The 115,343-nt window shown below is 51.7% G+C and carries 97 protein-coding genes and 1 riboswitch (2 of these 98 cut by a window edge); of the genes, 15 read left to right on the forward strand and 82 right to left on the reverse strand.

What is annotated here, in order from left to right; all coding sequences use genetic code 11:
* The 24 genes from flgK to IEY46_RS29010 form a co-directional block, all read right to left on the reverse strand.
* Positions 1–291, reverse strand: the 5' end (the start) of a protein-coding gene (gene flgK, locus IEY46_RS28895) for a flagellar hook-associated protein FlgK (protein ID WP_188997695.1). It extends 1,278 nt beyond the left edge of the window; 291 of the gene's 1,569 nt are visible here — the first part of the coding sequence; the start codon lies at positions 289–291; its stop codon lies off the left edge, out of view.
* A 15-nt stretch (positions 292–306) separates the two neighbouring features.
* Entirely contained in the window at positions 307–807 is a 501-nt protein-coding gene (locus tag IEY46_RS28900; protein ID WP_188997697.1) for a flagellar protein FlgN, read from the reverse strand.
* Between the two features lie 27 nt (positions 808–834).
* A complete protein-coding gene (gene flgM / locus IEY46_RS28905) occupies positions 835–1,116 on the reverse strand; it encodes a flagellar biosynthesis anti-sigma factor FlgM (protein WP_188997699.1) in 282 nt (93 codons plus the stop codon).
* 173 nt (positions 1,117–1,289) lie between these two features.
* Positions 1,290–1,709: a TIGR03826 family flagellar region protein gene (locus IEY46_RS28910; RefSeq protein ID WP_188997701.1), complete on the reverse strand. Its 420-nt coding sequence runs from the start codon at positions 1,707–1,709 to the stop codon at positions 1,290–1,292.
* Between the two features lie 331 nt (positions 1,710–2,040).
* Positions 2,041–2,877 carry a ComFC family protein gene (locus IEY46_RS28915; protein WP_188997703.1) on the reverse strand — a complete coding sequence of 279 codons (837 nt, stop codon included), beginning with the start codon at positions 2,875–2,877 and terminating at the stop codon, positions 2,041–2,043.
* An 8-nt stretch (positions 2,878–2,885) separates the two neighbouring features.
* Positions 2,886–4,970, reverse strand: a complete 2,085-nt coding sequence (locus IEY46_RS28920) for an ATP-dependent helicase ComFA (protein ID WP_229750613.1) — start codon at positions 4,968–4,970, stop codon at positions 2,886–2,888.
* Between the two features lie 300 nt (positions 4,971–5,270).
* On the reverse strand, positions 5,271–5,717 hold the full coding sequence (locus IEY46_RS28925) for a hypothetical protein (protein WP_188997705.1): 447 nt from the start codon (positions 5,715–5,717) through the stop codon (positions 5,271–5,273).
* 176 nt (positions 5,718–5,893) lie between these two features.
* Positions 5,894–6,622, reverse strand: coding sequence for a response regulator (locus IEY46_RS28930; protein WP_188997707.1), 729 nt, complete (start codon positions 6,620–6,622; stop codon positions 5,894–5,896).
* A 7-nt stretch (positions 6,623–6,629) separates the two neighbouring features.
* Complete coding sequence (locus IEY46_RS28935; protein ID WP_188997709.1) at positions 6,630–7,790, reverse strand: sensor histidine kinase; 1,161 nt, start codon at positions 7,788–7,790, stop codon at positions 6,630–6,632.
* Between the two features lie 73 nt (positions 7,791–7,863).
* The gene (locus IEY46_RS28940) at positions 7,864–10,575 is read right to left on the reverse strand and encodes a stalk domain-containing protein (protein ID WP_188997711.1); all 2,712 of its coding nucleotides are present in this window, start codon (positions 10,573–10,575) and stop codon (positions 7,864–7,866) included.
* A 179-nt stretch (positions 10,576–10,754) separates the two neighbouring features.
* A complete protein-coding gene (locus tag IEY46_RS28945; RefSeq protein WP_229750614.1) occupies positions 10,755–15,143 on the reverse strand; it encodes an Ig-like domain-containing protein in 4,389 nt (1,462 codons plus the stop codon).
* A 163-nt stretch (positions 15,144–15,306) separates the two neighbouring features.
* Positions 15,307–16,509: a methionine adenosyltransferase gene (gene metK / locus IEY46_RS28950; protein ID WP_188997714.1), complete on the reverse strand. Its 1,203-nt coding sequence runs from the start codon at positions 16,507–16,509 to the stop codon at positions 15,307–15,309.
* Between the two features lie 386 nt (positions 16,510–16,895).
* Positions 16,896–17,180 carry an alpha/beta-type small acid-soluble spore protein gene (locus IEY46_RS28955; protein WP_188997716.1) on the reverse strand — a complete coding sequence of 95 codons (285 nt, stop codon included), beginning with the start codon at positions 17,178–17,180 and terminating at the stop codon, positions 16,896–16,898.
* Between the two features lie 101 nt (positions 17,181–17,281).
* Positions 17,282–17,836, reverse strand: a complete 555-nt coding sequence (locus IEY46_RS28960) for a hypothetical protein (protein WP_188997717.1) — start codon at positions 17,834–17,836, stop codon at positions 17,282–17,284.
* A 207-nt stretch (positions 17,837–18,043) separates the two neighbouring features.
* The gene (locus IEY46_RS28965) at positions 18,044–20,587 is read right to left on the reverse strand and encodes a hypothetical protein (RefSeq protein WP_188997719.1); all 2,544 of its coding nucleotides are present in this window, start codon (positions 20,585–20,587) and stop codon (positions 18,044–18,046) included.
* 185 nt (positions 20,588–20,772) lie between these two features.
* Positions 20,773–23,655 carry an S-layer homology domain-containing protein gene (locus tag IEY46_RS28970; protein WP_188997720.1) on the reverse strand — a complete coding sequence of 961 codons (2,883 nt, stop codon included), beginning with the start codon at positions 23,653–23,655 and terminating at the stop codon, positions 20,773–20,775.
* A gap of 503 nt (positions 23,656–24,158) precedes the next feature.
* Entirely contained in the window at positions 24,159–28,262 is a 4,104-nt protein-coding gene (locus tag IEY46_RS28975) for an S-layer homology domain-containing protein (RefSeq protein ID WP_188997721.1), read from the reverse strand.
* A gap of 255 nt (positions 28,263–28,517) precedes the next feature.
* On the reverse strand, positions 28,518–29,651 hold the full coding sequence (locus tag IEY46_RS28980; RefSeq protein WP_188997723.1) for a glycosyltransferase family 4 protein: 1,134 nt from the start codon (positions 29,649–29,651) through the stop codon (positions 28,518–28,520).
* Positions 29,652–29,893: 242 nt separating this feature from the next.
* Positions 29,894–30,667 carry a WecB/TagA/CpsF family glycosyltransferase gene (locus IEY46_RS28985; protein WP_188997725.1) on the reverse strand — a complete coding sequence of 258 codons (774 nt, stop codon included), beginning with the start codon at positions 30,665–30,667 and terminating at the stop codon, positions 29,894–29,896.
* Positions 30,664–31,890 carry a polysaccharide pyruvyl transferase CsaB gene (gene csaB, locus IEY46_RS28990; RefSeq protein ID WP_188997727.1) on the reverse strand — a complete coding sequence of 409 codons (1,227 nt, stop codon included), beginning with the start codon at positions 31,888–31,890 and terminating at the stop codon, positions 30,664–30,666. The genes IEY46_RS28985 and csaB overlap by 4 nt, the downstream gene beginning before the upstream one ends.
* On the reverse strand, positions 31,839–33,953 hold the full coding sequence (locus tag IEY46_RS28995) for a DUF5693 family protein (RefSeq protein ID WP_188997728.1): 2,115 nt from the start codon (positions 33,951–33,953) through the stop codon (positions 31,839–31,841). Before IEY46_RS28995 ends, csaB begins: the two co-directional genes overlap by 52 nt.
* Positions 33,954–33,965: 12 nt before the next feature.
* Positions 33,966–35,669 (reverse strand): phospho-sugar mutase, encoded by a 1,704-nt coding sequence (locus IEY46_RS29000; RefSeq protein WP_188997730.1) that lies wholly within the window; start codon positions 35,667–35,669, stop codon positions 33,966–33,968.
* A gap of 79 nt (positions 35,670–35,748) precedes the next feature.
* A complete protein-coding gene (gene fabZ / locus IEY46_RS29005) occupies positions 35,749–36,186 on the reverse strand; it encodes a 3-hydroxyacyl-ACP dehydratase FabZ (protein ID WP_188997732.1) in 438 nt (145 codons plus the stop codon).
* Positions 36,187–36,364: 178 nt separating this feature from the next.
* The gene (locus IEY46_RS29010; protein WP_188997734.1) at positions 36,365–36,892 is read right to left on the reverse strand and encodes a CDP-alcohol phosphatidyltransferase family protein; all 528 of its coding nucleotides are present in this window, start codon (positions 36,890–36,892) and stop codon (positions 36,365–36,367) included.
* A 449-nt stretch (positions 36,893–37,341) separates the two neighbouring features.
* On the opposite strand from IEY46_RS29010, the gene IEY46_RS29015 reads away from it, so the two are divergent.
* The gene (locus tag IEY46_RS29015) at positions 37,342–39,540 is read left to right on the forward strand and encodes an Ig-like domain-containing protein (RefSeq protein ID WP_229750615.1); all 2,199 of its coding nucleotides are present in this window, start codon (positions 37,342–37,344) and stop codon (positions 39,538–39,540) included.
* Positions 39,541–39,692: 152 nt separating this feature from the next.
* On the opposite strand, the gene IEY46_RS36585 is transcribed toward IEY46_RS29015, so the two are convergent.
* The 21 genes from IEY46_RS36585 to IEY46_RS29120 form a co-directional block, all read right to left on the reverse strand.
* Entirely contained in the window at positions 39,693–40,037 is a 345-nt protein-coding gene (locus IEY46_RS36585; protein WP_229750616.1) for a DNA-directed RNA polymerase subunit beta, read from the reverse strand.
* A 17-nt stretch (positions 40,038–40,054) separates the two neighbouring features.
* Entirely contained in the window at positions 40,055–40,876 is an 822-nt protein-coding gene (locus IEY46_RS29025) for a flagellar hook-basal body protein (protein WP_188997738.1), read from the reverse strand.
* A gap of 36 nt (positions 40,877–40,912) precedes the next feature.
* Positions 40,913–41,770 carry a flagellar hook-basal body protein gene (locus IEY46_RS29030; RefSeq protein WP_188997740.1) on the reverse strand — a complete coding sequence of 286 codons (858 nt, stop codon included), beginning with the start codon at positions 41,768–41,770 and terminating at the stop codon, positions 40,913–40,915.
* A 258-nt stretch (positions 41,771–42,028) separates the two neighbouring features.
* Positions 42,029–43,018, reverse strand: a complete 990-nt coding sequence (locus tag IEY46_RS29035) for a rod shape-determining protein (RefSeq protein ID WP_188997741.1) — start codon at positions 43,016–43,018, stop codon at positions 42,029–42,031.
* Positions 43,019–43,121: 103 nt separating this feature from the next.
* Positions 43,122–43,409, reverse strand: a complete 288-nt coding sequence (gene spoIIID / locus IEY46_RS29040; RefSeq protein WP_188997743.1) for a sporulation transcriptional regulator SpoIIID — start codon at positions 43,407–43,409, stop codon at positions 43,122–43,124.
* Positions 43,410–43,619: 210 nt separating this feature from the next.
* Complete coding sequence (locus IEY46_RS29045) at positions 43,620–44,369, reverse strand: M23 family metallopeptidase (protein WP_188997745.1); 750 nt, start codon at positions 44,367–44,369, stop codon at positions 43,620–43,622.
* A 176-nt stretch (positions 44,370–44,545) separates the two neighbouring features.
* On the reverse strand, positions 44,546–45,721 hold the full coding sequence (spoIID, locus tag IEY46_RS29050) for a stage II sporulation protein D (RefSeq protein ID WP_229750617.1): 1,176 nt from the start codon (positions 45,719–45,721) through the stop codon (positions 44,546–44,548).
* Between the two features lie 241 nt (positions 45,722–45,962).
* A complete protein-coding gene (murA, locus tag IEY46_RS29055; RefSeq protein WP_188997747.1) occupies positions 45,963–47,441 on the reverse strand; it encodes a UDP-N-acetylglucosamine 1-carboxyvinyltransferase in 1,479 nt (492 codons plus the stop codon).
* A 217-nt stretch (positions 47,442–47,658) separates the two neighbouring features.
* Entirely contained in the window at positions 47,659–47,910 is a 252-nt protein-coding gene (locus IEY46_RS29060) for a DUF1146 domain-containing protein (RefSeq protein WP_229750618.1), read from the reverse strand.
* A 97-nt stretch (positions 47,911–48,007) separates the two neighbouring features.
* Positions 48,008–51,142: a S8 family serine peptidase gene (locus IEY46_RS29065; protein WP_229750619.1), complete on the reverse strand. Its 3,135-nt coding sequence runs from the start codon at positions 51,140–51,142 to the stop codon at positions 48,008–48,010.
* Between the two features lie 294 nt (positions 51,143–51,436).
* On the reverse strand, positions 51,437–53,008 hold the full coding sequence (locus IEY46_RS29070) for an NADH-quinone oxidoreductase subunit N (protein WP_188997751.1): 1,572 nt from the start codon (positions 53,006–53,008) through the stop codon (positions 51,437–51,439).
* Positions 53,009–53,011: 3 nt separating this feature from the next.
* The gene (locus IEY46_RS29075) at positions 53,012–54,643 is read right to left on the reverse strand and encodes a complex I subunit 4 family protein (RefSeq protein WP_188997753.1); all 1,632 of its coding nucleotides are present in this window, start codon (positions 54,641–54,643) and stop codon (positions 53,012–53,014) included.
* Positions 54,643–56,514, reverse strand: coding sequence for an NADH-quinone oxidoreductase subunit L (gene nuoL, locus IEY46_RS29080; protein WP_188997755.1), 1,872 nt, complete (start codon positions 56,512–56,514; stop codon positions 54,643–54,645). Before nuoL ends, IEY46_RS29075 begins: the two co-directional genes overlap by 1 nt.
* 6 nt (positions 56,515–56,520) lie before the next feature.
* A complete protein-coding gene (nuoK, locus tag IEY46_RS29085) occupies positions 56,521–56,823 on the reverse strand; it encodes an NADH-quinone oxidoreductase subunit NuoK (protein ID WP_188997757.1) in 303 nt (100 codons plus the stop codon).
* 1 nt (position 56,824) lies between these two features.
* A complete protein-coding gene (locus IEY46_RS29090; protein WP_188997758.1) occupies positions 56,825–57,340 on the reverse strand; it encodes an NADH-quinone oxidoreductase subunit J in 516 nt (171 codons plus the stop codon).
* A gap of 2 nt (positions 57,341–57,342) precedes the next feature.
* Complete coding sequence (nuoI, locus tag IEY46_RS29095) at positions 57,343–57,798, reverse strand: NADH-quinone oxidoreductase subunit NuoI (protein WP_188997760.1); 456 nt, start codon at positions 57,796–57,798, stop codon at positions 57,343–57,345.
* A gap of 12 nt (positions 57,799–57,810) precedes the next feature.
* A complete protein-coding gene (gene nuoH / locus IEY46_RS29100; protein ID WP_188997762.1) occupies positions 57,811–58,824 on the reverse strand; it encodes an NADH-quinone oxidoreductase subunit NuoH in 1,014 nt (337 codons plus the stop codon).
* Positions 58,824–59,924, reverse strand: a complete 1,101-nt coding sequence (locus tag IEY46_RS29105; RefSeq protein ID WP_188997763.1) for an NADH-quinone oxidoreductase subunit D — start codon at positions 59,922–59,924, stop codon at positions 58,824–58,826. Before IEY46_RS29105 ends, nuoH begins: the two co-directional genes overlap by 1 nt.
* Before the next feature lie 6 nt (positions 59,925–59,930).
* On the reverse strand, positions 59,931–61,037 hold the full coding sequence (locus tag IEY46_RS36960; protein WP_188997765.1) for an NADH-quinone oxidoreductase subunit C: 1,107 nt from the start codon (positions 61,035–61,037) through the stop codon (positions 59,931–59,933).
* Positions 61,034–61,552 (reverse strand): NuoB/complex I 20 kDa subunit family protein, encoded by a 519-nt coding sequence (locus IEY46_RS29115; RefSeq protein WP_188997767.1) that lies wholly within the window; start codon positions 61,550–61,552, stop codon positions 61,034–61,036. The genes IEY46_RS36960 and IEY46_RS29115 overlap by 4 nt, the downstream gene beginning before the upstream one ends.
* Entirely contained in the window at positions 61,537–61,908 is a 372-nt protein-coding gene (locus IEY46_RS29120) for an NADH-quinone oxidoreductase subunit A (protein ID WP_188997768.1), read from the reverse strand. Before IEY46_RS29120 ends, IEY46_RS29115 begins: the two co-directional genes overlap by 16 nt.
* Before the next feature lie 138 nt (positions 61,909–62,046).
* On the opposite strand from IEY46_RS29120, the gene IEY46_RS29125 reads away from it, so the two are divergent.
* On the forward strand, positions 62,047–62,484 hold the full coding sequence (locus IEY46_RS29125; RefSeq protein WP_188997769.1) for a hypothetical protein: 438 nt from the start codon (positions 62,047–62,049) through the stop codon (positions 62,482–62,484).
* Here IEY46_RS29125 and IEY46_RS29130 read toward each other — a convergent pair.
* The 19 genes from IEY46_RS29130 to IEY46_RS29225 all read right to left on the reverse strand — a co-directional run bounded on the left by IEY46_RS29130 (position 62,481) and on the right by IEY46_RS29225 (position 78,879).
* On the reverse strand, positions 62,481–62,888 hold the full coding sequence (locus IEY46_RS29130; RefSeq protein ID WP_188997771.1) for a F0F1 ATP synthase subunit epsilon: 408 nt from the start codon (positions 62,886–62,888) through the stop codon (positions 62,481–62,483). The genes IEY46_RS29125 and IEY46_RS29130 overlap by 4 nt on opposite strands.
* A 24-nt stretch (positions 62,889–62,912) precedes the next feature.
* Positions 62,913–64,331, reverse strand: a complete 1,419-nt coding sequence (atpD, locus tag IEY46_RS29135) for a F0F1 ATP synthase subunit beta (protein WP_188997772.1) — start codon at positions 64,329–64,331, stop codon at positions 62,913–62,915.
* Positions 64,332–64,475: 144 nt separating this feature from the next.
* Positions 64,476–65,336, reverse strand: a complete 861-nt coding sequence (atpG, locus tag IEY46_RS29140; protein ID WP_308422852.1) for an ATP synthase F1 subunit gamma — start codon at positions 65,334–65,336, stop codon at positions 64,476–64,478.
* A 95-nt stretch (positions 65,337–65,431) separates the two neighbouring features.
* On the reverse strand, positions 65,432–66,946 hold the full coding sequence (gene atpA / locus IEY46_RS29145; RefSeq protein ID WP_188997775.1) for a F0F1 ATP synthase subunit alpha: 1,515 nt from the start codon (positions 66,944–66,946) through the stop codon (positions 65,432–65,434).
* A 16-nt stretch (positions 66,947–66,962) separates the two neighbouring features.
* Positions 66,963–67,511 carry a F0F1 ATP synthase subunit delta gene (locus IEY46_RS29150; protein ID WP_188997777.1) on the reverse strand — a complete coding sequence of 183 codons (549 nt, stop codon included), beginning with the start codon at positions 67,509–67,511 and terminating at the stop codon, positions 66,963–66,965.
* Positions 67,508–67,990: a F0F1 ATP synthase subunit B gene (atpF, locus tag IEY46_RS29155; protein WP_188997778.1), complete on the reverse strand. Its 483-nt coding sequence runs from the start codon at positions 67,988–67,990 to the stop codon at positions 67,508–67,510. Before atpF ends, IEY46_RS29150 begins: the two co-directional genes overlap by 4 nt.
* A gap of 103 nt (positions 67,991–68,093) precedes the next feature.
* Positions 68,094–68,309: a F0F1 ATP synthase subunit C gene (gene atpE / locus IEY46_RS29160; RefSeq protein ID WP_188997780.1), complete on the reverse strand. Its 216-nt coding sequence runs from the start codon at positions 68,307–68,309 to the stop codon at positions 68,094–68,096.
* 102 nt (positions 68,310–68,411) lie between these two features.
* A complete protein-coding gene (atpB, locus tag IEY46_RS29165) occupies positions 68,412–69,179 on the reverse strand; it encodes a F0F1 ATP synthase subunit A (protein ID WP_188997782.1) in 768 nt (255 codons plus the stop codon).
* A 10-nt stretch (positions 69,180–69,189) separates the two neighbouring features.
* A complete protein-coding gene (locus tag IEY46_RS29170; protein ID WP_188997784.1) occupies positions 69,190–69,567 on the reverse strand; it encodes an ATP synthase subunit I in 378 nt (125 codons plus the stop codon).
* Entirely contained in the window at positions 69,560–69,781 is a 222-nt protein-coding gene (locus IEY46_RS29175) for an AtpZ/AtpI family protein (protein ID WP_188997786.1), read from the reverse strand. The genes IEY46_RS29170 and IEY46_RS29175 overlap by 8 nt, the downstream gene beginning before the upstream one ends.
* Before the next feature lie 189 nt (positions 69,782–69,970).
* A complete protein-coding gene (wecB, locus tag IEY46_RS29180) occupies positions 69,971–71,119 on the reverse strand; it encodes a non-hydrolyzing UDP-N-acetylglucosamine 2-epimerase (RefSeq protein ID WP_308422853.1) in 1,149 nt (382 codons plus the stop codon).
* Between the two features lie 93 nt (positions 71,120–71,212).
* Positions 71,213–71,842: a uracil phosphoribosyltransferase gene (upp, locus tag IEY46_RS29185; RefSeq protein ID WP_188997788.1), complete on the reverse strand. Its 630-nt coding sequence runs from the start codon at positions 71,840–71,842 to the stop codon at positions 71,213–71,215.
* A gap of 304 nt (positions 71,843–72,146) precedes the next feature.
* Complete coding sequence (locus tag IEY46_RS29190; protein ID WP_188997790.1) at positions 72,147–73,226, reverse strand: UCP032817 domain-containing protein; 1,080 nt, start codon at positions 73,224–73,226, stop codon at positions 72,147–72,149.
* Between the two features lie 304 nt (positions 73,227–73,530).
* Positions 73,531–74,778 (reverse strand): serine hydroxymethyltransferase, encoded by a 1,248-nt coding sequence (gene glyA / locus IEY46_RS29195; protein ID WP_188997791.1) that lies wholly within the window; start codon positions 74,776–74,778, stop codon positions 73,531–73,533.
* 119 nt (positions 74,779–74,897) lie between these two features.
* Positions 74,898–75,545, reverse strand: coding sequence for a TIGR01440 family protein (locus IEY46_RS29200; protein ID WP_188997793.1), 648 nt, complete (start codon positions 75,543–75,545; stop codon positions 74,898–74,900).
* A gap of 107 nt (positions 75,546–75,652) precedes the next feature.
* Positions 75,653–76,102 carry a ribose 5-phosphate isomerase B gene (rpiB, locus tag IEY46_RS29205; RefSeq protein WP_188997795.1) on the reverse strand — a complete coding sequence of 150 codons (450 nt, stop codon included), beginning with the start codon at positions 76,100–76,102 and terminating at the stop codon, positions 75,653–75,655.
* 209 nt (positions 76,103–76,311) lie between these two features.
* Positions 76,312–76,394: riboswitch (ZMP/ZTP riboswitch) on the reverse strand.
* 92 nt (positions 76,395–76,486) lie between these two features.
* Positions 76,487–77,068: a low molecular weight protein arginine phosphatase gene (locus IEY46_RS29215; RefSeq protein ID WP_188997799.1), complete on the reverse strand. Its 582-nt coding sequence runs from the start codon at positions 77,066–77,068 to the stop codon at positions 76,487–76,489.
* A 44-nt stretch (positions 77,069–77,112) separates the two neighbouring features.
* Positions 77,113–77,673, reverse strand: a complete 561-nt coding sequence (locus IEY46_RS29220; protein WP_188997801.1) for a manganese efflux pump MntP — start codon at positions 77,671–77,673, stop codon at positions 77,113–77,115.
* A 72-nt stretch (positions 77,674–77,745) separates the two neighbouring features.
* Positions 77,746–78,879, reverse strand: a complete 1,134-nt coding sequence (locus IEY46_RS29225) for an L-threonylcarbamoyladenylate synthase (RefSeq protein WP_188997802.1) — start codon at positions 78,877–78,879, stop codon at positions 77,746–77,748.
* A gap of 248 nt (positions 78,880–79,127) precedes the next feature.
* On the opposite strand from IEY46_RS29225, the gene IEY46_RS29230 reads away from it, so the two are divergent.
* Positions 79,128–80,579, forward strand: coding sequence for an MDR family MFS transporter (locus tag IEY46_RS29230; RefSeq protein ID WP_188997804.1), 1,452 nt, complete (start codon positions 79,128–79,130; stop codon positions 80,577–80,579).
* Between the two features lie 145 nt (positions 80,580–80,724).
* On the opposite strand, the gene spoIIR is transcribed toward IEY46_RS29230, so the two are convergent.
* The 11 genes from spoIIR to IEY46_RS29285 all read right to left on the reverse strand — a co-directional run bounded on the left by spoIIR (position 80,725) and on the right by IEY46_RS29285 (position 92,693).
* Entirely contained in the window at positions 80,725–81,444 is a 720-nt protein-coding gene (gene spoIIR / locus IEY46_RS29235; protein ID WP_188997806.1) for a stage II sporulation protein R, read from the reverse strand.
* A 399-nt stretch (positions 81,445–81,843) separates the two neighbouring features.
* Complete coding sequence (gene prmC / locus IEY46_RS29240; RefSeq protein ID WP_373288913.1) at positions 81,844–82,926, reverse strand: peptide chain release factor N(5)-glutamine methyltransferase; 1,083 nt, start codon at positions 82,924–82,926, stop codon at positions 81,844–81,846.
* A gap of 69 nt (positions 82,927–82,995) precedes the next feature.
* Complete coding sequence (gene prfA / locus IEY46_RS29245) at positions 82,996–84,063, reverse strand: peptide chain release factor 1 (RefSeq protein WP_188998054.1); 1,068 nt, start codon at positions 84,061–84,063, stop codon at positions 82,996–82,998.
* A gap of 126 nt (positions 84,064–84,189) precedes the next feature.
* The gene (locus IEY46_RS29250) at positions 84,190–85,536 is read right to left on the reverse strand and encodes an MFS transporter (protein WP_188997808.1); all 1,347 of its coding nucleotides are present in this window, start codon (positions 85,534–85,536) and stop codon (positions 84,190–84,192) included.
* 34 nt (positions 85,537–85,570) lie between these two features.
* Entirely contained in the window at positions 85,571–86,809 is a 1,239-nt protein-coding gene (locus IEY46_RS29255) for an MFS transporter (RefSeq protein WP_188997809.1), read from the reverse strand.
* Between the two features lie 104 nt (positions 86,810–86,913).
* A complete protein-coding gene (gene ychF, locus IEY46_RS29260) occupies positions 86,914–88,014 on the reverse strand; it encodes a redox-regulated ATPase YchF (protein ID WP_188997810.1) in 1,101 nt (366 codons plus the stop codon).
* Positions 88,015–88,149: 135 nt separating this feature from the next.
* Positions 88,150–88,878: a hypothetical protein gene (locus IEY46_RS29265; RefSeq protein ID WP_188997812.1), complete on the reverse strand. Its 729-nt coding sequence runs from the start codon at positions 88,876–88,878 to the stop codon at positions 88,150–88,152.
* 304 nt (positions 88,879–89,182) lie between these two features.
* Positions 89,183–90,415, reverse strand: a complete 1,233-nt coding sequence (locus IEY46_RS29270; RefSeq protein ID WP_188997813.1) for a molybdopterin-dependent oxidoreductase — start codon at positions 90,413–90,415, stop codon at positions 89,183–89,185.
* A gap of 275 nt (positions 90,416–90,690) precedes the next feature.
* A complete protein-coding gene (gene trxA / locus IEY46_RS29275; protein ID WP_188997816.1) occupies positions 90,691–91,002 on the reverse strand; it encodes a thioredoxin in 312 nt (103 codons plus the stop codon).
* An 85-nt stretch (positions 91,003–91,087) separates the two neighbouring features.
* The gene (locus IEY46_RS29280) at positions 91,088–91,513 is read right to left on the reverse strand and encodes an RrF2 family transcriptional regulator (RefSeq protein ID WP_188997818.1); all 426 of its coding nucleotides are present in this window, start codon (positions 91,511–91,513) and stop codon (positions 91,088–91,090) included.
* A 280-nt stretch (positions 91,514–91,793) separates the two neighbouring features.
* Positions 91,794–92,693, reverse strand: coding sequence for a DUF72 domain-containing protein (locus IEY46_RS29285; protein WP_188997819.1), 900 nt, complete (start codon positions 92,691–92,693; stop codon positions 91,794–91,796).
* Between the two features lie 171 nt (positions 92,694–92,864).
* On the opposite strand from IEY46_RS29285, the gene IEY46_RS29290 reads away from it, so the two are divergent.
* Complete coding sequence (locus tag IEY46_RS29290) at positions 92,865–93,497, forward strand: DsbA family oxidoreductase (protein ID WP_188997821.1); 633 nt, start codon at positions 92,865–92,867, stop codon at positions 93,495–93,497.
* A 219-nt stretch (positions 93,498–93,716) separates the two neighbouring features.
* On the opposite strand, the gene IEY46_RS29295 is transcribed toward IEY46_RS29290, so the two are convergent.
* The 5 genes from IEY46_RS29295 to IEY46_RS29315 all read right to left on the reverse strand — a co-directional run bounded on the left by IEY46_RS29295 (position 93,717) and on the right by IEY46_RS29315 (position 99,791).
* Entirely contained in the window at positions 93,717–95,366 is a 1,650-nt protein-coding gene (locus IEY46_RS29295) for a copper amine oxidase N-terminal domain-containing protein (protein ID WP_188997823.1), read from the reverse strand.
* A gap of 289 nt (positions 95,367–95,655) precedes the next feature.
* Complete coding sequence (gene nagZ / locus IEY46_RS29300; protein WP_229750620.1) at positions 95,656–96,972, reverse strand: beta-N-acetylhexosaminidase; 1,317 nt, start codon at positions 96,970–96,972, stop codon at positions 95,656–95,658.
* Positions 96,973–97,238: 266 nt separating this feature from the next.
* Positions 97,239–98,066: an alpha/beta hydrolase family protein gene (locus IEY46_RS29305; protein ID WP_188997825.1), complete on the reverse strand. Its 828-nt coding sequence runs from the start codon at positions 98,064–98,066 to the stop codon at positions 97,239–97,241.
* A 115-nt stretch (positions 98,067–98,181) separates the two neighbouring features.
* A complete protein-coding gene (locus IEY46_RS29310; RefSeq protein WP_188997826.1) occupies positions 98,182–98,892 on the reverse strand; it encodes a class I SAM-dependent methyltransferase in 711 nt (236 codons plus the stop codon).
* 140 nt (positions 98,893–99,032) lie between these two features.
* Positions 99,033–99,791 (reverse strand): molybdenum cofactor guanylyltransferase, encoded by a 759-nt coding sequence (locus tag IEY46_RS29315; protein ID WP_188997828.1) that lies wholly within the window; start codon positions 99,789–99,791, stop codon positions 99,033–99,035.
* A gap of 177 nt (positions 99,792–99,968) precedes the next feature.
* On the opposite strand from IEY46_RS29315, the gene rocD reads away from it, so the two are divergent.
* Positions 99,969–101,195 carry an ornithine--oxo-acid transaminase gene (gene rocD / locus IEY46_RS29320; RefSeq protein ID WP_188997829.1) on the forward strand — a complete coding sequence of 409 codons (1,227 nt, stop codon included), beginning with the start codon at positions 99,969–99,971 and terminating at the stop codon, positions 101,193–101,195.
* A gap of 250 nt (positions 101,196–101,445) precedes the next feature.
* Here the strand turns inward: rocD and IEY46_RS29325 are convergent, their stop codons facing one another.
* Entirely contained in the window at positions 101,446–103,422 is a 1,977-nt protein-coding gene (locus tag IEY46_RS29325; RefSeq protein ID WP_188997831.1) for a glycoside hydrolase family 127 protein, read from the reverse strand.
* A 168-nt stretch (positions 103,423–103,590) separates the two neighbouring features.
* Here IEY46_RS29325 and IEY46_RS29330 point away from each other — a divergent pair, with 168 nt between their 5' ends.
* From IEY46_RS29330 to IEY46_RS29375, 9 genes are all read left to right on the forward strand, one after another.
* Positions 103,591–104,451: a helix-turn-helix transcriptional regulator gene (locus IEY46_RS29330; RefSeq protein WP_188997833.1), complete on the forward strand. Its 861-nt coding sequence runs from the start codon at positions 103,591–103,593 to the stop codon at positions 104,449–104,451.
* A 172-nt stretch (positions 104,452–104,623) separates the two neighbouring features.
* On the forward strand, positions 104,624–105,124 hold the full coding sequence (locus IEY46_RS29335; protein ID WP_188997834.1) for a MarR family winged helix-turn-helix transcriptional regulator: 501 nt from the start codon (positions 104,624–104,626) through the stop codon (positions 105,122–105,124).
* Between the two features lie 3 nt (positions 105,125–105,127).
* Positions 105,128–106,852 carry an ABC transporter ATP-binding protein gene (locus IEY46_RS29340; RefSeq protein WP_188997836.1) on the forward strand — a complete coding sequence of 575 codons (1,725 nt, stop codon included), beginning with the start codon at positions 105,128–105,130 and terminating at the stop codon, positions 106,850–106,852.
* Entirely contained in the window at positions 106,849–108,906 is a 2,058-nt protein-coding gene (locus tag IEY46_RS29345; protein WP_188997837.1) for an ABC transporter ATP-binding protein, read from the forward strand. Before IEY46_RS29340 ends, IEY46_RS29345 begins: the two co-directional genes overlap by 4 nt.
* Positions 108,907–109,200: 294 nt before the next feature.
* Entirely contained in the window at positions 109,201–109,806 is a 606-nt protein-coding gene (locus IEY46_RS29350) for a TetR/AcrR family transcriptional regulator (RefSeq protein WP_188997839.1), read from the forward strand.
* Positions 109,807–109,810: 4 nt separating this feature from the next.
* Complete coding sequence (locus IEY46_RS29355) at positions 109,811–110,737, forward strand: ABC transporter ATP-binding protein (protein ID WP_188997840.1); 927 nt, start codon at positions 109,811–109,813, stop codon at positions 110,735–110,737.
* Positions 110,734–111,513, forward strand: coding sequence for an ABC transporter permease (locus IEY46_RS29360; RefSeq protein WP_188997842.1), 780 nt, complete (start codon positions 110,734–110,736; stop codon positions 111,511–111,513). The genes IEY46_RS29355 and IEY46_RS29360 overlap by 4 nt, the downstream gene beginning before the upstream one ends.
* A gap of 345 nt (positions 111,514–111,858) precedes the next feature.
* Positions 111,859–112,194, forward strand: coding sequence for a transposase (locus tag IEY46_RS29370; protein ID WP_229750621.1), 336 nt, complete (start codon positions 111,859–111,861; stop codon positions 112,192–112,194).
* A gap of 447 nt (positions 112,195–112,641) precedes the next feature.
* The gene (locus IEY46_RS29375; protein ID WP_188997847.1) at positions 112,642–113,292 is read left to right on the forward strand and encodes a DedA family protein; all 651 of its coding nucleotides are present in this window, start codon (positions 112,642–112,644) and stop codon (positions 113,290–113,292) included.
* A 608-nt stretch (positions 113,293–113,900) separates the two neighbouring features.
* Here IEY46_RS29375 and aroC read toward each other — a convergent pair.
* Complete coding sequence (gene aroC, locus IEY46_RS29380; protein ID WP_188997849.1) at positions 113,901–114,956, reverse strand: chorismate synthase; 1,056 nt, start codon at positions 114,954–114,956, stop codon at positions 113,901–113,903.
* Positions 114,957–115,054: 98 nt separating this feature from the next.
* On the opposite strand from aroC, the gene IEY46_RS29385 reads away from it, so the two are divergent.
* Positions 115,055–115,343, forward strand: partial view of a LysR family transcriptional regulator gene (locus IEY46_RS29385; protein WP_229750622.1) — the beginning only. 644 nt of this gene lie beyond the right edge of the window; the window shows 289 of its 933 coding nt (coding positions 1–289); it begins with the start codon at positions 115,055–115,057; the stop codon falls past the right edge of the window.

The following is a 115,343-nucleotide window of genomic DNA, read 5'->3' on the forward strand; positions in this document are numbered from 1 at the left end:
TATCGACCAGCTTCCGAGAAATTTGCTCTGATTGCGGAATTCATCGTCCAGATAAGCGGTACGGATGCGGTTTATCGCTGTGAATTCAACACCCGTGCCGAGCTGTCCCGGGGACGAAGAGCGATTAATGCCGAAAGCCTCCATCGGCCGGCTTGCGACCATGGTTACCCTTTGACGGGTATAACCTGCCGTGTTCGCATTTGATATATTATGTCCTACCGTATTAATGGCCGTTTGCTGAGTCAGTACGCTTCTTTTGGCTGTTTCTATGCCATGGAAAGTTGACGCCATTGCCGAATGCCTCCTTTATCCTCTTGTATCGAAATAGCCGTTGCGCTGATTCCCGTAGCCCGTGTTCATGGGATGCTGGTAAGTGACGGCCTCATTGGGATCTTCGATGACAAGATCGATTGAATAATCAATAAATTCGAGCGATTGCACCGTCAGCTCCTGGTTGAGTTTATTGATCTTCTGAAGCTCATCCAACAAATCTATCAGCTTGCCGCGAATCCTCGTCAACTCTTCCTTCTCCTGGGGTGAGGTGATGGTCCGAATAATGTCAATGATTTTGCCGCCTTTATAGCGGATTACGCCGATGCTTTGAAAATAGCTGTGCGAATACTGCATGCGCTGCTGCTCCAGCTTCTCGGCTTCAGCGAGCAGCTTGCGCTCCTTCTGAATGATCGCATTCAACTGCTCGACGTCGTTCTTCACGAGCACGGGCGTCTTGAGCTTGGCCGTCTCCAGCAGCAACGCATACAACTGCGCCTGCTTATCCAGCGTTTCGACGATGATTTCAACTGACACAGGGCTCACCTATTTTCATCAAGGTTGTTATTTGTCAAGCTTCTTGTCGGTCAGATAGGGAAGCAGCTTCTCGGCAATTTTACCTGCATCGACATGATAGTTTCCGGTACTGACTTCTTGCTTCAATTCATCGATCCGTTTGCTTTTGTCGGTCTGATTTGTACGGCTGTATGATAGCATCTCTTGGGCTTCAGCTGAAATTTGGACCTCATCGGTCTGCCGCTTGCGTTCCGTATTCCCGGCCCGCTGCTCGCTTTGCTTCTGATAAGGGTTAACGGCTCCAATTCGCTGGGTTTCATTAATTTTCATTGTAATCCCTCCAATATAAGGCACCCGTCATGACCGGGTCGGACCATGCCGCCCGAATCTATATAAAGTACAGAGAAGATGTATATGCTGCTGGAGTAAAAAAAGGCCGATAACTCTGTATAAGAGTATTATCGGCACTTTCGCACAAAAATTTATAGAAAAATGGATATCGGTTAATTTCGGTCGCGAAGACGGTCCATAATCCGGTAAGCTGCTGCTGCCGATTGTGGTTTCTTATCCGATTCTTTGGGAGCTTGCTGCGCTTTGGCTCGGTTCACATCCGCAAGCAGGCGGGTTTTGCAGTCCAGGCAAAGATTCCCTTCACGGATCAGCGTGCCGCAGGCTTCGCAAGGGTAGGACATATTGGGTGCGCCAACCAGAGAAATCCGGCCTTCCCGAATAAATTTCGTGATTTGTTTAATCGTGACTTCCGTTGCGTCAGAAAGTACGTTGATCGTCGCACCTTTGTTCTTGCGCAGATAATCCGCGCAGATCTGGTACTCCTGATCGATAATTTTCATACAAGCGGGACATACATCCCGAAAGTTCTTGGCAAACAATTTGCCGCAGCGTGGGCAGTTATCGAGTTCCATGCCTCCTTGCCTCCTTCCAGAACACCTACAGTACGTGTTCAAAAAGTCCGTTTTTCAGAATCGAGAAGGTTGGAAGAAGCGAGGGAATGAGGAGGCAGCGTAGGCTAAACCTACGTGAGCACCTGAGGGTTTTCATAAGAAAACCTGCTTCGGAAGCATGCCCTTAGTCCCGGCTGAATCCAAGATTCTTGTGTGAGTTACCTCTTGATTGACTTCGTCATCAAAAAGGGACTTTTTGAACAACCTCTTACAGGTTGTTTATATTCTAACTTATATTTTGCCATAATACATCCTTTTTTTCAGCAACCAATTGTGCCCCCCCGGTTCAACATCACGATCTAGCGAGAGTCAAAATATAAATTTCCGGCCCTGCAGCCAGCCTGTTCCGGCGGAATGCCTCTTCAACAGCCTGTGCGCATGCATTGACTGTGCTTCCCGTCGTATAAATATCGTCCACAATCAATACCCGCCGTCTGGAATGCCCCGCCGGATCCTTCGTATGTAGATCCGATAGCCCCCGAAGCATGGCCGCGAGCCGGGTATCGTCCACCGTAAAAAGATGCTCGGAATCACGCAGCCGCGCCCCCCTTGTTTTGAAGCTTTGTTTTTCGCTGTGCCGTGTCCTCTTTAACAGATTAAACAGGGGAAGCCCGCTGCGCTCCGCAATCATCGCGGCAAGCCGCTCCGCCTGGTTGAAACCCCGCTCCAGCAGACGCTGCTCGCTGACCGGCACCGGAATGACGACATCGATCGAAAAAGCTTCCGTCCTGCCCGACATTTCTTTCACCAATCGCTGATATGCGGTAAAGAGCATTTCGCCCAGCAGCGGAGCAATCGCTTCATGACCGCGGTATTTGTATAAAGCAAGCCATTCCCGGATCAGCGGATTATAGCGGACTGCGCTGCGGTTGCAAATAAAGGCCGTATCCTCGCGGCGCAGGCAATCCGGGCAGCGCTCGGCCCGCCCGCAAACAGGGCAATGGATAACCCGAATCCAGGGGATAGCGTGCTTGCAGTCTCTGCATAATGCGGATAAACCATCATCCGCCGCATGGCGTGACAGGCTGCCGCACATCAAACATGTTCTGGTGGATGGCGCCAGCAAAGCGGTCAGGCTATGAATGGCTTTGGGCAATGTTTGGTGCAGCAGCGTCCAGAAAGACGGCATGGCTTCGTTCACTCCTTTCCGGTTGCGAGCAGATAGCCCTTTCTCCTTGCGATTCTGTTCATGCTCCTGATCTGGCCAATTGCCGACAGCTGCGGCCTGGTTCGTGCCGACGCGCAGAAATAGACGCTGCCGGCCGGATCGTCCTTGGATCTGCCCGCACGGCCCGCCATCTGTACGAGCGAGGCAGCGTCGAATAATCTGCCATCGGCATCCAGAATAAACACATCACTCTTGGCCACCGTCACGCCCCGTTCCAATATCGTGGTCGTAACCAGCATGCGGATGCTGCGGTCGCGAAAATGAAGCACCTTCTCCGCACGCTCCCCGTCCTTGGAGGAGGTACCGTCTATCGCAATGCCCGGAAATAGAGGCCGAAGCCTCCCCACAAGCGGCAGGACATCGCGAATTTGCTGGACGAAGACGAATACCTGGGCTCCTCTTGCGATGGACGTTCGTAGCGCGGAAAGAAGCCGCTGCGGCAAATTCCGCTGCCGCAGCATCATCTTCACAGGCGGGATCTGAATAAGCTTGGGCACCGGGAGCGGATGCCGGTGAAACCGGACAGGTACGCGTACATGAGTCAAACGCCCAAACCGGGCGGCACGCTGCAATGCCGCCGGCGGCGTGGCCGAAAGCATAACGGTCGTCCCCCCTGGCTTGCAGACGCGCTCTGCCGCAAAATGAAGCATAGGATCGTTATGGTATGGGAAAGCGTCAAGCTCGTCGATCACCACCAGGTCAAACGCGTGTCGAAAACGAAACAGTTGATGGGTAGTCGCGATCGTCAATTCCCCGTACTCCCAGCGCTGCATGCTGCCCCCGTACAAGGTGACGATAGCTGCTTCCGGGAAAGCCCTGCGCAGACGGGGATCAAGCTCCAGCACGACATCGCGCCTTGGCGTTGCGATCAATGCGCGGCCGCCCGACTGCAGGCAGGCTTCGATGAGCGGGAAGATCATTTCCGTTTTGCCTGCTCCGGTGACAGCCCAGAGCAGAAACCTGCGCTGATGCTCCGAGGAATCGGTCCCGGTAAAATATCCCGCTAGCCGCTGAAGCCAAGTGATACTCCTGTCAGCGTCGCTGCCATCCATATAATTCAGTGCCGCAGCCGTTGCCGCACCCTGCGCCGGACTAAGATTCCAGCGTGCAAGCCTGCTATCACTAGTATGTCTTTGCGGCTGCGTTCCATTGGCTGGTGCCGGCATCATCTGCGGTACATCTGCTGCTCTAACGGCCTGTTCAGGCAAACCGCTGACAAGCAGACTGCACTCGCGGCTGCGTCCCATGGTCAGACATGCCTCGCAATAGGCACAGTCCTGTCCGCATGCTGCACAGGCTGTCCGCCTCAAACGGGCTGCCGTACTTCCGCAGCGCTGGCATTGCAAAAGTTCTCCCGCCTTCCAGGGAAACCTGACGCGCCTCCCTTTCCCTGCATGAACCTGCTGCCCGGATACCGCGTTTCCCAGGTTCAGCAGACCGAGTAGCGACGCCAACTGAAGAGCGGGAGCCGCCGTGCTCCACGTCACTTGCGCCTCCTCTTTATGAGGGGCGGCAAATCCCTCCTCATCGGCAAGCAGTGCACAAGCTTCGCCGGCAAGGAGCAGCCGCCCCCGCAGCAGACCGGCTGCCCGGCATGCTTGCCGGGCCAGTTCCCGGGCAGCCGGGAGCTGAGCCGCAAAATCCGGAACGTCATAAGCCGCGCCTTCCAAACCCGGCACCATAATCTGCTTGTCTATTGACGACTCACGGATCAGGGATGCAAGGTGATTCCGGATTTCATTTGCAGCTGTCGTATTTCCGATAGAACCGGGCCAATACTTTCTGATCCGTTCCACCTGACCGAGCGGTAGCAGGCTTGGCCAAATGATGAACTCCCCATGCCTTGGCTGATTGAGAACATGACGGTTGGCTAATTCCCACAAAACAGTCCCCATCCCCTCGTTTCCCGATGCTTCTTGTATCTCCGCCGCCGCACGGTGCGCCTCATCCCGGAATGCGGGTTGAAGCCAGTACGCTCTATCCACTTGAGGTGCTAAGGACCAGAAAACCTGCCATTCCCTTGCAAGTTTCACCGCGTAAAGCTCTACCTTCAAGCGATCACCGCCCCTTTGTACCCATCACCGATTCCGACCATTCTCCAACCCCCAAATGAACACAAAAAAGCACACCCGCCAGCTGCCTCAGGCAGCGGTACGTGTGTGCTTCACTCGTCCGATATTTGTATAGGCCTAATTATACTCCGACCTCCTCCTATTAGCAATCCTGATATAACCCAATGAACACCGAATTCCTCGCGGGCTCGCGTTGCGTTTCAAAGAAGAAACGGCTAACGCCTTCCTTTGCAGTGAAGCCAAGCTTCTTCCCTTAGAAATATAGCCTGGTATAGGTGAAACTTAACCTTTCTTATATTTTAAAGGAAGCTTCGCCAGCTCAGCAGGCATTCCGAGATCGACAACGATCTCCTCCTCCGCGAGAAGCGGGCTTTCCTGCTCCCCCCCGGCAAACACATTTCCACTGGATATGGCGCTGACTTCTGCGAGATCGCGCTTCTGGCAGGCAATATCCACCGACATCCCACATCGTGCAAAATTCCCCGCAATCCGCATGGTGTCGTCCTCGCAGCCCTTGTCGATCACAGAAACCTTGATTTCTCTGCCGGTCCGGAGGGATAAACGGCGAAGCGAATACATGTACCATTCCATCATGTTCTGCTCGTTGCCGGCAATCAGGACATAATGCTTGCTCAATGGTTTGCGTTTGCCTGTAAGCGCATAAGCCAGATGCACCGAAGCCGCAGCCAAGACGTAACAACCGAGAATTCCCAGCAAAATCGGAATCAAGGCAGCCACCTCCTTTTTGTGACATCATATGCCGTTCACCGCCTATGAGTGCGCAACTTCGCGGACAAGTCACATAAAAAGGCATTCGGGTCCATGTTGGCACATCTGCAAGCACAAAAAAGAGCCTCCGCCTGAACGGGTGCTCTTCTTCGCTCCATATGTAAGGCAGCGTCTGGCTACAGGGTAACCCAGCCAAACTTGATGGAATTAATGACTGCTTGCGTCCGGTCATCTACTTCCATTTTTTGCAAAATACTGCTAACATGGTTTTTAACCGTTTTTTCGCTGATAAACAGATATTCGCCAATCATTTTGTTGCTTTTGCCTTCAGCCATCAAACGCAGCACTTCCGCTTCGCGCCGAGTCAGCGGATTGTTCTCGCTTGGCACAAATTTCACGCCCGCTTCACGTCCTGCCGCTGCTCCTGAGGTGGAACCGATTTCGTCCAAATAGGTCATCCGGCGCAGCTGATTGATCAGCTTGCCCGTCACTTTAGGGTGAATGTAGGCGTAGCCGCTCACGACCGAGCGAATAGCGTTAGCCAAAGCCTCCGCTTCCATGTCTTTAAGCAAATAACCGGATGCGCCCTTGCGAAGAGTTTCAAACACATAGCTCTCATCGTCATGGATGGATAAAATAATCACCTTCACATCGGGAAAAATATCGCGCAGCCGCTCCGTTGCCACAACCCCGTTTTCGATTGGCATATTGATATCCATGAGCACCACTTCGGGTTTGTTTTCGTTGCAGAATTCCAGTACCTGTATGCCATCATTGCATTCGCCGATCACTTCCAAATCATCTTCCATATTAAGAATCCGCTTGAGTCCCTCGCGGAATAGTTGATGATCGTCGGCGATTAACACTTTAATTTTGCGTTTAACTGTCGTTGCACGTTGATCCATCGTTAGTTTACTCCTTTCTTTGCTCCGCGTTGATAGGGATATGAATCGTAATTTTGGTTCCCTCGTTGATTGTCGATTCGATCTCCATCCTCCCTTCCAACAACTCCACTCTCTCGCGCATTCCGATCAAGCCGAAATGAGCGTTGTCCTTCGTCCGGGATTCAATTAGATCAACATGGAAACCAACGCCATTATCCTTAACGACAATCTTAACCATCTGCGCCTGAAAGGTGAACTCCAGCGAGACAAAAGTAGGATTTGCATGCTTGAACGCATTGCTGTAGGCCTCCTGGACAAGCCGGTACATGCCTGCTTCCATAGCGGAGGGCAGCCGCATTTCCTTCCCGATTGTGTCGAATATCGTCCGAATCCGGGTCTTCTCCTCAAAATCCTGGACATACTTGCGAAGGGTAGGAATGAGACCTAAGTCATCCAGCGCCATAGGACGCAGATTAAAAATAATTTTGCGGATTTCCTCAATACCCGAACGAACCTGACCCTTCAAGTCTATTAATTCTTCCTGTACTAATTGAAATTCCTGCTTTCCGAGCATTCTTTCCGCAATTTCCGTCCTAAGAACTATATTAGCCAAGGATTGTGCGGGACCATCGTGAATTTCCCGGGCGATCCGCTTGCGTTCTTCTTCCTGAGCCAATATAATTTTCAATCCGATTTGCTGGCGGTTCTTGGCGGATTCCAGAATCCGGGTCACCTGATTCAAATCGCCCGACAGATACTCAAGCACGACATTGATCTGCGAGCCGATTGACTCGGCCCGTTCGACGGATTTCTCCACATTTCGTACCCGCTTTTGCAAATCATCCCGGCGCGCCTTCAAGTAGCTTTCTTTCTCCCGGAAAACCATGAGGTCCAGCTGCAATTGCGTAGCCTTCTCATAAGCAATCTTAATGTCCTGTTCTTTAAATCGGACAAAATCCCGGCTTACTTCTGTAAGCCGGATCCGAGCCCGACGGTAGTCGAGCTCCAGCTTGTCCACTTTATCAATAATTTCAGCGGCTTCTTTAATAACCTGGGTAAGCTCCTGACCGAGAGAAAAAAGCTCTTTGCGCGCGGATTCGCAAATTTCATAGATTTGATATTTACTCTCTTCCATCACAAGAACGGCGTTTTTGATGACGCGATCGATATCGTTAATGCGATAATCCACGTTAGGCTCTGCCCACTTTCTTCAAAAATATCTTCTGTCTATCATATCACATAATTACGCATGCGCGTTACTGTCATTCGACAGTGATCGTGCCCGCTTTGCCATCCCAGTTTACAGACAGGCCGAATTGCTCCGATACCAGACGAATGGGGACCAAAGTCCTTCCTGAGCGGGTGATTGGCGCCACCTCGGATTTTTTTCGCAATCCGTTAAGCAGGAATTCCTCCCGTCCGATCCACATTTCCATCAACTTGTCGCCACGCAGGACGGTTACCCGTTTGTTCGCAGGCTCCCATGCCACTTGTGCGCCCATCGCCTCGGTTACGAACCGCAGCGGTAAATAGGTGGTTCCCTTCAGCAGAAGAGGAGCCACATCCAGCTTCATGGCTTGTCCGCCAACGGTTGCCGATTTCGCACCAACCGTCAATTGAATTTTGGTGCGTGGAGGCTCGGCAACCAATGCCGCATATTGGAAGCTGATATTATCAAAAGCAACAGAACCTGTCAGCGACCGCTCATCCTGACCATCTTCGATAGAAGCCATATAGATCCGCTTCAGCTTGACCGGATAACCCATTTGGTCGGCTGGCAAATTGACTTTGAGCTGCTTCCATCCTGTCCAGTCCACTTGAGTCGCGAGCGTTACGAGATGCGCTTTGCCGCTGTTGTCGATAAACTCGGCACGCAACCAGTTCAAGCTATTGTCGCCCAGAACATCAAGGGTAATGGCGGACGGTTTCCCTTCCAGTGCCTTTCCGGTTGTGTTAAATACCGCGTAAGCCGCCTTCGTGCCGCTGCCTCCTGTGAAATCATAAGACAGCTGCAGTGCTTTTGCCGCCGCATTCTCCGACAACCCCGCGACAATCGCTGCTGTGCCCACTACACCATTCGTACTGGAGAAGGAGATTGGGTAGGTAGTCTGTTCGAAATCATCAAATTTCTTATCCGCACCCGCGGCCAGAACAGCTACTGAGGAGAAACCGTCATACCGTGCAATTACATAACCCGCTTTAGCCCCTTCGTCGATTGAATCAATGGTCAGTTTACCGTCGCTGATCGTACCTTTAAAACCTTTCATCTCCCATTTCATCGAGGAAGCCGGTACCGTCAGCTTGCGTCCATCCTTAAGAACAGCCACAACGGAAATTGTGCCTGTCTTTCCTTGCTCCAATACCGGCGAGCTGACATCAACGGTCATTTGAGCGATCTGATTCCCGCCGACGATTTCAACCGGAAGCTCATCGCTGCCGCTGCCGGACTTAACACTTAGCGTCGTGCTGCCCGCTTTTTGGGCCGTGTACGTATTGCCCGAGAAAGAGCCGATCGCATTGGACGATTTCCAGGTCGGTGTCAGCGTGCCGGGATCCACAGGATTATAGTAGGTATCATAGGCTTTCATTTCATAAGTAGCCTGCTGGCCGATAAAGAGAACGCCGCTTCCGCTGGCTTTGATTCCTTTTACCTGTCCCTGCGGAGCGGTACTAAAAACCCCCAACCCGCTTGGGAGCAATCGCTGGACGGTGCCATATTCCGTTGGAAACGTAAGTCCTGCGCTGAACTCGCCCAGAGGCCGGGTGATCATCGTGGTTGATCCTCCGCCATCCAGATTCACGCCCCGCCAGACGCCCAGCTTCACCATCAGCTGTTGAAGCTCGGTAAGCTTGACTCCCTGGCTGTTGTCGCTGTCCTCCACCGTGATGATATAAACCTTCGTTCCATCCTTGCTGTAGCCGACTGCGGTACGCGCACGGTTCCCGGTGCCGCTGATGCCGCTGATGCTTCGGGAGAAGGCTGAAGCTTTGCCGTCTTCGACGAGAATCGTGTGCCCGCCTACGAGCATTTGCAAGGAGCCGGGATCAAAGGCTTTACCCGTCGTTTGCGAGACAAGACCATAATTGGACGAAACGGTCTCACCTACTTGTAAATGATTGCGCACAAATTCAGCGGCTTTGCCATGCGTCCGCAAAATATACCCGTTTGCCGGAGGCGTCCCGGTAATCATGGAATTATCGGCGATTTGGGTCACCACATTATCGACAACCAGCACTTCTGTCGGCGTGGTTGAGCTGTCCTTCACATCGGGCCGTGCAGCCGTCCAGGCACTCGTATAAATATACATCGCATTGACGTGGCTGTATGTATTATCCGGCTCGATGGTGTAGGAGGCTTTATTGATTCCAGCCAGAGGCCACTGCGTTCCATCGGCTGCGGTTACGGTTCCGTTGAAATCAAACAAATCAATGATCGGCTTCCGGTCCGCTGTCACCGCAAACGCGTACATCCCTTTTAATTTGGATGGGCTGGCAATCAGGCTGCCGCCGAGAACTTCAGCCCCCATCGGCACGCCTTTACCCGAGGTATTGAAAAAATCCGCGTTCACTCCGGCTACAGCGCCGCTGTTCTTTACCATCGTTCCCGTGGAGGCGTAACCGGTAATCGCTCCTGTTTTGCCGTTCATGACATCCAGCTTCACATTAGGGTTGGTAAGGTCAACTTCGATAACATGGACATTGGATTGTCGGGCCCCGGTGCCTGTTTTGTTCGCCCATTTGTAATCCACCCGCTTGGCCCCGGAGGTGATCATCTCTTCGTAAACGCGTACAAGCTGCTCCTGAGCGCTCTTGGCCGCAGTGGTTGAGGTTGTACTGGATGCTGCATAGGCAGCTCCAGGGATGGCTATAGACAGTGGCTGAGCCAGCATCGTAATTCCCAACGTTAAAATAAGTACCTGTTTTTTCGTCAAATTCCGTCTGTTATTTTCTATGATTCTATTTATTTTGCGCATTTCCTCTGCAACTCTCCCATCTTAAAGTCTATTAGCTATAGACTAGCAGAAGAATGAAAAAGTTACGCTTGATAGAAGAGTCCTATCACCCGCCTATGATCGAAAAGAAAAAGCTATCCGGCAACTGCTGCACGGATAGCTCTATCAATTGTTTCTATTTTCCAGCCTCTCGGCATGATTTAAAGATCGAGAAACTCGACATAACCCAGCAGCCGTTTCACCATGACCGTTGCTTGCGCACGCGTCGCGTTTGATTTGCCTCCGAAGGATGTGGACGACATTCCGTTTATGATCCCGGCCTCAACGGCCTTGGCTACATCGCTTTTGGCCCAGGTGCCGATTTTGCCTGCATCGCCGAATCTTTTCAGCGCAGCTGAAGCATCCTGTGAAAGCACGACCTGGACACCCGCTGCATTGGATGCCCGGATCATCATCGAAGCCATCTGCTCTCTCGTCACCGGACTGCCGGGCTGGAAGGTTCCATCCGGCATCCCCATGATAATCCCGGCATTCGCTGCCGCCCCGATATAAGCGGCCATAACCGTCGATGTATTGACATCTTTGAACTTTGCGGCGCCCAGCTTGTCGCCGGACAGCCCGAGCCCTTTTACAATAAGAACTGCAAATTCACCGCGGGTAATGGATTTATCCGGTGTAAAGGTCGTGAGCGTCGTCCCTTCCACCACATATTTGTTAGCCATCAGCAGAATATCGTTTCGCGCCCAATGCTTGGTAATGTCCGAAAATCCGACTGAGCCCTTCACAACCGCATATACACCGTTGCTTTTGCTCATAAATTTGACAAGAGACTGCCCGTTCTGGCTGGTCACTCTTGTCGGAATATAGGAAAGCTTGCCGGTAGCAGGATCTACCCAGACAACCGCCACTTCATGCCCATTCAGCTGCATCGCCGCTTTCATCGTCCGGGTGACATAGCTGTTCAAGCTGTCAATCTTTTTGGTCAACGCCCCGTTGGTTACAGAAAGATCGAAGCTGACCGGGCTTACCATCATCTGCGCTTTGCTGGCATTTAGCGCCGCTGTAAGCGGGGACGCCATATTAGTGGCGCTGGTATCAATGGAGATCACAAGCTGTCCTACAGCGCTGGCCGCATTCATGAGCTTGCCCAGTTCCGGGTAATTGAGCGCGCTAAGCGGGAGTTCGTAGGTGTTTCCTTTGTACACAACCGCGATTGACGCATTGGAGGCCGCTTTCCTGGCTTCCTCCAGTGCAGCAAGCGGCAGCGAAACAATACCGGCGTTTTCATTTTCCGGAACGACCACGACGACTCTCGGCTCCATCCCGCTGACTGTCCGTATCGTCGAGAAGGCCGCTGCCACCTTTTCAGCCGTGAAGGCATACTGGCGGGTCGATTGTCCTGCTGGCGAAACAGCGGTTGTTACGACAGCAGCCGAGTTTTTAATTGCGATTCCGCCGCCCTCGGCAGCTTCGAAGTCTCCCGATACATTATCGGTCCAAGCCGTTTGATTGGCTGCGCTGATGTCTGAAAATGACGATGCCTCTACTCCGGTGATTGAACGCAAGGTAGTTCCTGCCGCCGTATAACTCACGGTGACTTTGTCCCCTATCGCGACCGGCGTAAATAAAGTAAGGGTAACGGCGGCTCCATTGATTGCAATCGCCGATACAGGACGGGTCGTATTATTCACCTTCACCGTAAATTGCGTAGAAGAAGGTACATAAGAAGCGTTCAGTGTTGTCGAGAAGGTTAACGTGATCTGATTTGTTTTGGCCAGAACCCCGTTAAGCGCAATGGATGCGGAAGCCGCCCCATTTCCCAGATTCGCTGTCTGCCCTGTGAAGGATGCAGCGGCGTTGCCGCTAATATCCGACAAAGCCGGCGTTCCGGCCGTATAGGACACTACAACATAATCCGTCGCTAATGTAGCCGTCCCCAAGGTTAGTACCACCTGCGGTCCCGATATTGTAATAAAAGAGACGGCACGCTCAACGCCATTGACCATTACCTTAAAGGCGCCGGTTGAAGGCTTCATTGCCGCATTCATCGTTTTGTTGAACGTTAGGGTAACCACATTCCCTGCCGCAATCGTGCTCTGCAGAAGGGGAATTATCGTATCATGCCCATTCTGGACATAGAAGCTGTTGAAGGAAGGTACGGCGTTGCCTGACAAATCCTTCAAGGCGGAAGTTGAAGCATAATAGGACACGGTCAAGGAATCCGTAGTCGCTGCCGGAGCTCCGCTAAACGTAATGAAGACAATATTGCCGCTGCCCGAAACCTGCGTCACCGTACGCGATGAGCCCGCAACCGTCACCGAAAACTGGCTGGTTGCATTCGTCCCGATATCGGCCAGGTTCTTGCTGAAGGTCAGAATGATGGTGTTTCCATTCACGGTGCCGCTCAGCTGCCTTGGCGGCGTTGTGTCGGGATTATTAGTTACCTCGCGTTCCGAGAAATTCGAAGCGGCTGTTCCGGCCGATGATTTAATCGGCTTCTCGCCTCCTGAATAAGACACTTTGATCACTTGGCCTAAAGCAAGCGTCCCCTGCATCGTCAGAATAACGGTCTGGCCGCTGATCTGTATGCTCGTAACCGATCTGGAAACGGCATTCACCGTGACATAAAAGTTGCCCGGCACCGGAACCGAGCCCGGGTCAAGCGTATTATTGAAAGTCAATACAATCTGATTCGTACCCTGTACCTCGGCCTTGGATACAGCCGGCGGGCCGCTTGAAGAGCTGGCGGTTGTAAACGTCCATTGATATTGATTCAGGATGCCGTCAAATTTATTCCCGGCCAGATCTTCAACGGTATTATTTGTGATTTCCACATAATAATTCGTGCTGGCCGTCATCGCCGCTTCCGGCGTGATAATCAGCTTCCGGTTATTTTGCGGATCCACGGTTGCTTTCGCAGTTATCGTGTTTTCCGCCGTACCGCCTGTGATCCGTTTTATCTTCACGGATGGCGAAGCGCCAAGTTGAATCGGCTCGCTGAACAACACTTCCAGATTGACGCCCGACAGCGCCACTGCAGAGTCATTTTTAGCCGGAAGCAGCGAAATAATGACCGGTTTCTCCGTATCCTGGGTGACCATGAATTTCCAGTCAGAGGTTCCGTTAATTCCGGCAAAATAATTGCCCTTCAAATCACGAAACGCCTGTCCCCCAATTTGAACATTATAAGAGGTGTTATTGACGTAAACCAGGCCTGGATCCTTGACCGTAATTTTCGTTGTCCCTCCACCGCTAACCTTATTCGAGGTTACGGGGATGGATGCAAATATGGCGTTATTGGCGGCATTTTTAATGATAATATTACCCGATCCCTGATAGACCGGCTTATTAAAATTCATTTCCAGGTCTACTGCGGGCGTTGTTTGCACCAGATACGGCTTCCTGTCGCCGACCAGGGCAGGCGGCGTTGTATCGTTGCCGGGATCCGTTGTAAAATTCCATACGGATGCATCCGCAATGCCTTCATAGAGATTACCGGGATTGCCGGCATCCTTAAATGCCCCGGCATCGACCAGTATATAATAGCCTGTGCTGCCCAACAAATCATCAGGCGGATTGATGGTAACGACTCCTCCGTTTACACCCACTGCGGAAGAGTTCACATTGATCGTCTGTGCTGTGCTGTTGTCAGAAATTTTATTGATCCTGATGTTACCCGTATTAACCGCGACATTGGCGGGGAAGGTCATCATCAAGTTGCTCGCTACACTCACGGAATAGGCGTTATTAGCCGGCTGCAGCGAGGGAGTTCCAAGCGGTGGCGCCTTCGTTGTGAACCGCCACTGCCCTGATCCAATACCGGCAAAATGATTGCCGGATCCATCCTGAAAAGCACCGCTTGGTACCGTTACCTCGTATGTACTGCTTGGTTTCAAGCTGCTGCCGAGCTGAACCGTTATAGTCGGGGTTGCGCTTCCTGTCACACTGCCCGATACAACAGCAATAGACTGGCTGTCCCCTGCTTGATTTACATTGCTGATCTCGATGCTGCCGCCAGCCGCATAGACCGCTTTATTAAAGGATAACGAAAGCGTTGTGCCGATATTGGCGGTGGTTCCATTCTCTGGCGAAACGCCTGTTAAAGCAGGCGGGGTCGTATCGGCTGTTGGAATCGTGGTGAAATTCCAGGCTGCCGTGCTGGTTATCCCCGCAAAGTTGGCATTATTACTTTCATTACGGAATGCCCCGGCGTCGATATACACATAATAGCTTGTATTCGCTTCAAAAGTTTTGCCTGGCGTAATGGTCACAACATTCCGGGATGATCCGATCTGGATCCGGCTGTCTGACGACACGATATACGACTCAAAAATCGAGTTATCGTTAAGTTTACGTATGGAGATGGCAGCAGAACCTGTTCCCTTTGCCACATTTTCATCAAAGGTAATCACCAGTTTTCCGTTCAATTGTACATTGGTTGCTCCCGCTGACGGTGAAACGCTCACCACCACCGGACCACCGGACGCGGCTGAGGCTGTGGACGGATTGCCCATGAGAGCTCCCCATCCGATTTGCATCATGAATACGATCATTGCTAAACCTAATAACCAACTACGATTTCGAACCAACTATACCCACTCCCCAATAGAGACACTCGTATTATCTTTTTCGGCTAGAAACACTCTGAAATGAAGAGTTTTCCTTGATTTCATGGATTCGGGTTCACCTCCTTGGTAATATCCGCATAAAAAAAACCACTCCTTTGCAGGAGTGGCTGCATATCCTTACGTCTTAAGCAAAGCCATCTGTTCTCAGCTGCTCTGCTTTATCTACGTTTTCCCAAGGAAGCTCGATATCTGTACGGCCAAAATGACCGTAAGCTGCCGTTTTTCCATAGATCGGACGACGAAGATCAAGCATTTTGATAATGCCAGCAGGGCGCAGGTCGAAGTTCTTCTTGATTACTTCAACCAGCTTCTCTTCACTGACTTTACCCGTGCCATACGTATCTACATTGATGGATACCGGATTTGCTACACCGATCGCATAAGCCAGCTGAATCTCGCATTTGTCAGCGAGTCCTGCAGCAACGAGATTCTTGGCTACATAACGGGCTGCATAAGCCGCGGAGCGGTCAACCTTTGTCGGATCCTTACCGGAGAACGCGCCCCCTCCATGACGGGCATAACCGCCATACGTATCGACGATTATTTTGCGGCCAGTCAGACCCGCGTCCCCTTGAGGGCCGCCGATTACAAAACGTCCTGTCGGGTTAATAAAATATTTGGTTTCCTCATCCAGCCACTCGACCGGAACAACCGGCTTGATGACATACTCGCGGATATCGGATTGAATTTGCTCCAGCGAAATCTCTTCGGCATGCTGCGTCGAGACCACGATCGTATCCACACGCTTTGGTTTGCCGTCTACGTATTCAATTGTTACTTGCGTTTTGCCATCAGGACGAAGATAGTCCAGTTTGCCATTCTTGCGCATTTCAGACAATTGGCGGGCAATACGATGCGATAACGCAATCGGAAGCGGCATCAGTTCAGGCGTTTCGTTCGTAGCAAAACCGAACATCAAGCCTTGGTCGCCTGCGCCGATATCTTCATTTTCCAGCAGCATGTCTTTGCCATCACGCGATTCCAACGCGGCGTTTACGCCTTGCGCGATGTCAGCGGATTGCTCATTAAGCGAGGTTAAGACCGCACATGTGCTGGCATCAAAACCGTATTTGGCACGGGTATATCCAATATCCTTAATCGTACGGCGTACAATTGCAGGAATATCGACATAATCTGCACGGGTGCTGATTTCCCCAATAACAAGCACCAGACCGGTTGCCACCGCAACTTCGCAAGCTACGCGGGCATAGGGATCAACCTCCAGGAATGCATCAAGAACCGCATCCGAGATCTGATCGCAAATTTTATCCGGATGTCCTTCCGTAACGGACTCCGATGTAAACAAATGACTGCCTTTAAGTGACATTCAATCTCAACCTCCTGCAACATATTAAGCTAATCTAAGTAACCTCTCCCAAGAAGAAACGGCTGACGCCGTCAATCCCCTTCTATTCAGCTCAAAATATGGAAAGGTAATTCGTATCTTTTGATATTTTGAATAAAAGAGCAATGAAACCGGGACTATAAGATAACCGAAATGATATTAAATCTAACGCTAACACGTCTCGATTCAAGGGGATCGATTATACGAAAAACAGGTAAACCAACCAATTCTATCTAAATTAAAAATTGGCACCATCCAATATTTCAAAAAATGAACCTTTTCCACAAATGGAAAAGGTCTTAAGTGGCAAGTCTCTAGAACAGTATGATACCGAAACTGTCGCTTTGTGTCAATGGCTGTAAGTTTTTTTACAAACCTTTCAATACCTGCTCGGCTTTCTGAATCAGCTGCCGGGTCATGCTGCCTCCGACCGATCCGGCATCCCTTGTAGCCAGCTGCGGCCAAGGTACGCTCTCTGGAGAAGCCGCTTGGCTTATTCCCCCTAATTCAGATGCGAACTCGGTATGGCCCAGCCGATCGGCTGTCAGGGAGCCTGTCGTAAGGCCAAGCTCCATTGCAATTTCATATTTCATTTGTTCAAGGGCCTTACTGCTTTCTTTCACCACGAGCTTGTTTGAAGAACGTTTTGCCATTGTCCAAGCACCTCCGCTAAGTTTATAAAAAGGATGTGGCTTTATTGTGCCTCCCGCTCTTAGCTTTGAAGCGCTAAACAATTTGTCAGGACATGCAAATGTTACTTGGTCTGCTGCTCCAGCACTTTGATCTCATATTCCCCTATAACCATAACTGTGAGGCTGTACTTTTGACCGGCTTCCGGTAAAATCCCTCTGCCCCCGCGCGGGAAAAGAATGAGATGATTATTGAGGACTCGGCTGCCGCTTTTGATGTCCGTTCCGTCCGTCACATCCGCAATACCGTTGGAATCCGGACTGTAAGCAACCGCCTTGCCGGCTCGTACCACCATCTGTGCACCATCTTTGGCGATGATGGTTTTACCAACCGGTACTGTGACGATATTGATGGCATTATTACCAGCCGCTTGCTCGGCGGGTTTGTCTTCCGGCTTCGTTTCCCCGCTGCCCGTATTCGTTCCGCTTCCGGGGCTTGCGCCGGTAATCGCAGCGATTTTCTGATCCACATAGCTCTTCGTTACCACTGGATCATCGACGCCTCCAGGTGTAACGGCGTTTCCATCTCCCTCAACCATGGAAGGCCATTGAAACCCTGCCCATACGCCCGCGCCGATGACGGCAACTGCTGCTGTAAGTTTCCATCCCTTGTACCGCAATTTATTTAATCTCCTTTCTATTCTTGAGCGTTCAGAAAGAATACGATCCTATCCTAGCCTTTCTGATCGTTCAACACATTCTGGTAAAATCTTCGTATAACGTTATCACTTTTTGCTAGCATACTAGATTTGAAGCCTGACATCCACCTCTATAAGAAGTGAAACCCCGCACTAGTCCATTTGACCCGTACGGGGTTCCCATCGGTGCTATTCAGAAATCGTAAACCATTTCAAATCTTTCGTAGCGATTAGCAGCTTGGTATTTTGGAACACATCATAGATATTCACGGTGTAATCCTCATACTTTTGAACTTTTGACTGAATCTCGGTATCCGCAAATGCGATTGTGACCGGTGTGCTCTCCGCCGCTTCCTTAAGGAGCTCTTCATCGGTTCCCGGGGTTCCGAGGGCGAACTGCTTGGTATATGTCGTTTTCAGCGTGTCCTTGTTGACAAACTCCACCAGCAGCTTATGATCGCCCGCAATATAGTCATACTGCTTGTCTTTTGACAGCTTATAGTCAAACAGCATCTTGAGCCCTTGTACCGTGTACTCGCCTGTAACATTCAAATACACGTTAACATGATTCAGATCCAATGTGTGGCCGCCGAAGGTAATGCCTGTCAGCCCTTGCTTGGTTCCTTGTCCATCCGATCCCTTCAGCGTATAGGACACTGGCTTCACAATAACAGGAATCTCTGTTGGGGTCCCTGTACCTGTACCTGATCCATTGCCTGTTCCGTTGCCAGTCTCACCGCCAGGATTAGTTTCAGTAGGGGCTTTGATAGCCTGGCCAATAATAAACTGATAGGACGTCGTATCGAAGTTTTTGGAAATCTGCGCCCAAGCGGATACAAGTGCTTTACCATTTGGCGAAAGCTTCTCCTTCACCTCAGCAAATTGCACAGGCACAATGATGCCGTTCTTGTCTTTGATATATCCGCCCAGATTTGCGATTAACGCAGCCCTGGCCTCTTTGTTGACCGCTTCAAGCTCAACATAGAAATTATTTTTCAGGTCGCCGTTAAATACAGCTGAGCGGGTAACCTTGACAGATGCACGTTTTCCTATGCTTGTGACATCATAAGGCACATCTATATCCTGAACCGGGGTTTCACTAAGCGTTTGTCCCGAGAACTGATACAGCTGCTTGCCGTCCTTGTCCGGTACAGGCTCTGTACTGACAAAGGTAATTTTATCAATAGCGGTTGTGTAGGGGATTTCAGAGTATACGACGGCTTCGTAGGAAGCTCCAGGAGCCACCGTAACGGATTCATCAAGCGCTACAACCTTCTGCTCCGTCCCTACCTTGACACCATTCACCATAAAATATCCGCTCAAAGCCGGTACTTTTTTGCTGTCCCCGCTGTTATTGGTTATCGTCAAATTCGCCATCAGAACATCCGTGTCTTCAAGCGGTGAACGTCCTACGGAATTCAGCTTGATCGTGTAATTATTATAAACAAAGGAGCTCTGAAGCGAACCCTGTTGGGAGGTCGACTTGAGATAGTAGCTGCCGATAATATAAGACTTTTCCTTTTCCGTTGCCGTCGTCTTCACAAGAAGCTGTGAGGATTCTGGCTTGATCGTAGACGGTATTTCTCCCGTCAGCGTGACCACCTTCTCGATTTTAGGCAGGAGAACACCATTCTCTTCCTTCGTGAAGGTGAGCGGGTAACTCGTTCCTGAAGAAGTGACGAGGAAATAATCCAGATTCGGATTGGCAATGGATGCCGTACCGATATTGGTCAAATTATAATCAATGGAGACTGTGTTCTTATCGGAGCCTTGTGTGAGAAAAGCCGAGCCCGTCTTCGTATTGATCGGCGTTCCATCCATATAGACCATACGGGTTTCACCTGCTCCAGTCGCAGCAACAGCCTTGGTGGCAGGCAAAGCGAACACGCCGGATGGCAGTTGAACCTTTGATGTATCATCATTCAGTGAAGCAATAAAGGAAAGCGGCTTATCCGCTACAACAAGCGGCAGAGTTGCATGAAGCGTGATGATTTTGCGTTCCTTTGGCTGAACGGAAACTCCTTCCAGATTCGAACTCACATTATAAACGGACATGCTTTCCGTTTGAATGAAGAAATTCATTTTGGATAAGTCCGCCGACTGCAAGCCGACATTCTCCATGAGAAAATTAATGGTCAGATACGCATTATTGGCATCCTTCGTTATGTAGGACTGTTTAATGGCGCTTCTAAGTTTATTGTTGTTATACAGCATGACCGTATCTTTGAAAGCGGCAATTTTATCCGTCGTATTCGCTGGATATTGAATGGTTCCCAGGCGGCGTTCATAATTGGCGGCCGAGAAATCCCATTTCACCACTTCAAAATTAAGATCCGTGATTTTAGTTTGATTATCGACAACGGTATAATACGTCAAATATTGCGTAGATTTTGGAGCAACCGTCGTTTTCGTTTTGTCCGCTTCGGTAATCGTGGATTTAAACGATTTGCCTGATTTTGTTTTCACACGAAGCCAGTAATCTATAAGGTCCAATTGGGTAGATCCGTTATTCGTAATGGCTACGGAGAATGCGAGTACCTTTCCTTTCTCCTGCATGAGAAAGTGGGCATCACGAATATTTAAATAGCTGGATCCATTCAATTTCACGATTTTAGTTGATATCGCCGATTGCGCCGCTGCGGATACAGAAGCTGCAGGCAATATAAGATTAGGCGCGAGCAGGGATGATGCCGCCAAAGTAACGACACCATATTTCATCCATTTTCGATTCACGTTCATTCCTCCTGTTTCTGTATATCCTATTAGACGCTTGAGTGCATTACTTTGTTTCGACTTTCAATAAAGATTTATATTTCACTATACAGAATCAAGATGAAAAGAGTGTGAATGAATATGTAATTAAAAAACAAAAAAACAGGCGGGGAGCAGTCCCCGCCTGTTTCTCAGTAGATATCGTATTAGTTAACTACGATAACAGCAGTTGCTTTTGTTCCGTTAGACGAAACATAAGTCAATGTTGCGCTACCTTTTGCTTTACCTGTTACAGTCAGACCACTCGCTGTAGCAACTTTGGAATCGCTAGTCAAGATTTCGAATGGAGCATCAATGGCTACACCATATTGATCTTTAACCGTTGCCCCTACAGTTACAATACCACCATTAGCAGTAGTAGTGTACTCAGCTTTGGACAGTTCAACTGTTTTAACTACTGGTGCTTCTTCAGAAACCGTTACTTCTTGCTCAGCAACTTGAGCACCATTGAAGTATGCAGTGACTGTGGATTTACCAGCTTTCAGACCGTATACGGACTGTTTATCCGCAGATACTTTCAAAACATCTTCGGTCGAGCTAGTTACGAATGATGGCGTGTTGGATGCAAGCGTTACAGCAGTACCGCTAGCTGTTTTACCAATCAGTTTGATTGCTTTTTTGTGTGCATTGCCAGCATCAGCTGCAGCTGACTTACCGAATACAGTACCAACAGTGTCAATCGCGAACGATTTAACATCAGCGGATGCTACTGAGTTAACAGTAAACGTGTATTTTGTAACTGGTTTGTCAGCGTTTGGAGCTACGTTTGGCGAACTAGTTACCGTAATTGTAGCAGATCCAGGAGCTACAGCTACCAGTTTACCATTTTCGTATTTCACAATGCTTGGAGCAGAGCTATCTACTTGATAAGCATCAGCAGCTGCATTGGAAGTACGGCCATAGTTATCAACGATGGTGATGTTGTCGGCGTTAAAGTTAGGGTTTGCGCCAACTTCAAGCGATGTTGTGAAGTCTTTGATACCGTTAACTGCAGTTTTGTAAGCAGCATCTTTAACTTCGTACTGAACAGTACTTGTTTGCTGCAAACCACTTACAAATGTGTAGATCGTAGCAGTACCTGTTTGTGCAAAGTTGAATACCAATTCGCCTTTAGCATTAACTTTAGGATATCCAGCAGTCAATTGCAGTCCGGCCATGAATTGAACATTGCTCAGGTTCAGATCCTTACCAGCAATTTGCGCTCCAAAGGAATCAACAGCAGCAAATGGGAATACGATGTCTTCGCCTTTAACAATTACTTTATTCGGGTGGTTCAGTTGGAATTCTTTAACTGTAGCTGCACCGGATACAATAACGGAAGTGTTAGCATTAGCACCAGTTGCCGCATTAGTGATTGCGATAAACAGTGTGCCTGCTTTGCCTTTCGTGTTGAATGTTACAACACCATCAGCGTCTACAGTGATACCATTAGCGATATCCTTGTCACTGAAGTAGAAGAACAATCCACCGTATTCAAAGCTGTCTTGGCCTGCTGGAGCAGTTGCCGTACCAGCTGGCAGCTTGATTGTTTGACCGTTTTGGTCAACCAAAGTCAATGGAAGAATCAAACCAGTTTCGTTAATGGAGATTCTGGATTTGTCTTTCAAAGGTGCTACTGTACCGATTTTGATCGAAGTTGCTGCGCTTCCGTTGGTAACTTTAAGCGTTTTGGTAGCTGAGAGACCAGCTTGAGCATATACAGCTTGAACCATTACGCTGTCGCCCAAAGCTGCCTTGCTCAGGTTAACTTCACCATTGGTAACCGTAAGCTCTTCGTTAGCGTTATTAATAACGGAACTTCTAAATGCAGTAATACGTGGGCTAACATTAGTCATTTCTTCATTGAACTGATTGTAAAGCTTCACACCAAGAGATTGCGGTTTGTTAAGATCATTTTTATTAGGTAGTTGCAATCCAGGAGCCGTGATATCGAGCTTGTTTGGTGCTTCAGCTACAATCTTCAGGTTGATTGCCGTGCTGCCTTTAACAGTCAGTACATAATCGCCTGCTGTCAGGTAGGAAGCAGTCAGAACTGCCGATTTACCGTCTTCTGCATACACAGCAGTTACCGGGTATGAAGCGAAGCCGTATTTCAGGTCGTAAGTAAGATCTGTTTTGTCGGTTTCAGTAACCGGTTGGTTAAAGTTAACGGTGATTTTCTTAGCGCCCGTTTGTTTAGCTTCGGTTGCAAGAAGAACGTCCAGTTTAACTTCTACTTCGTATGTTTTGCCGTTGTACTCAACGGAAACTTTCGTTGCTTGACCTGCTACAAGAGCTGTGTCAAGAGTTTTCTTAACAACTTGATCGTCAGAGAAGGTTACTTCAATGTTCTTGTCATCGATAATTTTCGTCGATTTAACAGTTACAATGTTTACGCCTCCGCCGTTAGATACCAAGTCATAAGTAACGTTAACGAGCATTTCGCGAGTTGCGTTTGTTTTGTAGGAAGGCAGTTCAGGAAGCAGACCTGCTTCGATAGCTGCTGCTACATAGCCTTTAGCCCAAACGGATACTGCGCCTTTAACTGCTGCATCGGATTCTTCGATGCCGGCAACTTCGTCTGCCACTTTAGCAATTTGCTCGATGGTTACTTTGCCGGACGGACCGAACTTCTTGTTGCCAAGACCGTTCATGATGCCGTCTTTTGTTACTGCGCCGATAAATCCTCTAGCCCAAAGGGTTGCGGATACATCGTTGTATACATTTGCTGCAGTAGGGTTTTCAGTAAGGTCTTTAACTTTGCTAAGTACTTTTGCGAATTCTGCGCGAGTCATTTCGTTCTCAAGACCAGCGCCGCCCCCTGGATAACCTTCAAATACACCCAGTTCTTTCAGAGCGTTGAATTTCTCAAGTGCTGTCAGTTCCTTCTGCTCGTCAGCAGCAAACGCTGCGGAAGCGAACATTGAAAAAGCCATAGCACCAGCTACAATCACAGCTAAACTTTTTTTCATAACCTTTTTGTCTCCTCCTCTTAAATCCTTCGGTTGTTGAGAGTTGTGTTTGAAATATTGTTTGCCCGTTTCACTCATCTGTTGATTCACCCCCTTTCCAGAGTAGAGCACATTTCGTATAAATGATGTCTGCAAGCATTTGGCGCCCCTTGTAGGAACATGTCGCAGAAACTTGTAAACTGATGAACGCAAGAAAATTTTGGTAGAGTCCCCCTGCCACTTTAACATTATACAATGGGTCCATACTACCGTAAAGAGGAAACTGAGAATATGTTCCAATCCCTCACCGGCTTCATGCCGCTTGCGTCCTTGTTCATGTAATTAAACGCAGCAGGTTTCAAAAAGTTGCGATGCCGGAAAAAAAACTTCTAAAATAATTTCATGGTCACCAAAATTGTCGAACTTACGAGATCAAACATTATGTATAGCTTACCTGCTTTAGCGCTTTGCCTAGTATAGCCTGTATGGCCGTCTTTCGTCGACATCAAATATTTCCCATAAACCTAGTCATTCTTAACCATTCTCTTGCAGCCTGAAAACAAAAAGATTGCCTGCCGCGCAGGCAATCTTTTTGTTACTGTTTAATTCAGCTTGGGCAGACGTTTCAGATCCACCAGCACCTTACCGATAATAATAGCCGCATCGGAACGCAACAAGCTAGATTTAGGCTCAAATGTGTAGCCTTTCTTTGGATCCTTTATATCAATTGGTGAGCCCTGAATATATCCCTTTTTGGCGATAGCCGAGACAGCGGGCTTGGCATAATAGCTGATACTGGCATAATCTTTAAATTGCTTTTGCAGCGCCTTATCAATCTTATCCGCGTCTGTGTCTAATTTCGTTTCAAGTGCTCTGGACAGGATTACGGCTGCTTCTTCCCTGGTCAAATTAGAAGTCGGATCAAACGTTCTAGGCTGGGTACCGCGGATAAGCCCTTCTCTTGCCGCCGTTTCCACATACCTGAAGTCCCATAACGCATCCGGATTAATCGTCTTTGAAACATCGTCAAAATGAGGTTTGCTCAGTTCATAATTAAGCGGGATCTGCAGAGCTTTAACCAGCATACGGGCGAATTCGGCACGCGAGACATATATATTGGCACCAAACTCATCTGCGCCGACAGGATTCATAATCCCCTTCGCATACATTGCCTCCATATAGTTGCGGGCGTATGGATGACTTGTTATATCCATAAAGGAGTTCACCATTTTGCCGACAACATAATAACCAAACTGATTAAATGGCACCGTAATGGTGTTTTTCTTGGTGTCTACAATCCCACCTATATTGTCCCAGTATTTGTTCTTCGCATCGTAACGGTAAGCCGTAATGATTGTTCCGATGCCTTCAACCATACTTGGATCATACGACAAGGTTAATGATCCCATTTTCGAAGCGATCAGCTCTCTGTTATCTGGCCGTTCGTCATACATCGGCAAAACGGTCCCATAATCACCTTTAGCATTCGGAAATTGATAAGGGTCCACACCCATTGTCTGCGGATCGTATTTCTCCTTCGTCTCCAAGTCGTCAGCCATACCGGCATCCACCCAATAAACAGGGCTGGCTTTTGTAAACCGGGTCGGATACGAGCTTTGGAAACGATAGCCAAAGTTTTGCAAAATCCGGTCAAAGTTTTGTGGGAGCGTCACAAAATCATGACGGTCAACCACGCCATCTTCGGGGTTAGCAATCGCAAACAACAGCTTATGATTGCTGAATACCTGGTTCTTGTACTGTTCCGGGATATTGAAATCTCTACGGATCAGCGTGGTGCCTTTCGGAAACGACAAGGTAAGTGCGCCATCGAATATTTTGTGCGAGTTTTTCATTTCCTGGAGATACTGGGCCCCGGGAATATTGGTTGGAGAATACGTAATGACAAACGAATCGCTTGTTTTGTCACTCTTATTTTCGATGGTGAACGTAATTTTATTGTCTCCTGCTTTTAGACCCTCTACAACGGCGCGGTAGGCAGTGGGATAATCGATTGTCCCATCATTGTCCGCATCATATTTTATTTTTTCGGCAGTCACTTTATTAATAATCACCGTGTCTGCTCCGGGAGCATTGATGATTACCTCGATAAAGTTCTGGTTAACGATTTTTTTGTTAGGCAGCAGCGGGCGAACCAGATCGTAAGGAAGCGCTATAGGATCGACTTCCAGACGGTAGCTGGCCCGGGGACCGGCATAACCGCTGTTGTAAACAAAGAAATTATACACGCTGGAGCTTCCATCCGCGTTCAGCTTTTGTTTGGCAAGCACAAAGCTGAACGATTGCGTCTTAAGATCGTAGCTGACTGTAATGCCCGGTACAGCTCCCTCACCGACACCAGCACCTTTATTAAGGGCTATGGCTGGAACAGAAGGTTTGTCGCTATCGTACACCAGCAGCTCATTATTCAGATTCCACTCCAGAGAATTTGGCAAGTTGGTGCTGTCGATTTTCAAAATGTAATTCTTCTTGTCGAGTCCGAGATCACTCAGCTTAGACTGCACTGCGTCAGCGCTGTTCGTAATGGAGGATGATCCATCGTTGCTTACCGCTCCTCCTAAATCAATAAAATCAAATGTACCAAAGACTTTCATTTCTGTCTTCTTGGTCGTATAAATACTTCCGCTGAGCGGGAAATCCGGATCGTTCGGGAGCGGATCGACATTCTCCACCCCGTATGGGAACAGCCCCATAGAGCCTTCCACAGGAATGACCGGCAGATTGGTTGGAATGATATATATTTTAACTGTCCGGGTGTAAGAACTTTTCTTCCCTTGATATACAAATTTGATGATATTCTCACCAGGCATCAACGCATCTATTGCTTTTTTCGTATTAGCTGGAGCCCCATCGACAATAAAGGTACCGTCAGGTGCTGCAGGTGAGGCAGGTCCGTTTCCCTTAAGCTTTATTTCTGTGTTATTGATGTAGAAAAAAATCGTTTGAGGCTCTCCGACGTTACCGCCAGCAGCAAAGCGGATATCCGCAGGGTCTTTGAAATTCTCCATAGCCCCGGCAAATAAACCAAACTGATTAGCATTGCTGCCGTTAAACAATGCAGACATATAATTTGCCGTGGTCGTATCCACTTCAACTTTCATATTGTCATAGACATTTTTGTAGGAAACATAAGGGCCGACCAGCATGCTCATTTTTGCTGTACCATCCACTGCTCCTGTAGCCGAAGTACTTAAATGGAACTTCAGAGTTTGAGTTCCTTCGTAAGGCGCAGTCATTTTGATCAGGACTCTTCTAAACGAAGTCGATACCCCATTGATATCTTTATTTACTGTGCCTATTGTAGTTGTTAACTCGGACTGGGTAAAGGTCCCCGGCGCCGCAATATTACCTGCAGGGTTAGTGATTTCCGAGACCGTTAACGTTTCAGCGTCGCTATTGCCAATCAATACTTCAACGGCAAACGGCTGGTTATATAAATTTTTACCATCCAGACTCACGCTTTTAATAGCATCATACTGTGCTTGAGTTAGAGCTGATGTAAATCCGGGCAGATAATTTATTTCATAAATGTAAGGTTTTGTGTTGTCTTTTATTTTAAAGGTGTAGCTGACCGAATCCTTTTGGCGGTCGAGCTGCGTACTTTTCTCTTCATTGACGGTTTCCAATGTAACCGTATAATTCGTGTCATACGTTAACGTATTTAAAGGAATCGTAAACGGAAATTCAAAAAACTTATCCGTCGCAGGAGGCTGAGGAATTGGAATGGAGGCATCGACCGACCCGCTTCCTGCACCGGAATAATCAATTTTTATCGTTCCCGTTGGGTCCGGGTGAGGCTTAACTGTCCCATCACCTTCATCATAGCGCTTGTTAGGGACAATGACCTTCCCTGTTATCTTAACGGTGTTCGAATCGGTAAGAATGGTCGAGCTCGACTCCAGTGAACCTTGAACATCACCATCGTCGTTGACCAGATTCACGTCATAGAAGACAGCATCGCCATTATAGAAAACAATGTCTCTATTGGACTCGATCTCCTGATTGTTATTCGAAACCTTCAGCGTGACCTTGTTCTTGCCTTTCTTCAAATTGACCGGAGAGGCGATAAAAGAGTAGTTGTTCGTGCTGTTTACCTGGTATGTCCGGCTGTTCCCGTTGACGATAACGGTTACCTGCGACGAGTTCGGCGCATTGCCTAAAATGCTGATATCGGCAGAACTCCGTCCCCGTGAAGGGGCGGATTGAACAATCGTCGATCCCGATTCGCTAATGGGAAAGCTTTCCCCATCGAGCGCAGCTTCGAGATTATAAAAGAGCGGTCCGTTGTGATAGTTGATATAGATGGAGGAAGTGACCTGACTTCCGCCCTGAAGACCAGTAAAGGTGATTTTATTAAGTCCGGGAAATAATTGAAGGTTAAAAACCTCAATATTAAATCCGCTCGCTATGATGTTTGTTGTTAGATTTTCACGTTTTTCAGCAACCTGATTATTTACCAGCTGATAAATGCTGTAAGTAATCGAAGACGAATTTACGCCGCTAATCGTTCCCTTTAAGGTGACGCGTTCATCAGAAGTCGTTCTCGGAGCAGCTACATCATAGCTCTCCTCAGGGAACAAAAAGTTACTACTTCCAGCCGCTGCACTTGCTTGTCTCTCGCCATAAGGCGTCAGAAGCTGGAGGACAAGCGAGAGCATCAATAGTAAAGCGCTAATTTTCTTACTCACGGTAAGCCTCCTCAAAATTTCCTTTTCAATTCTAAATCTGTATTGTTGTTATCGGCGTTGCCGGCACAAAAGTTTAGACTTTGGAGGCAGTTTGAATTATGGACACATGAAGAAACGGCTGCGCCGTCCTCTGGCGGCGTAGTTAGTTTCTTCCCTAAATTTATAAGCGTGAAACGTATAATTTCTATAAGGCAAAACAAAAAACACCTTCGATTCCCGAAAAGGAATAGAAGGTGCCGATCAGACCAAAATATTCTATTTCGTCCGCGACTGCTCCGTACGCATAATCAGACGCTGAAGGAAATTAATAAGCGGACGCCGGGATTTGTCGACGATGCCAATAAGCTCGGCGCCGATTTGCAGCACGAACACCAGGATGAGAATAACGACGAAGGTGATCCAATTCGCTGCAGCGGATTGCACGATGGTCGATTGAATGATGGCGCAGATTCCGAAAAAGGAAGCAATCGCATAGATAATAAGTACTGTCCGGCGATGGCTGAAGCCCAGCTCGCGGAGGCAATGATGCAGATGCCCTTTGTCAGGGGCAAATATCGGTTTCTTATTGACCCAGCGGCGTACAATAGCGAAGAAGGTATCCGAGAGCGGCACGCCGATTATGAGAAGCGGCGTAACGAAGGAGACCATGGTCACCTGTTTAAAGCCGAGCATCGACAAGGTCGCCAAGGCAAAACCAAGAAACAACGATCCGGTGTCGCCCATAAATATTTTCGCTGGATGGAAATTATAAACAAGAAAGCCTACAACGCCGCCCAACAGCAGCGCGCATAAAAGAATGACAGGCGCAAAGCCCATAATGGCCGCCATAATGAGTATGGTCCCGATCGCGATACCCGATACACCGGCAGCAAGCCCGTCAAGACCGTCAATCAGATTGATGGCATTGGTTACGCCAACGATCCACAGGATCGTTAAAGGTATGCTAATCCATGCGGCAATCGGCTGCATCGACTCGCCAAAAGGAATATTGAGCAGGTCGATCTTGACGCCGAAACCAAGCACAACCACGCAGGCTGCGACGATCTGGCCCAGCAGCTTTACTTTGGCCGACAGCTCGAACCGGTCGTCCAGCATACCAATGACTACAATAATGGAGCCCCCAGCAAGAAGGGCGTTAATAATATTCGTATCATAATGACGAAGCATGCCATCAGGAATGAATGGTTTAATCACGAAATAGGCAAGTACAAAGGCACCAAATATACCTAGTCCGCCAAGGCGGGGCATGATGCGCGTATGAACCTTGCGATGATTAGGCTTGTCTATAGCCCCGATTTTGTAAGCCAATTTAATGACAAACGGGGTAAGCACAAGCGCTAAACAAAGTGATACTGCAAATCCGATTCCATAAAGTATGCCTTCTGCCATTTCCATCTCCCTTTCGTAAAACATAAGCATGTGCGGGTAACATTATGCTTATGTTTGCGGCGAAGAAACATCTATCGTCGTCAAAGCAATACCGTAACGGGATAAAAGCTTTCTCCGTAACTAGTCGGTCCTCGCATGACGTCAACCATTTTTTCTTCGTACCGCCGGAATGAATTATACTCCGATTGAAAAAGAATCGCCACTCCCATTTTCAAGCGATTTTAACGATTAATTCGCTAAATCTAGGCGGGTTTGCGATGTTTTCCGAGGTTTCCTTTGTCTCGCATCACTTTCACGACGAATTTCGGCAGTGCAAACATCCTTCTGTAACGCGATGGCTGCTGCAAAAGCCGGTAAAGCCACTCCAGACGCAGCTTTTGAAAAAGCTTTGGCGCGCGTTTGAGAACGCCTGCTATAACGTCAAAGCTTCCTCCCACCCCCATCATAACCGGAATATGGAGAGCTTCTTTATATTTGGCAATCCAGGGCTCCTGCGTGTCAACGGCTCTCGCAACAAACAACAGATCCGGTGCGCAGTCCCGAATTTCCTTAATAATCGTTTGATCGTCGGCCGGTCCGAAAAATCCATTTCGGTAACCCGCTATCGCAAGTCCAGGGTACTGCTCCTGGATAATACGGGCGGTTTTCTCGATGGTTTCCTGAGAGGTCCCCAGCAGAAACACCCGCCATCCGCGGACTTGGCCTTCTTCAAAAAGCCGATGCATCAGATCAAAGCCAGGCACCCGCTCGGCTACTGGCTGACCGATGTGGGAAGCGGCCCATACGACACCGGTACCGTCGGGCACCACCAGATCCGCTTCCGTCATAACGTTGTGAAACTCGGTTTGTTCCAGGGCCGTCATAACCATAATGGGGTTCCCGGTTATAACTTGTGTCGGTTGACGCTGTTCAATACGTTCTGCAAGCAAATGAACGGTATCCTGCATATTCAGCTTGGAAAAGCGGATTCCGTATAGCGATACTGTCGGCACATTGGCCAAGGCAGACTGGCTCATTTATGGTTGTCACCTCTATTAACTAGACGCAAAAACTCGATTATTTGTTTCGCGGGTCTTCGCGCTTCCTGTTTGAGAAGCGCAATTGCTGAGCCGTGGTCGGCTTGCCAACGCTTGGGATCGTCAAGCAGCTTAATCATGCCGGCGACGAAAGGCGCCGGGTCCAGCTGCTCGGTCGTTCCAATGGGCTGAAGGCCGATCCGCTTGAGAAATTGGTCGATCTTGGGGTCATAAGACAAGCCCATCATCGGAACCGATTGGTTCGCCGCATAAATCAGCGCATGCAGGCGCATGCCCAGCAGCGCATCGCAGCGGCTGACCTCCAGCAGCATCTGCTGCGGATCATCGAGCGCTCCGGCAACCTCGACGCTGCTTCCGCCGGCTGCGAGGTCGCCCATCTGCCGGATTACTTGCTCTGACGCTTCCGCATCCAATGGCGCGTGGAATGGCAGAAACCTCAGCCGCACTGGCCGGCTGAGGGCCAGCGCGCCCAGCGCGACAGCTACGCGCGTCAGGTCGGCGCCGTCCTTGCGCCAGGGGCGCAAGGACACGCCGATCAGCGGCCGGCTCTCCGCCGCCGCTGCAGGCGCAGAGCCCGGGTCCGCAGCTCCGCCAGCGGACCCTGCCCTGGCGCTGCCCGCGCGCAAGTCCGCCGCGCCGGGCAGCGGAAGCCCCATGACCGGATCGGGAACAACCTCGATCCGGTCCTCAGCCACGCCCATCCGCCCCAGCAAGGCGGCGGATTCGGCGTCCCTGACGCTCACGTATGCGCTTTTGCGCATCACGCCGCGGATCAGCCGGTCCATCCACCGGCGGTGCACCGGTCCGATGCCCTGGGCATAAACAAAGACCGGCTTGCCGAGCAGCTGGGCCAGGCGCATAACGCCGGTGTAATACGGGATCGTCTTGGCGCCTGTCGCATCCTGCAGCAGGCTGCCCCCGCCGCTGATCAGACCGTCGCTGCCGCGAAGCGCGCGCAGGACGTCGCCGGGACGCATGCGATGAACGGCTTCCACGCCGTACATCGCTGTGGTCCCTGCCGGATCGTTCGAAAGAACGACCGGGACAATCCGCAGCCCCGCCTTGGCGCCCTCTTCCTCAAGCGCGAACAAAATCGATTTCAATACCGCTTCATCGCCGCTGTTGTGAAAGCCGTAGTAGCCGGAAACAGCTACGCGCCGGATTTGGATCTCATTTTCTCTTGCGCGAGGCGAGGTATCCATCGTTTCCAGACTCCCTCCAGAACCTGCCAGACCGCAATCATGACAAATCCGATAATTGCACCCAGCACCAGACCGAGCAGCACGCGGATAATCGAGATGTAAATCGGTGTATGAATATGGGCAAAGGTATCGACCATCGATAATTGGCCGACTACGCCTACAATAAACAATACCCACGCCGCACGGTAACGAAGCGCAAGGAAAAGACCAAAGAAAAATAACGGATGGGCAAATAAAAACTCTTTATTCCGCGGCCGGACCCCAAAGGTGGACTCCAGCGCATTCCGCAGCAGCCGCTCAAGGCCGGTTGTTTGTCCTTCATTACCGGTGCGGGACAAATAATACATCCCGGCCGCCCCGACTATAGCGGCGACAATAACGCCCAGCACGGTAATTTTCATCGTCAGCAGACGGCGTAAATTTCCGATAACGGAATCACCCGTATAAAGGAACACATAGATGGCGACCAGCGCGATCGGAGCAAGATGGAGCATGCTCACACCGCGGAATTGTTCAATCACCAGCGAATACGTAATATTATTCAATAAACCGATAACATAAGGAATTCCGGCGAAGGAAATCACGGATGTGGTCGCAAATAAAGCCATCGCCATCGTGATCCGCCGTCCGGCACTGATTCCCGGAAAGAGCCATTGGACTTGGCCATGGATCGCCGGCGAATCAGCTGCTCCCCCGACAGGCCGGCGGTTGCCGACTGTATGGGCCCGTACGCGCCGTATTGCCCAAATGACAGCAAGTGTCGGCGCGCTGATCGCGGCACCCAGGGCCAGACCCTGCTCCAGCACCGATTTGGACAACACATACAATCCGGCGCTGCCAATCAGCCCAAGCACATATACCGGTATAGCGACACCCGGCAGGAACGCACTGATCAGCAGCGTGATAAAGGCTACCGCGCCAAGAGCAATCACAACTTTAAGCGGCTTATGCCAGGAAGGCTTTTCATGATCGAAAGCATGAGCGATTCCTGGCTTAAATCCGAGATCGCTAAGCTTCTTGATCGCCCCTTCTTCTTCCTCGTTGCCGGCAATCGCCGTATAGAGGTTGTCCAGCGGATCGGTGATGGCGGACTTGTCCGCACTGCTTACCGGGGCCCCGTTCAGATAAAACATCCGGATGCTACGGTCTTTCGCAGCCAGCTGGAAGCGGTCGGCAATCGCGTCCGACTTCATCGAGAAAGCATCACTATCGGAAAGAGAATACAACCGGTTAACATTATAATGGGTCAAATAAGCAAGTGTATTCATGCCCTTTTGGGGCTTTGAATTTTCAATGGCCGTGATGCCGATGCCGTTCTTGTTGAGAATATCGGCAAAGGTATATAAGCTTTTCATCTCGGCATTGTCGGCAAAGCCTTTGACGGCAGCGCCGTCAAACAGGATACGCTTGACACCAAGCTCTTTATATTCGGCAAACAGCTTCTCAAGCGCTGCCGCATTAAATGGCGTACGGTCGGATAAGCGGGGCAGCAGCTGGAACCCTTCAGCATGCAGCGTCTTTACCGCGAGCGGGTCGGGGTTCATCTGTTTGAGAATGGCATCCTCAAGCGGCGTCTCCAGCATAAGCCCTTCGCGCCCCCCGTATTCCCAAGGCCTTACCGGGATATCCCAGCTGGTAAACGTGCTGGTAATGACATCCCGATAGGCTTCTTCTTCCTGTGGCCCGTTGAACAGAATATAAGTGAAATTCTCATCGCTCTCGGAAGGCTTGCCCACCAAGGCTCCGGCTTGATCGGAGTTGTACAGGGACAGGCGGCCGGCCCAGCGCAGTTCCTGCAGGGAGCTTTCAAACACGGCCATTGTCGTGATTCCCGCTTCTTTCATGAGAACCAGCTGTTCTTTAATATACGACTGCGGTTTTGCTTTATAGGATGCGATTTGAACGAGCGCACGATAGTTGAATATATATTCAACCTGGTTGGAGGTCTTCTCCATCTGCCAGCGGGTTGCCCCCAGCGGCAAAGCCGCGATAATGCCTATTACAACAAGTGCCCATAATAACGTATGCGCCCTGCGATTCCATTGCTGCCACTTTCGATACACACCTTCCACTCCCTATACCTTGTTGTCCACTCTGGCCATAACTGCTTGCGTTAAACGTTGTAGGGCATCTGCTGCTTCTCCCTGGGTGGTTGAGCGCACGGCAAAATACACTTTAATTTTCGGTTCCGTCCCGGAAGGCCGCAGGCAGAACCAAGAGCCGTCCTCCAGCATATATTTCAATACATTTTCACGCGGCAGTCCCTCAATGCCAAGCGAATAATCCAACACTTTGCTGACAGGGATGCCTGCAATATCCGCAGGGGGCGACTGACGCCAGTCATCCATAATGGAAGCAATCTGCTGCACGCCATCGATTCCTTTGAGCGTGCGCGATTCCAGATGCTCCATATAAGTGCCGAACTGCGCATACAGCTCAAGCAAAACATCATAAAGCGTTTTGCCTTTGCTTTTATAGTAAGCAGCCGCTTCGCAAATGTATAAGGATGCGATGACCGCATCTTTATCCCGCGCATACGTGCCGGCCAGATAGCCGTAGCTCTCTTCATAGCCGAACAGGAAGGTGTGTTCTCCGGTTTTTTCGTACTCCGTCATTTTCTCGCCGATGTATTTGAAGCCTGTGAGCGTATTGACAACCCCGGCGCCATAATGGCGGGCAATGTCAGCTCCCATTTCGCTGGTCACGATGGTTTTCACCACAACGCCATTATCCGGCAGCTGTCCGCGCTCCTTCAAGGTACTGAGCAAATAATGGACCATAATGGCTCCGGATTGATTGCCTGTCAGAACCACATATTCGCCTGCGTGGTCGCGGACAACCGCACCCATGCGGTCACAGTCGGGATCGGTGCCGACGATGATGTCAGCGCCTGTCTTGCGGGCCAGCTCAATGGCCAGCGTGAAGGCTTCGCGCTCTTCGGGATTCGGCGATTTGACCGTGCTGAAGTACCCGTCCGGCTGCTCCTGCTGTGCAACGACATGAACGTGGCTGAACCCGGCTTGAGCCAGCACGCGGCGGACAGGCATATTGCCTGCGCCGTGAAGCGGTGTATAAACAACGGAGAAGGTCTCCCCCGCTCCTTGTTTAAGCAGCTCGCTGTTCAGGCTGCACGATACGACGGTATCGATATAGTCCTGGTCCTCTTTGTCTCCCAGCCAATGCAGCAGTCCCCGGGCTTCCGCTTCCTCGCGGCTGATCCGAAGCACCTGGTCGAACCCGGCTACTTGCCGGATCGCGGCAATGACTTGTTCGGCATCCTCGGGAACAAGCTGGCAGCCATCCGGGCCGTAGGCTTTGTAGCCGTTATATTCCGGAGGATTGTGGCTGGCTGTGACAACAATACCGCTTGTCGCGCCAAGCGCACGAACGGCATATGACAGCTGCGGCGTAGGGCGCAATCCGGAAAACAGGTACGCCTTCACACCGTTCCCGGCAAGAACAAGCGCGGCTTCAAGAGCAAATTCCGGCGAGTAATTGCGGGAATCATGGGCAATTACAACAGAGGGACTGCTGCTTTTGGCAAGTGCCCATACAGCCAGGCCCTGCGTCGCTTTCCCCACTGTATAAGCATTCAGGCGATTCGTACCCGCCCCCATAACGCCGCGCAAGCCGCCGGTCCCAAATTCGAGATCGCGGTAGAAACGGTCCTCGATTTCTTTGTCGTTGCCTGCTATAGCCGCAAGCTCTTCCTTGGTTGCAGCATCGATCGCCGCATCGTTTAACCAGGTTTTATAACGTTCATTTGCCGTTTGTTCCATTTCTATTATTCCCTTCTCTCCACATTAAATGAAATGCTCTGTATCCAGCCCTATGTAGTCCATCCAGAATTAGTGTACATTAAGATGCATCAGGGTCTTTAAGGGCAAACATGATCTCGCCTTCAGCTACAACTTTTCCGTCCACCTTGGCGGTAGCCTGACCTTTGCCGATCATGCCTTTGAGCCGCGTGATTTCTACCTCAAGCGTCAACGTATCCCCTGGCGTCACTTGCCCGCGGAAGCGGAAGTTGTCAATGCCGGCGAAGAATCCGATTTTTCCGCGGTTGGCCTCCACCATCAGAATGGCAACCGTGCCTACTTGGGCAAGCGCTTCGACGATAAGAACGCCCGGCATAACCGGATATTGGGGAAAATGGCCGGTGAAGAAAGGCTCATTCATCGTTACATTTTTAATTCCTACAGCTCTTTTGCCTTCTTCCACCTCAAGAATACGGTCAATAAGCAGAAAAGGGGGCCGATGCGGGATAATGTCCATAATTTGTTTAATATCAAGCAAGTTCGAAAAACTCCTTTCGCGATCCATGTTTAAAATCGTTTCAATTGTGCCACAATAAAGTCATCCTTCATGAACTGCAGTCGTGGAGGTTGAGATAAGGGGTTTGGCCAAATGACCCGAAGCGTCAGATGGCCAAGCTCCTTTTTTATGACGCATACAGTCATATCCCCGCAACTTCTTACTCCGCTTTGCTGATCTGCTGATCTTTGTTAAGTCCGACAAACAGGAAAATATAGATAAAGGAAGTAATAAACGAGAAAACGATAACCGCCCATAAATAGGTGGTGGCAAAGGACTGCTCAAAGAAAATAAACATGATAGCCACGTAATAGAGAACCGTTGTCAGCTTGCCCATCCAGTTTGCCGGGACTGTCTTCTTTCCCCGGAAATGAAAGAACGCCGACCCTATGATCATCCCCAGGTCTCTGATGAATATTGCCGCACCCGCGCTCCAGGGAATATGACCGGTAATCAGGAGGGATAAAATGACGGTAATCATCATCGTCTTGTCTGCCAGCGGATCCAGCATGGAGCCCAGAGTGGTCACTTGATTATTCCTGCGGGCCAAGTAGCCATCCAAAATGTCGGTCAATCCGGCGGCGACCAAAACGAAAAATGCCGTAATCATATGTCCCGATGCAAAAATGAAGACGTAAACCGGAATTAACGCAAACCGCAGCAGCGTTAATAGATTAGGCAGATTCAACGTCTGCGCCTCCCCTTGAAAATGCCGATTCCCGGCAAAGTTCCTACAGGCTATTATACCTCTACCCTACCAAAAATAAAACCATCTCGCGCGTACCGGGGCGCCTCTTCCGCAGGTTGACGGGATGGGGGCCCTGAAACTTATTTGGAAATAGTTGGTTTACATCTTCAATTTCAGAGCTCTGCGTCCGTTAAATACATAGTAACGGAAAAAAATCGGTTCTATTAGCTTATGCTTCCAATGTGAGTTTTCTTGTTGCAGAGGAGCACATTCAAGGTAGTACCAGAAAACTCTGTTTATGCTTCCGATGTGAGTTTTCTTGTTGCAGAGGAGCATATTCAAGGTAGTACAAGAAAACTCTGTTTATGCTTCCGATGTGAGTTTTCTTGTTGCAGAGGAGCATATTCAAGGTAGTACAAGAAAACTCTTAGGAGGGAAATTTAATTACAATGATTATGGTTAAGAACATGAAACCGCACCGTCCGGCCCGGGTCTGGTTCGCCGCCTTGTTGGCCTTGTCCCTATGCATGTCCTCAATCTCGGGTATCGCATTTGCCGCCGAGGATACCGTCACCGGCATTCAATTTAATTCCATCCCGTCATCAACCAAGCTTATTGTTGAAGAAGATGCTATCATCCTGGCGTTAAACGCCACCATTCAAGGTTTGACCTCGACCAAGGACGTCACCAGCGACGCCACATGGTCTTCCAGCAATGCGGCAGCAGTCAAAGTGGATAAAGGCATCCTGACAGGACTGTCCAGCGGCAGTGCCACTATCAGTGCTCAATATAAAGGCTTCAAAGTTACGCTCGACGTCACATCGGAATACCGTTACGAATCGATGAAGCTGACCCAAAACGGTCTGGATCCCGGGGACAGCGATGATGTCCTGCTTGGCGAAACACCGGAATATAAATTGTCCGCCGCAAAATCCGGAAACTCGGATACGGACGTAACTTCCAGTGCCACCTGGACCAGCTCCAATACCGCGGTCGCTACCGTAAGCGCAGGCAAGGTTACGCTGGTCGCAGCCGGAGAAGCGACGATAACAGGGAAATTTAAAGGAAAATCGGATGCGATCAAACTGAAGGTAACTTCCCCTTTCAAGTCGATATCGATTTCTCCAAAGACGTTGCTGGAGCTCAAAACCGGTGACCCCGAAACAACGCTCAGCGCTACGGCGGAACCCAAAAGCGGTTCCAGCAAAAACGTAACGGCCGATGCTGCATGGGCCAGCGGAAATGCCTCAATCGTAACGGTCGATAAAGGCGTGGTCAAAGCAATCGGACCGGGCACGACTGCCATTACCGTCAGTTATCTGGGGGTAAGCAGCTCGATCGATGTCGTTGTCCGCCCTGCTTATGAAGCCATGCGGATCACGCCGAAGGAAGACCAGCATCTTCTGCTCAACGGCCAGCCGGTTGCTTTTTCTCTTATTGTCCTGAATGATGAAGAGACCACCATAGATGTCTCCGAGGAGGCCACATGGAAATCAAGCAATCCGTTCGCCGCAACAGTAACTGTAGACACTGCCAATCACACCGTAATGGTTTCACCCAAAGGCATTGGCCGCACGACGATCACAGCAACCTACAAAGGGCTGTCGCAGCAGGCCTCTGTCATTGTATACCCGACCATCACCAGCCTTACGGTCGCCAAAGACACAGCCGATGTTTTCCTGAATGAAGCTGTCGTAATCCCGGCCGTAACAGCCAAGGCCCTCGCAGGCGATAGCGTCGATGTCTCCAGCCTCGTGAGCTGGACCAGCAGCGATGAAACAGTCCTTGCCAAGGAAGACGGCAAATGGGTGGGCAAAAAAGTCGGAACGGCTGTATTGAAGGCTGAAGTTCAGTCCAAGACCGTTTCTGTAACAGTCAGCGTCAACGAGAAACCGCTTGTTCTCATCACCGAACTTCAAAATATTTCAATCGTAGTGGGTAAAGAACTGAAGCTTCCTTCCGTCAAAGTGATCTATGAAAGCGGAATGGAAGAAGATATTTCCGCTAAAATTGCCTGGAAGACGTCTTCACCGAATCTGCTTCTGAAATCGCCCAACATGAAAGGGCTGGTAGTCTCAAACGTTTCGCTCACCGGTACTTATTTGGGTAAAACCCTTACGCTGCCGGTGACCATTGAAGAAGAAATTACGAAGCTGTTCGTTGATGCGACTTATGTCGTGCTTAATCCCGGACGCTCCAAAACGTTTAAAGTAACCGGCATTTACAAGAGCGGCAAATCTGTAAATCTGGCTTCCAAAATCAATTGGACCCTCAATCCCGAAACGCTTGCTACCGTCAAGGGAAGCAACGTTAAGGCACTTGTTGAAGGCTCCGGCAAGCTTGTCGGTACCTATCAGGATAAAACGGTTGAGGTTGTAATAGCCGTAAAGCCAAAGCTGAAAAAGCTGGTCTTGTCGGATAAGTCATTCACGCTTGCCCCGGGAGCATCCGAGACCGTGAAGCTTACCGCGGAGTATGAAGGCGATAAAGTCGTGGACATCACCAAATCGGCTGTCTGGACCACCTCAAGCAGCAAAACTGCTATCGTTACGGGCGGCACGATCAAAGCCATTGCCAAAGGCTCGGCTACCATTAAAGCCGTTTATGAAGGAAAAACCATCACGCTTCGCGTAACCGTAAAGCCTTAAACTGATCAAACAGCCTGCTTGGCGATCGCCCTTAAATGCGATTGGCCAAGCAGGCTGTTTATATGTGACAGGCCCATAATTCCAATTAGATCGCAAAAGCAAAAAAACCTACTCCTTGTCAGCTGCAAGGAAGCAGGTGTGCCCATCCATTATCAGGAATCCGCAAAAATCAAATCATACATATGTTTCCATGTATCCCACATAAACACATCGGAAGAGGGCCGGTGGCCTAGCATCACATATCCGATATACATGCCGCCGAGAATGGCAAGCACGCAAAGTATAGGTACAATGCTTTTCCGCAGGCACCACAACAGCACTCGCAGCATGGGATGGCGTTTGGTTTGAGCAGCTTCGCGGTCCTTGCCCTCTTCTTGCATATCAGGCTGGCTTTTCTCCGGACCTCTGGCAGCTGGATTCTCATTCCTTACAGGCGGCTTCAGCAGGCTGAGTCTTTCCGATTGTGATATACCGTCTGCAATTTTCTTCGTTTCCATGACACTTCACTCATTTCCTAAGCGCGCATGTTGTTCGCAAGTCCCATCATGGTGTCACTTGAGGACAACGCTCTTGAACTTAATTGATAGGCGCGCTGCACGTTAATCAGTTCTGTCATCTCACTGGTTAAATCAACATTGGAGGATTCCAAGAAACCTTGATTAACAGAGATGTCATTATCATTGGTCGCCGTTACGGTACGAAAAGCATCATTGACATTCACTCCGTCCGCAAGAGCAAATAAATTATCCGCAACCGGCGACAACAGGCCTGGCTTAAGCGCTTGGACAAGCTTCAACTGGCCGAGCGGAATTGTTCCGCCTGTACCCAATATTCCTGTTATGGAGCCGTCCTTGTCAATCCGCACCGACTTCGCTTCAGGCGGGATTTCAATTCGTTGATTGCCGGTATCCAGAACGGGATATCCTTCTTTGGTGGTCAGGATATTATTTCCGTTCTGGTCGAACGTCAACTGAAAGGCGCCATTTCTTGTATAAGCCCGGCTTCCCGCATCATCGGCCAGTACCTCGAACATGGCATTGCCTTGTATGGCCACATCATAAGGTTGATCGGTCTGCTGCAGTTTTCCTTGGGAAAGATCCGGCTGTACCATCGTCAGACGCGAGCCCCATCCCTGATTGAAACCCAGAGGCGTCAATCTGCCCGGCTGTGAGAAATCTTTTGGCTGCTGCTTCAACGTTGTGAGCAGATCTTCAAAAGAGCCCTGCTTGCGTTTATATCCGGTCGTATTCACGTTCGCAATATTATCAGCCAGTATGTCCAGCTTCTGCTGCAGCCCGTTCATGGAAACCATCGCATTAATCATTGAACTGTTCATGAGCCGTCTCCTTCGCTATCCAAGCTTATCGAGGTTTTAAATACGTCCGACTTCGTTAGCCGCCTTATCCAGGCTCCGGTCATAAAATTGAATGACCTTCTGATTCGCCTCATAAGCCCGCATCGCCGACATCAGATCCACCATCGATTGCGCGGAGTCGACATTTGACCGTTCGATATATCCTTGACGGACTTCCACGCGGTCACCGGCATTGATGGGACGCGCATTTCCCGCATCGCCGTTCAATACAAACTTTCCGTCGCCGCCGCGCACCAGATCATTGGGATTGTCAATGCGCGTGAGCAGCAGCTGGCCGACATTCGTGCCCGCTGCATTGACAAGCTGGTGCTGGTCATTCAATGTCAGCTGATCGAGCGAGACGCCAGCCGGCAGCTGGATAGGCGCTCCGCCCGTTCCCAGTACCCTGGAACCATCTGCCATCGACAAGTATCCCTGCTCGTCCAGCTTAAACGATCCGTCCCGTGTATAGCGCTGCTCGCCGCCGGCATCCTGCACCGTAAAAAAGGCTTGAGGCTGAAAGGTCAGCTGACCGTCTGGCGAGACATATTTGCCGGATTCATCAAATTGAATGCCCGGAACCTCAATATCGGAAACAATAGCAAAATCAGAGGACTGGTTTGTTTGGGTCAGATCGCCCTGAAGTTGAATCTGCAAGCTCTCTTCGGCGAAAACACCCGTATTTATTTTCCCGATCGGACCGCTCTGGTTCGCTACCCCGGTCAACTGCAGAAGCATTTCCGGAAACGAACGGGTAACGGCATTATTTTGCTTATAACCGGGCGTATTTATGTTTGAAATATTATTTGTTACCGTATCATGACGATGCTGCTGGGCGATCATACCTGCGGCAGCCGAATAAAGACCTCTTAGCATGAAATGGAATCCTCCTGATGCTCTCGCGTGAAAGCTGACTTCGTAAGTATATGCTGTGTTTGCCTAAAGAAACACCTCATATTCGCGAAACAAACACATATACCTATACATCGGCAAAAAAAGGAGCGGGATGAATAGCTGATTCCTATGTCTTTAGGCTCATTTGCACTTCTCGGCACGTCCCCCTCTTGGCGTCCTACCCAAGCGCAAGCCATTAGCCAATCCGTATTCTCCTGTTTATCGAAGCTTTGGACTTTTCTATTTCTTCATGCGGTCCAGATGGTCTAGCAGCAGGCCCGTTCCCTTGACCACACAGTGCATCGGGTCCTCGGCGATAAGAACCGGAACGCGCAGCTCTTCCGCAAGCAGCGTGTCCAGACCGCTGATGAGCGCCCCGCCCCCGGTTAGAATAACGCCGCGATCAATAATGTCAGCCGATAGCTCCGGAGGTGTCCGCTCAAGCACCGATTTGGCTGCCGCTACAATATGGGAGACCGGCTCCCAAAGCGCTTCCCGCACCTCTTCCGAGTGAATCGTAACGGTCAGCGGCAGGCCTGATACCATATCACGTCCGCGAATATCGATTTCCTCCCTGCGGCCGTCCTGATAAACCGTCCCGATCTGAATCTTGATATGCTCGCTTGTCCGTTCGCCAATCAGCAGCTTGTATTTACTCTTGATATATTTCATAATGGCTTCGTCAAACTTGTCCCCGGCAATCTTAATGGAAGAGGCGGTAACGACGTCGCCCATAGATAGAACAGCAACATCCGTCGTTCCGCCGCCAATGTCCACAACCATATTGCCGCTCGGCTGATAAATATCCATCCCTGCGCCGATCGCAGCCGCTTTGGGCTCTTCCTCCAAAAACACATCCCTTGCACCGCTGCGCTCAGCGGCCTCGCGAATTGCTTTTTGCTCCACGGATGTAATATTGGCGGGTGCGCAAATAAGAATTCGCGGGCGGCTATACCAGGAACGGCCGCCCACACGGTCAATAAAAGACTTCAACATAATTTCGGTAATCTCAAAATCGGCGATTACGCCGTCCCGAAGAGGCCGGATGGCGATAATGTTGCCAGGCGTACGTCCCACCATGCGATGCGCTTCTTCTCCTACAGCAAGCACGCGTTTTGTTTCGCTTTCGATCGCGACGACCGAAGGCTCATCCAGGACAATGCCCCTTCCCTTTACATGAATGGACACATTAGCCGTACCCAGATCAATTCCAATGTCCTTGCTAAACATAAGCCTGAAGTCCCCCAGAACGAATAGTAGTCGATGCAATCATCATATCGTACAGTATTCGCTGAATAGAACGAAAATCCTCTATTTTTGTAGAAAAAATCGCTTACGATTTTGCTGCGGCAAGCACTTCGCGTTTGCGTCCGCTGGTTTTCTTATACTTGATTTTCGTCGCCTCTCCTCCCCTTAGGTGCCGGATCGATTTGTGGTATTCCAGGATATGCTTCACCTGGTCCGCCAAATCGGGATTGATTTCCGGTAACCGCTCGGTCAAATCCTTGTGCACCGTGCTTTTCGAGACACCAAACTCTTTGGCGATCGTTCGTACCGTATGCTTTGTCTCGACGATACAACGGCCGATCTTTATGGTCCGTTCCTTGATGTAATCGTGCACGCTCCCGCCTCCCTACTCGAGATAGTTTGGTACATTATATGAGGGGTACGGGTATATATTCTTTATGTCCAAGCCTGACAAGCCCAAGTTGTGCAAATATTTTCAAATCAGCAGGTCTTCCGGCATGCCAAAAAGCTCTGAAAATAAGCAAAAAGACAGGGTTTCCCCTGCCTTTACGCTTATTTGCCGCCGGTGCTTAATAAGTTTGTTTTATTGATTGGATTCTGCGGATGCCAGGGTCAGCAGCGTTTTCGGATCGATTGCTTTGCCGTCTTTGCGAACCTCGAAATGCAAGTGCACGCCCAGATCCTTCTCCAGCTCGCTGCGTCCCGCTCTTGCGATCAGCGTGCCCTGCTTCACTTCATCGCCGACTTTCACCTGGACGTCGCTGAGGCTATGGTAAACCGTCATGATACCGTCAGCATGCTTGATCTCCACAATGCTGCCATTAAGCGGATGCTGCTCGGCTACCGTTACCCGGCCGCTGAGCGCTGCGGAAACATCAAATGTTTTGTCGGCAGTGTTCGCCAGATCAATGCCCATATTGGCTGTGAATGTGTTGCCCGTTTGGATCATCGCAGCCTGGCGTTCTTCACTTGGCGCTTTCTCATCATAGAATGGGGAGACGACTTCCAGCTGCGTATAGTCAGCCGGCCATTGCATCGTTTCATTCGATGAAGCCACTTCAAGCGTGTCATCCGTTTGCTCCACGTCAGCAGGGACATTCGTCGTACCTTGGCTTACCTCGGAGTCGGTTGCCGGCTTTGTCGTAGTTGGTTTATCCGCCCCCTGGTAAATCCACATTAAGGTTACGATAATTGCTGCCGCGGCCATGAATGCTGCTGGGGCTGTCCATTTCTTCGACAGCAGCTTTCTCCATGCAGAAGGTTTGACGGCAGTTCCTCCCATAGCAGTTTTGGGAGAGTCTTCATTGAGCTTTGGTTTGTTTTGATCATTCATTGTTCTATCACCTCACTAGCCATTGTTGCCACAACCTAGCAGTTTATACGTGAGGGACAAACATTTTTGAAAGATTGTCAGAAGGCAAGACCGCTGTGGACAAGCGCGGAAGTGCGCTACCCGTGCAGCAGATGCCTATCAATCAGTAGCTGGAGGTGAAACTCGGCAATGCAAGACTAGAGACGGCCTTGAATCTTCGAAGCTTGTTCCACCTTAGTGCCGGAATAGTAGTGAGTTACGATTTGTACCGCACCGCTGCCCTCTTCTGCCATCCCATTGGCTCCCCACTGGCTCATGCCGACGCCATGTCCGTAACCGAAGGTAGTTATGACAATGTCATCATCCTTGATCTCCCATAAGAATTGGGAGGAAGCCAGTCCCAGCTTCTCGCGGACTTCGCGGCCGCTTAAGGTCAGCCCTCCGACGGCAACGGTTTTGATCCGCTTGCCTTCGGTAGTCTCCAGGATCCGCATTGTTTTGGCCGCATTTTTCTTCACGCCCAGCTTGCTTGCAAAATCACCCAGTTTCATGGTGACCGTTTCCTTAAAACGCGGGGATATTTCCTTATCCCAAGGACTTGCCACGCTATGCAAATAAGGCACATCAATCTGCCAATAGTCTGAGGCATTTTCCGTATAGCCATTGCTGGTAGAGAAGAAGGCCGCTTCGATAGGCTTCCCTTTATAGGTAATAATCTGCCCCTTGGTCTCCTCTACCGCACGGTTCAGTTTGCCTATATTCAAATCCTTTGCCGTGCCTTTCCAACGGTCCAAAAGCCTGTCAAGGGGCAGATACACTTGATGCTGCACGGTGTCGGTCACATCAGCTGCGCCCGCACCCGTCGAGACAACCCGCTCACCCGCCGCCATCCGCCGGTATATATAGGTACGCGCTGCAATCGCCTGGGCCTTGAGCGCTTCAAGCTTGAAATCGACAGGCATTTCGGCTGCAATCACGCCCCTTACATAAAGCTCGATAGGAAGCGTTTCGACACGCTTGTCCGCTGTAATATAAACGCTGACCCGCGTCCGTTCATAGTCGCTGAGAGATTCTGCTTCAAGGCTGGCGGCTGCCGTTTCCTTCTGCGGCGGCTGCGCTTGTCCTTTGCTCTTGTTCCCTGTTGTTTGCAAAGAGCTGCCGTTTTTCCCGCCGTCCGCTGTTTCCGGCGTCTGCATGGGGGAGGACTCTATCTCTTCCAACTTCAACTTCTCTATGTCTCGCTGCGTTCCGCCCAGCATCATGCTTTTCCATAGAACCATCATTACAAGGCCTGCGGCAAAACCGCCCCACCACCGCCATACTCCAGTGCTCCACCCTCGGCGCCGTCTTGTCCGCCATCTTATCTGATCCAATTTAGCATGCTCCTCCTCTGTCAGTTTGGCTTCTACTCTTTCTAACTGCTCTTTTAAAGCAGCGACTTGTATAGTCTATGAAGTCATTTAGTAGGATAGTACAATGATGGGCGGCGCTCTATAGTAATAGAGTGGATAAAATGCTTGTTGCGGGATGGGAAGGAGGTCAAAATGTCAAAATAAATACCCCCTCTGCCGCTTGTCTTCAGCAGCTAAGGGGGTACTTTGGGATAGCCGGACATCATGCCCAGGTCGGCTGGACTTTCAGACGGGCAACTTCTTTATCGCGTTTATATTCATGCTTCTCGGGTGCCGGTTCAGCGGCAGCTGCCGAGATCGTCACCTCTGGTTCAACTTGAGGCTGTACCGGGAAAGGGATGACATCATTCATGACTGTGCTATAGTCAGGTTCTTCAATACCGCTATCGTCAGGCGCCTCTGCATTTGTCTGTGACTCCATATTCCCATCAATCCGGAAAATGGTGGCACCCAGACCTGCGAGCTTGCCTGTTATATCCACATAACCGCGATCCACATGATGAATGCCGGTAATTTCGGTCTCACCTTCGGCACACAGGGCTGCACACACAAGCGCCGCTCCCGCCCTGAGATCCGTTGCGCATACTCGGGCGCCTGTCAGAGCAAGTCCGCCGCTTACAATAGCGGTACGGCCTTCCACCTTGATTTGAGCGCTCATCTTCTGGAATTCTTCCACATGCATGAAACGGTTCTCGAATACGGTTTCCGTTACAATGCTTGTGCCTTCCGACATCATGAGCAGCGCCATCATTTGCGACTGCATATCGGTCGGGAATCCCGGATAAGGCAGTGTTTTGACATCAACAGCTTTCAGTTTGCCGGGGGCATTCACCCGAAGTCCGTTATCGGTTTCTGTAATTTCCACGCCCATTTCCTGCAATTTGGAGATTACAGGAGCCAGGTGATCGGAAATCGCCCCGTCAATATGTACATCTCCACCGGTAATCGCCGCCGCAATCATAAATGTGCCGGCTTCGACACGGTCGGGAATTACCGTATGTGCAACACCAAACATTTGCTCGACGCCTTCAATACGGATGAGGCCAGTTCCAGCTCCGCGAACCTTGGCTCCCATCGCATTCAAATAATTGGCCAGATCTACGATTTCAGGCTCCTTGGCCGCATTCTCAATCGTGGTCGTCCCTTGCGCAAGTGCAGCAGCCATCATAATATTCTCGGTGGCGCCTACGCTGGCAACGTCCAGATAGATTTTGGCTCCCTTAAGACGATCCCGGGTACGGGCTTCAATGTAGCCTTGACCGAGAATGATCTCCGCTCCCATCGCTTCAAAGCCCTTCAAATGCTGGTCGATGGGACGCGTACCGATCGCGCAGCCTCCTGGCAGCGAAATTCTCGCACGGCCAAGACGGGCAAGAAGAGGACCCATTACCAGAAACGACGCCCGCATTTTACGGACAAGCTCATAAGGAGCTTCGAAAGAGGTTAATCGCTGCGCGGAAATCCGCATCGTTTCATTACTGTATGTGAGCGTGCCGCCCAAAGCGGACAACACTTGTTGGATCGTAGTGACGTCGTCTAAATGAGGCACGTCATAAATGACACTTTCACCTTCTTGTGCCAGTAACGTGGCCGCGAGAATCGGCAGAACGGCGTTTTTTGCACCGCTCACTCGGACATTTCCGGATAAACGCTGGCCGCCGCGGACGATTATTTTGCTCATCTTAGGTTTCCCTCCGCGCGCAGTAGATTTCTTCTAACTAATCGTGTGAAATATGATACCATGGTTTCGGCACCTAACTTTCATCATAACATTTAGCAACATAAATCGACAAGCCTTATTTTCTAAATGTCAAAATTAAAGCATAATATACCATTCGCACCTGTTTTGATTTTTCGTACCGTCATGTATTATCCATTGTTGACATGTTTCTGCCTGGTTATTCGACAATTCCTTTAAGCAGATTGGACCATTGCCAGTAATCAATGACAAATCCGGCGAATAAATGACCGAAGATCACGGCAATCATGACCTGCAGCAGTCTTGCTCTGATACTGCGGGGACGGCGCATGAACAAATCCAGCTTCACATCTTGTATTACGTACCAAGCCAATGTAATGCACATGAGCTCGATTATAATGGACACCAGCGCATGCATCCCTGCCGTCGCAACGACATTGCCCATATTCATTTCCAATTCACCTGGCCTCTTGAATGTCGGGAAAAAGGTCCCGCGCCCGGCTTGGAAAAAGGCAGATATCATCCGCTGCTTCCTAAAGCCGCAACCTCTATTTTAATGCCCGCAGCAGCAGAGATGCAAATTCGGCCCGGCTTGCGGTTTGTTCGGGTTTAAACTGCTGACCTGGATACCCGCCGATGATCCCTTTTTGCTTAAGGGCGCTCAGGGAAGGGGCCGACCAGCGACTCAGCTCCACATCGTTATAGGGGGCCTTTGGCGGTTTGGCGGTCCCGAGTTTAAGCGCCCGGACCAGCATGGCGGCCATTTCCTCGCGTGTAATGAAGCGGTCCGGGCCGAATACCCCGCCTAGATAACCGCTTGCTAAGCGGGCCGCAACCGCCTGCGCGATCGCTCCTGCCGCCCAATGCTTCGCGGGAACATCTTTAAAGCCGGTCGAGCCGCCTTTGGGCAGTTTAAATGCCCGCACCAGCATGGAGACCGCTTCGGCCCTTGTAATGCTTGCATCCGGCCTGAATTTATAAGCGCCGCTCCCGGCGATAATGCCTTTCTTGTTCAAAGCAACAATTGCACTCTCGGCCCAGTGCCCCGAAATATCCCGGTAGCCTGCGACCATTTGATCCGTATCGATTCGCAAGCGGTAATACTGCTTGTCGAACGGAGCGCTGGCCGTCAGTTTGATATAATATAAACCCGCTTCCAGCTTTTTCTCCGTTGTCATGACCGATTCTCCGGTTTTGGATTCCAGCGTCACCAGAGCCTTTTGCCGTTTATCCATCATGACAGCTTTCATCCTGGTGCCTGCCGGAATGCCGTTCACCTTCAGACTGACGACACTGCCTGCTGCCAGACGGAGTTGGTACCAATCCACGTCCTGTTTGTTCCCCATGACTCCGACATAGTCGGAGCCCGGACTAACCACAGTCGCCTCATAGGCTTTGTTGTTGGGCTCATTGGGATCTGTATATTTGGTTCTGAAATCCATTGTCATCGTATACTGCCCGGGAACGGGACTTGCTTGCGCTGACATGGCGTTATATACGCGAAAATAATAAGTGCCCGGCGTAACGCTCATAAGCTCTGAGGTTTCGCTTACTCCTTCTCCATTCTCATCCACCTCAAGCAGAGGGCCGTCCTGTCTCTGAATGGACAAGGATGGATCGATCCGGACAGAATCCGTAGACAACGTCAGTTTGAGCGTGCCTCCTGTCTCGAAATGAACCGTATACCAGTCCCGGTCCCCTGATTGGTGAAAGTTGCCGACGATCGTCTGCGACCGGGGAGCAAGGGTGAAGCCCGAATACTGTTTGTCATTTTTCTCATAGGCATCCGGGCTCATCTGAAAGGTGGAGGTGAGCAGGTAAGGCAGAACCGTCTGGTTCTGTCTGTCCGAAAGCCGGAGTTCAAAGTAATTATTCCCCTTCTTGACTTTCCAGTCCCCCGTCTCGTTGCCCAGCTTCGTTTCTTTCACGCTTTGGGCTTCGTCTCCTGCATAATGGGAAATCGTCACTGATGGCTGGTTGCCGTCCGCCGCGGTTATCCCTTGAAACTGGATCGACAGGACGCCGTCATATGGCGCATTAATCACATACCAGTCCCGGTCGGAATGACCTGCCATTTCTGCCGCAATCTTAGTGCCAAGCGGAAACACCGCAGCCTTATCACGGGAATTATTCGGCTCGTAGGCATCGGCCTTGAGTGTTGTGGATGTCGCCCTGTCAATTCTAAGCAGTCCGTAGCCAGCGGCCTCGTCCACGCCTTTCTTCCCGATATCCTTCGCGCTCTGCCTCAGCATTTCGCGAATCTGATACGGCTTGAAATCCGGATGGACGGCCCAGATGAGCGCAGCTGCGGCTGCTGCCTGAGGAGCCGACATGGAGGTTCCTTCCTCGCGCGTATAGCCGCCGCCTACCGCTGTTGTATAAACGCTCCACGGAGCGGCAATATCAATCTCAGGACCATTGTTGGAGCGCGGCTCCGGTTGACCTTCCGAGCTTACTCCACCTACAGCCAGCACACTAGGATAAGCGGCGGGATATTTCACCTTGGCCTTGGCTCCCAGTGTCTTGCCGTCGTTCCCGCTTGCGGCGACGAGCAGCACGCCTTTGGATTCCGCATACATGGCAATATCCTTCATATAAGGTGAATACCTGTATAGCCCAACCGATAATACAACGATCTTGGCGCCTTTTTTTACGGCGTAAAGAATAGCTTCCCCAAGTCGTTCTTCATCTCCGTAGCCGTCTTCATCCAATGCTTTGATCGGCATAATTTTGGCTTTCCATAGAATCCCGGCTATGCCCAGCTTATTATTACCTGCTCCGGCCAGAACGCCAGCCACCGCCGTACCGTGTCCATTGTCGTCCTGGGGAGCCGTTCCGGGGCGGACAAGGTTGGTGCCTTCAACGAGATTGTCTTTCAAATCCGGATGGTTCAGATCAACCCCTGTGTCCACCAGCGCAATCGTTAAGTCCGTCTGGTCATGTAAGGTCGACCAAGCTTCCTTCGCTCCGATCTGATCCAGAAAATGCTGCTTGGGCAGTTCGGGATCATTGGTGCTTGCCGCAGCCAGAAGACTCACGGGTCCACTTGGTTCAACATAGGCAACGCCCGGCGTCTGGCGGAGCTTGCGCAGCCAGTCTCCGATGTCTCCCTCTGGATTGGCCGGCTGGACCACATCCACGGCAGAGAAGAGCGTTTGGCGGCTGATTACCTCCGTGCCAGACAGCGGCTTTTCCTGACCAGGCTTCCATTTGAGCAACCAGCTTTGTGGTTCTTTCATGGACTGGGCTGCAGCCGCCTTCTGTGCCACCCCAGCAGAGGGCGGGTTTGCCGGAGCCGGACCTGCCAGCATGTGTCCGGGATCAGGGAGCAGCAGACCTGCCAATAAACTCCAAACCATGAGAAAAACAAGTGCCAGACGCCCCAAAGATGCTTTGCTCGTTATTGCTCTCCATAGGTGGACCTTTGCTTCAACAGACTTCGGTATTTCACTTGCAGCCTTATTCACAAACGTATTTACACACGGATCATCTTCCGCTGCCATGCCACATCCCATAGGAATGAGAGTCTGACCGAGTTGTAAAAAAGGGAAGTATCCATGCAGCGGCATGATGAAACAAGCCTGGCCAAAACGGCCCTGCGCTACTACTGCAACCTGCCTGGAATCGTCCTTTAGATTGCGGTTTATATTCAAATGCGGATCCCAGTATGGTTCATTCATCATATTCTGCCTTTAACCTGTAAATTAGTATTATGAAACCTTTTCGCGCTGAAGGCTGCAATCTCCTTTGTTAAATTTGTATGACCCCCATAAAGCGCCTATAGTCCTATACGGGAATGCATTGCTTTTCGATACTATGCGCCAGGCGACCTAGTTGATTCCTTTTATTGACCCGGGAGGGGAAAACGGCTGTCCTTCACCCTTGGGGTTCACGGGGCCAGGATTCCATACGAAAAAACGGTCCAGGATCCCCTCAGGGCCTGAACCGCTTGTGTGATGCATGCACAGGATTGCTTGTCAGCTCCCCACACGTGTAAATAAATCGTGGATAATCGAGAAATGCTCATTGATCCAGCCCAGCACCGGCCCCGGAAAGATACCAAGCGCGACTGTCACCACAGCACATAACCATATAGCGATAGCCGCGGGCACCGGTACCGGCACCTCCGTCTCCTGAGTCGCCGCACGCATGAACATCTGCCGCACGATGCCGAAGTAGAAATAATAGGAGATGGCGCTGGTTGCCACCATCACCGCTACAATCCAGTAGACCTGGGATTGGGCGGCGCCGAGCAGAATGAACAATTTGCCGAAGAACCCGCCGGTGACCGGAAGTCCCGCCAGCGACAATACGAATATGATCATGGCTGCGGCTGTCCAGGGCGCACGGTAATAGAGCCCGGCAAATCCGTTCAGTTCATAATGGCCTGAGGCTCTGCCGACGACAGAAATGACCGCGAACGCTCCAATGTTCATCAGCATATATGCCACCAGAAAGAACAGGAATTCACTGAAGTTGGACGCGTGAGCCCCTTTAAAGGAAATGCCCAGCGGCACGATAAGGAAACCTGCATTGGCGACGCCGGATAGCGCCATAAGACGTTTCATATTCACTTGCCGAAGAGCAGCCGTCGAGCCAACGATCATAGCAGCGGCCGCCAAGATCAGCAGCACCAGCAGCATATCGTCGGCGATAGGGGCATCCGGCGTATTAGCGAACAGCACCACATTATAAACGATGCGGAACATAACAGCCAGTGCCGCTCCCTTGGATACAACCGCGAGGAATGCCGTGACCGGCGTCGGTGCGCCCTGATAGACATCCGGCGCCCAGAGATGAAAGGGAGCCGCCGCGATTTTGATTCCGAGCCCCGCGATTAAGAAGAAGAATGCAACATACAGCATCTCCTTGTAATCCGCCGCGTGCTGCTGGATGCCTATTGCGATGGCACCCAGATTGGTAGCTCCTGTTATCCCGTACAGATAAGACATCCCGAACAGGATCAACGCCGACGAGATTCCCCCCGTCACGACATATTTAAATGCCGCTTCGGCGGACTGGACCGCTGATTTACGCATGCCAACCAGCACATAGGTGGTAATGCTGAGCAATTCCAGGCCGATATACAAGGTAATCAGATCGCCTGAGGAGGCCATCATCATGGCTCCGACAACAGCCGGAAGGAGCAGGTAATAGAATTCTCCCTTATCTGGAATTTCCTCTCGTTTAACGGTACCCAGACTGAGAAGAACAATGAGTGCCGTTGCGGCAAGAAAGACAATTTTCAGCAGACTGGAAAACTGGTCGATCCGGTAGCTGTCAGCCAAGAGACGGATCGCGCCGCCAACCTGCTCCCCGCTGGCATCAATGGAAGCCGGGTGATTGATCAGATCGATCAATCGCCAGATGACAAAGCCAAGCGAGGTCAGCAGGCCGGTAAGCGTGAGCCAGCCGATCACAGCCCGGCTGATCCTTCTTGGCATCGCCAGATCGGTTACGACGAGCACAATCGCAAACGCAATTAGGATCCATTCCGGGGCGAGATAGGCCGCATCGCTCCAGGTGAGCGACTGTTGGGTAGTATCCATTGTCTATCTCCCCACCTTCCCGTTAAGTTCCTGCAGCAGTGCGTCAAAGCCGTGTTTCATCGGCTCTGTAAGGACGGCCGGATAGATCCCGATCAGTACAATAAAGGCCAGCAGGGCGATCATTGGCACCGCTTCGATCAGCCGTGCGTCCCGCAGCGCGGCGAATCGTTCCTTCGCAGGCCCGAAGGTTATCGCAAGTACACTTCGCAGCACGTAGACAGCGGTCAGAATGACGCCCAGCACGGCGACAGCCGTTAGAATGCGCATCGATTCAAACAATCCGAGCAGCGAGAGAAACTCGCCAATAAAGCCGGACAGTCCAGGCAAGCCCAGCGAGGCCATTCCCGCAGCTAGCAGAATGCCGCTTATAAACGGCAGGCTTTTGGCCAGGCCCCCAAGCTCCCGAAGCTCGGTGGTTCCAGTCCGCTCATAGAGAATGCCGACGATCAGGAACAGCAGCGCGGAGATAAATCCATGAGACACCATCTGCACCATCGCTCCCTGAAGTCCGATTTCATTCAGAGAGGCAATACCAAGCAGCACAATGCCCATATGGCTAATGGAGGAATAGGCAAGCACCAGCTTGAAATCCTTTTGGACCAGCGCCAGCACCGCTCCATACAGAATGTTGATTACGCCCAACACGGCAATCACTCCCGCCCAGTCGCCAGCTTGAGCCGGAAACAGAAATACGCCAAAGCGGAGCAGGCCGTACGCCCCCATTTTAAGCAGTATGCCGGAGTGAATCATGACCACCGACGGGGGTGCCTCCTTGTGTACCTGAAGCATCCAGGTATGAAACGGAAAAATCGGCAGCTTGATGCCAAAGGCGACCAACAGCAGAATAAAGATCGACCAGCGCATCGTATCCGTCATATAAAACAAGCTGGTCAGCCCCTGCGCGGCATCCGGCTTCATATTGATATAAGACTCGGGGTCGACCAAATTTTGCTTGATCACTTCATAATCGCCACTGTAGGACAAATGCGTGACCTGCTCGCCGGGAGGCTGATTGACGGTGAATCCTGCCGTGGATACCAGCAGCACAAAGGCAATGAGCATAATGGCAGAGCCGACACCGTTATAGAGCAGAAATTTATTAGCCGCCTTCTCCCGGTTCATGTACCCCCATATTCCGATCAGGAAGAACATCGGAATTAAGGTAAGCTCGAAGAAGACGAAGAACAAGAAGACATCCCTGGCCAGAAATACGCCCAGCATGCCGATTTCCAGCAGCAGAAACCAGAGGTAGAACGACTTCCAGCGTTTTTTAATATGGACGGAAGCGAGCGCCGCCATCGCCGCGACAATAGTCGTCAGCAGCAGCAGCGGGAGGGATAGACCGTCCACGCCGAGATGGTATTGGAATTTGAACGCGTAAGATGTAACTTCGCCAACAACTTCTTTGTTGAGCGAAGCATCGACCCAGGTCACATTCTCTTCATAAGGCTTGCCACCTTTGGCCGTGTCAAAATCGGCATACAGCCATAACGAGAGCAGGAGCGGGATCAGGGTCGTTGCAATGGCTGTCACTTTCAGCCAGCGGCTGCTCTGCTTTGGCAGCAGAAGCAGCAGGATGATCCCCAGCAGCGGCGAGAAAACGATAAGCGACAGAATAGGAAGACCGTTCAGCATTACCAGAACCTCCTTCCAACGACTGCGACTACAAGAACAACAAGACCGATCACCGAAATCAAGCCGTAGGTCTGCACCTGGCCGTTCTGCAGCCGGGTACCGCCCCGGCCAAGCTGGATTGCCGCTCCTCCGACCAGACGGACAACGCCGTCGATCACGTAATGGTCAAATGCGGCAAGCACGCCGCCAAGCCCCCGCAGCGTACGGACAACAACGATCTCATACAGCTCATCGATATAATATTTACGCTCCAGCAGCCTGACCAGCCAGGGCGCACGGGTGGACACCGCGTCCCTCGAGAGAGTGCCCTTTACAAAAACGAGCCATCCCAGATAGATACCGAGGACGCCGATTGCGGTAGAAATGACCATAACCAGGCCGCCGCCCTCATGCCCAATCTCAGCTCCATCGGTCAGCCATGAGCCAAGTGTGTTATTCCAGGGCGTCTGCACGAAGCCGGCAATAACCGCCAATACCGCGAGAACCACAAGCGGCAGCGTCATCGATGCCGGCGATTCATGCGCATGCTGTTCCCCTTTGGGCTTTCCAGTGAAAACAAGGAAAAACAGCCGGGACATATAGAAAGCCGTAAAGAACGCAGCTGCAATGCCGACAACGAACAAAACGGGCTTCTCATGCAGCGCCGTTGTCAGAATTGCATCCTTGGACCAGAAGCCCGAGAAAGGCGGTATGCCCGAAAGCGCAAGCGCGCCGATCCCGAATGTCCATGCGGTAATGCGCATTTTCGAACCCAAGCCGCCCATTTCCTGAATATTTTGCGTATGTACCGCATGGATGACGCTGCCTGCTCCCAGGAACAGCAGCGCTTTGAAGAAAGCGTGTGTAAACAGGTGGAAGATCCCGCCGGTGAGCGATCCCAGACCAAGCGCCATCATCATGTAACCCAGCTGGCTGACGGTTGAATAAGCCAGAATGCGCTTGATGTCATTTTGCGCCACACCGATTGTCGCTGCAAAGATAGCTGTAAATGCGCCCACATAAGCAACGACATCCATAGCGGCCTGTGATGCCTGAAAGATGTCAAACGTGCGCGCAACAAGGTAAACGCCTGCGGCGACCATCGTTGCGGCATGAATCAGAGCACTGATCGGCGTTGGCCCTTCCATCGCGTCCGGCAGCCATACATGCAAGGGGAATTGCCCTGACTTTCCGGCTGCGCCTACAAAAATAAGAATCGCAATCAGCGTGGTTACACCTGCGGCAATTGCGCCTGTCTGTCCGTCGAAGACATTTTGGATATGAACAAAATCCAGCGCGTGGTCCGGCATATACCAATAAAGCAGCAAAATCGCGATCAGCAAAGCGGCATCGCCGATCCGCGTCACGATAAAGGCTTTCTTGGCGGCTGCCACCGCTGCGGGTTTGGTGTACCAGAATCCTACCAGCAAGAAGGAGCATACGCCTACCAATTCCCAGAAGATATATAATGTCAGCATGTTATCCGCTAGAACAAGCCCCAGCATGGAGAAGGTGAACAAGGCCACATAGCTGAAAAACACGTTTATTCTCTCATCGTCTTTCATATAGCCTGCGGAATAAACATTAACCAGAAAGCTGACCCCGGTCACGACAACCAGCATGAGAGCCGACAGATTCGTAACTTCGAAGCCGGCGTTGATCTGAACACTGCCCAGTGAAATCCATTTGAAGCTGTACTGGTAATAGGACGTACCGTCGCTCATATGCTCCACCAGCACCAAAATGGAAACCACCAGTGAAACGAGCGAAGCGACAATGCCTGTTGTCACACCCACTATGCTCTGATTGCGGCCGAAGGCGAGCAGCAGCAGAAATGCGGCGAACGGAAACAACGGAATGAGCCAGGCAACCTGTGAAAACATCGTATCCAAATCGGTTTACCTCCTCATCTCGTCAAAATCATCGGCATTAACCGTCCCACGTGCCCGGAACAAGGCAATCAACACGGCTATGCCGACCGCCACCTCGGCCGCAGCCACTGTAATGGTAAAAAGCGCAAACATCTGTCCTGTCAGGGACGGCACGACGCCATATTTGGAGAAGGCGACAAGATTCAGGTTGACCGCGTTTAGCATGAGCTCGACACTCAGCAGCACCACAATCGCATTCTTCTTGACAAGTGCGCCATACAGGCCTATACAAAATAAAATCGCCGCCATGGTCAAATAGGAAGATAACATGTTAGTCCCCCTCCTTCTTCGCGAGCACGATGGCTCCGATAAATGCGACCGTGAGCAGGACGGATACCAGCTCGAAGGGCACGACATAGGTCGTGAACAGCTGTTTGCCGATTTCCATTGTGTTGTCCATGCCCGACTGGGCTGCTTCCGGTACCGGAAACTCGCTCTGGCGGATGGCATAAAACAGGATACCGAACAGCGCCAGCGCACCGATTGCGGTCAGTGTCTCCTGAAGCGGCCGCGACCGCTCCTTCTCGCTGTCCTGATGACGGGTCATCATTATGCCGAATATCATCAGAATGGAGACCGCCCCCGCATAGATCAGCACCTGGACAAAAGCAAGAAACTCGGCCTTCAGCAAAATGAACATGCCGGCAATGCCGATAAATACCGCCGCCAGAGAGACGACCATGTACACGACCTTGGTAAAGCTGACCATAAGAACCGCGCCGCTGATAATAATGATAGAAAAAATAAAAAATGCGACGAACTCGCCGGTCAATTCCACATTGAACATCGTTATTTGGCTCCTCCCCTGGCCGCTTGGGGAGCGCCGATATTATTGTTGTCCTGACGGACAAGCTTGTTGTTCTCGTCAAGCCATTTGCGGTCCTTGAACAGATCGTCCCGGCTGTAAGAGGCCAGCTCGAAATTCCCCGTCATGACAATCGCTTCCGTCGGACAGACTTCCGTGCATAGATCGCACAGAATACAAATTTCAAAATTGATATCGTAGGTGTCGATGACTTTGCCTTTTTTCTCCGGATCAGGGTTCGCGATGCCTGTGAGCGAGATACACTCCGTCGGACAGACACGCACGCATTGATTGCATACAATGCATTTGTCCGGCTCAAAATGCTGAATGCCCCGGAACCGATCCGGCATAATAAGCGGCTTGTCGGGATAAGAAGTGGTGACCTTCTTCGCTGTCATGGATTTGAAAGTAACGCCCAGCCCTTTAAAAAGACCCTTCATACCTTATCCCTCCTACCCTTTAATAAACAGCTCGAGATAGACGGCTGTTACAAAAACATTGAGAATAGCCAGCGGCAGCAATACCTTCCAGCCGAAGCCCATTAACTGATCAACCCGAATCCGCGGCATCGTCGCCCTCAGCCAGAACAGGAAAAACACGATAAAGGCGAACTTGAGCATGAACCAGATGATACCCGGGACAAAATCAAGAAACGGTGCAGGCGCATGCCAGCCGCCCAGAAACAGTACTGTAGTCAGCGCTGCAATGGCATACACGTAAACATACTCCGTGAGCATGAAAAAAGCAAAACGGAATCCGCTGTATTCGACATGGTATCCGGCTACCAGCTCCGATTCCGCCTCCGGCAGGTCGAACGGAGTCCGGTTCAGTTCCGATACCGCAGCAATAACAAACACGACAAATCCAATAATCTGGGGCAGGAAGTTCCACTGCCAGAACCAGTCGCCCTGCTGCTCGGCGATAGACCGCAGATTCAGGCTTCCCGATACCATAACAACCCCCACGACCGATATGACCAATGGCACTTCATAGCTGATCATCTGCGCGGCGGAGCGCATTCCGCCCAGCAGGGCGTATTTGTTGTTTGACGACCAGCCGCCGAGGACAACCGCGATCGTGGAGATGCCTGACAAGGCCACATAATACAGCAGCCCGACATTAATATCCGCGAAATACAGCTTCTGCGTGTAAGGGATAACCGCCAACACGGCAAAAGCGGGCACGTAAGCAAGCGCCGGCGCAAGAATGAACAAGGCCCGGTCCGCCTTCTTCGGTATCGTGTCTTCCTTGATCAGCAGCTTCGTAATATCCGCTACGGTCTGCAGCAGACCGAATGGTCCAACGCGGTTGGGACCGATCCGCAGCTGCATCCAGCCGATCACCTTGCGCTCGAAATATATCGCGTAGGTGACAAAACCAAGGACCACAACAAGCAGCACGACAGCCCACAGGAAGAATATAAACGCATTGCCCCAGGTTAGCGTTTCATCCAGCCAGGTTCCCATTAAGCGTCCACCTCCCCGACGACAATATCGATGCCGCCCAAAATCGTAATGAGGTTGGTCATCGTTTCGCCAACCAGCAGCTTGGGCAGGATTTGCAGGTTGACAAAGGACGGACGGCGGAATTTAAGCCGGTAAGGCTCCGCCTTTCCCTTGGAGACGATATGACAGCCAATTTCGCCGCGGGGAGATTCGATGCTGACATACGCCTCTCCTGCCGGCGGCCTGATCACACGCGGCACCTTGCCCATCACCTCGCCGTCTGAAGGCATCTGCGCAAGTGCCTGCTTCAGAATCCTGATACTCTGGCGAATCTCCTCCAGACGGATGAGATAACGGTCATAGCAATCACCGTTAGCCCCAAGCGGCACATCGAATTCAAACCGGCTGTACAAGCTGTACGGCTTCGCTTTGCGGATATCCCAATCGACGCCCGTACAGCGCAGATTCGCGCCGGATAAGCCGTAATCGATTGCCGTCTGCGCATCATATTGTCCGACTCCCTTAATCCGGGCGAGGAAAATCTCATTGCCGCTGACAAGATTATCGTATTCGACAAGCTTCTTCTCCATATAGGGAAGAAAATCGCGCACCTTGTCCAGCCAGCCCTCCGGCGCGTCCCATTTCACTCCGCCTACCCGCATATAATTGTAGGTCAGCCGGGCGCCGCACAGCTCATTGAAGAAATCGATGATCATTTCGCGGTCGCGAAAAGCATAGAGGAACGGGCTCATCGCCCCGATATCCAGCAAATAGGTCCCCCACCAGACAAGATGGCTTGCGATACGCTGCAGCTCCATGACGATCAGTCTCATGAATTCGGCACGTTCGGGAATTTCCAGTCCCATCATGGTTTCCACGGCATGGCAGAGCACATAGTTGTTGGTCATCGCCGACACATAATCCATCCGGTCAGTATACGGAATGATCTGGGTATAGGTCAGATTCTCCGCCAGCTTCTCTGTGCCGCGGTGCAGATAACCCATGACAGGAATCGCTTCGGTAATGACTTCGCCGTCCAGCTTTACAATGATGCGGAAAACACCATGGGTGCTCGGGTGCTGCGGCCCGACGTTAAGCAGCAGTTCTTCGGTACGGATCACAGCTGGTTACACCTCCGGATCAAGCGGTTCGTAATCTTTGCGCAGGGGGTGGCCTACCCAGTCATCAGGCATCATAATACGCCTCAGATCGGGATGGCCGGTAAACACGATGCCTAGCAGATCGAAAATCTCCCGCTCGTTCCAGTTTGCCGTAGCCCACAAAGGCACCACGGAAGGCACCGAAGGGGACTGCCGGTCGGCTCTGACTTTAAGCGCGTATTCACGTTTGGTCTGCAGGGAGACCAGATGATAAACAACCTCAAGATGACTCTCGTAATCAATTCCCGAGACATTGCGCAGATAGCTGCAATCCAGGCTCTTATCATCCTTGAACAATTTGGCGACCTGAAGCAGACGGTCTCCTTTGACGACGATTGTCGGCATATGGTCATTCATCTCGTTAATGGCCGCTTCTTCGACTGCGTCTTCAGCCACCGTCGAACGGATGAGACGGACAGCCTCGTCAAGAAGAGGCTGCCTGGGGGAAGGCTCCTTCGGCTCTGCCGCCGCGGCATCACTCTCCGCCTTCGCCTTGGCCGCTGCACGCGCTTCCCGTGCTTCTGCCGCCGCTTTGAGCTTCGCCTCGCGCTCGGCATCCGCATCTCCAGCCGGGGCGTCGCCTGCAGGTGCATCTCCAGCCGCCGCAGCCTTAGCCGCTGCACGCGCTGCGCGGGCTTCCGCCGCAGCCTTCAGCTTGGCCTCGCGCTCCGGGTCCGCTCCCGCCTCAGGCGGGGCATCGCCTGCGGGCTTCTCTGGCCCGGCGGCTTCTGCGGGCGCTTCACCTGCCGCCGCTGCCTTGGCCGCTGCACGTGCTGCGCGGGCTTCCGCCGCAGCCTTCAGCTTGGCCTCGCGCTCCGGGTCTGCTCCCGCTTCAGGCGGGGCATCGCCTGCGGGCTTCTCTGGCCCGGCTTCAACCGCGGGCGCTTCGCCTGCTGCTCCCGCGGTTGAAGCCGCTTCTGGCGCAGCTTCGTCAATTCGAGGAGCCGGAGCAGCAGCAGCAGCAGCCTGGTCTTCATTGGAGGAGGCAGGCGTATCAGGCTGCCCGTCTTCTGTAGAGCCGTTCTGGCCTCCCGCCGCCGGCACTTTAAGCTCCTTCTCCTTCTCGTCGCTCATCTGCTGGTCACCTGCTTCCCGGTCTTCGCCTCATAGCGGATCTTCTCCTGCAGTTTGTTGATTCCGTAAATCAGGGCCGCAGGGTTAGGCGGACAGCCCGGAATATAGACATCTACCGGGACAATCTGATCGACGCCCTTGATCACGGCGTAGGATTTCACATAAGGCCCGCCTGCCGTCGCGCAGGAGCCCATGGCAATGACCCATTTGGGCTCAGGCATCTGATCATACAGTCTTCGAAGCAAGGGACCCATCTTTTTCGTCACTGTGCCGGCGACAATCATGACATCCGACTGACGCGGAGAGGTGCGGAACATGACGCCGAAGCGGTCCAGATCATAGTGGGAAGCGCCTGTACCCATCATTTCAATGGCGCAGCAGGCAAGACCGAAGGTAAGCGGCCACAACGAATTGCTGCGTGCCCATGCCTTCAACTCCTCCAGCGTGCCCATAAACACATTGCGTTCCAGTTCTTTCCGCTCTTCAGGGGAGATCGACTCTAAATTGAATTCCATTTGAGCACCTTCTTCTTCCAGGCATAGATAAGACCGATCAGCAATAGTCCTACAAATATCGCCATCTCAACAAGCACAAAAAGGCCGAGTTGCTTGTATGCAACGGCCCAGGGGTATAAGAAAACGGTTTCCACATCAAAGATAACAAACATGAGCGCAAACAGGTAATAGCGCACATTAAACCGGATTTGCCCTTCCCCTACAGGCTCATTTCCACTTTCATAGGTCGTTTTTTTCTCGTCTGTCGGCTTGCTCGGACGGAGCAGCCGGCCGAAACCCAAAGCCACAACCGGGAGAAGAACCCCAAGTAAAATGAAGATGGCCACAATCACATAATTATTGATGTACTTCTCCACACCATCGCCTCCATGGGACCACCGATACTAGGCGGGAAGGACCGCACCGCCTGGTCAAATTTCCATCACAATTATAACAAATGCTCCCATCCCCGTCTATGTTGTTGTTGAATGCGTTTCCTTTTGAAGCAGCGGCCAATGCCGGAATACATAAAAAAAGCTCTCAGCCGGCGCAATAGACCACCTTACGATGAGAATACCGACAACCGCGACACAGCCAATCACGCCTTCAGTAACGCCTGCATTCGTCTTCTGGCTGCGCTCCATTGGCGCATGCCCTTTGCCACGCCATGGATAGGTTCTCCTTTTGCTGAGTCCCTATCCGGCGCTTCCTCGCCCGAGCTTTCCTCCGGCGGGACGATTCCCGATTCCCCGCTGTATCGTATTACGGAAAGCACCGCCATTACCGCCGGCACACTGCAACTATTATCGATTCAGTATGGGCCGCCCGTTATTATCGTCAATTTCTGTCTATCTCCTTTTTCACGTAACCATACCGAGGGAAAAACCTGTATTCTCTCTTATCGTCGCACCAAAAAAACCGCCACACAAAAGTGTGGCGGTTTCTCATCCTAATGATGAATCCGGTGTTTGACTTCCAGACGATTCATCGCCCGCTGCAGAGCAAGCTCCGCACGGCGGTGGTCATATTCGTCGCGTTTGCTGCCAAGACGTTCCTCGGCACGGCGCTTCGCTTCCGCAGCACGGCTCTCATCGATATCGACCGGGAGCTCCGCACTTTCGGCCAGGATAACAACCTTGTCCTTGCGAACCTCGAGGAATCCGCCGTTTACGGCAATAACTTCCTCGGATTTATTTTTCTTAATGATAATCGGAGCGATCCTGAGCGGTGTGACAAGCGGAATATGATTCGGAAGAATCCCCAGCTCGCCTTCCTGCCCTTTGACGATCACCATATTAACATCCTCAGCGTAAACCTTCCGCTCAGGCGTAACGATTTCTAATAAAAAGGTGCTCATCCCGATACCTCCATAAGCGGCTTATTACAGCCCTTGAGCGAGCTTTTTAGCCTTCTCGACTGCTTCTTCAATCGATCCGACATTGTGGAACGCCGGTTCCGGAAGATCGTCATGTTTGCCATCAAGAATTTCTTTAAAGCTGCGAACAGTATCTTTGACCGATACGTACACACCAGGCATACCATTGAACGCTTCGGCAACGTGAAGAGGCTGCGACAGGAACAGTTGAATCCGGCGGGCACGCAGAACGAGGCTTTTGTCTTCCTCGGACAATTCATCCATACCCAGGATCGCAATGATATCCTGAAGCTCTTTGTAACGCTGCAGCAATTTCTTAACGCCCTGTGCCACTTGATAATGCTCGTCTCCCAGAATTTCCGGTGTCAGAATTCGCGAAGAAGAAGCAAGTGGATCAACGGCCGGGAAGATACCCATTGCCGCAATGTTACGCTCCAGGTTCGTTGTAGCATCCAAGTGGGCAAACGCCGTTGCCGGCGCCGGGTCGGTATAGTCATCGGCAGGAACATAGATCGCCTGAATCGATGTAACCGATCCTTTTTTGGTGGACGTAATCCGCTCTTGCAGTTGACCCATTTCAGTTGCCAGCGTAGGCTGGTAACCAACGGCCGAAGGCATACGGCCCAGCAAAGCGGAAACCTCGGATCCGGCTTGCGTGAAGCGGAAGATGTTATCGACGAACAGAAGCACGTCACGGCCTTCCTCGTCACGGAAATATTCGGCCATGGTCAGACCCGTCAGTGCAACGCGAAGACGCGCGCCTGGCGGTTCATTCATCTGACCGAATACCATCGCTGTTTTGCTGATTACGCCGGAATCGCTCATCTCGTGGTACAGGTCATTACCCTCACGGGTACGCTCGCCTACACCGGCGAAAACGGAGATACCGCCGTGCTCTTGGGCAATGTTATGAATCAGCTCTTGCATGGTTACGGTTTTACCTACACCGGCACCGCCGAAGAGACCGATTTTACCGCCCTTGGAATACGGAGCCATCAAGTCAATAACCTTGATGCCCGTCTCCAGCATTTCCTGGGAAGTCGACAGCTCTTCGAATGGAGGAGCCTGGCGGTGAATCGGGTTCGCAAGCGTACGATCAACATCGCCATTATTGTCAATTGGATCACCCAGTACATTGAATACACGTCCCAATGTTGCCGGTCCTACAGGTACCGTAATCGGTGAACCAAGATCGACTGCTTCCGTTCCTCTGACCAGACCATCCGTGGAAGACATGGCCACGCAGCGCACCATGTTATCGCCCAAATGGGTGGCCACTTCAACGGTAAGGCTAATATCACGGCCGCCTGCGTCTTGAGCTTTCTTTTCAATCTTTATCGCATTTAGAATGTCCGGCAAATGACCGTTTTCGAAAGCAATATCGACAACCGGCCCCGTTACCTGAATAACGTGTCCCTTGCTCATTGATGTCCCTCCTCAGAGATTCTAGCGCAACTTCCTGAATAACCCCACAGCGAGCTGGAAACTCACTTCGGAAGGTTACGCTGAGATTTCTTGTACTTCCTTGAATGTGCTCCTCTACAACAAGAAAACTCTAAATTGACAATCTTATTGCTGGGCGTTCGCTCCGCCGACAATTTCCGCTATTTCCTGGGTAATAGCCGCTTGGCGCGCACGGTTGTACGTGAGCGTTAATCCGGCGATCATCTTGGAAGCGTTCTTCGTCGCGCTACCCATTGCCGTCATTTTTGCACCGAACTCGCTTGCTTTACTTTCCAGAATCGCACTGTAAATGACCGTTTCCGCATATTTCGGGAGCAGAACATTCAGCACTTCCTCAGCGGAAGGCTCATACTCATAATTGGCTTTTGCACCGGTCACTTCGATTTGATCCAGAGGCAGCAGGCGCTTCGCAACCGGAATCTGGGTAATGGCATTATGGAACTGATTATAAACGATATACAACTCGTCATATGCTCCGCTCTCAAATCCCTTTACAGCAGAATTTGCAATCGATTTGATATCTGAAAATTTGGGGGAATCCGACAAACCGGTTGTCTCCTCAGCAATTGCGATATCGCGGCGTTTGAAATAATCCCGGCCTTTGCGTCCAATGACAAAAAGCGCATATTCACTGGCCGAACGGTGTTTTTCTTTCAAGGTTGACGATATTTTACGAAGCACGTTGACGTTGTAGCCGCCGGCAAGTCCGCGATCCGACGTGATGACCAGGTAAGCCGTCCGCTTCACCTCACGGGTTTGAAGCATCGGGTGCGTCACGCTGCCTCCACTGTTTGCGATGCTCGCGACCACTTCCCTGATTTTGTCCGTGTAGGGTCTTGCAGCGACTGCCGCCTCCTGAGCCCGTCTGAGCTTGGCTGCAGCAACCATCTCCATTGCTTTCGTAATTTGTTTGGTATTCTGCGTACTTTTAATCTGGCGCTTAATCTCGCGCATACCCTTAGCCAATTCGTTGTCACCACCTTATTGCCGGCTTTCCTTCATGAAAGGAAAACCGGCTCTATTCCGCTTAAGTCCAGCTGCAGGCCGTAGGCCGAGCTGAATTAAGCCGATGCGGAAAAGCCTTTTTTGAACGTATTGATCGCTTCAATAAGAACCTTCTCGTTATCGGAAGTCAAATCGTTGGTATCGCGGATCGACGAGAAGATCTCGGGTTTGCTTGCATCCACATAGGCCAGAAATTCAGCTTCGAAACGACGAACGTCTTGAACCGGTATATTGTCGACATGTCCCCGGGTAACCGTGTAGAGGGATACAACCTGACGTTCAACAGGCAGCGGCTGATTAACGCCCTGCTTGAGAATTTCCAGTGTGCGCTCCCCGCGGTTCAAACGGGATTGTGTTACTTTATCAAGATCGGAGCCGAATTGCGCAAAGGCCGCGAGCTCGCGGTATTGGGCCAGATCAAGCTTGAGCGTGCCCGCAACCTTCTTCATCGCTTTAATTTGCGCCGAGCTTCCTACCCGGGATACAGAGTTACCGACGTTAACCGCCGGACGCTGACCGGAATAGAACAGATCGGACTCCAGGAAGATTTGACCATCTGTAATGGAAATTACGTTGGTAGGGATATAAGCGGAAATATCGCCCGCCTGGGTCTCGATGAACGGCAATGCCGTCAGCGATCCGCCGCCGAGCTCGTCGTTGAGCTTGGCTGCACGCTCCAGCAAACGGGAATGCAGGTAGAAAACGTCTCCCGGATATGCTTCCCGACCCGGAGGACGGCGGAGCAAGAGGGACAACTCACGGTAAGCTGCTGCTTGTTTGGACAAATCATCATAGATGACCAGTACATGCTTGCCGTTGTACATGAAGTACTCGCCCATCGTACAGCCCGTGTAAGGAGCAATGTAAAGCAATGGGGATGGCTCGGATGCACTCGCAGTGACGACAATTGTATAATCAAGCGCACCTTGCTTGCGAAGCGATTCTACAACCGTACGGACCGTAGACTGCTTTTGACCGATTGCCACATAAATACAGATAACGCCGTTACCTTTTTGGTTCACGATGGTATCGATGGCAATTTGGGTTTTACCTGTTTGACGGTCTCCGATGATCAATTCCCGTTGGCCGCGGCCGATCGGAATCATCGCATCAATGGCTTTAATGCCTGTTTGCATCGGCTCGAATACCGATTTACGGGCCATAACGCCCGGAGCCGGTGATTCGATCGGACGCGCCTGCGTCGTGTTGATTGGACCATTGCCGTCAACCGGCTCGCCCAGTGCATTGACAACACGTCCGAGCAGCGCCTCGCCTACAGGAACTTCCATGATCCGGCCGGTTCTTTTTACCTGATCGCCTTCGCGGATACCTGTGTATGGACCCATGATAACGACACCGACGTTGCTTTCCTCAAGGTTGAGGGCCATGCCGATGACACCGTTGGAGAATTCGAGCAGTTCGCCTGCCATACAGTTTTCGAGTCCATGAACGCGAGCAATACCGTCACCGATTTGGATGACCGTACCGACGTCGACAACTTGAATCTCGGATTTAAATTGTTCGATCTGTTGTTTAATCAGCGTGCTGATTTCATCAGGTCTGATACTCAATTCCGCTCACCCCTATCTACAATGCTTGAAATTTCAAAGATTGACCCAAACGCGACAGCTTGCCTTGCAGGCTGCCGTCATACAGCCGATCGCCGATACGCACCTGAATACCGCCAAGCAGCTCCGGCTTAACGATTTGATTCACAACGATTTGCTTGCCGACTATCGCACCGAATTTCATTTGTACCTTGGTCAGTTCATCGGCGCTTAGCTGCTGGGCTGTGTATACCGTTGCCTGCGCCTGGCCAAGCGCTTCCCCGGCAAGCTTCACATAAGCTTCATAAACATCGCCGATTATGGTGTGACGTCCCCGGGTAATAAGAACTTCCAGTGTATTTAGAACATTCACGGAAATTTTATCGGAAAAAGCGCCTTTGATAAGAGCGATTTTTTTCGATGTTTCGATATTGGGGAAACTGAGGAATTTACGGATCTCCGCATTTTTCTCAATGACCTCATCCACGACTTTCAGCTGCTGCTGGGTTTCCGCAATCGTGTTATTCAACTGGGCTATTTGGAACAACGCCTTCGCATAGCGCTTTGCAACTACGCTATCGCGGCTCATTTACTTTCTACCTCTTTCAGGTATTGGTCAACAAGCTGCTCCTGCGATTTCTCATCGATTTGCTTCTCGATGATTTTGGAAGCGATCATAACAGACATGCCGCCGACTTGACTGCGAAGCGCGGCAATCGCTTTGTTTTTCTCCACTTCGATATCGCTGACCGCTTCATTTTTCAAACGGGTTGCTTCAGCTTTTGCAGATTGCATAATGTCATCCGCTTGCTTGGTGCTTGTTAATTTCGATTGCTCGATAATATCGTAAGCCTCTTTGCGTGCCTGCTGAAGCGCTTGCTTCTGCTCTTCCAGTTGCTGGCTTGCCTGCAAACGGCTTTCTTCCGCCGTTTTCATTTGATCCTGTACCAGTTGCCTGCGCTGTTCCATCACACCCATCAAGGGTCCGAGGGCATATTTGCTGAGCAGCCACAATAACAGAAGGAACGCTATAATGGTAAATACGGTTGATTCCCAGACGAAAGACATCGTTGACACTCCTTTCCGCAAACCTGAATCATATTAATGGTGCCAATCAAAACGAAGGCGTGGATGGCCTTGACCAACCCCGCCATGCCGTTATATGGATTACTTAAGCTCCAAAGTAAAGAAGGAAGCCGATAACAACGCCGATGATTGGAACTACCTCAACGATACCAACACCGATAAACATCGTCGTTTGAAGCGTACCGCGAAGCTCAGGCTGACGGGAAATCCCTTCAACTGTTTTGCTGACGATCATACCATTACCAATACCCGCACCCAATGCTCCCAATCCAATTGCCAATGCTGCTGCCAAATATTCCATTTTTGAAATCCTCCTAAAAGTAGGTTATTTTTTTGTCTTGCTTGTATATATGACTCCCGTCAAAGAAGCTAAGTAGCCCCTAGGTTGCGGGATTTGTGCCTGTTAATGATCCTCTTCGTGCACTGTCGCCTGCGAGATATAAACCATAGTCAGAATGGTGAACAGGAAGGCTTGAATCGCTCCGACGAACAAACTGAATGCCTGCCAGGCCGCCAGAAGCGGAATCCCTACGACGCCAAGCATCAGAATTGTGGAAATCAGCACCTCACCCGCGAAAATGTTAGCGTACAAACGGAGTGAAAGCGTAAGAGGCTTGGACAGCTCCTTCAGAATATTAAGCGGGAAGAAAATCGCAAACGGCTCAAAGTAGTGCTTGAGGTAATGCTTGCGGTTCTGCTTAAGACCCAGGAAATGAACCAGGAAAATAACAATAATCGCAAGACCTGCCGTACAGGCCAGATCCGCTGTCGGCGATTTCCACCAGCCAACATGTGCGTGACCGCCATCTTTGTCCAAATCGGCTTGGGAAACGATTTCAGTACCCGCGAAAGCAAAGGTTTCATGATGCTCGGTTATAACACCGAACGGCAGACCCAGTAAGTTGGATACAAAGATAAACAGAATCAGGGTAATCCCCAGATTGATGTAACTCTTTGCCTTGCTAAGGGGCATTGTGCTTGCAATGGTATTGTGTACGAACTCAATAATCCACTCCATAAAGTTTTGCATTTTGGAAGGATTCGTCACTGATAGATTACCTACCGCCACTCGTGCCAGAATAAAGACAATCAGACAGGAAACGATGATGGACAACCAGGTGGAAAGATCAATGTGAAGGCCTCCAACGTCAATAACCGGAAAAATATGCATGCTTTTGTTTTCACCCCTTTCCGCTATGCTTTGAATAGGTTACGGCCGTGATCAGAAAAACAGCAATCTGTACATAGAAAGATGCAGACAAAGTTGCCGCCACATCCAGATGTTGAGGAACTTTATTGGCGATCATGACAACAAGCAGAACGGTAGCGAGCCTTCCGGCCAGGCCGATGCTCACCCTTCTTGGACCCTGTTCGACAACCGTCTGGCCAAGAAGCTCGATTCGCCTTTGCAGCAGGTAGGCATTAAACATGCTTGCTGCGCAGCCGACGACAATTCCCGCGGCCACCGTCTTCAAAGAAGGGACCAACAGCCAAAATACGATGCATAGCGACATTAAATACAGAGCTGACCGCATTGCTTTCTTAAAGATCTCATTCATCGGTGTCCTCCAATACGACCTTGACAAGCAATATACAGGACAGAATGCCGGCAGCCAGGCCAACTAGAACGCCGCCAATGATCCAGCCTTGCGAATTACCTATCCATTTGCCGACAAAATAGCCCAATAAGACACAAATTGCGAAGTCCAAGCCCATAACGCCAACCAGACCTGCAGCCCGCCAGGGGTTGTCTGACTTACCCTTATTGTTCATGGCTTTACCTTCCGTCAATCCTTATACATTTTATCGAAGCGACGTAACGTTTGTCAATTGATATAAATTCAAACAGTTTGTGAACGCAAGCCCGCAAAGCCTTGATACATCAAGGTTTTCCCAGTCTGCAAACCATACAGTACCACTGTATGCTGTGCTGTTTGGTTTCATGCGCCGATTCTCACTCAACTATGAACGTTGTGTGAACGGCTCGGGACGCTCGCTGCTTCTCCCAAAATGATGCAGGATCGCCTGGACAATCCTTGGCGAAGCTTTTCCATCGCCATAAGGATTTGCCGATTTGCTCATCCGTTCATACAGCGCGGCATCCTTTAGAAGCGCGCGGGCGCGAGTGTAAACCACTTCTTCGTCGGTGCCCACAAGCTCAAGTGTCCCCGCTTCGATTCCTTCCGGACGTTCTGTCGTATCCCGCAGCACCAATGTCGGAACACCGAACGAGGGCGCTTCTTCCTGCAGCCCGCCGGAATCGGTCATGATCATATAGGTATGGGGGTAGAAGTTATGGAATTCGAATACGTCGAGCGGGTCGATCAGCTTAATCCGCGGGTGATTGCCAAGAATTTCATTGGCCGGCTCCCGTACAGCCGGGTTGGGATGCACGGCATAAACGAAGGCCACATCCTCGAATTCATCGGCAATGCGCTTAACTGCCTGAAAAATGTTGCGGTGCGGCTGGCCGAGCGCTTCGCGGCGGTGAGCCGTCATCAGCACCAGACGTTTGCCTTCCGCCCAGTCGATAATGGGATGCGAGAACGACTTGTCCACCGTATATTCGAAAACATCCGTAGCCGTGTTTCCCGTCACATAAATGCCTGCCTCCGGCTTGTTTTCCTGGCGGAGATTATTAGCCGCTTGCTCGGTCGGGGCAAAATGGATATCGGACAGAACACCAGCAAGCTGGCGGTTCATTTCTTCCGGATAAGGCGACATTTTGTTCCATGTTCGCAGGCCCGCTTCCACATGACCTACCTGGATCTGCTGGATAAACGAGGCATAGCTCGCCAGAAATGTCGTTTGCGTATCGCCGTGGACCAGCACGATATCCGGCTTCGATTCCCGCAGAATCGGCTCAAGCCCTTCAAGCACCCGCACTGTCGTTCCCGTCAACGTCTGACGCTCCTGCATCACATTAAGATCGTAGTTCGGCATGATCTCAAAAAAATCGAGCACCTGATCCAGCATTTTCCTATGCTGGGCGGTTACACAAACGATCGATTCAATCGCATCCGGATGCTTCTGCAGCTCCAGAACCAGCGGAGCCATCTTCACAGCTTCCGGACGCGTTCCGAAAATGGTCATTACCTTCAGTTTAGCCAATAATTGTCACTCCTATGATAAATTGATGCGTTAGCGCCCGGATCTCTTCGGCTTCCTTATAAGTCTGAAACCAAAGACCCGTTCCGGGCCTTCTTATTTCGTTCCGTACATGCGGTCTCCGGCGTCTCCGAGACCCGGGACGATGTAACCGTGCTCATTCAAACGTTCATCAAGCGCTGCCAGAAAAATATCCACATCGGGATGTGCCTTCTGTACGGCAGCCACGCCTTCAGGCGCCGCAATCAAGCACATTAGCTTGATCTGCTGGCAGCCGCGCTGCTTCAGGGTCCGGATCGCCGCATTGGCAGATCCGCCCGTAGCGAGCATAGGATCAATCACAATCAGCATCCGCTGGGTGGCATCGGCAGGCAGATTGACATAATATTCAGCCGGTATAAGGGTATCCGGGTCGCGGTACAAACCGATATGTCCTACTTTTGCCGCCGGAATCAGCTTCAGCATGCCATCGACCATTCCAAGTCCTGCACGAAGGACAGGTATAAGACCCAACATCCGTCCCGATATCACTTTCCCGACAGCTTCAGTCACCGGCGTGTTGACCGGTACGGACTCCAAAGGGATATCCCGCGTAATTTCATAGGCCATCAACGTTGCTACTTCATCCACCAGCTCGCGAAAATCCTTCGTGTTGGTTTCTTTGTCGCGGATATGCGTCAGCTTATGTTGAATGAGCGGGTGGTCACAAATCGTCAAACTGCCCAAAGTTTCATCCTCCTGTAGAAGCGTTTCATCCCTGTTTAGAGCATGCTCAATCTTTACAATCCTATCACAACCTCGTCTATTATAGCATCGGTTGCCTCATTATGCACTGCCAAGCAAAAATTGAAAAAAAACCGGCCCTCCGCTAAATCGGAGTCCGGTTATACAAGCTTCAACGATCCTCAGGCGCGCATCACGAATGCCACAGCACCCCGCTTTCGCGCGTAATTGACCTTCTTTATAATATACCCTTTTCCCGCCGGAACCTTACGTGGCCAGGGACGCAGCACTCTGCCTCCGCAGATCCTTAATCTCCTCCTCCGCCTCCGCAGGAGGAGCCGCAGGAAGAACTGCAGGATGAACCTCCGCCGCCATCGCCGGACCCGCTGTCGCCGCCGGACCCGCCGCAGGAAGAATTGTCAGGACTGCCGTCATGCCCTCCATCATTGTCGTCACGGTCGGAATACGATCCGCAGCCTGATGAAGAATATGCATCCCCTCGTTCCTTCTTATACGCTTCTTCCATGCCGTTTTCGAATTGGTCCGCAGGAAGCATGGAAGAGAGGAACAATGCGCCGGAGAAAGCCCCTGTCATAAACAGCGGATCGGACCATTGGTGAGACCGGCCAGTTGTATATCCGCTTTCTATGCCGCTGCGCGCCTTGTAGGCAAGCTCTTTGCCGCGTCCGATTATGTAGTCAGCGGCTTCTTGCAGATCCGGATATTTCTCAAGCGCTTTGACATTAAAATAGCTTCGCCGAAGCTCGTCCGCGCTCAACCGCTCCAGCGTTTCCATCCGTTCCTGAGAAAGCGGCGTGTGGTAGAAAGATCCCCACAATTGGCCGCTTGCCGGTGCCATCACAAACAGCTCACCATAGATCCAGTCAAACCACGCCCGCTCGCCCTGCTCCGGACTACTCCCGTCCCCATGCGGGGCATGATGGATCAGGCCGCCGCTAAGCTGTGTGCAGAACTGCTCGTATTCCCGGGTAAACATCAGCATTTCATGCCAGACGTCGTCGACCTTGTCACTATACATCGGCACCCCGCGCATAATCGCGCACATGAGGAAATAACGCTTCAATTCAAACCACAGCCACTTCCACTGCTGATCCCGCAGAGAGGGCTGATTTCTAAGAATCCGGTCTTTCACCCTGGCCTCCAGGTCAGCAGACAATACAGTTTCAAGCCGCATGGCGGCAGCTCTTGCAGGATGACCCTCAGGAACGCCAAGCACCTCAGGCGGTTTACGATTGGAGGAGGTAACGGATTTGCGGGAAGAATGCGGACGAGATGAGCTCTTGATGCGGGATTTCCCGTTATTCGAACGCGATATGAGAATAAAAACAATAGCAATGAACAACACAACAATCACAAAACCACCCATAGCTTATCACCCGCTTTTATTGGATTCGATTAATCATAGCATGAACAAACCCGTTCCTTCAGTCGTTTTAGGTAAACTTTAGACTGCGATCCGGCATGCTGAATTAAATTGTCCGGAGGTTTCCTTCGCAGTTTGTCCACTCATCCGGCAATTCAGGCTGCGGTCATTATTTAAACATAAATCGCTGCAAAGAAACGGGCCAAGTCCAGCCCCGCTATAGTCTATTTGCAATAGAAAAGGCTGCTGCGCTTGTCCTCGCGGACTTGCGCAGCAGCCTTGCTTTTTTGGCGAAGAGGCCGCCGGATTAATATTTCAATTCAGGATACAGCGGGTACTGCGAGGTCAGATCGCTGACCATGCCGCGGGCTTTCTCAAGCACCGCTTCGTCTTTCGGGCTCTTCAGCGTCATAGCGATAACTTCCGCAATGGTCTTCATCGCTTCAACGCCCATTCCCCGCGACGTCGCCGCCGGAGTGCCGATACGCACGCCGCTTGTGATAAACGGACTGGTCGGATCAAACGGAATGGCATTTTTGTTAACGGTGATTTGTACGGAGTCGAGCACATGCTCCGCGTCTTTGCCGGTAATGTTCAGGCTGCGCAGATCAATCAGCATCAGGTGATTGTCCGTACCGCCAGAAACGATATTGATGCCTTTGGCAATCAGCGCTTCAGACAGCGCTTTGGCGTTGTCGACAACGTTTTTGCCGTAGGTTTTGAATGAAGGATCCAGCGCTTCGCCAAAAGCAACCGCTTTGGCTGCAATGATATGCATCAACGGACCGCCTTGAGAACCCGGGAACACGGCTTTGTCAATGGCTTGCGCCCATGCTTTGCGGCAAAGGATCATGCCGCCGCGGGGTCCGCGAAGCGTTTTGTGCGTTGTGGTCGTAACGAAATGTGCATGCGGTACCGGGCTTGGATGAAGACCGGCGGCAACCAGGCCGGCAATATGCGCCATATCGACGAAGAACAGCGCGCCTACGTCGTTTGCAATTTTGCCCAATGCTTCAAAATCAATAATACGCGGGTAGGCCGACGCGCCGGCTACGATCATTTTCGGACGGTGCTTGAACGCAAGCTTGCGCACTTCTTCATAATCGATCGTAAATGTATTCTCATTGACGCCGTAAGAAACGAAATTATACAAAATCCCCGATGCGTTGACCGGGCTGCCGTGCGTCAGATGTCCGCCATGCGCCAGGTTCATGCCGAGTACGGTGTCGCCGGCATTTAAAGCCGCGAGGTAAACAGCCATGTTCGCTTGCGCGCCCGAATGGGGCTGTACATTGGCATGCTCGGCGCCGAAAAGCTCTTTCGCGCGGTTACGGGCGATATCCTCGGCAATATCCACATGCTCGCAGCCACCATAGTAGCGTTTGCCCGGATAGCCTTCGGCATATTTATTCGTCAACACCGTTCCCATTGCTTCCAGAACGGCTTCGGAGACAATGTTCTCGGATGCAATCAGTTCAATATTGTCGCGTTGGCGCTGCAGCTCCAGTCCAAGCGCTTTTACCAGTTCAGGGTCTTGTTTGCGTAAATGTTCCATGGTTGTTATTCCTCCTTAAATTTGAGCGCCTCTGCCCGCATCGCGCTGGAATGGTGTCGCAATTGATGCTGGCGGCGATAATGAATGTACGTTACGTTTTCGGATCTCTTGCTTTTGCTTCAGTCGCAAGTGCCGCCTGGCGCCTCCGGGCCTCCCGGCGAGTCATCTGTCCATTGGACAGGCGTGCCCATGCCGGAAATACCCGCTTCGGCCGCCGAATAGACAGCGCGGACGCCTCCAATCAGCTTCGGCCGCGTGTAAGCCATCGTTACATGCGCATGGCCGATCGTCCGGATGGAAGCTCTGACGGGCACTGCCACGCGTCGCAAATGCATGCCGATAAACGTATCTCCGATATCAAGCCCCGCATGCGCTTGAACGGTCTCGGTCAAACAAGGCTCGGAAAGCTGCCTGTATGCATAGGAAGCCATGGACCCTCCGGCCTTGGGAACCGGAATAGCGCCGACAATCTCCAGCCCATGCCGCTCGGCCGTTTCCCGCTCCATCACAAGCGCGCGGTTCAAATGCTCGCAGCACTGGTAGACCGGATGGAAGCCGACAACCTGGCGGACTGACTCCACGCCTTCATAGATCGCGCGTGCTGTTTCCAGCGTTCCCGAGGTGCCGATCCGATGCCCGGCCACCTCGCTTGTGCTTACGCCGATAACCAGCAGCTGGCCGCTGCCGAGCCGGGCGGCCTGGACAAGCTCGCGGACAACCTTTTCAACATCAGCTGCTAGGGACGCAAGTCTCGGTTCCTCGCTCATCGCTGCTCCACTCCTTAAGTAAACGTTCTTCTTCCTTAACGCTTTCTTGGATTGACAGGGGGATAAGGTCTGCTGTCTTTAATTGTGCCATGCGGCACGGATGCGATTTACGCAAGACTGCTTTCAATTTTCATGACTTTGTCGATCCGGCCCACATGGCGCTCCTGCCCAGAGAACGGGGTTTTCAGCCAGATACGGACAATTTCCTGCGCCAGACCGGGACCGATAACACGTTCGCCCATCGCCAGCACATTCGTATCGTTGTGCTCGCGGGTAGCCTGGGCAGAGAACATATCATGCACAAGCGCGCAGCGGATGCCGGCAACCTTGTTGGCTGCGATGGACATTCCGATACCTGTACCGCAGACGAGAATTCCACGCTCCGCTTTGCCGCTGGTCACTCTTTCGCAGACAGGCAGGGCATAATCGGGATAATCGACCGACTGCTCGCAGCTGCAGCCGACGTCTTCAATTTCATGGCCTAGCGACCGGATAAAGGAAACCAGTTCTTCCTTCAAGCGATAACCGCCGTGATCGGCGCCAATAGCGATTTTCATAGGTACAGTCCTCCCGGTTTGTACCGCCTGCATTGTCGGGCCGTTCAAGGGTCCGCTTCCGGATGATGAAGATGGTTATTTCCCGGTCCCCGGAAAGCGGAAGGATTGAAGGCGCGCAAAACGGCGGATAATGTCGATGAGATGATGGTACTAGTATACCTGAAATCGCCTGGAAGACGAAAAAAGAGCATGACATGCTCTCGCACGCTGCTCTTTGCCCAGGCGACCGGCCGTATGATCTGATGCTCCACCGTGGTTTGATCCACTTTAGTCGCCAGTTACATCAGAAACCGTCTTAGTTGTGTTCATCATACCGCATTGCCAGCTGAAAATCAATCATCGGCCTTGTTGGTTCAGGGGGATTCTCAGGAATCGCATCCACGATTAATGGGCAGGGCCGAGTTTGTCCAGCAGCTTCTGAAGAGCCGCTTCGATTTCATCGGCGCTGCGTTCATAGATCTCCATCGAACCGCCAAATGGATCGGCAATATCGAAGTTCGGGATCCGCTTCTCCAGTTCCAGCAGGCGGTCGCGCTCGCCGCTGGTCATCTGCTGGCCAAGCACCTGCTTCATCTGCCATTCCGTATATAAGGCCTCCAGCTCCGCGATGTCGGCCAGAACCTTCTCATCGCTGCCGACAAATTCCTTGAGGGTATAAGTCTTGTCCACTGCGTGCGGAAAACGCTGCAGCAAGCTGCGCTTATGGCTCGTGGTCATGGTTAGAATCAGATCGGCCCATACCACCGAGCCGCCATCCAGCGCTTTGGAGCTTGAGGGACAGGATGCCTCGCGTTTGCGCAGCACGCCCGCAGCATGTACCGAGACAGGAAGCCCGTCTACGGTGGATACTCCGGCTGAGCGCACCTCCAGCGGCCGTCCCCGCTTTTTCGCCAATTCCTTAAGTATGCCCTCCGCCATAGGCGAGCGACATGTATTGCCGGTGCAAACGAGCAGGATCCGTTTCACAGCATACGCACTCCTTTATCCGTAGATGTTCTAAGATTATGCGTTCAAAAAAGAACGAGCAGACCGAATGTAAATAAAATAACGCCGCCCAGCGCCTCTCCGTATTCGCCCAGGCTTGAGCTGACGCGCCGTCCGATAAGCAGACCAAACGTGGACATGACACCGCCGAAAAAACCGAACAAAAGCACAGTGACCAGCACATCCGCTGCAAACATGCCAAGTGAGATGCCGACCGAGAAGGAATCGATGCTTACGCTGAGCGCAAACACCAGCATGCCCCATGCCGTCCGATGGTTCAGGGATTCCACGGATTCGCCGCGCAGCGAGCTGTAGATCATATGGCCGCCGAGCAGCAGAAGCAGGACACCGGCTGCGGAGGATGCCACATCACCCAGGAGGGTACTGACATATTTACCGGTAAGCATGCCCATCAGCGGCATAATTATATGAAACAGCGCAATAATTGCACTCAATTTAAGAATATCCCGAAGGCGGATGCCTTTCATGCCAATACCGACACCAAGTGAAAAAGCATCCATGCCAAGCGCGATCGCCATTAACAATAGCGTCAGCAGCTGCCCGGCATGCAAGCCCGCTCCAATCATACCTTTTCCCCCTTGTCCGCATTCTTTTCCAAGCATATGCGGACAAGGGGTGAAACATGACCTTTAAAGGATCTACAACCGGATAATGCGGTGCGCAGCCGCCTTCGCGAGCCTGTTCATCAGGGCGTGGCCGATACCGGCTTCCGGACATGTCTGCGCCCAGATCCGGTCAACCCCGAGACTGTCAAACGCGCGCAGCGCTGCATACAAGCCTTGAGCCGCCTGCTCCAGATGGGCGAGGCTGCCGATAACCAGCACGTGATCGGCTTCAAACCCGGCGGCATGTTCATGGAAAGCAAGTACGCCTGTACATTCTCCGCGTGCCTGCGCATCCTTAACCTGATCGTTAACAAACGAAACGATATTGTCAATCTCGCCTTCAACAAGCTGCATCGTGCCGCGTGGAGCATAATGGGCATATTTCATGCCGGGCGAGCGCGGGGCCCATCCGCTGCCCGGCTTATCCGGCCCAGTCCCTTCCGTACCGCGTGAGAATCGCTCCGCGCCCGCATCCCAACCGGACTGCTGCGGAGCGGCAGCCTGGTCATATTCGACTTGCAGACCGGCTTCGCGCATCGACTCCGCTGTAATTCCGCCCGGCCGCAGAATCCGTACCGTACCGGCGGCTTCCACTTCAATAACGGTCGATTCCAGCCCTACGCCAGACGGACCTCCATCCGCCACCGCGTCGATCCGGCCATCCAGATCATCCAGCACATGGGCGGCTTCCGTAGGGCTGGGACGGCCGGAGCTGTTGGCGCTTGGCGCGGCAATCGGGCAGCCGGCAGCGGCAATCAAGGCGAGCGCGACAGGATGCGAAGGCATCCGGACAGCAACGGTATCAAGCCCGGCTGTAACGCGGTCCGATAGCGTGCCTGCCAGAAGCGGAAGCACCAGCGTGAGCGGTCCAGGCCAGAATCGTTCCATGAGCAGCTTCTCGCTTTCCCCATAAGCAGGGGCAAACGCATCAAGCTGGGCAAGGTCGGATATGTGAACGATGAGCGGGTTGTCAGAAGGTCTTCCTTTCGCTTCAAATATAGCTTCTACCGCCAAGGTGTCGCAAGCATTGGCGCCCAGACCGTATACCGTTTCTGTCGGAAACGCCACCGTTCCTCCCTGCCTGAGAACATCCGCTGCTTCCTTTATCTTTTCAGGCTCTGGATTCAAACCATCAACTTGCAGCACTTTTGTTACCTTCGGGTTCATTATGCATCCATTCCTTAGACGACTGTTGCGCCATTTCTTTTCCCTATTATATCATACCCGCCCGTACGGCATCCTGTCTGAAATTCACAATAAGCATGATAGAATACTTCACATATCGAGGCAGATATGGCGAAAATGGAGCGTTTTTTCTTTACTTTCTCGAAGTGCAGAGTTATGATGCTATGTGTTCTTTATATATCGAGATATCAGCTGCGTACTTTTTGCAAGCGGCTAGCGGAGGTTTAACCATGCAACAAGAAGAAACCAGGCAGATCCGGTTCCTGCCCATCATGATTGCCATTTTTTTCGGCAGTTTTATTTCAACGCTTAGTGTAAGCACGATTAACATTGCCATTCCCGTCCTGCAGGTTGACTTTGCTTCCGACCTGAATACCATTCAATGGACGTTAACCGGTTTTATGCTAGCCATGGGGACGTTTGCTCCGATCAGCGGATACTTCGGCGAACGCTTCAGCTACAAGTGGCTTTACCTTGTTTCCCTGCTGGGCTTTACCATCGCCTCCGCCCTTTGCGCACTGGCATGGAGCGCCCCGTCGCTCATTGCCTTCCGCATCCTGCAGGGCGCCTTCAGCGGCCTCATTATTCCAGCCACCATGTCTATCATTTATCAAATCATTCCCCGCGAGAAACAGCCAGTCGCAATCAGCTTCTGGGCGATGTCGGCGATGCTCGCACCGGCAATCGGACCAACGCTCAGCGGCTGGCTCCTGGATAATGTGAGCTGGCAATGGCTGTTCTGGATGAATGTGCCGATCGGCATCATCGGGGTTCTGCTTATTATCCCGTTCATTCCTTACTACAGGCTGAACATACCCAAGTCATTCGATCTCATCGGCTTTATTACCGTCATAGTCAGCAGCTCCTCGCTGCTGGTCGCTTTATCGCAAGGCCACTCCTGGGGCTGGTCTTCAACCAGGGTTATCAGCTTAGTCGTAGGGGGCTGCGTATTCCTTGCCTTGTTCATCTGGCGCGAGCTCACTGCCCGGACTCCCCTGCTGGATCTGCGGGTGCTCGGCAACGCCCGCTACACGATTTCATTGATTACGATCTGCATCATCACAATCAGTCTGTATTCCGGCACGTTTCTGACGCCAATCTTCCTGCAGAACATCCAGCAGGTTACACCTCTTGATACCGGATTGATTTTGCTCCCGGCATCCTTGGCCATGGCCATTTTGACCCCTTTTGTAGGCAAGTTCTACAGCAAGTTTGGCCCCCGCGTCCTGCTCATCATCGGCGTGGTGCTGATGGCAGCGGGGACGCTCCCGCTCAGTTGGCTCAGCATTGACATTCCTCATGGCTATATCGTCTTCTGGATGATTGTCCGCAATCTGGGAATCGCCTGCGCCATGATGCCGGCCAGCAACGCCGGCATGGAACAAATATCGCCTCAGCTCAGCGGGCATGCTTCTTCCATCAGCAACTGGCTGCGCAACGTATTCGGCTCCTTCGCCATTGCAATCTTTACAACCCTGCTGGCCTCGCATAGCGCATCGCATGCGACTGATATGGCCAAAGCAGGCTCGACAGACAAACAATTCATTCAAATGATGTCCTTTACGATGAGCGTGAACGATGTTTATCTGATTGCGACGATTATCGTTCTGGTCGCTCTGCCGATCTGCCTGTTCATACCCAAGCTGCGCCCGGACACAATCGGCCGCAAGCAAGCTGCTTAATGCCGCTGTCCTATGGACTCAAAACAAACACCCCTCTTTCAGAAATTCGGAAGGAGGGGTGTTTGTTTTGTTCCCTATCCGGTGCGTCCGGGCCTCGCGGCTCTGCCGGCAGCCGGGACCATGATCCAGCGAAGAAGCGTCTGTCCTAGCTGAACAGGTTTTTGAAGAATTGCACGATAGATTGAATGAGTTCCCATATGAAGAACTTCACTTCCGGCTTTTCCGCTGCGGTATCAGCACCAGCCTTCTCTTTATTGCCAGCTTCGATGTCCGCTTGCTGCGCCTGCTGATTCTTGGCATCTTGCCCGCCGGATACCGCCGTCACAGCGGTCGCGGCCGGAGAAGCAGCTTCCCCGCTCACCGCATCCACAAAACAAAGGGGAGGAAACAGGACGCACCACCAGTTCTGTCCTTCCGCTTTGCCCAGCGAGATCCGGAGCGCTTCGTAATTGCCAGCGGGATAAACTTCGCTGCCATATATTTTAGTGGGAAACGGCACAAGGCCCAGTTCCGCCTTGAAGTCATACGTAAATCCGCGTTGATTCAATTCATCGGCAATGACCCGCTCGATATCACCCATATGCGAAAGGATCGTACTGCGGGCTTCCTCAATCGTCTGGGGGCTTGCGACCCATTGATCGATTTGCGCTACAACCGCGTCGCGGACAACTCTTTTGACGGCTTGATCAGCCGCGCTGTCGGAATTGGCGAGAATTCGCAGGCGGATGGATTCTCCGGGAATCTCACCGCCTGCTACAGCCGCATCGGCACGCTGGCTTTCCCAGCTCATAATCAGAACCATAATGGCAAGAAACAGGTAACCATAGGAAGAACGGTAAGGAAAACGGGAATAAGGACGGATCATAACGTCAAGCTCCTTTTTCGTCACCCGTCGGTGCGCTTGGCTTGCGTTCCGGAACGATCATATCCCCATTATGTCCGCTCTGCCAATCTTTAAACCTAGCATCTCGTATTTGTGATCTAAAAGATTGATAACAAGAAGAAACGAACTGCGCCGTCCTCTGGCGGCAAAGTTCGTTTCTTCCCTTAGACCTTATAGAAATGTATAAGCGTGAAACGTATAAATTCTATAAGGTTGAAAAAAACCAACGGGCCAGCGGCCCGTTGGGAGTTACAAATGACCCGGCATCCTCATACACCGGATCACGACAAGTAGAAGACCTTTCCTGTACATCTTGCCCTGCTAATCCATACCCCTCCCTGGCTTCAGGAGTCCTCCAGACCCGCTACGCCTTGCAGCGCTTTATGTCCGGTGATTTACCGCGATGACATGCCTCTCAATACCGGCATAATCGCAGATGATCCGGACTTCATCCCAGATCCCGGGCCGCTTCAGCATCCGCGCGACTTCCCGGGCTTGGGCCATGCCAAGCTCGAAGGCTACGATGCGCGGCAGCTGCGCCAGCCGCGGCAGCTGCTCCAGCATACGGCGGTAAGGGTGCAGACCGTCATCGCCGCCGTCAAGCGCAAGCCGGGGTTCATGGTCGCGGACCTCCGGCTGCAAGCCTGCAATGTCTCCAGCCGGGATATACGGCGGATTGGAGACAAGCACATCGATCCGCAGCCCGGCGGCGGGGCCGCCCTCCCCCGCGGGAGCGCCGGTTTCGCCCTCGCGCGGGGCCAGGAACGGCGCGAGCAGGTCGCCCTGCGCGAACGACATTCGCGCCGCTGCGCCATGGCGCGCCGCGTTCGCGCGGGCGACTTCCAGCGCGTCCGGCGACAGATCGGACGCGCAGACGCGCCAGAGCGGACGCTGCACCGCAAGCGTCACGCCGATGGCGCCGCTTCCCGTGCCGACGTCAAGCACCGTCGGCACGCAGGCCGCGGACGGGCGGCTGCTTGTCCCCGCCGCCCCCGCTCCAGCCCTGCCTTCGGCTCCGCCCGCAGGCAGCCCGCCGCCCGCCGCTGCGGCAGCTCCCGCTTGCGGCCAAAGCCGGTCGGCTTCGGCCAGCACGGCCTCCACAAGCAGCTCCGTCTCCGGCCGCGGGATCAATACGGCCGGCGTTACCGCATACGGCAGGCCGTAGAACCACTGCTCGCCGATCAGATACTGCGCCGGCTCGCCGGCTCCCTTGCGCGTAATCAGCGTCTCCCATTCCGTTGACCGGCCGGCCGGGAACGGATCGCGCCAGTCGCGCAGCAGCCCCGCCTTCTCCAGCCCGAGCAGATGCATCAGCAGCAGCTCGCTGTTCGATCTCGGTTCCATAATTCCGCGCTGCTCCAAAAACAAAGAAGCCTGCAAGCAGGCTTCTCCAATGGTCAGCACCCGGTCCGCTTCTTCCATTCGGAAGCCGTCCGGGCTGCTGTTCATGCTGCGCTCCATCATCCATTAGCGCCCCTCTCTATATGACCAGCCTCTTAAAGGCATGCGGCGGTCCTGCCGGTATCCTGGCGTTTAGCCGATTTGTTCCATCAGCTCAGCCTGAGCCGTTACCGTAAGGGCATTGATGATTTCTTCCATATCGCCGTTCATGACGGAATCCAGCTTGTGCAGCGTGAGGCCGATCCGGTGATCAGTCACGCGGCTTTGCGGATAGTTGTAAGTGCGGATCCGCTCGCTGCGGTCGCCGGTTCCCACTTTGCTTTTGCGCTCGCCGGCGTATTTCGCTTCTTCCTCCTGGCGGCGAATATCGGAGATACGGGCCCGGAGGACCTGAAGCGCCTTCGCTTTGTTCTCATTTTGCGACTTGCCGTCCTGACACTGCGCCATGATGCCTGTCGGAACATGCAGCACGCGAACGGCCGATTTGGTCGTATTAACGGACTGGCCGCCGGCGCCGCTGGAGCAGAATGTATCCACCCGGATATCTTTATCGAGAATTTCAATTTCAAGCTCTTCTACTTCCGGCATAACCGCAACGGTTGAAGTCGAGGTATGAATCCGGCCGCCCGATTCCGTAACCGGGATACGCTGAACGCGGTGGGCGCCGCTTTCGAACTTCATTTTGCTGTAAGCGCCTTTGCCGTTAATCAGGAAGATGACCTCTTTGTAGCCGCCCAGATCGCTTTCATTGGCTTCCATCAGTTCAACGCGCCAGCCCTGGGAATCGGCAAACTTCATATACATCCGATACAGATCGGATGCGAACAATGCCGCTTCGTCGCCGCCTGCCGCGCCGCGGATCTCCACGATCACATTCTTGTCATCGTTGGGATCCTTCGGCATCAGAAGAATATGAATATGATCCTCCAGTGCGTCTTTGCGGGCGGACAGCTCTTCAATCTCCATCTTCACCATCTCGCGCATTTCCTCGTCGAGCTTCTCAGCCTGCATGGCCTTGGCATCGTCAAGCTGCGCGGATACTTCCTTGTATTCCGTATATGCCGCATAAGCGTCCTGCAGATCCGACTGCTCCTTGGATAAGTCGCGCAGGCGCTTGGGATCGCTTGCCACATCCGGATCGCACAACAGCTCGCTTAATTTATCATACCGGTCTGCGAGTGCCTGTAAACGGTCCAACACATTCATTCACCTCTACATGTACAAAATTTCGCTGATTGTCGTCTTATTATTATATCATAACGCGGGGGTTTCCATAAATGTGACTTTTTCAAAAATATTTCGGCATCCAATTTCAAGAAGCTGCCGCTAAGCCTCTATCTGTGTCCGCGCCGTCTCCGCCTGGTCCTTCTCCCGGATCATCAAGGAGCTGGCCAGCGCGATCAGACTGACGATAAAGCCATAGATGAACATATTTGAGAAACCGGCCATCAAGTCTGCGGTTTTCGCCACAAATGCCCCCATGATGGTCACCCCTACAGCCGTCCCGATATTACGGGAAAATACTTGCAGCGATGTGGAGATCCCCTTCTGCTTGCCGTCTACCAGCTGCTGCGAGCCGATCATGGACACCGCGGACAGCAGGCCGAAGGAAAGGCCCATCAGTACGGAGCCGGCGAAAGTAAACCAGAAGCCGGAAGCTGGCGAAAGCTGCAGAAACCAGATGGCGGAAGCGACGAGAACGGCATTGCCGGCGATCATCAGCCTGCGGTAGCCGAAGTGCAGGACCCATTTGCCTGCGGGAACGGACATCCCCATCCAGCCGACAGACATCCCGAGCATCGCCACTCCGCTCATAAACAGCGAATACCCGTGCCTCTGCAGAAACATCGGCAGGTAGCTTGCGCCCCCGAATATCGAAGCATAAGCCAGAAAGGAGTTCACGTTCATCCAGGCCACCGGCTTGTTGCGGAACAGATTGAGAGGGACGATTGGCGATGCAAGCTTTCTCTCATAGGCATAGAATACGAACAGCAGAAGCACGCCGCACGCCCCGGCGATATAGAACAAGACGCCAATATCGACCACGGTCAGCAGCAGCAGGAGACTGATCCCCCCGGTAAAAACCATCGCTCCTATATAATCCACCTTGGAACGTTTCGGTTCATAAACCTCCCGGTATGGGAGCAGCAGCACAAACGAAAGCAGACAGATCGGGATATTGATATAAAAAATCCACCGCCATGTCGTATATTCCACGAACATGGACCCCAGAAGCGGTGCAAGCACCGCCGAAATCCCCCACATCGCGGTAAACAGCGCCTGAATGCGTCCGCGTTTCTCCACGGAGAACAGATCCCCGGCGATAATCATCGGGAACGGATTCATCACCCCTGCGCCGATTCCCTGTACGGCCCGGAAAATAACGAGCTGCACCATCGTCTGTGCGCTGCCGCACAGAATAGAGCCGAACATAAACAGAATAATGCCGACGGCAAACACTTTCTTCCGCCCGAAAATATCGGAAATTCTGCCCGCTATTGGGGCCATGACGGTTGAGAAAATCATATAACTTGCAAATACCCAGGCATACAGCTCAAGCCCGCCCAGCTCCTCGGCGATAATCGGCATGGTTGTATTGGCGATGGTGGAATCCATCGATGCGACAAGCATGGCCATTACGATACTGGCCAATACCGGAATTCGGTTCTTCATTCATCGGCACCTTCTATTTGGAGGAGTGCGAAGCTTAAGCGTATAAGTGTTTATCCTTGGGCAGCAGGACAGCTAGTATCCCAAGCAGCGGCAAATAGGCGCACAGCTTCATAATGAAAGCAATCGTCGTGGCGTCTGCGATCCAGCCCAGCACAGCCGAGCCCAGACCGCCGATGCCGAAGGCCAGACCGAAGAACAGTCCGGAGATTAGCCCTACCTTGCCAGGCATCAATTCCTGCGCGTAGACGACAATAATTGAGAAGGCGGAGGAAAGAATGAAGCCCGCCAGCACGCATAACACGCCCGTCCACGTCAGATTGGCATAAGGCAGCAGAATCGAGAACGGCGCGGTCCCGAGGATGGAGAACCAAATAATGTTCCGCCGCCCGAAACGGTCCGCCAAGGGTCCGCCGAGAAAAGTTCCTGCGGCCGATGCCGCCAGAAATGCAAACAGAAACCACTGCGCGTGCTTCACGGATACACCGTAATAATCAATTAAATAAAAAGAATAATAGCTGGAAATGCTCGACATATACACATGTTTGGAAATCACAAGGAAAACCAGCACAACTACTGCCCACATGACCTGGCGGGAGCTCAGCCCAACCTGATGAAGCGGCAGCGCTCCGGCCTTCGCCTTCTTGCGGCCCGCTACATTCTGATCACGGTACCACCGGGCCACAAAAGTCTGAATTCCGATCGCCGCAGCGGCGACGAAAGCAAACCAGATAACACCGAATTGTCCGACTCTGACAAAGAAAACAGCGGTCATAATCGGTCCCAGCGCACTGCCGATATTGCCCCCGACCTGAAAAATCGACTGGGCCAGTCCGCGCTTGCTTCCCGCAGCCAGATAGGCGACACGGGAAGATTCCGGATGGAAGATAGCCGAACCTATCCCGATGGCGGTCACGGCAAGCAGGATAACGTAATAATGCGGAGCCAATGCCAAAGCGACAATACCCGCCAGCGTGAATCCGACGCCCACAGGCAGAATATACGGCCGGGGCTTGAGATCCGCGGCATAGCCCACCGCCGGCTGCAGAAGCGAAGCGGTCATATTCATGGCAAAAGCGATCAGACCGATCTGCTTATAGCTTAAATCCAGCGAGTCTCTGAGAATCGGAAACAAGGCGGATACGGTCGACTGCATGGAGTCATTGAGCAAATGAACAATGCTGATGGCAAACAAAATCGGAAATACGGTTGCCGCCGCAGGTTTGGCTACGGCAGACGTGACAGTTGAACTGGATGTAGGCGTTGAGCTGGACATGGCTGAACGGTTTCTCCCCTTTAAAAACGATACGAAGGAAGGACCCGCATAGTTGCTTCGGGTCCTTCCTTCATTCGTTCACTAATCTTAAAGATGCGGGCGGCTTATACGTTGAAGCGGAAATGCATGACATCCCCGTCTTTCACTGTATAATCCTTGCCCTCCAGACGAAGCTGGCCTTTCTCTTTCGCCGCATTCATGGAACCGGCATTCATCAGATCCTCGTAGGACACGACTTCCGCGCGGATGAAGCCCCGCTCGAAATCCGTATGGATAACACCCGCGGCCTGCGGAGCCTTGGTTCCTTTACGGATCGTCCAGGCTCGAACCTCCTGAACGCCCGCCGTGAAATACGTATACAAGCCGAGCAGCTTGTAAGCAGCTCCAATCAACCGGTTGAGGCCGGATTCCTTAAGTCCGAGCTCTTCAAGAAACATCGCCTTGTCATCGCCCTCAAGCTCGGCGATCTCTGATTCCACCTTGGCGCTGATCGGCACCACTTCGGCGCCTTCGGCAGATGCAAATTCGCGAACCAGCTTCACATAAGGATTGTCCCCTGCGTCCGCCGCTTCCCCTTCGCTTACGTTAGCCGCGTACAACACCGGCTTCAGCGTCAGCAGATGCAGGTCGCGGATAAGCTGCTGCTCGTCTTCGCTTAGCTCCAGGCTGCGTGCAGGCTGGTCGTTATAGAGGGCCTCCTTGACGCGTTCAAGCACCTCGACCTCCTGCGCGACCTTCTTGTCGCCGCCCTTCATATTTTTGCGGCTGCGCTCGATTTTGCGGTCAACCGAGTCGATATCGGCCAGAATAAGCTCAAGATTGATCGTTTGAATATCCCCGATAGGATCAACTTTGCCAGAAACATGGGTAATATTCTCGTCCTGGAAGCAGCGCACGACATGGACAATCGCATCCACCTCGCGAATGTGAGCCAGAAACTTGTTGCCAAGCCCTTCTCCCTTGCTTGCCCCTTTCACAATACCTGCGATATCGATAAATTCGAAAGCTGTCGGCACTGTTTTGTTCGGCACCACCAGCTCAGTTAGCTTGTCAAGACGCTCATCCGGCACCTCCACGACGCCCACATTGGGATCGATCGTGCAGAACGGATAGTTCGCGGACTCGGCGCCCGCTTGGGTTATTGCATTAAACAATGTTGATTTTCCGACATTCGGAAGACCAACAATACCAGCTTTCAAAGCCATTCGATGTACACCCCTGCTTTCCAAATAAACATACCTGTTGCACATTATACCCGAAGCGGCAGGGGAAGAAAAGAAAAAAGGGAAGTGCGCTGCCGCGGGAGCGGCGGCACTTATCCCCTTTCCAGATGATTTCAATTAAATCAGAATGGACGAAACTACCGTATAGATGATCAAATACGCTGCTATGCTGCATGCCATAAACTCAAAACGGCGGTTAACCGTAACGTTGAAAAGCTCCAGTCCCGCAAACACGGTTACCGCCAGGGCAATGAGAGCCGTAGAGCCTCCGATCAGGAAAGACAGCTTCAGACTGACCAGCGAACAAATCCCCGCAGCCAGAAACCCTGCGCCGGAGAAGACCTGCATGCTGCCCAGGCGGGTAACGACGGACTTGATATCATGCCGGGCATTCCCGCGCCACATGCCGACCAGCCAGATGGAAGCGAGCAGCGCAAGCACGGACACCAATCCGGTCAGGAACAACCGGCCGGTCATCTGCGAGCCGAAGGACAGGGGCGAAAAACCGCCGAAAAATCCGCCGAAGAAGCTGTTGATCTTGGCTCCGACCAGCCAGATCCAGATCAGGTAACCGATAACCGAAGTTCCAAGTCCAATTACGCCATAGATGAGGTCCTTCCCCGGGCTTAGCTGAAGAGCGTCAAACGGATTCCGGAGCAGCCTGATCAGCACATTCTTGTCCACCTGCTTGACGGCGGACGACCAGTCGCCGTTTCCGCCCGGCTGCGGCCCCGCCCCTTGCTCCGCCGCTGGCGTACTTCGTTCCGCCACTGCGTTTGCAGAGTTGTGCGGAAACGGATTCCCTCCCCCCTCGGACGGGTTTCCATTGTCTGATGAATAACTCATTTCTTCACTGCCTCCTTGGTGCTTTATTTTGTTATCTTCTGAATCAATTTCATAATTAGGGAAAATCGCTTAAATTACACGACGTGCAGCCTAGTTGAATTTATTCATCAACGTATTGTGAAAGATTAAGCTGAATATACAATTATGAAATTGATTCTTCTATTAATGCATTAATTGTCTATATTTGTCTATAATATGAACGCAATTTATCATAATAGAACAAACAATCAGCCCGCTTCCAGCTGGAGGCGGGCTAATTGTAGAATCATCAAGGCCTTCAATATGCATGTAACCTGACTTCCCGCTAGACCCAGGCATCCTTGGAATATCCGCGCTCCTCCCAATAGCCGGTATGGTCCTCGGCGATGAGCTCGATTCGGTTCAGCCACTTAACAGACTTGTAGGCGTACATTTTCGGCACAATGAGCCTCACTGGTCCCCCAAGATCATTGGGAATCGGCTTGCCGTCGTGAAGCACAGCGACCATAACGTCATCCATATCGGCCTGCTCTAGCGTAAGTGAATCGGTATACACGCCGTCTCCGGAATACAGCTTGACGGTTTTCGCCTCCGCCTTGACCCCCGCTTCGCGGAGGAACTGCTTGAGTGGTATGCCTTCCCACGTGTTGGAGTAAACCGACCAGCCCGTCACGCAATGAAAGTCGCTTACCTGCACGCTGCGGGCAAGCTTCACGAACTGTTCCCAATTGTAATGCATCTTGTTCTCCACCAGTCCGTCCAAGTCGAACGACCAGTTGCTGTTATCAAAGGAGGGGATGGGCGTCACGGTGTACACACGGAACGAACCGCGGCTTCCCCCGCCTGTTGGAGGCAGCGAGGCAGGGAGCGGCTGCGGTACGGGCAGAAGCTTGTTGGCATCGGACTCCACCAGCTTCTCGATGCTGGTTCCCGCGCCGATGGAATTACCCAGCCAGCGCAGAAATGAAGGCCCAATCGTGATGGCAAGGCCCGCGCCAATCGCCGTCTTGATGAACGCGCGGCGGGAATATACGGCACCCGGCGACGCGGCGGGATGGATCGCTTCTTCCGGCTTGCCGCTTTTCACTGTCCGGCGGTGCGGTTCTTCTTTAAGCCATCTCACGCGCGTGATGGAATGATAGATAATATAAGGCAGCCCAATCCATGTGAGCAAATCATGCGTCAGCAGAGCGCCATTGGACCAGGCCGGACCGATCAGCCTGAACTGCCAGAGGAGCAGCCCCGAGAGCAGCCAACCGACCAGCAGCGCGAGCACCACAATGACATTGGCCCGCTGCGCCGCCTTGCCCCGCAGCTGCTTCCAATGCTTGCCGGCCAGCAGCAGATAATAGGCAACCGGAAGCAGCGAAGCGATCCCCACGACAATGTGAAGCCAGCGGAGCCATACTCTTCCTTCGCCCAGAATGCCACGCCAAAATCCGCCAAACAGCATGAGTCCGGAAATGGTCAGAACAACCACAATCCATCCGTTCCATGCATGCAGCGCATGAAGCTTCTTCCCGTACCCTTTGCGTAGTGAGGCCAACCAGTTGCTCATTGCAGTCCTCGCCTCCCGATCGATTTGAACCTGTAAGAATGAACCTCTATCGTTCCCGTTACAATGGTGGATTCCACCCGCGGCGGTTTCTTTTCCACCCTATGGATATCTGTTTCTTCTATTATAGACCCCTATCAAGGGATCGCGTATAATCCGTGGATATTCTTCGTTAGGATGTTACCTGCGGCTCGGGAAGCGGTTACAATCTGCGGAGCTTAATAAGCAAAAAACCCGCATACCACTTAAGGTATGTGAGTTTTTGGTCATTCTTGATATTAAATGTGGCCTTGAATTTTAGTTTTCAATGCGTCTTTGGATTGCAGACCGACCATTTTGTCAACCGGTTGGCCATCTTTGAACAGGATCAGGGTCGGAATGCTCATGACGCCGAATTGGGAAGCCAGCTCAGGCTCTTCGTCGACATTGATTTTGCCGATTACTGCTTGGCCGTCCAGCTCGGTGGAGAGTTCTTCCACGATCGGAAGCTGCATTTTGCAAGGTCCGCACCACGGAGCCCAGAAATCTACAAGAGATACGCCGCTTTCAATGCTTTTGCTGAAATTGTCTTTCGTCAAGGCTACTGCCATGATAATCATCCTCTCAAATATAAGTTCTGGACAATCCCGCCATATTAACCGGACTGCCCGTTATACCTTGCATTCTTCATCCCGGTCAGCAATCCCCGCATTCGTGGATTTGACCAAGCACATCGGAAATCGTGATGCCGCCAAAATACTGTTCCAGCTGCTTCTCCGCCGTACAGAAGATATGATCCATAACCTCCCGCATATTGGAGCCGACAACACAATCCATATCCGGATCGCCCGAGCACCAGTTAGGGATGACGGAACCTTGAGCCAGCAAGCGGTATACATCGGCCAAGGTAACAACCGCCGGATCCAGCGTCAGCCGATAACCGCCGCCTGCGCCTTCACGCGTATCGACATAACCGCCGCGCCGCAGATAGCTCATTACTTTGCGTATCCTCGCTGGATTCGTGGCTACATTCTCGGCGATTGCTTCGCTGGAAGCCATTCGATCCGGTCGATAAGCCAGATATGCCAAACTGTGTACGGCTATCGTAAATTCGCTGTTCATGCGCTACGGCCACCCCGCTTTGTACTGTAATGATATCAGTTACAGTTGATTCTGTCAACAGGTTATGGCCGCTTATTCATCCATTGAGACATGCCGGTAAGCAGATCATGATGAAAAATGCTCCTATCGTTTAAAATACCCCTTTCAGGGAATGCTTACTCACATCATTCACCTTTAGCGCGAAGCCCGGCGACCGATGACATGCTTTCAACCGGCGTTTTACGTTTGCAACCTAGCTGCCGGCGTTTTTTTGCTCCTTCAAAGGATGAGCTTGTACAACTCATTCCCCCTCTGGCAGATCAAACAAATCCAGTTGTTCCACGGGCTCGCCTGCAGGCCCGCTGTCAAAGGAACCGCGCGGGGGGATCTGCCCCAACATAGCCATCAACTGCAGCGCGTTATCCGCCGCATCTCCACCGGAGTTATTATTGAAGAGGATACAGACTTTATCGCTCATCTGTTCCAGCCTGTGCAGCCGCTGGACCCACTCCTGGAGCTCCTGCTCATTGTAGCGGTACAAGTAGCGCACTTCGCGCCAGTTCGGCTGCCCGCTCGACAACCAGCCCTCCTTGCTGCGGCCATGCAGCCGGACGATGGTGAGCCGCGGATCGACTGCCGCCTCCACAATGGGCACCGAACCGTCGCCGACCTGCGGCTCATCGCAGACCGTATGAATCCAACCCTCCTGAGCGGTAAATTCGAGCGTTTTCTCTCTCATTCCGCCGCTGAACCAGCTTTGATTGCGGAACTCCAGCGCACAAGGCACACCGTCCATCCATTCCTTGGCTCTGCGCAGCTCGGCCACATTCATCCGGTTGCAGTCGAACCAGGGCGGGTACTGGAACAGCACGGCATCCAGCTTGCCCGCTTCCCGGACCGGTTCAATGGACTCCCGGAAGGCCTGGAACATGGCTTCCTGGCTCTCGAACGGCTTATGGCCGCCGCCTCTCATATGGCCGGTCATTCCCTGATAAGCTTTAATAACGAACCGGAAGGGATCCGGTGTTTCGCTTGCCCATTTCTGCAAAAGCGATGGAGCCTGCACGGCGTAGAAGGTGCTGTCCACCTCCACCGCATTAAACCATGTGGCGTAGAGCGGCAGCTTGTTTCTGGCCGCGGGACCTGCATCCTTATATAGCCGGGCATGGTCGCCCCATCCTGCAAGGCCGATCTCAATCATGATTTTCACCGCCTTGAATACCCTGTTCTCTGCCTATAGCGTAAAGTCCAGCGCCTTTTTTTGCAACTGCGCCCTGTCCTTGCGTTTCGCAAACATTCCGCTTGCGGAGAGATTCGGAATAAATGGTACAATGGTAACAATACATTTGCAAATAGAGAGGAGCTTTCCAGCATGCATATCGATTTATATTCCGATGTCGTCTGCCCCTGGTGCCGGATAGGCAAGCATAACCTGTTCAAGGCGCTGGAGCAGTGGTCAGGCCAAGGCGGAGAGCCGGTAACGGTTTCCTACCGTGCGTACCTTCTTGACCCAACCCTGCCCGAAGAAGGACTGCCATTCAATGAAGTGATGAAATCCAAAGCGGGAACCGAAGAAGCGTTAAAGCAGATGACCGGCCAGGTTACAGAGGCAGGGGCCGCTGTTGGGGTCACCTTCCGCTTCGATAAGGTAACGCGCATGCCGAGCACCAGGCTTGCGCACCGTTTCGTCGCCCTACTGCCGGAAGAGCTTGCGGCCGCAGCAATCGATGAGCTGTTCCGCGCATATTTTGAAGAAGGCCGCGATGTGGCCCAACTGGACGAAATCCGCTCAATCGCTGAGGCGATCGGCGCGGAGGAATCCATCCTGACCCGCTTGCAACAAGGGGAAGGCGCCGACAAGCTGGAAGCGGATCTCGCGCAGGCCAAAGGGCTCGGCATCACCGGTGTTCCCTTCTTTGTATTTAATAACCGGTATGCCTTGTCAGGCGCGTACCCGGCGGATAAGATCGTACAGCTGCTGGACAAGGTAAGCAAAGGCGAATAAACGATTCTTCATTATGAAAGGACAGACCAAGTTGTCTGTTCTTTCTTTATTATTAGGCCAGCCGGAAGGTGCCGGAAGGTTGGCCTTTTGCAATAACGATACGAATCGACCGCTTCTAACGGGGGTCAATTTTTCCCTTTACCTAAATTCAAAAAAAAAACGGAGCACCCTGTCACTTTCACAGGGATGCTCCGATTTTTTTGAAGATGAAATCTGTCCTTACTCTACTTCGTATTGTTTGGACATATTGATCGATTGATCCATGCTGTTGAATCCAACTTTCCAGCCGTAGAATTCAGAAATCGAGCGGACCGGGATGTAAACGCGGCCGTCTTGCACGACAATCGAAGTTCCTGTTACTGCGGTTCCGTTAAGGGAGATTTTCGTCGGATTAGCTGTGCTGTATACCGACACATTGAAGCCGTTTGTTACAGTGGTCGTACCAGCTGCTTTATCAAACGTAATCGTTCCACCCGTAGCTTGTGCCCAGTAACGAGCCGGAATGTAAGTCGTTCCGTTTTGGAGGATTGGCGTGGAATCCATCGTTGTTACCTTGCCGTTTACCGTCAGGTTCTTGCTGTTGATTTTCATCGAAACGGTTGTAATATCAAACTTTGTGCCCAAATCAATGTCGGTGCCATTGCCAGTCGAGCCGCCATTTCCTGTATCAGGAGTGGTTCCGGGAACCTGGAATTTATCGCTATTCTGAGCAACAATGCCGCCGGCCAGAGAGTCGGCTGTCGTGAACATATGCTTGTAGGCTGTGCGCAGATCGCTGTATGCAGCCGTGTAGCTTGCTTGATCATAATGATTAAATGAATCCAACAGGTGATTGATGTGCATGTTCAGGCCATCGGCAATTTCATTTTCCTTGAAATAGTCCGGATTGGCAGATGCGAAGAACTTCGCTTGCTCCATACGGTATGTTTCCAGATCGGCAACGGCTGTTGCACGGTCCGTCTCGCTTTTTGCAGCTGTACCTTTTACGTAGTTCACAAAGTAGCCGATATGCGAAGTCCAGATAGGCTTGAACGCTTCGCCAGCCTCTGAGCCGTATACGTTGTTAATCGCTGCTGTCAGATCTGCTGTGTTGTCGCTAAGCGACAGGGATACGGCATCAAAATCCGGTTTCGAATCATGACCTTTTTGCATCGCCAGAACAGCCAGTACGGCATGCTCGCCAAGCAGACGGCCAAGAGCGGAACGAAGATCGGAAGCTCCTTGATTGCTGGTGATGGAAGGGAATTTAGTCGGGTATTGAGCTGCAATTCCCGCTGCCAGTGTATCACCGGTTTCGAACATATGCTTGTAGGCTGCACGGGTTCCCGCATAAACCGCGGAATAATCTTTATTTACGTAAGCATCAAAGGCATCAAGCAGATGATGGATATGCATTTTCAATCCATCGGCAATAGCGTCTTGCTTGAAATTATCGGGATTTGCATTTGCAAAAAATGCGGCTTGCTTGGTACGGTATTCTTCCAGATTGGCAATCGCCTTCTGGCGGGCTGGCTCATCTTTGGCGGCTGTCGCTTTTACATAGTCGACAAAATAGCCAATGTGCGAGGTCCAAATCGTTTTGAATTCCGTGCCTGCGCTGTCTCCGTATACAGAAGCAACAGCTGCCGTCAGGTCGTCTGTGTTAGCGCTAAGTGCGTTTGCGGCTTCATTGAAATCCGCTGAAGCATCGTAGCCTTTTTGCATCGCGATGATTGCAAGAACGGAATGCTCGCCCAGCAGCTGCCCGAGCGCCGCCCGTAAATCCTGCGTAGCTCCTTTTACATTTTGTGCCTGTGCTCCTGCCAATGTTGGAACAACCAGCATCAAACATGCTAATAATACCCCGATTTTAGCCTTGATACCCTTCACTCGTCATCTCTCCTCGATATGTATGATGATTGCTTCCTCAACACTTATGACTTACACCGGGATGATGAAGATGAATCGCATCTGCGAAAAAAAAGGTAAGATTTCTCAAAGGGAAATTGGAACCGCTTTCACAAATGCCCGAATAGGACGACCATTCTATATCCGAAAGACCGCTTCTTCAGGAGCATTTGGCAACGCTGCAAAGCATGCCAAAAAAACCTCCCTTCTGGCTAAGAAAGGAGGCCGTTTCAGCTTTACGTTAATTGCGGCGTTACAGCCCCGGATGCTCCTAAGGAGACGCAACTGTCCGATCGATTGCGTTATTAAGCTCTGTCAGGTCAGGGTTAGGGGTTTCGCCCTCGTCCGTCAGCTTGTATTTGTCCTTCAGCGCCAGGACCCGCATGACGCTTTCATCGATCCGCTCCTGGGTGATCTCGCCCTTGTCCAGGCTTTTCTTCAGGGCTTGAATGATGCTTGTGACATTCTCATATCCATGCGCCACCAGAAGGATATCGCTGCCGGCCTTCACGCTCCTGACAGCAGCTTCGCCCATCCCGTAGTGCTTCGCAATCGCCCCCATCGTCAGATCGTCCGTAATCACCACGCCCTTGAAGCCAAGCATTCCCCGGAGCTCGTCCGTAATAACCGTCTTGGATAAGGAAGCAGGATAGTCCGCGTCCAGCTTGGGAAAGAGAATATGCGCCACCATGACCGCATCCGCCCCTTGCTTGACCGCCTCCCGGAAGGGCAGCCACTCCAGAGCCTGCAGCTCCTTCAGGCTTTTGTTCACAACCGGGAGCTCCAGATGAGAATCAACGGAAGTATCGCCATGACCGGGAAAATGCTTCACCACCGGAATAACACCGGTCGTGCGCATGCCGTTCATCACTTCCATACCCGTCCGGGTAACAAGCTCCGCCGTTGTTCCATACGAGCGGTCTCCGATTACAGGGTTGCCGGGATTGCTGTTAATATCCAATACGGGAGCATAATCCATGTTGATGCCCATCACACGGCAGGCTTCCCCCAGAAAAGCCCCGATTCGGGCGGCATAATCCGGTTTGTCCGCTTCTCCCACCCTGCTTGCTGCCGGGATCTTGCTAAGCCCGGGAAGACGGCTGACCCGCCCTCCCTCCTCATCCACTGAGATGAACAGCGGTGCGCTATTGGCCCGGTTCCATGATTTCAGCGTGTTGACGTAACCGGTCACGCCCTCGGGATCGGTCAGATTATTTTTGTAAAAAATAATGCCTCCGACATGCTCCTCCGAAATCATCCGCCGCGTTTTGTCATTGGCGCTTGTCCCCTCAACCCCGGCAATAATCAATTGCCCCAGCTTCTCCGAAAGGGGCATTGCCTTTAGTTGAAGCTCTAACTTGCCCGGGCTGGCCTCCTGCTGATTGCCCGAGCCATTACTGCCGTTGTCTGGAGCAGCTCCGCTCCCCTCATTTGGCGGCTGCCCTGAAGAGTTCCCTGCATTCGGGTCCGGCTGCTGTTCCACAGCCCCGGGAGGCCCGGCTTCCTGGCCGGGCTGCTTGTTCGCGCAACCAGCCGCAAGGAAGCAAATGCACAGGATAACGGCTGCCCGTGCCACTTGTAATTTCATGACTGTCCTTCCTTTCTTGTTGGATATCCTGTTGACGTTCTATCCTATTAGTCTGACCTATTCTCCGCTGCTTATAAGCACCCTAAGCCTGGCCTTCCGCCAAATAGCAATGCCAGTTGCTAGGAAGGGTCTGCTGCGGGAGCTTGGCTTCACTGCCGGAAACGACCCGCCCGGCATAAGCGCACAGCCATCGGTTGAATCAGAAAGAGAAGTCCTTCAACCATGATGGATTGAAGGGCTTCTCTTGGGTTCCTTCCGCTTTATCGCTAAATCGTCCAGAGGCTCCAGTCATTTCGGCGTTTGCCGATAACATCGATCCAACGGAGCGTCACATCGAACAGGTGCTCGCGGGCGGCCTTCGAAGAGAAGGTATGATCGGCCTGCAAGATGACCTCTTTATCGCAATTGCCTTCCTTGCGCAGCCAGAACATTTTCTGATAAAGAAAGCAGTAATCGACCGGGACGACCTCATCAGCTGTGCCGTGGACGACAAGCACGTCCCCGTTATAGCCGCGGAGCTCGGTGAGAGGCTGGAACTGCGCCAGCGAATCGGTGAAGCGCCTGGTCAGCTCATAATGCATATAATCGCTTTTTCCAGTGCTTTCAATCTCCTCGATGATGCGGGTACCTACGATATTGCGGATATCCATAAAAGGATGCGCAACGGCGCCCCATAGAACCAGAGACCTCACCCTGGCGTCGCGCGCCGCTGTGAGTACCGCAACCGCGCCGCCGAGACTGTGGCCGATCAAGATAATGCGGTCCGGATCCACCAGATCAAGCCCATAGCCATAATCGATTACCGTTCGGGTCTGCTCAATCAGATCCTCCAGGCTCCCGCTGCCGTATTCGCCTGTGCTTTCCCCGCAGCCGCCGTAATCGAAACGCAGCACCAGATAGCCGTTATCCTTCAATCGTTCTGCCGCTTCCACAAAAAGCCGGTCGGTCCCCATCCGGTTCCCGATAAAGCCATGGCATATAATAATCAGCGGAAATTTATCGGCCGCATTGCTTTCTTCCCGGTCGAGCACCGGGTACTGCAAAACGCCGGATAACAACAGGCTGCCGCTCTTGATGGTGATGGGATGATTCATGGGTTCCACCGTCCTAATCCAATAATTCCTACCTTTATACTTTGAATTAAGATTAACATGATCATGCTTGCCCGTCAATCTTGATTTTAGCATCTCCTTTGCCGCCTGCGCTTATTTATTCGCCGATTGCCGGACTTGCGCCAGCCTTCCGCCCTGTCAGAACAGCGAAATGATACTTTTTGTACAGGCAGTCGACATCCGCGAACCCCGCTTCGGCCAACCAGCCCAGTTGTGCTTCCACCGTCGCATATTTGTCGAGCTTCATCCGCTCAAGCGCCAGCTCCAGATTAGCCTGTGACAAACCTTCGGCAAGCACCCCCGCTCTCCACGTTTGCTCGTAATAGCGGTGAATTGCCGGAGTTGCGCCCAATACCTGATCGGCATTGATAAAGATTCCCCCTTCTTCAAGCAGCGAGTAAGCCTTGGCATAAATCGCCCGCTTGGCCTCATCTTCTAAATGGTGGATGGAAAGCGATGAAATAATGAGATCAAATTTCCCGTCAAAGTCATACGCGCAGTAATCGGCAGCGATATAGCTGACTTGCGTCAGATGGCTGAATCTGATTCTTGCCGCATCGAGCATGCTGGAGGAGAGATCGGCAAGCGTCAGGTCGGCATAGGGGTATCTGTCCATCAAATAAGCCGAAAACAAGCCTGTGCCCGCTCCTAAATCAAGAATCCGGGGTGTGGAGCTCCGAGCTGAAGCATAAGCGGCCGGAATGCCATAAAAATCGTCGAAGCCGGGAATCAGCATCCTTCTCTGCTGATCATACTGGGCGGCGATGGCATCGAACTTCATTTTAACTTCGTTACTGTCTTTGTTCATTATCGAAACCTCCCTTACTTCTGATCCCACTATACGATATGCCACCATTATTCATCCAATATATAGATGCTATTTGAATAATAGTTTATGCCTATCAAAGATCCGTACACTCTTCTATCCGCCATTTCTTGGCGAAGCCGTTAATCCCCGGAAAGAAATTGCCGATAAATCTCGGGCGTATTCAGATTCACGTAAGCGGCTGCTTCTTCCTCAGTGAGACTGACAGTTACAGACCGTAGCCGCTCCAGCATATGCATCACCCGAAAATCCCCCCGCTCCAGCTGCTGCTGGATGACCCGCGCAGCATCCGTATGGTATAGCGCATGGAAAGGCTGGCCGGCAGTTAGAATCGCATCCACTGGCTGATTGGCCTGGGCGGCGGCGGCCATCCTCAGGAGCAGTGGTATGGAAAGAACAGGCATATCGCAAGCCATTACAAAAGCATACCCTTCCTCCGGTGCGGCGGACAATGCCGCATGCAATCCCGCCAGAGGTCCGCATTCCGGATAACTATCCTGAGTGAAGGAAATCCCCAGCTCCTCCGGGCCGCTGACGGACTCGGGCCAGTCTCGGCCGGCAATGTCCTCCGCGAGAAGGGCAGGGTCAGTAAAAGAGGGGGCCGCTTGCAGACCAGCACCCGAAACAATGCGGATATTCCCGACTTGAAGCCGCTCCCGCAGAGCAGACAGGTAACGCTTCTCCTGCTCTCCGTCGCGAACGGCCAGTATAAGGCTGTGGATACCTGCAGCCCGCATCTGCCCGATAATCCGCAGTAGAAGCGGCTGGCCCCCCAGATCAAGCATCGCCTTGTCGGTTCCCATCCGCAGGCTTCGCCCTCCGGCCAGAATAATCCCCTGCCGGATCTGTGCCGCTCGCGTGTCCTCATTCCGACGTTCCATTCCATAACCTCCCAAATTGCCCTATTATGCAAGAATTGTACGGGAAAGTCCTGGACAGAACAAGAGAGGCTTGAGAATGAGAGGGCTCGCCCTGGAGGCAAAGCCTCGCGGAATAGAGGTGAAATGGAGGGGAGAATAACGCTTGCAGGGCATATGCTTTAGCAGGAGGCGATGATCATGACGGATTCACCTCATTCATCCAAGGATGTGCAGCGGCCGCCCCATGAGACGATAGAACGGGCGGAGCGGTTCAGCGCCGGGAATTACCACCCGCTTCCTGTGGTAGCGGCCCATGCCCAAGGGGTGTGGGTAACCGATGCCGTAGGTATCCGCTATATGGATATGCTGAGTGCTTATTCGGCGCTCAATGCCGGACACCGGCATCCCCGCCTCATCCACGCGCTCAAAGAGCAGGCCGACAGACTGACGCTCACCTCGCGCGCCTATCATAATGAACCGTTTGCCGCTCTTGGCGAGCGGCTCGCAGCCTATACAGGCAAGCCAATTTCGCTGCTGATGAATACAGGCGCCGAAGCGGTCGAAACGGCGCTAAAAGCGGTCAGGCGCTGGGCATACCGGACAAAAGGAATTCCCTTCGGCGAGGCGGAAGTTATCGTCTGTGAAGGCAATTTCCACGGCCGCACAATCACCCTCACCTCCTTCTCCTCGACGGAGGAATACAAGGCGGACTTCGGCCCGTTCACACCGGGATTCATTACGATTCCCTATGGGGATGCAGCAGCCCTGGCGCAGGCGATCACACCCCGAACGGCGGCGTTTCTCGTGGAACCGGTCCAGGGGGAAGCGGGCATCCGCATCCCGCAAGCAGGTTATCTCAAGCAGGTCCGCGAGCTGTGCAGCAGCCATCAGGTGATGTTCATCGCCGATGAAATTCAGACCGGCTTCGGTCGCACTGGCAGAAGGTTTGCCTGCGACTGGGAGCAGACGGAGCCGGACCTGTATGTGCTCGGCAAGGCGCTGGGCGGCGGCATTCTGCCCATCTCGGCGGTGGCAGGCGGCCCCGAGACGCTGGGCCTGTTCGAGCCGGGCTCCCACGGGTCCACCTTCGGCGGCAATCCGCTGGCCTGCGCGGTTGCGCTGGAAGCGCTGGCCGTTACGGAAGACGAGCGGCTGGCCGAACGTTCGGAGCGGCTTGGAGCATGGCTGCTTGAGCGGCTGCAGGCAATCGCGCATCCGCATATCCGGGAAGTGCGCGGCCGCGGCCTGCTCATCGGCATGGAGCTTGCGGTCGCGGCCAGACCGTACTGCGAGCGCCTGATGCAGCTCGGGCTGCTGTGCAAGGAAACGCACACGCATACGATCCGCTTCGCCCCGCCGCTCATTATCAGCGAGGAGGAGCTGGAACTGGCTCCCAGGTTGGTGGAGGAAGCTTTCCGCGTATAGTCGCCGGCAAGCAGATACTGGATGCTTGTCATGGATAGGGAATGCCCTACTTATCTCCTACCCTGTCTGCTCTAACACTTGAATGCTCAGGGCGAACAGGCTGAAGCATCAAAAAACCTCCTATCCCGCAGCAGATGCGAGATAGGAGGTTTCAACATTAATGGACAGAAGCCTGTTTCAAGATATTCTGTCATAAGGCGCTGCCGCAATGCCTTACCATCACCAGGCGCAATCAGGAAATGATTGTTGCTTACCCCTGCCCCTCAGTCGTGCGGATCCACACCGTCATCTCGCCCTGGCCGCGATTGCCCCACAGATAGTAGGGTACAGCGGTCAGGCGGACATTCTTCACCTGTGGCAGAGAATCCAGCGGCCGGTAGGGAGCATCCTCCCAGGCAGCCCCATCTTCCGCCTGCCCTTTGCTTTCCAAGACCACCGCTCCGCCCAGCAGTTCCGCCTCATAACGCGCGTCAAGCTCCGCATCGCGGGCAATGGTTACGGCTGTCAGTGGACTGCCATTATCCGCCTGTTCCAGACAGTACACGATCGGACCGCGCTGAATAGCCGCTTTTCCCGCATTGGCCCGGATTTCTGGCTTGGCTCCAATCAATCGCGCCTCAAGGCCAAGCTTCCATTCCACCTCGTCGCCTTCCGCCCAATTTCGCGTAACCGCCGCGTACCCATGCTGCATCTCATAAGTGACTGCCGAACCATTGATGCTGAGCGCGGCCTCCCCATTGCACCAGTCCGGAATCCGCAGAGCGAGCGTGAATTCGCTTGCCGCAGCGGGCGGAAATACCTTGAATCGGACCGTTCCTTCCCATGGCAGGCGTGACTCCTGCGTAAGCTTCACGGTACCGCATGCCAGATCCAGCTGTGCCTCGCTTCCTATAAACAAATGCGTATACACGGTATTGGTTTGTTCCGAAACCGTATAAATATAGTCATTTAAGGAAGCGAGCAGCCGGGCTACATTTGGCGGGCAGCAGGAGCAGCCAAACCACTTCTGGCGAACCGCCTTCACATGATGCCTGCCCGGATTCTTCTGCGACGCCTCCGGCCATACCTCCAGCGGATTTACATAGAAATAATGCTTGCCGTCCCGGGACATGCTGCCGATCACATTATTATAGAGCGCCCGTTCCAGTACATCGGCATACTCGCTCCTGGGCTCCAGCAGCAGCATCCGGTTAGCGAAGAAAATAAGCCCGATCGAAGCGCAGGTTTCCGCATACACCGTATCATTGGGCAAGTCATAATCAAAGGAGAACGCTTCTCCATGATGGGTGGAACCGATCCCGCCCGTAATATACATCTGCCTGGCCGTCGTATTATGCCATAGCCGGCGGCAAGCCTCCAGCAGCGGTCCATCGCCGGCCAGCCTGGCAAGATCCGCCATCGCGGTATACATGTACACCGCCCGGACGGCATGCCCTACCGCAGCGGTTTGCAGGCGTACGGGTTCATGCGCCTGCCAATAAGACAGGTCCGATGCCGCTGTCTTTTTTTGCGCCCAATAGCTGAATCTTCCCCGCTTCTCCCATTCCTCCGTGAAGAAGCTGGGCTGCTCGCCTCTCGCATCAATAAAGAAACAACTCAAACGCAAATACCGCTCTTCCCCCGTGACGCGGTACAGCTTGACAAGCGCAAGCTCAATTTCCTGATGCCCGTCATAGCCGCGAATTTGGCCCGGCCCGGGTCCAAATACGGAATCAATATAATCGGCGAACCGGCACATGACCTCAAGCAGCTTTCGTTTGCCCGTCCCTTCATAATAGGCCACGGCCGCTTCCATCATATGTCCCGCGCAGTACAGCTCATGCGCCTCTTGAAGGTTTGTCCACTCCTTGCCCGGTTCCTTGAGCGTAAAGTATGTGTTCAAATATCCGTCTTCCCGCTGGGCAGCCGCAATCAGATCAATCACTTCATCAGCAGTTTGTTCAAGCCCGGGGTCGGGATGGCTTGCCAGGGAATAGCCGACCGCCTCCAGCCATTTGGCCACATCGCTGTCCTGAAATATCATCCCGCCGAACTCGCCCTCGGCAAGTCCCGCTGCAATCCGGAAGTTCTGAATAGCATAGCTGGGGGAAGCATCCGCGATCCGGTCGTTCAGCGCATCCCACTGATAGGGGATCACCGTATCCCTCACCAAATTCATATAGAAGTCCCAGAAATCATCCCGAATGCGGACCGCGGGCTTGTCTTTCGCCTGTGATGAAAGCTCCATTTGCTTCCTCCTTATTTTAGCGTCGTTCTTGTTTCATTAGCGCCCTCGCTGCAAAACATCAAGATTTGATTCTCTTACTTAATCAGTTTATTCTTTAAATTAGCAGCAGACTATAAATAAACTGACCCTGTTTTTATAAATTTCAACACAAGGAATGGAGTGGAACCGATGGACAGGCAGAGCCGCTTGATCCGTATGGAAATACCCCCCATCCCCTATTTCATGACGGTTGGATTGAGCCGTTTTGCGCCGGGGGATCAGCACCCGAGCCGCCGGAATCTGGGTGTATTCGATCTGCTCTGGGTCGTGAAGGGCCAGCTGTTCATCGGGGAGGAAGACCGGCACTTTGAACTTTCCGAGGGGCGGACACTGCTGCTGCTTCCGGACCGCTACCATTATGCGGTGAAGCCTTGTGAAGAGGAGACGGTCTTCTATTGGATTCATTTCAACTTCATTGGGCAATGGGAAATCAGAGAAGAAATTGCCGATCCGGTTCATCCCCCGCGGCAGCCGTGGATGAGCGCTTATACGATGCAGGTCCCCCAGGCTGCAGAACTGCCGAATTTCACTTTGGCGGTGCGGCAGCTCGTGAAGCTGATGGAGCTTGCCGCGGAGAATCGGGCCAGCTCCTTCTGGAAGGAGCAGCAGTTGTTCATGGAGCTGCTTCGTCTGCTGGAAGAAGGCAGCGGAAGCCGGAGCGCCTCTCCCGCCATGAAGCTTGCCGAGAACACCGAGGCCTATATTAAACAATATTATCAGGCGGATTTGAAGAACGAGACGTTGTCCGAGGCGCTTCATTTTCACCCCAATTACATTGTCCGGTGCATGAAAGAAATCTATCACTGCACGCCTATGGAATATTTGCTGGAATACCGGTTGGAGCAGGCGAAGCTGCTGATGATGAAGACCGAACGATCCATCGCTCAGATAGCCGAGGAAGTCGGCTTCCGCCACGCTCCTTATTTCTCCAGCTGCTTCAAGCGTTATTGCGGCCTTTCACCGCTGCAATTCCGCAAGCAGTTCCTGTAGCGGCCTCTTGCCGAAAGATCGCTCCCCGGCATGGCGTCAAAACCCCTCTTTGAAGGATAAAAATGGCTTGACGCAATTACTTCACCTACATATAATTAGGTTAGCTAAGCAAATTATAATTCCCGGTTGATTGCAAACGAACCGGGCCATTACGAGGAGGGGATACATCCTAATGCCGAAGGAACACAGCCTTCCCAGTGAGTTATTTCGTGTTCTTCGACAAATCCGTCATTTGAATTGGAAAGGCCAAAAGCCGATTGAAGGCTGTACGCAAAGCGAGTCTGTCATGTTATTTATTATCAACAGAATGGGGAAGGTGGAACCGGCCGGCATGAAAGCATCCGAGCTCAGCCAGCTTCTTAAGGTCACTTCTCCTACAGTAACGCAATCAGTTAATGTACTCGAAGCCAGAGGCCTGCTGGAGCGCAGCCCCGACCCGGGAGACAGGCGTGTGGTGAGAATCAAGCTGACTGAAGAGGGCCTGCGGCAGACTCAATTATCAGTAGCCTCCATGTTTGAAGGTTTTCAGGAACTGATTAGCCATATCGGTGAAGAACGCATTCAACAGCTTATTGAACTGCTCGATGATATATTCGAGTATTCCAATGGCTACTCCGCCCCATCCTTTTGCCAGGAGTTCAAGCCAAACTTACCGAATGAAGGTGAAACGTAAGCAATGATGAAGCTATTGCGGTTTTTGAAGCCTTATCGTACCCCGGTTATTTTCGTGTTGATCCTCGTGCTGCTCCAATCCCTTTCCGATCTTTATCTGCCGACGCTGATGGCGGATATTGTGGACAAAGGCGTCGTCACCGGGGATACGCCCTATATTTGGAAAATCGGCGGCGTTATGATGGTGATCGCCCTGCTCGGGGCAGTCTGCTCCGTCGGTGCGAGCTATCTCTCCGCCAAGGCATCGGGCGGCTTCGGCAAGGACGTACGCAGCCGCGTCTTCTCGCATGTCTCGCAATTTTCCCTGAACGAATTCGACAAGATCGGAACGGCTTCCCTGATCACCCGCACGACTAATGATATTACGCAGGTGCAGCAGGTGTTAATGATGATGATGCGGGTTATGGTCATGGCCCCGATGATGTGCTTCGGCGGCATCATCATGGCCATGTACAAAGATATGACATTGTCCCTGGTTATCATCGCTATTGTGCCGATTCTGGCCCTGCTGATCTTCGTAATCGTCCGCAAAGGCATTCCGCTTTTCCGCGCCATGCAGCTGAAGCTCGATAAGCTCAATCTCGTGCTGCGCGAGAACCTGACCGGTATTCGCGTCATCCGTTCCTTCAACCGCGTCGGTCATGAACAGAAGCGTTTCAATGCAGCCAACCTCGACTTGACCGATACAGCCATACGGGTCAACCGGATTATGGCCTCGCTGATGCCGGTCATGATGCTGATGATGAATATCGCCAGCGTCGCCCTCATCTGGTTCGGCGGCCTGCGAATCGACAGCAATCATATGGAGGTCGGCGATCTGATCGCTTTTATCCAATATGCCTTCCAGATTATGTTCTCGCTCATGTTCGCTTCCATGATGTTCGTCATGATCCCGCGCGCATCGGCATCGGCTGTTCGTATCAATGAAGTGCTCGACATGCAGCCGGACATTAACGATCCCGTTGTTCCCAAGCAGCCGTCAGCTGCGGGTCTGGTTGAATTCGATAATGTGACGTTCCATTACCCGGGAGCGGAGATGCCAGCCGTATCCAATATCAGCTTTACAGCGGGTCCCGGGGAAATAACCGCCATTATCGGAGGAACCGGATCCGGCAAATCGACGCTGATCAATCTTATTCCCAGATTCTATGATCTGACGGACGGACAAATCCGTATCGGCGGAATCGATATCCGCGACCTTACGCAGGAGCAGCTGCGGGCCGGGATCGGTCTTGTTCCGCAGAAATCCGTGCTGTTCACCGGCACCATTGCGGAGAATATCCGTTATGGCAAGGAGGACGCGACGGAAGAAGAAGTGCGCCATGCCGCAGAAATTGCCCAGGCCAGCGACTTTGTATCCAAGATGCAGGAAGGCTTCGAGTCTCCGATAGCCCAAGGCGGTACGAATGTGTCCGGCGGACAGAAACAGCGGCTTTCCATTGCCCGCGCCCTCGTCCGCAAGCCGTCGATTTACCTGTTCGATGACAGCTTCTCGGCCCTGGACTTCAAGACCGATGCCAAGCTGCGCGAGGCGCTGCGTCCGGCGACAACGGAAGCAACGGTCATTATTGTTGCCCAGCGGGTCAGCACCGTCATGGATGCGGACCGCATCATTGTGCTGGAGGACGGCAAGGTAGCCGGTATCGGCAGCCATCGCGAGCTGCTGCAGAGCAATGAGATTTACCGCGAGATCGTGACGTCGCAGCTGTCGGAGGAGGAAATCGCATGAGTGAAGCAAGAGGACCACAAGGTCCAGCAGGCGGAGCCGGTCAGAAGCCCGGCGGACCGGCACCCGGCAATTTCGGCTTCGGCCCGGGCCGCGGCGGCCCAGGCGGGATGGGCATGCCCGTCCAGAAGGCCAAGGATTTCAAGGGTACCCTCCGCCGCCTCACCGGCTATCTGAGACCGCATCGGTTTGCACTCCTGATCGTACTGATTACAGCCGTGCTCAGCACGGTCTTCTCCATCCTCGGTCCGAAGATCATGGGTAAGGCGACAACCGAGCTTTTTGCAGGCGTGATGGGCAGGATAAATGGCGTTGAAGGGGCCAAGATTGACTTCACCTATATTGGAGATATCCTGCTGGTGCTGATTGGTCTCTATATTATCAGCTCGCTGTTCAGTTACATCCAGCAGTACGTGATGGCAGGCGTGGCACAGAAGACGGTTTACGACCTGCGCAAGGACGTGAACGAGAAGCTGGCCAGACTGCCACTGAAATTTTTCGACTCGCGGACGCATGGGGAAATTCTCAGCCGCGCAGTCAATGATGTCGACAACATCAGCAACACGCTGCAGCAAAGCCTGACGCAGCTGATTACGTCCGTCGTCACCCTGGTCGGCGTCATCGTGATGATGTTGACGATCAGTCCGATTATGACCTTGATTACCATCGTTACGCTGCCACTGAGCTTTCTGGCAATCAAGATGATCGCCAAACGCTCTCAGCAGTATTTCAAAGGCCAGCAGAAATCGCTGGGCGAGCTTAATGGCCATGTTGAGGAAATGTACACCGGCCATCCGATCGTCAAGGCATTCGGTCATGAAAAGAAATCCATGCAGCATTTCACGAAAGTCAACGACGAGCTGTATGCGTCCGGTTGGCGGGCGCAGTTCATCTCCGGCATTATCATGCCCATCATGGGCTTTATCGGCAACATCGGCTATGTGCTGGTCAGCGTCGCCGGCGGCATCTTCGTTCTGCGCAATGCGATTACGATCGGGGATGTGCAGGCCTTTATCTCGTACTCCCGGCAATTTACAATGCCGATCACCCAGACTGCGCAAATCGCCAATATTATTCAATCGACGATTGCTTCGGCTGAACGGGTTTTTGAGCTGCTGGACGAGGTAGAGGAAGTGCCGGAAGCCGAAGATGCGGTGAAGATCGCCCGCAGGCAGCGTGACGGGGAAGCAGAAGCTCCCGAAGCCGGGAAGGGGATTGCGGCAGTCGCCAGCTCCAGGCAGCAGCCCGCCAAAGTGGAGCTGGACAAAACTTCTGTCAGCAAAAACAGGGTGATCGCCCTGCCCAAAGGCGACGTCAGCTTCAATCATGTGAAATTCGGCTATAAGGAAGATACGCCGCTGATTGAAGATATGGATATTCACGTACATTCCGGCCAGACAATCGCCATTGTCGGTCCGACAGGCGCCGGCAAAACGACGCTGATCAATCTGCTGATGCGTTTCTATGAGCTCAGCGGCGGCAGCATCACCATTGATGGCGTGGACATTACCCGCTTCCAAAGGGGCGACCTGCGCAGCCTGTTCGGAATGGTACTGCAGGACACATGGCTGTTTAACGGAACCATCCGCGACAACATCGCTTACGGACGCGAAGACGCAACCGAAGAGGATGTCGTGGAAGCGGCGCGTGCAGCGTATGCGGATCATTTTATCCGCACATTGCCTGAAGGCTACGATACCGAACTGAACGAGGAAGCCTCGAATATTTCACAGGGTCAGAAGCAGCTTCTGACGATCGCCCGGGCGATTCTGGCCGATCCGGCCATCCTGATACTTGATGAGGCGACCAGCAGCGTCGATACGCGGACAGAGATTCAGATCCAGCGCGCTATGAACGAGCTGATGCAGGGCCGCACCAGCTTCGTCATTGCGCACCGGCTGTCCACGATCCGGGATGCCGACTTGATTCTAGTCATGAATCACGGCACCGTGATTGAGCAAGGCACGCATGAAGAGCTGCTCCAGGCAGGCGGCTTCTATGCCGACCTGTACGAAAGCCAGTTCAGCGGCCGCAAGCCGCAGCGTGAAGTGGTTTAGAAGGCACAGCTGCCAAGGTGGCGCTGCGCTTGATATTAATCCCTAATCTTATAAACAGCCCGTACAGTGTGCCGAATGATTCGGTGCTGTCCGGGCTGTTTCTTTTAGAGGGTATTCGGATTATTGTGTAGAAAAACAAGATTACTTATTATTGGCCGCATAGTCGTAAATCAGATTATTGTGTAGAATCCCCTTCAGAGGTAAGTTTTTCTTTGAAAAATTTATAAGGTCGGTATATAATAATTGTGAATATGAAATATTTTTATTCACAAGTTCATACGAGGAGGATTATAGATGCCAAGGGGATTTAGTGAGCAAGAAAGACAAGTCATTACGAATTCTCTTATAGAACAAGGAAGGATCCTTTTTAGCAAATTAGGGTTTCAAAAAACAAGCATACTTGAAATCACCAAAAATGTTGGAATTGCTCAAGGGACCTTTTATAAATTCTTTCATTCAAAGGAAGAATTATTTTTCGTTATCCTTGAAATGGAAGAACAAAAAATACGGGAACAATTTTTGAATATTGAAGTTTGCAGGGAAGACCACCCTAAGAAAACAATTAAAATAATCCTTAAAAAGATGATTCACACAATCGAAACAAATCCACTTATTCGTGAGTTGTATATTGGAAGCAATATGGAGGAAATGGTGAAGAGACTGTCTCCGGAATTACTTGAGAAACACTTCATGAAAGATTCTAATGCCCTTTTGACTTTGGTTGAAAAATGGAGATCTTTGGGGATACATGTGAAGGAAGATCCAACTGTTATTGCTGGATTACTTCGCTCCTTGTTTGTCCTTACACTTCATGAAAAGGAAATAGGTACATCCGTCTATAAGGAAACAATGAATTTGTTTGTTGACCTTATTGTTGATGGGCTTATTAAGGAGGAGTGAAAAAATGCTTCAAGCCATTCAAACAAACCGGTTATCCAAAAGTTATAAAGACTTTCAAGCTGTTAAAGATGTTTCATTAAGTATAAATAAAGGTGAAATTTATGGTTTTATTGGATTAAATGGAGCAGGAAAAACCACCACCATTAGAATGTTGCTTGGAATGATCCGACCTACTTATGGTAACTGCTATATAAATGGTGAGAAGGTAAATCATAAAAATCGCAGTATTTGGGAAAAAGTTGGGTATATGGTTGAAACACCCTATTCCTATCCCGAACTCTCGGTAGAGGAGAATCTTGAAATCTATCGTCGTCTTCGATTGATTTCAAATCCCCAAGTGATATCACAGGTGATGAATCAACTGAATTTAGCACAGTTTTCTCGAAAAAAGGCGAAAGACCTTTCGCTAGGAAATGCTCAACGACTGGGTATTGCTAAAGCAATTCTACATTCGCCGGAAATATTAATTTTGGATGAGCCGGTAAATGGACTAGATCCTGCAGGAATTGTAGAAATAAGAGAATTACTTCGGGATCTGGCTTTTAATAAAGGGGTAACTATATTAATTTCAAGCCATCTCCTTAGTGAAGTTGCCAAAATTGCTACAAAAATTGGCATCATTCATGAAGGTCAGTTAATACAGGAAATTGAATCAATTGAATTAAATAAACTTCTTAACCAACGTCTAATCATTGATTCTCTTGATAACAAATCTGCTGTTTCTAAACTATCATTAGCTGGCTATACCTCACAATTAAATGAAAATGGAATTATCGAGACCTATAACAAGAAAGCCATTCAACATCCAGAAGAGATATCCCGTTTTCTTGTTTACAAAGGATTCCCTCCAACTAAGTTAATAGTGGAAGAAGAGGACTTGGAATCTTATTTTTTAAGAATTATCAGAGGGAAGGGAGAGGTAGTGCAATGAGCTATTTTTTTGCTACACTTCAGGCTGAGGGACTGAAAATTTGCAAATCCAAAGTCATTTGGATTACAGTAATAGCTTTTACAATTGCCCCTCTGATGGCTGGATTTTTTATGTTTGTATTGAAAAACCCGGAGTTTGCTAAAAGTTCAGGATTGCTGGGGGCTAAAGCACAAATTGCGGGAGAAGCAAATTGGCCCTCCTATTTAAGTTTACATGCCCAAATGATTGCAGTAGGTGGAATTCTAGTTTTTGGATTTGTTACAAGCTGGATATTTGGGAGAGAATATGCTGACCGCACGGTAAAGGATCTCTTGGCACTACCTTATTCAAGAGCAGTTATTGTCATCGCCAAATTTATTGCATCTTTTATAACAAATATCGTATTAAGTGCTTATATTGTGACCCTTGGTTTCTTAATTGGTTGGATAATCGGGCTGCCACAATGGTCTTCAGCGATATTGACACATGGTCTTTATGTACTGGCAATAGTCACCATTTTAACGATAGCCCTATGTACTCCAGTCGCTTTCTTTGCTGGTTACGGTGGAGGATATTTAGCTCCGTTAGGTTTTGTTATTCTCACCCTTGTTCTCTCCCAAATAGTTGCAGCTGCTGGCTTTGGTGACTACTTTCCATGGGCTATACCAGCAATCTATAGTGGGATAACAGAGGGTGGAAGTGCTCTGGGTTGGAATAACTTATTAATCATTATCATTACCAGTTTATTAGGGTTCTTTAGTACCTTATATTGGTGGCTATTTGCAAACCAGCATTAAAAAGAAATAATAATGTATTTATATCATTTCAATTTGTAGAGACTACATTACTACCTCCTTTATTGCCCAAAATGTGGTACGGTTGCTAATCTAAATAAGCATGGTAAAAAGTAACAGTTATTCTTTGATTTGCCGATGCACGCTAAACGAGTGGGCATCTTCGTTTAAAGACAACGATACAAATGTAATGAGTGTGAGGCTACATTCTTTGAAAGCCTTCCAGATATAGATGAAGGGCGAGACAACTCATGAGAGACCGTTATGTGCTTCTTACAAGGCGTAAAGATCTTAACGACTTCGATGATCAAATAAAGTTGCAAGTGTGGACTGATAAGTGCCCGTTACTTGGTCAAGCATACGAACTTAAAAAGCAATTCTTTGACATCAATGAAGCCGAATCAATCAACGAAGCCTCTGTACAAAAACTGGCTTTCAAATGTCCCTAAGGAATTAATTACATTTTTTGAAGATCTTATTAAAGAAATGAATAATTGGGAAGAGGAAATATTCAACTATTTCAGTTCCCCCATCACAAATGCCTATACAGAGTCCCTAAATCGTTTAATTAAGACAATGAATCATGTTGGTCGTGGTTACTCATTTGAAGCCCTAAGAGCAAAGATTTTATTCACTCAAGGCTATCGTAAAGTGAAAAGGAAAAAGAAATTCAAAGATTGTTGAAGTTACTTTCGGAAAAATGTTACCTGATCAATTCCCAAATTGGGAACAAACTGGCTATGAATGGGTGTTTGAAGAAATCTATGGTGCTGATTTTTCCACACTGACTAAGGCAATGGAGGAGGGTTCTTTTTAACCCCCTTTCCACACTATTTTCCGATTACCCCTTTTAGATACTTATAACTTGAGATTTCGCAGGATGATCATATAACTGTCTCTTCTACTTCCACATTAGGTCTATTCCATTATAGTTTTTTGTAGACGACTCCGGCCCGTTACAAGCCACTAAACTAAATAGCCAATCTGAAAAACCAGCAAACAACCACAACTGCATCCCCTTAACACCACGACCATAGTCCAGCATCAAACCATCCCCTGGACCATTATGGCTCTTCGATAATTTCTCTACACTTAAGAAACAAACGGATCGAAGTTAAGGGGAATAACGATATGCAATGGATCACTCAGCTTTTTGAGCAGTACGGTTATCTGGTTTTGTTTTTCGGATTGTTTACAGAGTCGATTGCGCTGCCCTTTCCCGGGGAGCTGGCTATGGCGGTCTCCGGACATATTTCCGTCGTGGGGAATTTTCATTTGGGATGGATTCTGCTGTGCGCCTTCCTGGGTGCGACGATCGGCACAACGCTCACGTATTATGTGGGCCGGAAGCTGGGCACTCCTTTTTTTGAAAAGTACGGGAAATACTTTTTCCTCACTCCGTCACGGCTTGCTAAAATAACGATTTGGTTCGACAAATATGGCACCAAGCTGCTGCTGGTCAGCTATTTTATCCCTGGCCTCCGCCATTTTACCGGTTATGTATCCGGTGCGCTGCGCATCCCGGTTCGCACGTTTTTCCTCTATAACCACTTTAGCGCTTTAATATGGGTGACCGTCTATGTCATGATCGGCAAATTATTTGGCAATGAGATTGAACATATTCTTCATCTGATCGGGCGTTATTCAGTCCGCGCCGTATTTATCATTGCCGCTCTCCTGGTTATCGTCATCTTGCTCAAACGCCATAAGCAAACCGTTCTCAAATGGCTAACGGACCGGTTCAAATCCCTCTACAAGGCGTTTGTCCGTTCCCAATCCTAAATCATTGAAAAGTAAGAGCCGGCTCACGTGAAGCCGGTTCTTTTTGCCGTTGCTGTACGATGAAACTCCCTGGAAGGTATGCATGTTTGTCCCGTTTGGCCTCCCAGCCGCCAAATTGATGTAGCGAGCTGGAACGGGACATATTTTCTCGATTTCAAAGGTAATGAATCTTCCACTTTCAGCCGATAATTTATATAGAATCCTTTCGATGCAGGTACCTGCCCGAAGCATGGGCGCTTGAGGTCTTATTCTTACCATAAAAGGGAATCATATAAATGAGCTGGGTCGAGCATGGAGGGGGAATCTTGATGATGATACGAGGATGGAACTGGGGAATGCTGGCCGCTATCGGGTTCTCCGCATTGGTCTGGATAGTGGTCATTGTTTTGCTTGTTAAAATGTAAACATGCCGCGCTGACCGCGCGGCATGTTTTGTTCAGATCTACCGATGCGCCACCTGGCGCAGAGCCTAGCCGCATAACGTCCGGCGTCCTTCATATTGACGTACGGGATGCCGCCTCCAAGCGTGCGGGCCGGAATCCGTACCGCCGGCCAGAGTGTGATGCAGTGCACCGTTACGTCGTTAAGGGGGAGGTAACCACCTACCCTTAGGCTTTCATCGCCGCCTGGCGCTTGAAATGATCCTCCAGCACGAGACAAGCCATGGCTTCGACGACGGGAACAATGCGCGGGCAGATGCAAGGATCATGCCTGCCTTCGGTGCGGATCGTCTGCTCTTGCCCGCTGGTGTTGACCGTTTGCTGCGGCAGCGAGATGGAGGACGTCGGCTTCACCGCAACGCGCAGCACAATATCCCCACCTGTACTGATTCCGCCAATAATTCCGCCTGCGTGATTGCTCGTAAAGCCCGCAGCATCCATACCGTCGTTATGCTGGCTGCCCAGCATGGCCGATGCCGCGAATCCCGTTCCGAACTCGATTCCTTTGACGGCCCCGATCGACAGCATCGCTTTGGCCAAATCCGCATCCAGCTTATCAAAGACCGGTTCGCCGATACCCGGCATCACCCCGCGTATCCGGCATTCGACAATGCCCCCGCAGCTGTCGCCGGCATCCGCCAATTCTTCAATCCGGGCAATCATGCGGACAGCCGCTTGCGGATCGCAGGCTCTGACTGCGTTTTGCTCAATCTGATCTTCCTGGAAGGTCTCGCAGCGAATGCCGCCGATTTCCGTCGTATACGCCGTCACGCTCACGCCCCTGTGCTCCAGCAGCTTGCGGGCTACCGCTCCTGCCGCCACTCTGCCGGCCGTTTCCCTTCCAGAAGCCCGTCCACTGCCTCTGTGATCCCTTATTCCATACTTCTGCAAATAGGTGAAATCCGCATGACCCGGGCGAAAAGCATGCTGGATCTCCGAATAATCCCCGGATTTCATATCCTTGTTGAACAAAATTATAAACAGCGGGGTTCCTGTTGTTTGCCCCTCATAAATCCCGGACAGAATGCTGACCGTGTCATATTCCTTGCGGGGCGTCGTCACAGAGGACTGTCCCGGCTTTCTGCGGTCCATTTGAACCTGAATATAAGCTTCATCAATTTCAATCCCCGGTGTAACGCCATCGACGATCACGCCGACGGCCTCCCCATGGGACTCCCCGAACGTCGTTATCCGAAACTGCTCTCCGAATGAATTTCCCGCCATGTTCCTGCTTCCTCCTCTTTGCTGACTAAACCGTTCTTTGACTAGTGCTGCCTGTTTCCATTATAGTTTGGGTAATGAAATTAATGAAATTGCAATAATTGATATCTGTCATAGAGGTGATCTATATCACGAACCACCCGCAGCTGAATATGGAATGGTACCGCATCTTCCTCCACACGGCCAAGCTGGGCAACCTGACCAAAGCCGCACAGCAGCTCCATATGACGCAGCCATCCGTCAGCTATGCGATTAAACAGCTGGAGGAAAACCTTGGCGTCAAGCTGTTCGACCGGCTCTCCAAAGGCGTCCAGCTGACGCCGGAAGGCGCCGCGCTGCTGGACTACGTGGAACCGTCCTTCGCCCTGATCGATTCTGCGGAGCGCAGAC

Source organism: Paenibacillus nasutitermitis (assembly GCF_014641075.1).
GTDB lineage: Bacteria > Bacillota > Bacilli > Paenibacillales > Paenibacillaceae > Paenibacillus_Z > Paenibacillus_Z nasutitermitis.

Bases quoted from the DNA above. Each gene is read 5' to 3' on its own strand.
- flgM (WP_188997699.1), bottom strand. From the start codon at position 1,116: ATGAAAATTAATGAAACCCAGCGAATTGGAGCCGTTAACCCTTATCAG.
- IEY46_RS28910 (WP_188997701.1), bottom strand. From the start codon at position 1,709: ATGGAACTCGATAACTGCCCACGCTGCGGCAAATTGTTTGCCAAGAAC.
- IEY46_RS28915 (WP_188997703.1), bottom strand. From the start codon at position 2,877: ATGCCGTCTTTCTGGACGCTGCTGCACCAAACATTGCCCAAAGCCATT.
- IEY46_RS28930 (WP_188997707.1), bottom strand. From the start codon at position 6,622: ATGGATCAACGTGCAACGACAGTTAAACGCAAAATTAAAGTGTTAATC.
- IEY46_RS28940 (WP_188997711.1), bottom strand. From the start codon at position 10,575: ATGCGCAAAATAAATAGAATCATAGAAAATAACAGACGGAATTTGACG.
- metK (WP_188997714.1), bottom strand. From the start codon at position 16,509: ATGTCACTTAAAGGCAGTCATTTGTTTACATCGGAGTCCGTTACGGAA.
- IEY46_RS28955 (WP_188997716.1), bottom strand. From the start codon at position 17,180: ATGGCAAAACGTTCTTCAAACAAGCTCGTGGTGAAAGAAAGCAGTAAG.
- IEY46_RS28970 (WP_188997720.1), bottom strand. From the start codon at position 23,655: ATGAGTGAAACGGGCAAACAATATTTCAAACACAACTCTCAACAACCG.
- IEY46_RS28980 (WP_188997723.1), bottom strand. From the start codon at position 29,651: ATGGCAGAAGGCATACTTTATGGAATCGGATTTGCAGTATCACTTTGT.
- IEY46_RS28985 (WP_188997725.1), bottom strand. From the start codon at position 30,667: ATGAGCCAGTCTGCCTTGGCCAATGTGCCGACAGTATCGCTATACGGA.
- csaB (WP_188997727.1), bottom strand. From the start codon at position 31,890: ATGGATACCTCGCCTCGCGCAAGAGAAAATGAGATCCAAATCCGGCGC.
- IEY46_RS29000 (WP_188997730.1), bottom strand. From the start codon at position 35,669: ATGGAACAAACGGCAAATGAACGTTATAAAACCTGGTTAAACGATGCG.
- IEY46_RS29015 (WP_229750615.1), top strand. From the start codon at position 37,342: ATGATTATGGTTAAGAACATGAAACCGCACCGTCCGGCCCGGGTCTGG.
- IEY46_RS36585 (WP_229750616.1), bottom strand. From the start codon at position 40,037: ATGGAAACGAAGAAAATTGCAGACGGTATATCACAATCGGAAAGACTC.
- IEY46_RS29025 (WP_188997738.1), bottom strand. From the start codon at position 40,876: ATGAACAGTTCAATGATTAATGCGATGGTTTCCATGAACGGGCTGCAG.
- IEY46_RS29030 (WP_188997740.1), bottom strand. From the start codon at position 41,770: ATGCTAAGAGGTCTTTATTCGGCTGCCGCAGGTATGATCGCCCAGCAG.
- IEY46_RS29035 (WP_188997741.1), bottom strand. From the start codon at position 43,018: ATGTTTAGCAAGGACATTGGAATTGATCTGGGTACGGCTAATGTGTCC.
- IEY46_RS29045 (WP_188997745.1), bottom strand. From the start codon at position 44,369: ATGAATGATCAAAACAAACCAAAGCTCAATGAAGACTCTCCCAAAACT.
- murA (WP_188997747.1), bottom strand. From the start codon at position 47,441: ATGAGCAAAATAATCGTCCGCGGCGGCCAGCGTTTATCCGGAAATGTC.
- IEY46_RS29060 (WP_229750618.1), bottom strand. From the start codon at position 47,910: ATGAATATGGGCAATGTCGTTGCGACGGCAGGGATGCATGCGCTGGTG.
- IEY46_RS29065 (WP_229750619.1), bottom strand. From the start codon at position 51,142: ATGATGAATGAACCATACTGGGATCCGCATTTGAATATAAACCGCAAT.
- IEY46_RS29070 (WP_188997751.1), bottom strand. From the start codon at position 53,008: ATGGATACTACCCAACAGTCGCTCACCTGGAGCGATGCGGCCTATCTC.
- IEY46_RS29075 (WP_188997753.1), bottom strand. From the start codon at position 54,643: ATGCTGAACGGTCTTCCTATTCTGTCGCTTATCGTTTTCTCGCCGCTG.
- nuoK (WP_188997757.1), bottom strand. From the start codon at position 56,823: ATGTTATCTTCCTATTTGACCATGGCGGCGATTTTATTTTGTATAGGC.
- IEY46_RS29090 (WP_188997758.1), bottom strand. From the start codon at position 57,340: ATGTTCAATGTGGAATTGACCGGCGAGTTCGTCGCATTTTTTATTTTT.
- nuoI (WP_188997760.1), bottom strand. From the start codon at position 57,798: ATGAAGGGTCTTTTTAAAGGGCTGGGCGTTACTTTCAAATCCATGACA.
- nuoH (WP_188997762.1), bottom strand. From the start codon at position 58,824: ATGGGAACCTGGCTGGATGAAACGCTAACCTGGGGCAATGCGTTTATA.
- IEY46_RS36960 (WP_188997765.1), bottom strand. From the start codon at position 61,037: ATGAGCGACGAGAAGGAGAAGGAGCTTAAAGTGCCGGCGGCGGGAGGC.
- IEY46_RS29115 (WP_188997767.1), bottom strand. From the start codon at position 61,552: ATGGAATTCAATTTAGAGTCGATCTCCCCTGAAGAGCGGAAAGAACTG.
- IEY46_RS29125 (WP_188997769.1), top strand. From the start codon at position 62,047: ATGCCGGAATACATAAAAAAAGCTCTCAGCCGGCGCAATAGACCACCT.
- IEY46_RS29130 (WP_188997771.1), bottom strand. From the start codon at position 62,888: ATGAGCACCTTTTTATTAGAAATCGTTACGCCTGAGCGGAAGGTTTAC.
- atpD (WP_188997772.1), bottom strand. From the start codon at position 64,331: ATGAGCAAGGGACACGTTATTCAGGTAACGGGGCCGGTTGTCGATATT.
- IEY46_RS29150 (WP_188997777.1), bottom strand. From the start codon at position 67,511: ATGAGCCGCGATAGCGTAGTTGCAAAGCGCTATGCGAAGGCGTTGTTC.
- atpF (WP_188997778.1), bottom strand. From the start codon at position 67,990: ATGTCTTTCGTCTGGGAATCAACCGTATTTACCATTATAGCGTTCCTT.
- atpE (WP_188997780.1), bottom strand. From the start codon at position 68,309: ATGGAATATTTGGCAGCAGCATTGGCAATTGGATTGGGAGCATTGGGT.
- atpB (WP_188997782.1), bottom strand. From the start codon at position 69,179: ATGCATATTTTTCCGGTTATTGACGTTGGAGGCCTTCACATTGATCTT.
- IEY46_RS29170 (WP_188997784.1), bottom strand. From the start codon at position 69,567: ATGAATGAGATCTTTAAGAAAGCAATGCGGTCAGCTCTGTATTTAATG.
- IEY46_RS29175 (WP_188997786.1), bottom strand. From the start codon at position 69,781: ATGAACAATAAGGGTAAGTCAGACAACCCCTGGCGGGCTGCAGGTCTG.
- IEY46_RS29190 (WP_188997790.1), bottom strand. From the start codon at position 73,226: ATGGGTGGTTTTGTGATTGTTGTGTTGTTCATTGCTATTGTTTTTATT.
- glyA (WP_188997791.1), bottom strand. From the start codon at position 74,778: ATGGAACATTTACGCAAACAAGACCCTGAACTGGTAAAAGCGCTTGGA.
- IEY46_RS29200 (WP_188997793.1), bottom strand. From the start codon at position 75,545: ATGAGCGAGGAACCGAGACTTGCGTCCCTAGCAGCTGATGTTGAAAAG.
- rpiB (WP_188997795.1), bottom strand. From the start codon at position 76,102: ATGAAAATCGCTATTGGCGCCGATCACGGCGGTTATCGCTTGAAGGAA.
- IEY46_RS29220 (WP_188997801.1), bottom strand. From the start codon at position 77,673: ATGATTGGAGCGGGCTTGCATGCCGGGCAGCTGCTGACGCTATTGTTA.
- IEY46_RS29225 (WP_188997802.1), bottom strand. From the start codon at position 78,879: ATGAACCCGAAGGTAACAAAAGTGCTGCAAGTTGATGGTTTGAATCCA.
- IEY46_RS29230 (WP_188997804.1), top strand. From the start codon at position 79,128: ATGCAACAAGAAGAAACCAGGCAGATCCGGTTCCTGCCCATCATGATT.
- spoIIR (WP_188997806.1), bottom strand. From the start codon at position 81,444: ATGATCCGTCCTTATTCCCGTTTTCCTTACCGTTCTTCCTATGGTTAC.
- prmC (WP_373288913.1), bottom strand. From the start codon at position 82,926: ATGATGGAGCGCAGCATGAACAGCAGCCCGGACGGCTTCCGAATGGAA.
- IEY46_RS29250 (WP_188997808.1), bottom strand. From the start codon at position 85,536: ATGAAGAACCGAATTCCGGTATTGGCCAGTATCGTAATGGCCATGCTT.
- IEY46_RS29255 (WP_188997809.1), bottom strand. From the start codon at position 86,809: ATGTCCAGCTCAACGCCTACATCCAGTTCAACTGTCACGTCTGCCGTA.
- ychF (WP_188997810.1), bottom strand. From the start codon at position 88,014: ATGGCTTTGAAAGCTGGTATTGTTGGTCTTCCGAATGTCGGAAAATCA.
- IEY46_RS29265 (WP_188997812.1), bottom strand. From the start codon at position 88,878: ATGAGTTATTCATCAGACAATGGAAACCCGTCCGAGGGGGGAGGGAAT.
- IEY46_RS29270 (WP_188997813.1), bottom strand. From the start codon at position 90,415: ATGAGCAACTGGTTGGCCTCACTACGCAAAGGGTACGGGAAGAAGCTT.
- trxA (WP_188997816.1), bottom strand. From the start codon at position 91,002: ATGGCAGTAGCCTTGACGAAAGACAATTTCAGCAAAAGCATTGAAAGC.
- IEY46_RS29280 (WP_188997818.1), bottom strand. From the start codon at position 91,513: ATGAACAGCGAATTTACGATAGCCGTACACAGTTTGGCATATCTGGCT.
- IEY46_RS29285 (WP_188997819.1), bottom strand. From the start codon at position 92,693: ATGATTGAGATCGGCCTTGCAGGATGGGGCGACCATGCCCGGCTATAT.
- IEY46_RS29290 (WP_188997821.1), top strand. From the start codon at position 92,865: ATGCATATCGATTTATATTCCGATGTCGTCTGCCCCTGGTGCCGGATA.
- nagZ (WP_229750620.1), bottom strand. From the start codon at position 96,972: ATGAAATTACAAGTGGCACGGGCAGCCGTTATCCTGTGCATTTGCTTC.
- IEY46_RS29305 (WP_188997825.1), bottom strand. From the start codon at position 98,066: ATGAATCATCCCATCACCATCAAGAGCGGCAGCCTGTTGTTATCCGGC.
- IEY46_RS29310 (WP_188997826.1), bottom strand. From the start codon at position 98,892: ATGAACAAAGACAGTAACGAAGTTAAAATGAAGTTCGATGCCATCGCC.
- IEY46_RS29315 (WP_188997828.1), bottom strand. From the start codon at position 99,791: ATGGAACGTCGGAATGAGGACACGCGAGCGGCACAGATCCGGCAGGGG.
- rocD (WP_188997829.1), top strand. From the start codon at position 99,969: ATGACGGATTCACCTCATTCATCCAAGGATGTGCAGCGGCCGCCCCAT.
- IEY46_RS29325 (WP_188997831.1), bottom strand. From the start codon at position 103,422: ATGGAGCTTTCATCACAGGCGAAAGACAAGCCCGCGGTCCGCATTCGG.
- IEY46_RS29330 (WP_188997833.1), top strand. From the start codon at position 103,591: ATGGACAGGCAGAGCCGCTTGATCCGTATGGAAATACCCCCCATCCCC.
- IEY46_RS29335 (WP_188997834.1), top strand. From the start codon at position 104,624: ATGCCGAAGGAACACAGCCTTCCCAGTGAGTTATTTCGTGTTCTTCGA.
- IEY46_RS29340 (WP_188997836.1), top strand. From the start codon at position 105,128: ATGATGAAGCTATTGCGGTTTTTGAAGCCTTATCGTACCCCGGTTATT.
- IEY46_RS29345 (WP_188997837.1), top strand. From the start codon at position 106,849: ATGAGTGAAGCAAGAGGACCACAAGGTCCAGCAGGCGGAGCCGGTCAG.
- IEY46_RS29350 (WP_188997839.1), top strand. From the start codon at position 109,201: ATGCCAAGGGGATTTAGTGAGCAAGAAAGACAAGTCATTACGAATTCT.
- IEY46_RS29355 (WP_188997840.1), top strand. From the start codon at position 109,811: ATGCTTCAAGCCATTCAAACAAACCGGTTATCCAAAAGTTATAAAGAC.
- IEY46_RS29360 (WP_188997842.1), top strand. From the start codon at position 110,734: ATGAGCTATTTTTTTGCTACACTTCAGGCTGAGGGACTGAAAATTTGC.
- IEY46_RS29375 (WP_188997847.1), top strand. From the start codon at position 112,642: ATGCAATGGATCACTCAGCTTTTTGAGCAGTACGGTTATCTGGTTTTG.
- aroC (WP_188997849.1), bottom strand. From the start codon at position 114,956: ATGGCGGGAAATTCATTCGGAGAGCAGTTTCGGATAACGACGTTCGGG.